This is a genomic window from Acinetobacter genomosp. 15BJ, from assembly GCF_000400715.1.
GTDB lineage: Bacteria > Pseudomonadota > Gammaproteobacteria > Pseudomonadales > Moraxellaceae > Acinetobacter.
This window is the reverse complement of sequence record NZ_KE007347.1, coordinates 1,640,068-1,755,410: the sequence shown is the minus strand read 5'-3', so window position 1 is coordinate 1,755,410 and position 115,343 is coordinate 1,640,068. Positions and strand designations below refer to the sequence as shown.

95 protein-coding genes (2 of these 95 only partly in view) are annotated in these 115,343 nt (G+C 41.9%); 64 read left to right on the top strand and 31 right to left on the bottom strand.

The features are described 5' to 3' along the window. The 3 genes from F896_RS06045 to F896_RS06055 form a co-directional block, all read right to left on the bottom strand. A protein-coding gene (locus tag F896_RS06045; protein WP_016164380.1) for a TonB-dependent siderophore receptor crosses the window boundary here: on the bottom strand, window positions 1–884 show its 5' portion. 1,609 nt of this gene lie to the left of the window's left edge; 884 of the gene's 2,493 nt are visible here — the first part of the coding sequence; its start codon is at window positions 882–884; its stop codon lies beyond the left edge, outside the window. A gap of 66 nt (window positions 885–950) precedes the next feature. Further along, on the bottom strand, window positions 951–1,907 hold the full coding sequence (locus F896_RS06050) for a FecR family protein (RefSeq protein ID WP_016164379.1): 957 nt from the start codon (window positions 1,905–1,907) through the stop codon (window positions 951–953). A 22-nt stretch (window positions 1,908–1,929) separates the two neighbouring features. Then, window positions 1,930–2,445, bottom strand: coding sequence for a sigma-70 family RNA polymerase sigma factor (locus F896_RS06055; protein WP_016164378.1), 516 nt, complete (start codon window positions 2,443–2,445; stop codon window positions 1,930–1,932). Between the two features lie 232 nt (window positions 2,446–2,677). Between F896_RS06055 and F896_RS06060 the strand changes: the two genes are divergently transcribed. From F896_RS06060 to F896_RS21055, 6 genes are all read left to right on the top strand, one after another. Further along, window positions 2,678–3,889, top strand: a complete 1,212-nt coding sequence (locus tag F896_RS06060) for an efflux RND transporter periplasmic adaptor subunit (RefSeq protein WP_016164377.1) — start codon at window positions 2,678–2,680, stop codon at window positions 3,887–3,889. Between the two features lie 4 nt (window positions 3,890–3,893). Further along, window positions 3,894–6,983 carry a multidrug efflux RND transporter permease subunit gene (locus tag F896_RS06065; protein ID WP_016164376.1) on the top strand — a complete coding sequence of 1,030 codons (3,090 nt, stop codon included), beginning with the start codon at window positions 3,894–3,896 and terminating at the stop codon, window positions 6,981–6,983. Then, on the top strand, window positions 6,980–10,087 hold the full coding sequence (locus F896_RS06070) for an efflux RND transporter permease subunit (RefSeq protein WP_016164375.1): 3,108 nt from the start codon (window positions 6,980–6,982) through the stop codon (window positions 10,085–10,087). Before F896_RS06065 ends, F896_RS06070 begins: the two co-directional genes overlap by 4 nt. Before the next feature lie 9 nt (window positions 10,088–10,096). After that, window positions 10,097–11,500: an efflux transporter outer membrane subunit gene (locus tag F896_RS06075; protein ID WP_016164374.1), complete on the top strand. Its 1,404-nt coding sequence runs from the start codon at window positions 10,097–10,099 to the stop codon at window positions 11,498–11,500. A gap of 378 nt (window positions 11,501–11,878) precedes the next feature. After that, a complete protein-coding gene (locus F896_RS06080; RefSeq protein WP_016164373.1) occupies window positions 11,879–14,344 on the top strand; it encodes an acyl-CoA dehydrogenase in 2,466 nt (821 codons plus the stop codon). A 215-nt stretch (window positions 14,345–14,559) separates the two neighbouring features. Next, on the top strand, window positions 14,560–14,670 hold the full coding sequence (locus F896_RS21055) for a hypothetical protein (protein WP_171069668.1): 111 nt from the start codon (window positions 14,560–14,562) through the stop codon (window positions 14,668–14,670). A gap of 85 nt (window positions 14,671–14,755) precedes the next feature. Here F896_RS21055 and F896_RS06085 read toward each other — a convergent pair whose 3' ends face one another. Then, a complete protein-coding gene (locus F896_RS06085) occupies window positions 14,756–15,451 on the bottom strand; it encodes an alpha/beta hydrolase (RefSeq protein ID WP_016164372.1) in 696 nt (231 codons plus the stop codon). Window positions 15,452–15,653: 202 nt separating this feature from the next. On the opposite strand from F896_RS06085, the gene F896_RS06090 reads away from it, so the two are divergent. Further along, complete coding sequence (locus F896_RS06090) at window positions 15,654–16,547, top strand: AraC family transcriptional regulator (RefSeq protein ID WP_016164371.1); 894 nt, start codon at window positions 15,654–15,656, stop codon at window positions 16,545–16,547. A gap of 82 nt (window positions 16,548–16,629) precedes the next feature. Here the strand turns inward: F896_RS06090 and F896_RS06095 are convergent, their stop codons facing one another. Both F896_RS06095 and F896_RS06100 read right to left on the bottom strand, forming a co-directional pair. Continuing rightward, complete coding sequence (locus tag F896_RS06095) at window positions 16,630–17,313, bottom strand: hypothetical protein (protein ID WP_016164370.1); 684 nt, start codon at window positions 17,311–17,313, stop codon at window positions 16,630–16,632. 48 nt (window positions 17,314–17,361) lie between these two features. Continuing rightward, window positions 17,362–19,533 (bottom strand): TonB-dependent siderophore receptor, encoded by a 2,172-nt coding sequence (locus tag F896_RS06100; protein ID WP_016164369.1) that lies wholly within the window; start codon window positions 19,531–19,533, stop codon window positions 17,362–17,364. A gap of 343 nt (window positions 19,534–19,876) precedes the next feature. On the opposite strand from F896_RS06100, the gene F896_RS06105 reads away from it, so the two are divergent. Further along, window positions 19,877–20,968, top strand: coding sequence for an amidohydrolase family protein (locus F896_RS06105; RefSeq protein WP_016164368.1), 1,092 nt, complete (start codon window positions 19,877–19,879; stop codon window positions 20,966–20,968). Further along, complete coding sequence (locus F896_RS06110) at window positions 20,955–21,797, top strand: SDR family NAD(P)-dependent oxidoreductase (protein ID WP_016164367.1); 843 nt, start codon at window positions 20,955–20,957, stop codon at window positions 21,795–21,797. Before F896_RS06105 ends, F896_RS06110 begins: the two co-directional genes overlap by 14 nt. A gap of 117 nt (window positions 21,798–21,914) precedes the next feature. Here the strand turns inward: F896_RS06110 and F896_RS06115 are convergent, their stop codons facing one another. After that, window positions 21,915–22,202: a DUF1330 domain-containing protein gene (locus F896_RS06115; RefSeq protein ID WP_016164366.1), complete on the bottom strand. Its 288-nt coding sequence runs from the start codon at window positions 22,200–22,202 to the stop codon at window positions 21,915–21,917. A 56-nt stretch (window positions 22,203–22,258) separates the two neighbouring features. Beyond that, the gene (locus F896_RS06120) at window positions 22,259–22,924 is read right to left on the bottom strand and encodes a GntR family transcriptional regulator (protein ID WP_032859758.1); all 666 of its coding nucleotides are present in this window, start codon (window positions 22,922–22,924) and stop codon (window positions 22,259–22,261) included. A 152-nt stretch (window positions 22,925–23,076) separates the two neighbouring features. On the opposite strand from F896_RS06120, the gene F896_RS06125 reads away from it, so the two are divergent. The 10 genes from F896_RS06125 to F896_RS06170 all read left to right on the top strand — a co-directional run bounded on the left by F896_RS06125 (window position 23,077) and on the right by F896_RS06170 (window position 35,244). After that, the gene (locus tag F896_RS06125; protein ID WP_016164365.1) at window positions 23,077–23,679 is read left to right on the top strand and encodes an amino acid synthesis family protein; all 603 of its coding nucleotides are present in this window, start codon (window positions 23,077–23,079) and stop codon (window positions 23,677–23,679) included. After that, window positions 23,648–24,439, top strand: a complete 792-nt coding sequence (locus tag F896_RS20875) for an alpha/beta fold hydrolase (RefSeq protein WP_016164364.1) — start codon at window positions 23,648–23,650, stop codon at window positions 24,437–24,439. Before F896_RS06125 ends, F896_RS20875 begins: the two co-directional genes overlap by 32 nt. A gap of 24 nt (window positions 24,440–24,463) precedes the next feature. Then, window positions 24,464–25,396, top strand: a complete 933-nt coding sequence (gene tgnA, locus F896_RS20870) for a flavin-dependent trigonelline monooxygenase reductase component (RefSeq protein ID WP_016164363.1) — start codon at window positions 24,464–24,466, stop codon at window positions 25,394–25,396. A gap of 2 nt (window positions 25,397–25,398) precedes the next feature. Beyond that, on the top strand, window positions 25,399–26,436 hold the full coding sequence (gene tgnB / locus F896_RS06140) for a flavin-dependent trigonelline monooxygenase oxygenase component (RefSeq protein ID WP_016164362.1): 1,038 nt from the start codon (window positions 25,399–25,401) through the stop codon (window positions 26,434–26,436). Window positions 26,437–26,447: 11 nt separating this feature from the next. Next, entirely contained in the window at window positions 26,448–27,917 is a 1,470-nt protein-coding gene (tgnC, locus tag F896_RS06145) for a (Z)-2-((N-methylformamido)methylene)-5-hydroxybutyrolactone dehydrogenase (RefSeq protein ID WP_016164361.1), read from the top strand. A 312-nt stretch (window positions 27,918–28,229) separates the two neighbouring features. Next, window positions 28,230–29,624 (top strand): purine-cytosine permease family protein, encoded by a 1,395-nt coding sequence (locus tag F896_RS06150; protein WP_016164360.1) that lies wholly within the window; start codon window positions 28,230–28,232, stop codon window positions 29,622–29,624. 30 nt (window positions 29,625–29,654) lie between these two features. Continuing rightward, a complete protein-coding gene (locus F896_RS06155) occupies window positions 29,655–30,824 on the top strand; it encodes a hypothetical protein (protein WP_016164359.1) in 1,170 nt (389 codons plus the stop codon). Between the two features lie 133 nt (window positions 30,825–30,957). Then, window positions 30,958–32,415, top strand: coding sequence for an NAD-dependent succinate-semialdehyde dehydrogenase (locus tag F896_RS06160; RefSeq protein ID WP_016164358.1), 1,458 nt, complete (start codon window positions 30,958–30,960; stop codon window positions 32,413–32,415). Next, entirely contained in the window at window positions 32,412–32,798 is a 387-nt protein-coding gene (locus tag F896_RS06165) for a carboxymuconolactone decarboxylase family protein (protein ID WP_016164357.1), read from the top strand. The genes F896_RS06160 and F896_RS06165 overlap by 4 nt, the downstream gene beginning before the upstream one ends. A gap of 745 nt (window positions 32,799–33,543) precedes the next feature. Then, on the top strand, window positions 33,544–35,244 hold the full coding sequence (locus F896_RS06170) for an NAD-dependent malic enzyme (RefSeq protein WP_016164356.1): 1,701 nt from the start codon (window positions 33,544–33,546) through the stop codon (window positions 35,242–35,244). A 43-nt stretch (window positions 35,245–35,287) separates the two neighbouring features. On the opposite strand, the gene F896_RS06175 is transcribed toward F896_RS06170, so the two are convergent. Then, window positions 35,288–35,710, bottom strand: a complete 423-nt coding sequence (locus F896_RS06175; protein ID WP_004654809.1) for an Lrp/AsnC family transcriptional regulator — start codon at window positions 35,708–35,710, stop codon at window positions 35,288–35,290. 225 nt (window positions 35,711–35,935) lie between these two features. Between F896_RS06175 and F896_RS06180 the strand changes: the two genes are divergently transcribed. The 12 genes from F896_RS06180 to posA all read left to right on the top strand — a co-directional run bounded on the left by F896_RS06180 (window position 35,936) and on the right by posA (window position 53,378). Further along, window positions 35,936–37,210: a Glu/Leu/Phe/Val family dehydrogenase gene (locus F896_RS06180; protein WP_171069667.1), complete on the top strand. Its 1,275-nt coding sequence runs from the start codon at window positions 35,936–35,938 to the stop codon at window positions 37,208–37,210. Window positions 37,211–37,288: 78 nt separating this feature from the next. Beyond that, entirely contained in the window at window positions 37,289–38,494 is a 1,206-nt protein-coding gene (locus F896_RS06185) for an aspartate aminotransferase family protein (RefSeq protein WP_016164354.1), read from the top strand. A 21-nt stretch (window positions 38,495–38,515) separates the two neighbouring features. Continuing rightward, a complete protein-coding gene (gene astA, locus F896_RS06190; protein ID WP_016164353.1) occupies window positions 38,516–39,559 on the top strand; it encodes an arginine N-succinyltransferase in 1,044 nt (347 codons plus the stop codon). Beyond that, window positions 39,559–41,028: a succinylglutamate-semialdehyde dehydrogenase gene (gene astD / locus F896_RS06195; protein ID WP_016164352.1), complete on the top strand. Its 1,470-nt coding sequence runs from the start codon at window positions 39,559–39,561 to the stop codon at window positions 41,026–41,028. The genes astA and astD overlap by 1 nt, the downstream gene beginning before the upstream one ends. Before the next feature lie 32 nt (window positions 41,029–41,060). Then, window positions 41,061–42,401 (top strand): N-succinylarginine dihydrolase, encoded by a 1,341-nt coding sequence (astB, locus tag F896_RS06200; protein WP_016164351.1) that lies wholly within the window; start codon window positions 41,061–41,063, stop codon window positions 42,399–42,401. Window positions 42,402–42,434: 33 nt separating this feature from the next. After that, window positions 42,435–43,409: a succinylglutamate desuccinylase gene (gene astE / locus F896_RS06205; RefSeq protein ID WP_016164350.1), complete on the top strand. Its 975-nt coding sequence runs from the start codon at window positions 42,435–42,437 to the stop codon at window positions 43,407–43,409. Window positions 43,410–43,581: 172 nt separating this feature from the next. Continuing rightward, window positions 43,582–45,072 (top strand): amino acid permease, encoded by a 1,491-nt coding sequence (locus F896_RS06210; RefSeq protein WP_016164349.1) that lies wholly within the window; start codon window positions 43,582–43,584, stop codon window positions 45,070–45,072. A gap of 315 nt (window positions 45,073–45,387) precedes the next feature. Continuing rightward, window positions 45,388–46,038: a paraquat-inducible protein A gene (locus F896_RS06215; RefSeq protein ID WP_016164348.1), complete on the top strand. Its 651-nt coding sequence runs from the start codon at window positions 45,388–45,390 to the stop codon at window positions 46,036–46,038. Beyond that, window positions 46,035–46,814 (top strand): paraquat-inducible protein A, encoded by a 780-nt coding sequence (locus F896_RS06220; RefSeq protein WP_016164347.1) that lies wholly within the window; start codon window positions 46,035–46,037, stop codon window positions 46,812–46,814. The genes F896_RS06215 and F896_RS06220 overlap by 4 nt, the downstream gene beginning before the upstream one ends. 45 nt (window positions 46,815–46,859) lie before the next feature. After that, window positions 46,860–48,512 carry a PqiB family protein gene (locus F896_RS06225; RefSeq protein ID WP_032882290.1) on the top strand — a complete coding sequence of 551 codons (1,653 nt, stop codon included), beginning with the start codon at window positions 46,860–46,862 and terminating at the stop codon, window positions 48,510–48,512. Then, window positions 48,509–49,210 carry a PqiC family protein gene (locus tag F896_RS06230; protein ID WP_016164345.1) on the top strand — a complete coding sequence of 234 codons (702 nt, stop codon included), beginning with the start codon at window positions 48,509–48,511 and terminating at the stop codon, window positions 49,208–49,210. Before F896_RS06225 ends, F896_RS06230 begins: the two co-directional genes overlap by 4 nt. A gap of 169 nt (window positions 49,211–49,379) precedes the next feature. Further along, on the top strand, window positions 49,380–53,378 hold the full coding sequence (gene posA / locus F896_RS06235; protein WP_016164344.1) for a delta-poly-L-ornithine synthetase PosA: 3,999 nt from the start codon (window positions 49,380–49,382) through the stop codon (window positions 53,376–53,378). Window positions 53,379–53,467: 89 nt separating this feature from the next. Here the strand turns inward: posA and F896_RS06240 are convergent, their stop codons facing one another. After that, a complete protein-coding gene (locus F896_RS06240) occupies window positions 53,468–54,232 on the bottom strand; it encodes a COG4705 family protein (protein ID WP_016164343.1) in 765 nt (254 codons plus the stop codon). Between the two features lie 160 nt (window positions 54,233–54,392). Here F896_RS06240 and F896_RS06245 point away from each other — a divergent pair, with 160 nt between their 5' ends. Continuing rightward, window positions 54,393–54,953 (top strand): undecaprenyl-diphosphatase, encoded by a 561-nt coding sequence (locus F896_RS06245; RefSeq protein WP_016164342.1) that lies wholly within the window; start codon window positions 54,393–54,395, stop codon window positions 54,951–54,953. 119 nt (window positions 54,954–55,072) lie between these two features. On the opposite strand, the gene F896_RS06250 is transcribed toward F896_RS06245, so the two are convergent. Genes F896_RS06250 through tssH form a run of 6 tightly spaced genes read right to left on the bottom strand, consistent with a single transcriptional unit; the run spans window position 55,073 to window position 62,663 of the window. Further along, complete coding sequence (locus tag F896_RS06250; RefSeq protein WP_171069666.1) at window positions 55,073–56,041, bottom strand: M15 family metallopeptidase; 969 nt, start codon at window positions 56,039–56,041, stop codon at window positions 55,073–55,075. Between the two features lie 3 nt (window positions 56,042–56,044). Next, window positions 56,045–56,665, bottom strand: coding sequence for a hypothetical protein (locus tag F896_RS06255; protein WP_016164340.1), 621 nt, complete (start codon window positions 56,663–56,665; stop codon window positions 56,045–56,047). Between the two features lie 10 nt (window positions 56,666–56,675). Beyond that, window positions 56,676–57,482: a type IVB secretion system protein IcmH/DotU gene (gene icmH / locus F896_RS06260; RefSeq protein ID WP_016164339.1), complete on the bottom strand. Its 807-nt coding sequence runs from the start codon at window positions 57,480–57,482 to the stop codon at window positions 56,676–56,678. 10 nt (window positions 57,483–57,492) lie between these two features. Next, the gene (gene tssK, locus F896_RS06265; RefSeq protein ID WP_004805517.1) at window positions 57,493–58,857 is read right to left on the bottom strand and encodes a type VI secretion system baseplate subunit TssK; all 1,365 of its coding nucleotides are present in this window, start codon (window positions 58,855–58,857) and stop codon (window positions 57,493–57,495) included. 16 nt (window positions 58,858–58,873) lie between these two features. After that, window positions 58,874–59,971 carry a type VI secretion system protein TssA gene (gene tssA, locus F896_RS06270; protein WP_016164338.1) on the bottom strand — a complete coding sequence of 366 codons (1,098 nt, stop codon included), beginning with the start codon at window positions 59,969–59,971 and terminating at the stop codon, window positions 58,874–58,876. Window positions 59,972–59,996: 25 nt separating this feature from the next. Further along, entirely contained in the window at window positions 59,997–62,663 is a 2,667-nt protein-coding gene (gene tssH, locus F896_RS06275) for a type VI secretion system ATPase TssH (protein ID WP_016164337.1), read from the bottom strand. 374 nt (window positions 62,664–63,037) lie between these two features. Here tssH and F896_RS06280 point away from each other — a divergent pair, with 374 nt between their 5' ends. The 15 genes from F896_RS06280 (at window position 63,038) to F896_RS06350 (ending at window position 79,513) form a co-directional block, all read left to right on the top strand. Then, window positions 63,038–63,745, top strand: a complete 708-nt coding sequence (locus F896_RS06280; protein WP_016164336.1) for a hypothetical protein — start codon at window positions 63,038–63,040, stop codon at window positions 63,743–63,745. Between the two features lie 19 nt (window positions 63,746–63,764). Further along, window positions 63,765–64,268: a type VI secretion system contractile sheath small subunit gene (tssB, locus tag F896_RS06285; RefSeq protein WP_004654766.1), complete on the top strand. Its 504-nt coding sequence runs from the start codon at window positions 63,765–63,767 to the stop codon at window positions 64,266–64,268. Further along, window positions 64,261–65,742: a type VI secretion system contractile sheath large subunit gene (tssC, locus tag F896_RS06290; protein WP_004805523.1), complete on the top strand. Its 1,482-nt coding sequence runs from the start codon at window positions 64,261–64,263 to the stop codon at window positions 65,740–65,742. The genes tssB and tssC overlap by 8 nt, the downstream gene beginning before the upstream one ends. 51 nt (window positions 65,743–65,793) lie before the next feature. Then, window positions 65,794–66,297 (top strand): Hcp family type VI secretion system effector, encoded by a 504-nt coding sequence (locus F896_RS06295; protein WP_004654761.1) that lies wholly within the window; start codon window positions 65,794–65,796, stop codon window positions 66,295–66,297. 77 nt (window positions 66,298–66,374) lie between these two features. Beyond that, entirely contained in the window at window positions 66,375–66,851 is a 477-nt protein-coding gene (tssE, locus tag F896_RS06300; RefSeq protein ID WP_004654759.1) for a type VI secretion system baseplate subunit TssE, read from the top strand. A gap of 12 nt (window positions 66,852–66,863) precedes the next feature. Beyond that, window positions 66,864–68,672 (top strand): type VI secretion system baseplate subunit TssF, encoded by a 1,809-nt coding sequence (gene tssF, locus F896_RS06305; protein WP_016164335.1) that lies wholly within the window; start codon window positions 66,864–66,866, stop codon window positions 68,670–68,672. After that, complete coding sequence (tssG, locus tag F896_RS06310; protein WP_016164334.1) at window positions 68,636–69,631, top strand: type VI secretion system baseplate subunit TssG; 996 nt, start codon at window positions 68,636–68,638, stop codon at window positions 69,629–69,631. The genes tssF and tssG overlap by 37 nt, the downstream gene beginning before the upstream one ends. Further along, window positions 69,631–71,055, top strand: coding sequence for a type IV pilus inner membrane component PilO (locus F896_RS06315; protein ID WP_016164333.1), 1,425 nt, complete (start codon window positions 69,631–69,633; stop codon window positions 71,053–71,055). Before tssG ends, F896_RS06315 begins: the two co-directional genes overlap by 1 nt. A gap of 28 nt (window positions 71,056–71,083) precedes the next feature. Next, window positions 71,084–74,905, top strand: a complete 3,822-nt coding sequence (gene tssM / locus F896_RS06320) for a type VI secretion system membrane subunit TssM (RefSeq protein ID WP_016164332.1) — start codon at window positions 71,084–71,086, stop codon at window positions 74,903–74,905. A 37-nt stretch (window positions 74,906–74,942) separates the two neighbouring features. Beyond that, window positions 74,943–75,902 carry a type VI secretion system-associated protein TagF gene (gene tagF / locus F896_RS06325; protein WP_016164331.1) on the top strand — a complete coding sequence of 320 codons (960 nt, stop codon included), beginning with the start codon at window positions 74,943–74,945 and terminating at the stop codon, window positions 75,900–75,902. Beyond that, the gene (locus F896_RS06330) at window positions 75,899–76,672 is read left to right on the top strand and encodes an OmpA family protein (protein ID WP_016164330.1); all 774 of its coding nucleotides are present in this window, start codon (window positions 75,899–75,901) and stop codon (window positions 76,670–76,672) included. Before tagF ends, F896_RS06330 begins: the two co-directional genes overlap by 4 nt. 33 nt (window positions 76,673–76,705) lie before the next feature. Next, a complete protein-coding gene (locus tag F896_RS06335) occupies window positions 76,706–76,969 on the top strand; it encodes a PAAR domain-containing protein (protein ID WP_004654745.1) in 264 nt (87 codons plus the stop codon). Window positions 76,970–77,428: 459 nt separating this feature from the next. Continuing rightward, window positions 77,429–78,199, top strand: coding sequence for a molybdate ABC transporter substrate-binding protein (gene modA / locus F896_RS06340; protein WP_016164329.1), 771 nt, complete (start codon window positions 77,429–77,431; stop codon window positions 78,197–78,199). Window positions 78,200–78,203: 4 nt separating this feature from the next. Continuing rightward, entirely contained in the window at window positions 78,204–78,899 is a 696-nt protein-coding gene (gene modB / locus F896_RS06345; protein ID WP_016164328.1) for a molybdate ABC transporter permease subunit, read from the top strand. After that, on the top strand, window positions 78,896–79,513 hold the full coding sequence (locus tag F896_RS06350) for an ATP-binding cassette domain-containing protein (protein ID WP_016164327.1): 618 nt from the start codon (window positions 78,896–78,898) through the stop codon (window positions 79,511–79,513). Before modB ends, F896_RS06350 begins: the two co-directional genes overlap by 4 nt. On the opposite strand, the gene F896_RS06355 is transcribed toward F896_RS06350, so the two are convergent. Then, complete coding sequence (locus tag F896_RS06355; RefSeq protein ID WP_004654733.1) at window positions 79,508–79,774, bottom strand: metal/formaldehyde-sensitive transcriptional repressor; 267 nt, start codon at window positions 79,772–79,774, stop codon at window positions 79,508–79,510. The genes F896_RS06350 and F896_RS06355 overlap by 6 nt on opposite strands. Window positions 79,775–79,830: 56 nt before the next feature. On the opposite strand from F896_RS06355, the gene dmeF reads away from it, so the two are divergent. Then, entirely contained in the window at window positions 79,831–80,778 is a 948-nt protein-coding gene (gene dmeF / locus F896_RS06360) for a CDF family Co(II)/Ni(II) efflux transporter DmeF (RefSeq protein WP_016164326.1), read from the top strand. Window positions 80,779–80,824: 46 nt separating this feature from the next. Here the strand turns inward: dmeF and chrA are convergent, their stop codons facing one another. Both chrA and F896_RS06370 read right to left on the bottom strand, forming a co-directional pair. Then, window positions 80,825–82,168: a chromate efflux transporter gene (chrA, locus tag F896_RS06365; protein WP_016164325.1), complete on the bottom strand. Its 1,344-nt coding sequence runs from the start codon at window positions 82,166–82,168 to the stop codon at window positions 80,825–80,827. Between the two features lie 116 nt (window positions 82,169–82,284). Next, on the bottom strand, window positions 82,285–83,241 hold the full coding sequence (locus tag F896_RS06370) for a LysR family transcriptional regulator (RefSeq protein ID WP_016164324.1): 957 nt from the start codon (window positions 83,239–83,241) through the stop codon (window positions 82,285–82,287). 92 nt (window positions 83,242–83,333) lie between these two features. Here F896_RS06370 and F896_RS06375 point away from each other — a divergent pair, with 92 nt between their 5' ends. After that, window positions 83,334–83,975: a LysE family translocator gene (locus F896_RS06375; RefSeq protein WP_016164323.1), complete on the top strand. Its 642-nt coding sequence runs from the start codon at window positions 83,334–83,336 to the stop codon at window positions 83,973–83,975. Window positions 83,976–84,021: 46 nt separating this feature from the next. Here F896_RS06375 and F896_RS06380 read toward each other — a convergent pair whose 3' ends face one another. The 4 genes from F896_RS06380 to F896_RS06395 form a co-directional block, all read right to left on the bottom strand. After that, a complete protein-coding gene (locus F896_RS06380; protein WP_016164322.1) occupies window positions 84,022–85,992 on the bottom strand; it encodes a family 2A encapsulin nanocompartment cargo protein cysteine desulfurase in 1,971 nt (656 codons plus the stop codon). Continuing rightward, on the bottom strand, window positions 85,967–86,899 hold the full coding sequence (locus tag F896_RS06385; protein ID WP_016164321.1) for a family 2A encapsulin nanocompartment shell protein: 933 nt from the start codon (window positions 86,897–86,899) through the stop codon (window positions 85,967–85,969). Before F896_RS06385 ends, F896_RS06380 begins: the two co-directional genes overlap by 26 nt. Before the next feature lie 237 nt (window positions 86,900–87,136). Next, window positions 87,137–88,075 carry a serine O-acetyltransferase EpsC gene (epsC, locus tag F896_RS06390; RefSeq protein WP_004805539.1) on the bottom strand — a complete coding sequence of 313 codons (939 nt, stop codon included), beginning with the start codon at window positions 88,073–88,075 and terminating at the stop codon, window positions 87,137–87,139. 62 nt (window positions 88,076–88,137) lie between these two features. Next, complete coding sequence (locus F896_RS06395; protein ID WP_016164320.1) at window positions 88,138–88,647, bottom strand: rhodanese-like domain-containing protein; 510 nt, start codon at window positions 88,645–88,647, stop codon at window positions 88,138–88,140. A 407-nt stretch (window positions 88,648–89,054) separates the two neighbouring features. On the opposite strand from F896_RS06395, the gene tauA reads away from it, so the two are divergent. The 4 genes from tauA to tauD are packed head-to-tail and all read left to right on the top strand — an operon-like array spanning window position 89,055 to window position 92,636. Beyond that, window positions 89,055–90,095 carry a taurine ABC transporter substrate-binding protein gene (gene tauA, locus F896_RS06400; RefSeq protein ID WP_171069702.1) on the top strand — a complete coding sequence of 347 codons (1,041 nt, stop codon included), beginning with the start codon at window positions 89,055–89,057 and terminating at the stop codon, window positions 90,093–90,095. A gap of 9 nt (window positions 90,096–90,104) precedes the next feature. After that, complete coding sequence (locus tag F896_RS06405) at window positions 90,105–90,896, top strand: taurine ABC transporter ATP-binding protein (RefSeq protein WP_016164318.1); 792 nt, start codon at window positions 90,105–90,107, stop codon at window positions 90,894–90,896. Further along, a complete protein-coding gene (tauC, locus tag F896_RS06410) occupies window positions 90,893–91,774 on the top strand; it encodes a taurine ABC transporter permease TauC (protein WP_016164317.1) in 882 nt (293 codons plus the stop codon). Before F896_RS06405 ends, tauC begins: the two co-directional genes overlap by 4 nt. Window positions 91,775–91,790: 16 nt before the next feature. Continuing rightward, a complete protein-coding gene (gene tauD / locus F896_RS06415) occupies window positions 91,791–92,636 on the top strand; it encodes a taurine dioxygenase (protein ID WP_016164316.1) in 846 nt (281 codons plus the stop codon). A gap of 308 nt (window positions 92,637–92,944) precedes the next feature. On the opposite strand, the gene F896_RS06420 is transcribed toward tauD, so the two are convergent. Next, entirely contained in the window at window positions 92,945–94,039 is a 1,095-nt protein-coding gene (locus F896_RS06420) for an AraC family transcriptional regulator (RefSeq protein WP_016164315.1), read from the bottom strand. Window positions 94,040–94,108: 69 nt separating this feature from the next. Here F896_RS06420 and F896_RS06425 point away from each other — a divergent pair, with 69 nt between their 5' ends. The 3 genes from F896_RS06425 (at window position 94,109) to F896_RS06435 (ending at window position 98,663) form a co-directional block, all read left to right on the top strand. Then, window positions 94,109–95,857 carry a neutral/alkaline non-lysosomal ceramidase N-terminal domain-containing protein gene (locus F896_RS06425; RefSeq protein WP_016164314.1) on the top strand — a complete coding sequence of 583 codons (1,749 nt, stop codon included), beginning with the start codon at window positions 94,109–94,111 and terminating at the stop codon, window positions 95,855–95,857. Next, window positions 95,854–97,140 (top strand): D-arabinono-1,4-lactone oxidase, encoded by a 1,287-nt coding sequence (locus F896_RS06430; protein ID WP_016164313.1) that lies wholly within the window; start codon window positions 95,854–95,856, stop codon window positions 97,138–97,140. Before F896_RS06425 ends, F896_RS06430 begins: the two co-directional genes overlap by 4 nt. 359 nt (window positions 97,141–97,499) lie before the next feature. Beyond that, window positions 97,500–98,663, top strand: a complete 1,164-nt coding sequence (locus F896_RS06435) for an alanine racemase (protein WP_016164312.1) — start codon at window positions 97,500–97,502, stop codon at window positions 98,661–98,663. A 53-nt stretch (window positions 98,664–98,716) separates the two neighbouring features. Here F896_RS06435 and F896_RS06440 read toward each other — a convergent pair whose 3' ends face one another. The 3 genes from F896_RS06440 to F896_RS06450 form a co-directional block, all read right to left on the bottom strand. Next, the gene (locus F896_RS06440; RefSeq protein ID WP_016164311.1) at window positions 98,717–99,085 is read right to left on the bottom strand and encodes a hypothetical protein; all 369 of its coding nucleotides are present in this window, start codon (window positions 99,083–99,085) and stop codon (window positions 98,717–98,719) included. 145 nt (window positions 99,086–99,230) lie between these two features. Further along, window positions 99,231–100,472, bottom strand: a complete 1,242-nt coding sequence (locus F896_RS06445; RefSeq protein ID WP_016164310.1) for an OmpP1/FadL family transporter — start codon at window positions 100,470–100,472, stop codon at window positions 99,231–99,233. 262 nt (window positions 100,473–100,734) lie between these two features. After that, the gene (locus F896_RS06450) at window positions 100,735–101,175 is read right to left on the bottom strand and encodes a universal stress protein (RefSeq protein ID WP_004654701.1); all 441 of its coding nucleotides are present in this window, start codon (window positions 101,173–101,175) and stop codon (window positions 100,735–100,737) included. Window positions 101,176–101,423: 248 nt separating this feature from the next. Between F896_RS06450 and F896_RS06455 the strand changes: the two genes are divergently transcribed. Further along, on the top strand, window positions 101,424–101,714 hold the full coding sequence (locus tag F896_RS06455; RefSeq protein WP_016164309.1) for a hypothetical protein: 291 nt from the start codon (window positions 101,424–101,426) through the stop codon (window positions 101,712–101,714). A 107-nt stretch (window positions 101,715–101,821) separates the two neighbouring features. After that, a complete protein-coding gene (locus F896_RS06460) occupies window positions 101,822–102,313 on the top strand; it encodes a DUF2505 family protein (RefSeq protein ID WP_004654699.1) in 492 nt (163 codons plus the stop codon). Window positions 102,314–102,356: 43 nt separating this feature from the next. On the opposite strand, the gene F896_RS06465 is transcribed toward F896_RS06460, so the two are convergent. Beyond that, entirely contained in the window at window positions 102,357–102,560 is a 204-nt protein-coding gene (locus F896_RS06465) for a hypothetical protein (protein WP_032812489.1), read from the bottom strand. Between the two features lie 132 nt (window positions 102,561–102,692). On the opposite strand from F896_RS06465, the gene def reads away from it, so the two are divergent. The 4 genes from def to F896_RS06485 all read left to right on the top strand — a co-directional run bounded on the left by def (window position 102,693) and on the right by F896_RS06485 (window position 105,638). Then, window positions 102,693–103,175 (top strand): peptide deformylase, encoded by a 483-nt coding sequence (def, locus tag F896_RS06470; protein ID WP_004805557.1) that lies wholly within the window; start codon window positions 102,693–102,695, stop codon window positions 103,173–103,175. A gap of 116 nt (window positions 103,176–103,291) precedes the next feature. Beyond that, on the top strand, window positions 103,292–104,569 hold the full coding sequence (locus tag F896_RS06475; RefSeq protein ID WP_016164308.1) for a glutaminase: 1,278 nt from the start codon (window positions 103,292–103,294) through the stop codon (window positions 104,567–104,569). Between the two features lie 148 nt (window positions 104,570–104,717). Continuing rightward, on the top strand, window positions 104,718–105,188 hold the full coding sequence (locus tag F896_RS06480; RefSeq protein ID WP_032882282.1) for a hypothetical protein: 471 nt from the start codon (window positions 104,718–104,720) through the stop codon (window positions 105,186–105,188). Between the two features lie 81 nt (window positions 105,189–105,269). Then, entirely contained in the window at window positions 105,270–105,638 is a 369-nt protein-coding gene (locus F896_RS06485; protein WP_032882281.1) for an endonuclease domain-containing protein, read from the top strand. A gap of 470 nt (window positions 105,639–106,108) precedes the next feature. On the opposite strand, the gene metH is transcribed toward F896_RS06485, so the two are convergent. Next, on the bottom strand, window positions 106,109–109,795 hold the full coding sequence (gene metH, locus F896_RS06490; RefSeq protein WP_016164305.1) for a methionine synthase: 3,687 nt from the start codon (window positions 109,793–109,795) through the stop codon (window positions 106,109–106,111). Between the two features lie 438 nt (window positions 109,796–110,233). Here metH and F896_RS06495 point away from each other — a divergent pair, with 438 nt between their 5' ends. Next, window positions 110,234–111,865 (top strand): inorganic phosphate transporter, encoded by a 1,632-nt coding sequence (locus F896_RS06495; protein WP_016164304.1) that lies wholly within the window; start codon window positions 110,234–110,236, stop codon window positions 111,863–111,865. Between the two features lie 473 nt (window positions 111,866–112,338). Here the strand turns inward: F896_RS06495 and F896_RS06500 are convergent, their stop codons facing one another. Continuing rightward, the gene (locus tag F896_RS06500; RefSeq protein WP_016164303.1) at window positions 112,339–113,325 is read right to left on the bottom strand and encodes a Tim44 domain-containing protein; all 987 of its coding nucleotides are present in this window, start codon (window positions 113,323–113,325) and stop codon (window positions 112,339–112,341) included. 95 nt (window positions 113,326–113,420) lie between these two features. Continuing rightward, window positions 113,421–114,809: a DNA repair protein RadA gene (gene radA, locus F896_RS06505; RefSeq protein WP_016164302.1), complete on the bottom strand. Its 1,389-nt coding sequence runs from the start codon at window positions 114,807–114,809 to the stop codon at window positions 113,421–113,423. Window positions 114,810–115,168: 359 nt separating this feature from the next. On the opposite strand from radA, the gene F896_RS06510 reads away from it, so the two are divergent. Next, window positions 115,169–115,343: the 5' portion of an alanine/glycine:cation symporter family protein gene (locus tag F896_RS06510; RefSeq protein ID WP_016164301.1), read on the top strand. Its footprint extends 1,334 nt past the window's final position; the window shows 175 of its 1,509 coding nt (coding positions 1–175); its start codon is at window positions 115,169–115,171; its stop codon lies off the right edge, out of view.

Sequence of the window (115,343 nt, the reverse complement as noted above, 5' to 3'; positions counted from 1 at the left end):
CGATAATTATTCCAGCTACCTGCTGAAATTGATCCATTGATTTCGGTTTCTGCTTTTGGTCGTTTAGAGGTGAGATTAATCACACCGCCAGCTTCGCCAGCACCGAATAAACCATCTGCACCACGCAATACCTCAACTGCGTCATATTGTGCCATATCAGCACTGTTACTTCGGTCTTCTAGACTTGAAGTACTGCCGCCGTCATAACGGATATTTTCAATCTTTAGACCACGTGCACTATAGTTATTATTTAGCCAGAGCTGTTCGCGTGTTACACCTGTTGTTTGTACCATGACATCATCAAGGGTTTTTAGACCTTGTTCATCAAGACGCTGACGAGACATAACTGTTACAGATTGTGGTACCTCTTTAATATTCTGAGCTTGCTTGCCAACATTTGTCATATTTTGGCTGGCGGCTTTGATCGAAATTGTTGGAAGCTGTGTTGAATTGCTTTCTTGCTGAGCGTTGCTATTTTGAGCTTGATCTGCTCGTGTGTGAATCGCTTCTAATTGAACGACTTTAGGTTCAACAGCAGCCACAGTTGCTTTGGCTTGAATACTGTATCCCGCATTGGCAACTTTGATTGCTTCAAATGCATGTGGTTTGAGTAAGACATCTAACGCCGTTTCTACTGAATAATTCCCTTTGAGTGAAACATTTTTTATTTTTGCAAGCGCAGTCGAGTCATAACTGATGGTCGTCCCTGTTTGAATGGCGAGTTGCTTTAGTGCTTGGTCGAGTGTGGTAGGGCTAATCGAAATCTGATAAACATTGGTAGCATAAGCAGACGTTGTTGCAATGCTAAGAATGCTGAGTGGCATGCCCCATAAGATTGCGCGTACAGCCAACGCCAAGGTACTTTTGGCCTGATAATCCTTCATGTGGTCTTCTCGATTGGGAGTGTATTTCTCTATAAGTCGAACAAGATCAAAAAAAGGATCATCTTTTTATCTTTTTTTTATTTTTAATAAATACGGACTGTAATAGCTCAGCTCAAGTTGATGGGTATAGGCCAGTGTTTTTAAGCTTTGTTGAGGATTTTTTAATGAAAACACGCCTGAAACGCGAAGGTCTTTTAACGCTGGTTCGATAAAATAAGTGCCTTTTTGATAACGATATAGTTCACCAATGACTTTTTCTAGTGGCCATTGTTCTACCACCAGTAATTGTTGGGTCCAGTAGGGTTGCTCGTTATTCAATGGCAACGGTTTAGAGACCTGTTGACTGTCGAAATATGCACGTTGACCTTGCTGCAAAATTTGCCGTTGCCCAGAATCCTGCGGCTGTAAAGCAACAGCATGTTGATAGACTTTGACTCGAGTTTGGTCGTGATGCTCTTGTCGTACCGTAAACTGAGTACCCAAGGCCTCAATCGCGCCATCTTTGGTCTTCACCATAAATGGACGGTGTTGCGGATCTTTGGCGGTCTGGATATAAATTTCACCTTCGATCAGTTGAATCTGTCGAGTCTGTTCGGAGAAATTCACGTTGATATAACTATCACTGGCCAAGATCAAGGTTGAACCATCTTGCAGTGCAATGGTTTTAATTTCACCAACCTCGGTATGATCATCAGATTGCCATTTTGCCCAAGGCAACAAATACATTCCGCAGCTGATAACCAATAATCCTGACAGGCTGAACAGCATATTTCGTTTTGCAGTCAGATTAAATTTTTGCTTGGACTGGACTAAAGAATCTGAGGGAAAGTGGTTGGATAAACCTGTTAAGTCATGGGTAAATTTATTGATTTGCTGAATGGCTAGGGCATGCTCTTGTTTTTCTGCTTGCCAATGTTCAAATTGTTGCTGCTCTAACTCAGTCATTTCACCTGAATGTAATAGCACCAGCCAATCTGCGGCTTGGTCCAATACATGATCAGGGATTTTAGGGGCTTGAGACATAACAGCAAAGCAAATTCAGCAATTAATCGGTCTGATTATAAAGACTTATGCAGGCCAAGAAAGCCTGTTTCATATCTCTTTTAACCGTTGCTTCTGAAATATCCAGCTTTTCACAAATAGCTCGATAAGTCAGCCCGTCTAGTTGTGATAAGAGAAATACTTGAGCAGTACGTTGAGGTAGTTTTTCCAGCATTAAATGCACTTGATAAAGCGTTTCGCGAATACAGACTTCATGTTCAGCAGACGGATAATATTCTTCAGGCAGTTGTGCAAGCGCATCTAAATACAGGTGTTCTATATGTTGGCGACGCCAATGGTCGATGATCACATGTTTGGCGATGCCCATCAGCCATGCTTGAGGTTCTTTAATCTTTTCAAAGCAATAGTCACTTTTTAAGGCACGGTAGAACACCTCCTGACTCAAATCTTCAGATTGGTGATGATGTTGCAGTTTATGCTTAAACCATGACAACAGCGTGCATTGCTGGGCTTGATAAACTTGGCTAAACCATAACTGTTTTTCTACATTTAGGTTCATGACGGGGAGTCCACATATTGGCAGGGAGAAGCCAATCACAAGAGGATGAAAAAATATTTTCAAATAGTAATGATAATTGTTATTAATATCAATAAAATTGTATACAGACTTTTACAGAAAAAATTGAGCTGATTTTGATTTTCGTTCGACTAAACCAATGTAGGGAAGCATTTTGTGTTTTCTTCATCTCCCATATTTTTAATGAATTTTGTTTGATTAAGTAGAGCATGTCATGAGTGAACAACAAATTAATTTAAGACCACAACAGCCTTCTCGATCAAATAAAATTAAATGGTTGATTGCCGTGGCAGTGCTTTTATTGCTTATGGTTTGGGGATGGAATTATTGGAAAAAATCCCAAGCTGATAAACAAGAGTCGTTTAGCCAATGGAGTAAACCTGTACCTGTACGTGTGGTCGGGGTACAACGCGGCGACTTGCAATTACAAATTAAGGCGATTGGTACAGTCGTTCCAGCCAATACCGTGAATGTGCAGAGTCAGGTGTCAGGGGTGCTGCAAAAGTTGTATTTCCAAGAAGGGCAATACATCAGAAAAGGGCAGTTGTTGGCACAAATTGACCCGACACCATTTCAGGTGGGATTGGCACAGGCACAAGGGACACAACAGCAAAATTTAGCGCAGTTGCAAAATGCACAAACGGAATTGAATCGTTATCAGTTGCTCTATAAGCAAGACTCGATTGCCAAGCAACAGGTTGATCAACAACAAGCCTTGGTTAATCAGCTCAAGGGACAGATGCAAGCCAACCAAGCACAGGTGGATGCAGCCAAGTTACAACTGTCTTATACCAAAATATATGCACCGATTGAGGGTCGTGTTGGCTTTCGCTTAAAAGATGCCGGTAATTTAATCCAAGCCAATGAAGCAACAGGGTTGTTGAGTATTACCCAAATCCATCCTGTGTATATTCAGTTTGCGGTTGCTGAGAACTATTTAGATACGCTACGCCAAGCCACAAAAAATAAGCAAAGCATTCAAGTCAGTGCTTGGGATCGTACAGAACAAAAACAATTGGCCAAAGGTTCAGTTCAAGCATTGGATAATCAGATTGATTTGAATACTGGCACACTCAAAGTAAAAGCTGTGTTTGCCAACCTCGATGATGCTTTATTTCCAAATCAATTTGTCAATGTTCGTTTAGACGCCAAGACCTTGCAAAATGCGGTGCATTTACCGAGTGATGCCATCCAACATGGGGCAAAAGGCACCTATGTTTATATTGTGAATAAAGAAGATAAAGCCGAAGTACGTATGTTAAAGCTGGGTGCAGTTTCACAAGGACAGACCGAGATTATTGAGGGTTTACAGGGCAATGAACGGGTGGTGCTAGAGGGCATTGATCGACTTTCCGAAGGGCAAGAAATACAAATTGTTCAGGATGATGTTTCTAAGCCATTACCAGCAAAAAATGTAGCTGGATAAGCGCATGAATATGTCCAGATTCTTTATTTTACGACCCGTTGCAACCACTCTATTAATGTTGGCACTTTTTTTCAGTGGTCTACTGGTTTGGCGCATGTTACCCGTATCGGCATTGCCACAAGTCGATTATCCGATTATTCAGATATACACCTTTCAGCCGGGTGCAAATCCAGACACAGTACAGCGAACCATCAGCTCACCGTTGGAAAGGGAGATGGGCAAGATTGCAGGCTTGAAGCAAATGTCTTCAAATAGCTCGGTCGGTGCTTCGGTGATTACCCTGCAATTTGAGTTATCTGCCGAACTGGGCATTGTCGAGCAAGAAGTACAGTCGGCCTTAAGTACCGCAAGCAGTAAACTACCCAATGATTTACCGACACCACCGATTTATCGCAAAGTGAATCCTGCCGATGTGCCCGTGATTACCTTGGCAATTAGTTCTGATAGTTTGCCGCTGACTACGGTCTATGACATGGTCGATACGCGAGTGGCACAAAAACTGTCGCAGCTCTCTGGGGTGGGGATGGTCAGTCTTGCTGGTGGGCAACGTCCTGCGATTCGGGTGCAGATGAATCCAGCTGCTTTGGCAGCGTTTAAGCTCAGTGCTGAAGATGTGCGTGCAGCTATTTCTGCCGCCAATGCCAATCAACCGAAAGGGAGTTTTGATGGGCCTTTTCGGTCGACCATGCTGGATGCCAATGATCAGATGCGTTCGATTGCCGATTATGAAAACCTGATTTTACGTTGGAACAATGGCGCACCGATTCGCTTAAAAGACGTCGCACAAGTGCTTGAGGGTAGTGAAGATCGCTATATGGCTGCATGGGCAGACAGCCAGTCTGCTATTTTGGTGAATATTCAGCGACAACCCAATGCCAATGTGATTGAAGTGGCCGATCAGATCAAAAAAATACTACCAGAATTACAACAGAATCTACCCGACAATGTTCGTATCCGCGTACTCACTGATCGAACGGAAAGTATTCGTAGCTCGATTAAAGATGTGCAAAAAGAACTGGTCTTCGCCGTGTGTTTGGTGGTGTTGGTCACCTTCTTATTTTTACGTAATTTTGCTGCGACTCTAATTCCGAGTATTGCTGTACCGCTGTCGATTATTGGTACATTTGTGCTGATGTATTTCCTTGGCTTTTCGGTCAATAACCTGACCTTAATGGCATTAACCATCGCCACGGGCTTCGTTGTGGACGATGCCATTGTCATGCTCGAAAATATTGCGCGACACCGTGAGTCAGGTGAAAGCATGTTGCAAGCGGCATTGAAAGGTTCTAAAGAAATTGGCTTTACCCTAATTTCTTTGACGATTTCCTTGATTGCAGTTTTGATTCCTTTGCTCTTTATGGGTGATGTAGTTGGGCGTTTGTTCCATGAGTTTGCGGTGACACTGGCTGCTGCAATTGCACTTTCATTGCTCGTTTCGCTGACTTTAACCCCAATGATGTGTGCCTATTTACTCAAAGATGCACCCAAGCATGCAGAGCAGCCGAGTCGATGGAGTCTGGATCGAGTCATTCAGCATTATGCGAAGTTGTTGCAATGGGTACTTCGCCACCAAGTACTGACCTTGATGGTGATGTTGGCAACTGTGCTACTGGCAGGACTGTTGTATTGGTCGATTCCCAAGGGCTTTTTCCCTGTACAGGACAATGGTGTGATTCAGGTGGTGACGGAAGCGCCTGACCAGATTTCATTTCAGGCCATGAGTGAACGCCAACAGGCTTTGGCCGAAGTGATTTTAAAAGATCCTGCGGTTGCCAGCTTATCTTCCTTTATTGGTGTGGATGCCAATAATCCGAAGTTAAGTAATGGGCGTATTTTGGTGAATTTAAAAGCGCATGCTGAACGTGCACCTGCTGTGGAAGTGATGGCACGACTGAATGAAAATTTTGCACAGGTACATGGTATTAAAGGTTGGATGCAACCCGTACAAGAACTGAGTATTGAAGACAAAATTAGCCGCACCCAATATCAACTCAGTGTCACTGCACCGAAAAATCAATTGGTTGAGGAATGGACACCCAAACTGGTTCAGGCATTGCGCCAGCAGGCTGCTTTTGCGGAAGTAACCAGTGAGGATGCAGGACAGGGTTTACAGGCCTATATCGAGGTCAATCGTGATGCGGCTGCGCGTTTGGGATTAACCCTTGAAGACATTAGTCTGGCTTTGCAAAATCTATTTGCTCAACGCCAAATCGCAACTTTATACACGCAATCCAATCAATACCGTATTGTTTTAGAGTTAGACCCAAAACTCACCCAAGGGATTGAGGCCTTAAACCAAACCTATATACATAATAATCAAGGACAGCCGATTTTATTGAGCTCTGTTGCTACGATTGTCGAAAAACATGCGCCGATTCTTTTACAGCAGCAGTCGCAATTTCCTGCCGTTGGTATTTCCTTTAATTTAGCCAAGGATGTGTCTTTAGGCGAGGCGATTGAAGCGATTGAACAAGTGAAGCAAAGCCTTGAGCTACCGCCAGAGCTACAGGTTCAACTACAAGGGGCAGCCGCCGCTTTTGAAAATTCACAGCAACATACCTTTTGGTTGGTGATTGCTGCGATTGTGACCATGTATATTGTGCTCGGCATGTTGTATGAAAGCTTTATTCATCCTGTGACTATTCTTTCAACCTTACCTTCTGCCGCGATTGGGGCCTTACTGGCCTTGTTCATGGTGGGTCAGCCGTTGGATATGATTGCACTGATCGGGATTATTTTACTGATTGGTTTGGTCAAGAAAAACGGCATCATGATGGTCGATTTTGCACTTGCAGCGCAACGTCATCAGGGCTTGTCGGCTGAGCAGGCCATTTATCAGGCTGCTTTATTACGTTTCCGTCCGATTTTGATGACCACATTGGCCGCAGTGGTGGGTGCAATTCCGCTGATGCTGGCTTCGGGGTCTGGGGCTGAATTGCGACAACCTTTAGGTTTGGTGATGGTGGGGGGCCTATTGGTCAGTCAGGTGCTGACCTTGTTTACCACACCTGTGGTGTATCTGTTTTTTGATCGCCTGCAAGCCAAGCAAACCGATGTAAGCCTGCTTTCCAATCAGACAGGAGCATCGCAATGATGTTGCTGTCTGTGTTTGTACAACGTCCAGTGGCCAGTGTACTGTTGGGGATCGCCATCGTTCTGCTGGGTATATTGGCCTATTTGCGTTTGCCTGTTGCGGCATTACCGCAAGCGGATATTCCGACCATTGTGGTTAGGGCGAATTTGCCGGGTGCCAGCCCAGAAAGCATGTCTGCAACCGTTGCCACACCCTTAGAGCGTGCCATGATGGGGGTATCTGGGGTTAAGGCGATTAATTCATCCAGTAATCAAAGTTCGACACAGGTGGTTTTACACTTTGATTTAAATACCGATATTAACGAAGCTGCTCGTGAAGTTCAGGCTGCCATCAATGCCGCGATGTCGCAGTTACCTGCAGGCATGCCGAATCCGCCTGAGTATTTTAAAATCAATCCAAGCCAAAGCCCGATTTTCTATTTGGCTCTGAGTTCAAAACAACTTTCAGCGGCGAAGCTATATGAAATTGCATCCAACCACTTACAGCCCAATTTGGCACAGATCAGTGGAGTCGGTGAAGTGTCGATTGACGGGGCTTCTATGCCTGCCGTGCGTATCACCATCAATCCAACTGCTTTAGTTTCAACTGGCATTTCTCTCGAGCAAGTACGACAGGCTGTTGCGAAAAGTAATGTGGTGCAGGCATTGGGCGTGGTGGAGCAACAGCAATTACGTTGGCAAGTGGCACTTTCTACAGAATTAAAGAGCGCCCAAGATTTTGCCGATCTGATCATCCGACACACCGATCAAGGGGTTGTTCGCTTAAAAGATGTTGCAGAAGTGCGTGATTCGGTTGAAAACCGCTATGTCAGTGGTTTTCACAATGGACAGCCTGCTGTGATTTTAAAGATTAGCCGACAGCCCAATGCCAATACCGTGGCGACTATTGACCTGATTAAAGCCAAATTGCCCGTTCTAAGAGAACTGATGCCGAGTGATGCGCAATTGACTGTGGTGATGGATGGCTCAACTATTGTCCGTAACAGCTTGGAGGAAGCAAGGGATACCTTGCTTTTATCCATGTTGTTGGTGGTCATCGTTGTGGTGCTGATGTTGGGGCGACTGCAAAGTGCGGTGATTCCCGCAATGGCACTGTTGGTCACTTTAATTGGCGTATGCAGTCTGATTTATTTGGCTGGATTTTCACTGAATAACCTGTCAATTATGGCGATCATCGTGGCGATTGGTTTGGTGGTGGATGATGCCATTGTGGTACTCGAAAATATTGAACGCTATATCGAACAAGGCGATTCGCCTGCACAAGCAGCGGTAAAAGGCATTCAAGAAGTTGGCTTTACCTTGATTGCCATGAATCTGGCATTGATGGTGATTTTCCTCTCAGTCTTGTTTATGGGCGGTGTGATTGAACGCTTATCCAGGGAATTTTCGCTCACACTGGTGTTTGTGGTGGTGTTATCGGTCTTTGTGTCCTTAATTTTAACTCCTAGTTTGTCGGCGCGTTGTTTAAAACCGTTATCTTTGCATCAACCCTCACGACTGTATCGTTATAGTCATGATCTGATTCAGGGCTTGACCCAATCTTATATTCGCTCTCTTCATTGGGTACTCAAACATGCTTATCTGATTGTAGTGCTGTGGTTGGCTGCAATCGTGGCTTCGGTTTATCTTTATAATTTATTGCCAAAACGGGTATTGCCTGAACAGGACACAGGGCGAGTTGGTGCTTTTATTCGTGGCGATGATGGTTTCTCTTTTCAGATTATGCAGCCGAAGATCGCCGCATTTAACCAAGCCTTACTCAAAGATCCTGCGGTAAAGGATGTGGTCGGTACTTCAGGTGGCGGTGGTGGCATGACCAACTCATTTTTAATGGTCAGTCTCAAGCCAAAAGCTGAACGCGACGGTTTAACGTCCAAGCAAGTGGTTGAGCGTTTAAAGAAAAATGCACCTTGGCAGGCAGGGGCTGTGTTCTCTGCGGATGTTGAACAGGATTTGGAATTGGATGATCCTTTTTCCAGTGGCAATGCACAGGAATATTTATTGCTGCTGCAATCTGACAATGTAAGCTTACTGCGTGAATGGGCGCCCAAAGTGGCCGAGGCCATGCGTAAACTGCCTGAGTTTGAAGAAGTGGAAACACAGGGCGATGAAGGGGCGCAGCATGTTACTTTGGATATCGACCGTGAAGCCGCAAAACGACTGGGTATTGATATTGAAAATATTTCCAGTGTTCTCAATAACTCCTTCTCCCAACGGCAGATTTCTACAATTTATGATCGCAATGACCAGTTCTATGTGGTGATGGAAGTTGACCAACGTTTTACCGAACATCCTGAAGCTTTGGCGGATGTCAAAGTACCGAATCAACAAGGGACCTATGTACCCTTAAGTAATTTTGCCACGTGGCGTTATGGCATTAGCAATGATCGGGTTTATCGCCGTAATCAATTTGCTGCTATGGGTGTTGGCTATGTGGTGAAGAAAGGCTATAGCTATGAACAGGCGGATGCTGCGATTCGTCAGGTCTTGCCCGAGATCATGCTGCCAAAAGAAATCTTTGTGATGACCGATCGCGATGTCGAAACTGAAAGTCTACAGGCCGGAATCAGCACGCCCGCTTTGATCACCGCTGTGATTGTGCTGATTTTTATTGTCTTGGGAATCACTTATGAAAGTATTGTGCATCCTTTTACTATTTTATCCACCATTCCGACGGCGGCTTTGGGTGCTTTACTCAGCTTATGGCTGTTTCAGATTCCATTTAGCCTGATTGCCTTGTTAGGCATCTTTTTACTGATCGGAATTGTGGTGAAAAATGCGATCTTGCTGATTGATTTTACTTTGCAGCAACGGCGTCAAGGTCACACCGATTTAGACAGCATTATCGCTGCGGCAACATTGCGTTTCAGACCGATTTTAATGACCAATACTGCTGCTTTATTGGGTGCCATTCCTTTAGCACTTGGTTGGGGAGAAGGCTCGGAAATGCGGCAACCACTAGGGGTTGCCATTGTTGGCGGATTGGCACTGGGTCAATTATTAACCCTATATACCACCCCAGTGATGTATTTCATATTTGAAAAATTCGCTCAATTCCTGAATCGCTTCAGGCTGCGATTGAATATCTTGCGTTGGAGTAAATAGGAAGTCGCTATGAAAAAAACAGTTTTTACACTTTCTATGGGTATCACAGCGATGCTGCTGCTCACGGCATGTCAGTCCAGCACATTTAAGCCCGCAGCCTATCAGCAGCCCGTGATTCCGAGTACAGCGCAGTATAAATATGCAGATTTGCAGTGGATTGAAGCTTCTAAGATAGCAGTGACACCACAGCAATGGTGGGAGATGTATCAAGATCCGATTTTATCCAAACTGTTACAACAATTGGATCAGGACAACCTGAGCATCCAACAGGCACAAGCCAAATATCGCCATGCCACGGCACTGTTGGATGGACAACGTGCCAATGCACTTCCTAGTATCAGCATGGGTGGCAATGCCGATCAGACTGAAACCAAAAATTCCGGCAAGAATCGTCAGTTCGGTGCCAATGTCGCAGTGAGCTGGATTCCTGATCTTTGGGGGAGAGTTGCAAAAGCGGTCGAGGGTCAACAGGCTAACCTGCAAGCATCTGCTGCAGATTTGGCTGCTATTCAGCTAAGTCAGCAACTGCTCGCAGCAGAGGCCTATTGGAGTATTCGCTTGTTCGATGCCAAACTGGATGTGTTAAATCAGACCCAGCAAAGTTATCAACGTTCTGTGCGTATTTTACAGCAGCAATACCAAGCAGGCATGATTGCACGGGCCGATGTGATTCAGGCTGAGACCCAACTTAAACAGGTCGGGCTGCAATTGTTAGAGCTACAACGTAGTCGTGATTTGCAAGAAAATGTATTGGCGGTCTTAGTTGGACGCAATGTGACGGACTTTAATTTAAATAAAAATCGCTATCAATTTAGCACTCCTCAAATCCCGACTCAAATTCCAAGTCGGCTGTTGGCACAACGTCCCGATGTGATTCGTAGCGAACGGGAATTGGCAATGACACATGCGCAATTAGGCTTAGCACAAACTGCTTGGTTACCTGATTTGACCATCAGCTTGGATAGCAGTGCCAATAGTCAGGTCTTTCATACCTTATTGCAGTCACCCAATACTGCATGGTCGATGGGGGTAAAAGCCTTAGGCACATTGTTTGACGGAGGTAAACGACAGGCTGATATCCAACTGGCGCAGGCCAATTATGATGAAAAACTTGCAGCCTATAAGCAGTCAGTATTAACCGGTTGGAAAGAGGTGGAAGATGGCTTGGCGCAAGCGACTCACTTCCAGCAGCAGATTGTAGCGCAACAGCAACTGCTTAAGCTGTCAATTGAAAATGAACGGGTTGCTACGCAGCGTTATCAAGCTGGACTGGTCAGTTATCTGGAAGTTGCGACAGCACAGAATCTACGTTTGAGTGCAGAGGAACGCTTATTGGAATTACAGCAATTGCATTTGAAAAATTCAGCACAGTTGGTGGCTGCATTGGGTGGTGGGATGAACTCTTCATCTTGAATTGAGTCGGTTGAGTAACAGTTGCGGTGATCCAGTTTAGATATTTATACATACCAGATCACCGCCGTATACGCAGCTTGCTCAGTTATTTTTTTGCCGCGTGTCTTTAAAAGAACAGGGATTGATTATTTAATTTTTGCCTTTATGCAGTAAATGATGACGATTTTTTTGCAATATATTCAGGTAAGTCTGTGATTATAATTTTCAGTGTCATCTGAATGACTTTGTGTAAATTTTGGTAGTTAATCAAGCAAATAGATCATCGATCTGTAGAATGAAAAATAGCCGTTTTGTTTATTAAAGAATGACTTTAAATCAAAAATTAATTTAGATCTTTCTTATTTCATCTTCATCCCAATCTGAGATAACGGAGCAAATATGATTGTATTATTGATATTGCTTGGCCTATTGATTCAGTTAGTTGTGGTATGGGCTGTTTTTTATTTTGAAGCCAGTCGAGCTGTTGGCTGTGTTGTTTCCATTGTCACCGCGATTCTCTGTAGTGTGTTGATCACACCATGGAGTCTGTTACTGGGCGTACCGATCATCCTTGCCAGTATTGTTGTTTTGATCACACCTTTACGTGATGCATTGATTAGCCGACCTGCATTTAAGTTGCTTTCCAATGCCATGCCAAGCATGAGTATCACGGAAAGAGAAGCTTTAGAAGCGGGGACCAGTTGGTGGGAAAAAGAACTGTTTATGGGCGCGCCGGATTGGCAAAAGTTTGATCAATATCCTTATCCAACCTTATCAACAGAAGAACAGGCATTTTTAGATAATGAAGTACAACAGCTCTGTTCAATGTTAGATGAATGGCAGATTCATCATCAAGAAAAAGACCTGCCGCCAGAGGTCTGGCAATTTATCAAAGACAACGGCTTTTTAGGTCTGATTATTCCAAAATCATTTGGCGGTAAGCAATTTACGCCGTTTGCGCAAAGTCGGATTATGAGCAAGATTGCTTCTCGTTCACTGACTGCTGCAGTCAGCTGTATGGTGCCGAACTCGCTTGGGCCAGGTGAGTTACTGCTGCACTATGGTACAGAAGAGCAAAAACAACGCTATTTACCCGGATTGGCAAAAGGGACAGAAGTGCCTTGTTTTGGTTTGACCAGCCCTGAAGCTGGTTCAGATGCAGGTGCGATTCCTGACACGGGTGTGGTCTGTTATGGACAGTACCAAGGGCAAGAGGTGCTGGGTTTAAAAATGAACTTCTCCAAGCGCTGGATTACCCTTGCACCGATCGCCACTGTGATTGGTTTGGCGTTTAAGCTCTATGATCCAGAGGGCTTATTGGGAGATAAAAACAAAGTGGAATATGGCATTACTTGTGCCTTGATTCCAGCTGATCATGAGGGAATCCATATTGGCCCTCGACATAATCCAGGTGCGCCGTTTATGAATGGTACGGTTGAGGGCAGCGATGTCTTTATTCCATTGGACTGGATTATTGGTGGGCAGCAAAATGCAGGTAAAGGTTGGCGTATGTTGATGGAGTGCCTAGGCGTGGGTCGAGGTATTTCACTGCCTGCTTTGGCAACGGCTGGAGGAGAAATGAGCTACCTGTTGGTCGGTGCATTTGCCAGTGTTCGTCAACAATTCAAAATCTCGGTTGGGCATTTTGAAGGGGTACAAGAGGCGACCAGTGATATTGCCAGTGATGCCTATATGTTGGAATCATTCCGTTATTTGGTGACCTGTGGTTTAAACCAAGGTGGAACGCCTGCGGTGATGACCGCAATGGCCAAATACTATGCTACTGAAACCATGCGCAAAGTGGTGAATCATGGGATGGACGTGGTTGGTGGTCGGGCGATTCAATTAGGGCCACGTAACTTCCTTGCATTGACTTATCAATCCATTCCTGTGGCAATTACTGTAGAAGGCGCCAATATTCTGACTCGTTCATTGATGATTTTTGGTCAAGGTTCAATGCGTTGTCACCCTTATTTATTCGAAGAGTTGCAGTTATTGCAATCGGAGGATAAGGCATCTGCTTTCAAAGCTTTTTCTCCTTTACTATTTAAACATTTGGCCTATACCTTTAATCGGGCGGCGAGAGCAGCAGCATATTCTCTTACTGGTGGTTCAGATAAAGGCTCTCAACAAGCTGATGATTTTTCTAAAGCGTATTACAGCAAGATCAATCGTTTCAGTGCTGATTTTGCATTGACTGCAGATATGGCACTTGGAATTTTGGCAGGTGATTTAAAACGTAAAGAAATGCTGTCTGGTCGGTTGGCTGATATCCATTCCAACTTATTTATTGCTACAGCAATTTTAAAATACTATGAGCATGGTCAAAGAACTGAGGCTGAACAGAAACATGCAGAATTAGCCTTAAATAAAGCTTTATATCAAGTGCAAGAAGCGTTCTTTGGCTTCTATGACAATTTCCCAATGAAACTTGCGGCAACGATGGTGAAATTGCTGTGTTTCCCATTTGGCCGTCCAATTGCAGCGCCATCGGATCAGTTGAAACAAGAGGTGGCTCAGTTAATCATGCAAGAACATGCGTTCCGAGATCAGTTAAAACAGCACGTCTATTACAACACCGATGCTAACGATGTGATGGGACGTATGGAATCTACTTTTCAGGCATTATTGCCACTCCAACCGTTGTGGAATAAGTTTAAAAAGGCAGAATCGAAAGATCAGTTTAGTGGTCTCACTTTTGAAGAGCATATTGCCAATGCGATTGAAATTGGATTTATTACTACAGCAGAAGCCGAGTCCCTTTTACAATACAACGCCAAACGTTATGACAGTATGTTGACGGATATTTTTGATGCACATTTGGACGAGGAACTGCCACTGGATAATCCGCATCTTAAAACTTGATCGTTTTTAGTATCTTGAAATTAAGATAAAACAGTCCTGAATATATTGATGATGGTATTGTCCATGTTTTAATAATATTTGGGACTGTTTTCATAACAGTTCCAATTTTTCTATCCTTATCTGTTATATTTTTTTTAGAAAATTCTGTGTCTTTTTTTTGTCTGTATCTTATTGCACTATAACAACATGAGTTGAGCAAAGCCAAAGGTGCCGATATGAGTTTTTTGAAAAAAAAGAATAATGCCAGTTTTGTATTCTTCATCATTACCGTGTATGCATTCCTCGGATTCGGTCTAGGCTACATTATCTGGGAATATGTTTTATAAGCAGCAATTTCTGTGTCTTGTTGAAGCAGGGTTAACACAGACAAATAGGGAATAATACTATTCCCTATTTGGTGGAGAGTCTTATTTATTTTGCCAAAAATGTAGCAGCTTCAGTAATTAAGGCAGTCACTTCTTTCGGCTGTGAAGCCAATGAAGCATGGCTTGCGTTTAAAGAAATCACTTTTTTGGCATTTAAACGTTCAGACATGACGGCTTGGTTTTCTGGGCTGATCATGCGGTCTTGTGTTGAGATTTGATACCAAGAGGGTTTGGTTTTCCAAGCAGGGTTGCTAATGTTATCGCCAAAGGTACTGGCTAAAGGTGCTTTTTGAGTAACACCCATGGCAAAGCCTTCATCTTGGGTGAGATCCTGACAGAAACTTTCGTGAAATTTATCTACTTTTAACCAAAGATAACCATCACTATCTGGTTCTAGATTCGGCGCTGCAACAGGTAAATGTTGTTGGGTAATTGCCCCTGGGCTTTCATTGCTATCTGGTGCAAAGGCGGCAATATAAACCAAACCTACGACATTCGGATGATTACCTGCTTCGGTAATCACTGCTCCGCCGTAAGAATGACCCACCAAAAGCACATCACCATCCACTTGGGCAATCATTTTTTGAGTTCGTTCAACGTCATCTGAGAGAGAGGTTAATGGAAGTTCCACGGCACGTAAGGCCTTATGACCTTGATGGGACAATTCAGTAATCACTTTCGTCCAATGGGCGGCACCGCCCCAAAAACCGTGTACGAGAATAATGGTCGGCTGAGTACTCATATTTATCTCCTAGATAAATGCTATTATATTGAATTTTCAGTGTTTAATAGTGGAAGCTTTACGGTATAAAGAGATATGAAGTGGTGGGTGTTTTTTATACTAACGAAATCTTCTCAAAAGATTATTGGTGTTTTGTTATGCTTTCACAATAACTGAAACGCCAATGTTTTTGCAGAAACACTTTTAAGGACAAAAGCACAAAATGAGTGATGAACAGGATCAGCAGGTGTTCACTGATATCTTCTTTGATATTTATCGCTTCGCCGATATCTCGGGTGAAATCTATGGCGTGGAACATCTCTTAGCACGTAACAAACTGTGCTTTCCTGCCCGATATGCCTATATCCATATTATTCAGCAGGCGAGCTGTCGATTGAGAATCAAACGGATGCAAGTCGATTTGAATTTGCAGCAAGGCGATATTGTTGTGTTGCCTACCAAGTTGGAACATTCGATCGAAGCAGGTAAGGGGCAGGATTCCGTTGCTGCTGTGACGAGCTGCACTTTTCAATTGAACGGTATTTATGGCGAGGCGATTGCAGAAGGATTGCCGAGTTACATTCATGTACCCTCACATCATGATGCTGAAAAAGTCGCTGAATGGGTGCCCATGACCGTGGCAGCGATTCAGCTCGAACTTGAGCATCCAACATTGGGCAGTCGAGTCATGTTGTCCCGAATTATTGATTTACTGCTGGTTTGGTCGATACGCTTTTGGTTGGCTAAAGACCAGATTGAGCATAAAGGCTGGATTTCTGCATTAGGTGATCCAATGGTGAGTAAGGCGCTGTCTTTGATGCATGCACAACCAGCGTATGAATGGGATGTGAATTCGCTTGCCCAACTGACTAAACAGTCTAGATCCAGTTTTTCCAAAAAATTTGTTGAATTGGTTGGCGTATCACCGATGCTGTATTTAAAAAACTGGCGGATGAAGTTAGCCAGTCAATTGCTCAAAGAAACAGATAAAAATATTGCACAAGTTGCTGAATGCGTCGGCTATTCCTCTCAAGCCGCCTTTAGTCGTGCTTTTGCACAGCGTTTTGGTTGTGCACCTAAAAACTTTAGGGCAACGATGAGTCAGTCAATATTTTAGAGCATTCAAGCAAAGGCTTTTGTGAGAATTTAAACTGACGCATCATAAAATGCATCAGCTCATTGAAATCTAAGCTTGGATTTTATTTGTTCAATGACCATTGAATCGCGGCATTAAACAGTTTCAATCCGTCCTCAGATAGATTCGTAAAGGTCTCATTATTGAGAAAAAACATCAGTCGTTTCGCTGGTGCTAGTGACTCATAATCCATGGTTGCACCTTTTTCATAACCCCAGATCGCGACTTTTTCAGGTTGCCCATAAATGGTTGCAATGATGGTTGCACCGAGTCCTGGTTTGCCCCAACTCATTGGCGCTTGCGCTTGATAGACATTATGAGTTCCCGCCGCTAATTGAGCGGATAAAGGATGTGGTGCATTGACTAACCATAGATAACGCTCTTTCTCCACTTCACCAAAATCAGTATCAATCCGTTTACCTGTCATCGCCAGATCATCCAGATAATCATTTTCCCATGTCATCAGCGGAATCGGGAGTTGTCGCCAACCTGATTGCAGATTTTTGGAAGCCACCGTTGAAGAGATGATCACTAGATCCGTGTTTTTTAAACTGTTGGGGGAAACAGATTGATCGAGTAGCTCAACCTGATAGCCCTTGCGTTGCAAGTATTTTTGGATGGTTACATCGACAGAAGAAGATGTGCTATTGAGCTGTGAAATCAGTGCAATACGGGTTTGGGCATACGCAGAGGATGTCCATGTACTAAAGGCAAGGATCATCACCATGAGAGAAAGAAATTTTTTCATATTGATCTCAAAAGCGCAGCAATGAACTTACTGCGCTGATCTGATATTTTAGAATTTAAAAGTGGCACGTAATACCGCTTGACGAGAATCCCCTTGAGACACGGCCAGATTATTGACGCTCGCTGTGTAATAGGTCTTGTCAAAAATATTATTTAAATTAAATTGGAAGTTCACTGCTTGCTTGGCAATTGTGGTGTCATAACTGACAAAGGCATTGGCAAGTGTATACTCAGGTAGCTCAAAGCTATTTTCTGAATCGCCTGCACGTTTACCCACATAATTGCCACTCAAGCCCAAACGTAATTTGCCATTGTAAAGTTCCCCATAATTATAGGCCAAGGCCAGAGAAGCTGTATCTCGTGCCACATTATTCAAGCGATTGCCTTGTAGACCAAGCTCATCTTCAGTGACTTTGGCATCGGTATAGGCATAAGTCAGGGTTGCATCAAGCTGATCTGTTAGTCGTCCAGTGAGGTCGAGTTCAGCACCTTTGGAACGGACTGCGCCTGTGGTATGCAGTTCGATTTCATTGCTCGATGGGTTGGTCACTTTGGCTAAAACATTACGTTTTTTAATATCATATATCGCAAAATTGGCTCTGATACGCTCATTGAATTCGTATTTGGCACCGACTTCATAAGATTTTGCTTGCTCAGGTTTGACGTCCGCATCAATGACTGCATTGCCACCTAAAGGTGCGATTGAGGAAGATGGCTTAAGTGATTCAGTATAGCTGCCATAAAGTGAAAGTTGGTCATTCCATTGGTAGACTAAGCCAGCATGCGGAAGCCACGCATCATCGTTGCTATTGGTGTTTTCCTTAAACGGTCTGCCACGTCCAGCAGTCTGTTGATAGTTCAGATAACGGCCACCGAGTACCGCAATCCATTTTTCATTTAAATGAATTGCATCTTGCACATAAAAACCATAGGTATGCAATTTATCGGTTTGGTCGCTATCGGATGCAACGATATTCCGAGAGGCTTCAACTGTTCCGAACTTTGGATTTAAGTAATCTAAAGTTGAAGTATCACCACGGACCATATCTGGACGGAAATACTTACGGTACTCGATGTCTGAACCAATTTGAAGATCATGTTTTAAACCTAGTAAATTGACCGAACCATTGAGATAGGCTTGGGCATTACTGTCTACACTTTCTGCATTTAAGGTGGCATCGGTACGGCGTGTCACCGTATGGTTGGCTGTATTTAGCTTGGTCACTCGGAGTTGATTGGCATCATAAGTTTCATAGTTATAGCTATAGCCGAAGTGTGCTGACCAAGTATCATTAATCTGGTGATCAACCAATAATTGTGCCAAATGAGCTTCACCTTTCATTTGGTTAAATGCTTCATCTAGGCGTTGATATTTCGAGATCGGTAAGGCTTTTTTAGTTTTAGGATCAAAAATAGTGGAGCGATCAAAAGGCACATCAAAGTCACGATATTGATAACTTAAATTGACTTTGGTTTGACCATTATCCCAACCCAATGACGGTGCAATTAAAGTCTGTTTGAGATTACCGAAATTACGCCAGTAGTCTGCATCGGAATGATCGGCAATAAAACGATAGGCAAAGTTACTGTCATTGATTGCACCCGTGGTATCCAGACTTGCACCTAAACCATTTTTACCTGCGGCGAAGCTTGAACCATAAACTGAAAATTCAGTTTTTTGTGTCGTTTCAGGTTTTTTGGTAATGACATTGACCACACCACCGGGGTCCATAATACCGTAGAGTAAAGACGCAGGCCCTTTTAAAACTTCAACCTGCTCAACCGCAGCATTCATGGTGCGACCTTGCACAATTGGCATGCCATTCACGGTAATCGAGCCATCACGATTATCACCAAAGCCCCGTTTCATGACGGTATCTTGAGTACCTCCCAACGTGTTGCCCTGCGTAATACCACTGACTTGGGTCAGTGCATTATCCAAGTTTGCTGGCAAATAATCTTTCATATATTGTTTAGACACCACATTTACGGTTTGTGGGCTTTCTAGATTATTTTGATTGCCGCGTAATGTTGATGCTGTTTGTGTGGCGATGTAATTTGAGGACTGTTCAGCTTGAACATTAATGGTTGCGAGTTGCGTGGGTTGTATCGCGGTCGTTTCTGCCCACGACAGCACCGGTATTAAAGATAAAAGGAATGGGCTGCTCTGTTTTAAAATTTCAACAGTAATGAGGTTTTTGCGTGGCGAAAAAGCAGACATAGAGATACCTGAGCGATACAGAAAATCGGGTTGATGCAGGAGCGTAATCAACGTATTGGGCTGAAAGGGAGGTTTAGCATGCAATAAGGGGCTTAAGTATAGTTAAATAGGAATCATTTACAATAATGACAGGATTTATAAAAATTAAAGTATTGATAATGCATTTATTATTTTTGCTAATGAATGAATAGGATTCATAGTTAAATATTTAAATAAATCATTTTATTCATAGTGCTTTGTTCAGTAGGCTAAAGTCTCTGACAGTAGATTGAGAACAATAGACAGATGTCATGGATGCGCATCATTTCAGATTTTATATGCTGAACTTATATCGAGTACAACAATGACAAGATTAGATTTTGCAATCATTGATCCGCATATTCATCAGTGGGATCCTTATCACACACCGCATTCCGCAACCTTATTGGTCAAAGCTTTGGGGAAATATCCTGCTGTCATGGATCGGATAGTAAGGTTGGTCAAGCCTAAGCCTTTATTGGATACTTTAGGTTTAACGCAATATGCCTTGAGTCCTTATTTACCTGAGCATTATCAAGCCGACAGTTCTCCATTCTCAGTCGAGAGCGTGGTCCATGTCGAAGCCAACTGGCATCACCATAAAGGCTTTGGCGTGGTGGAAGAAACCCAGTGGATTCAGCAGTTAGACTTTAAAGCACAGGAGATAAAACTAGGTGCAATTGTCGCAACAGCTGACCCAAGAGATCGAAAGTTCAAAGAGATATTAAAAGCACATCAGCAGGCGAGCCCACTCTTTCGCGGTATTCGTAAAATGGCGGCTTGGCATCAAGACAAGGGGATTTACCGCTGGTGTGATCAAGCTCACTTATATCAGGACAAGAAATTTTTAAAAGGTTTTGAGCAACTGGCAAAACTGGATTTATCTTTTGATGCTTGGGGCTATTCCACGCAATTAACAGAAATAACAACTCTTGCTCAGCAATTTCCTAAAACGCGTATTGTGGTTGACCATTTGGCGACACCTGTTGGTCTGTTTGGTGCAGTGGGCAATAAAACGGGAATGACACAATCGCAGCGTGATGCCATTTTTAAACAATGGCAGCAAGATATTGCAGTTCTGGCGGAACAGAAAAATGTCCATGCCAAAATCTCAGGTTTGATGATGCCCGTATTAGGACACCGCTTTTATCAGCAAGATCGTACGGCCAGCATTGCAGAGATGGTGAATTTACTGACCCCTATGATTCAACATGCAATCGCGGTATTTGGTACAGAGCGGATCATGTTTGCATCCAATTTTCCCATGGATAAACCGAATGCTCGTTTAAATGACTTAATCCAAGCCTATATTCAAATGCTGAGTCCTTATGGTGATCAGGCTTTGCATGCCATGTTTAGACAAAACGCTGCTCATTTTTATCAACTTCAAATAGAGTCATCATATGAAAAGTTTTAATCAAAAAGTCGCTGCAATTACGGGCGCGGGATCTGGTATTGGACAACAGCTCGCGATTTTATTGGCACAGCAAGGTGCAGATTTAGCGCTGAGTGATGTCAATGAAAAAGGCTTGGCAGAAACACAGGTATTGCTACAACAGTATCCAGTCAAAGTTACTGTGACTAAACTGGATGTAGCTGATCAGAAAGCCGTGCGTGACTGGGCAGAAGACAGCTTCAAAGCACATGGCAAGATCAACCTGATTTTTAATAATGCAGGTGTTGCGCTCGCCAGTACCGTTGAAGGCATGAGCTATGAAGAATTGGAGTGGATTTTCAAGATTAAATTTTGGGGCGTGGTCTACGGTACCAAAGAGTTCTTGCCCTATTTAAAGCAAAGTGGTGAAGGGCATATTATTAATATTTCCAGTCTATTTGGCTTAACTGCACAGCCGACTCAAAGTGCGTACAACGCGACTAAATTTGCAGTTCGTGGTTTTACCGAAGCCTTACGACAAGAATTAAAACTTCAAAATGATGGGGTGAGTTCAACCTGTGTACATCCGGGAGGAATCCGTACCAATATTGCCAATAGCGCACGGATGAGTGACAGTATTCGGAGTCTAGGCATGAATCCAGCCAAGGCCAGTCAGGCATTTAATAAGGTCTTAAAAACACCACCAGAGCAGGCGGCCAAAGTCATTCTAGATGCGGTGAAAGCGGATAAAGCACGGATCTTGATTGGCAATGATGCCAAAGTACTGGATCTGATTCAGCGGATTACACCGACGCATTATTCGCATGCCTTAAGTTTTTTTAGCAAGAAATCCAAAAAAAATAAGGCTTAAAGCATTCGGATAGGTATTGAAATCATTGAGATTATATTCAATTTTAACAAGACAACTGAATGATTTGAGCGTGCATAAAAGAAGGTTTAATTGGACTTTCTTTTATGCATATATGATTTAATCCAGACTTTCTACAATACTGATCATCACATCAGCACAATCTTTACGGGCAAGCCGTGCTTGAGTATATTCTTCTGAATGGTAACAAGCCTGCGCTGTTGCTAAGTCAGAGAATTTAATAATGACATGACGTTGATATTCTGTGCCTTCTAAGCAAGTCGAGTTGCCGCCTCTGGCAAGAAACGTTGCACCATATTTTTCAAAAGCCTGCGGTGCTAAAGCCATATATTGTTTATATTGCTCCAGATCATGAATAGTAACGTGTGCAATCCAGTAAGCTGACATTCTTATATCCTTTTCTACTCTTTAAGGCTTTAACGGCATTTAGATTTCCGTTTGAATCATGAACTTTCCAAAATGTTTTTTGCCACTGAGGCCGCTTCAGCAATATGCTCAGCAACAGCCTGTTTGGCTTTGTCAGCATCTTGATGCAAGTAAATGGCTTCACACATATTTTTTATACGTTGATAACCTGAAATTTCACGTTTGGTTGATTTCATGGTCATGGCTCGAAGACGGCTAATACGACCATTTAAGCGTTGCACCACTTCCCACGCGATATAATGTTTCGCTGTGGTAAAAATTGTTTCATAGAGCTTTGCTGAGGTCGCAATAATCAAATTAATATCATCAGCAGCGAACGCTTGTTCAAGTTCTGCCAAGAGCTGTTTCAATTGCTGAGTGGTGTGATCGGTCAGATTTTGGGTACAGTCCGCAACTGCACTTTGCTCCAGTAAAAGACGAATCTCATAGATCTGTGACGCAATTTCCCAATCCAGCAACGAAACAATCGGTCCTTTATTGGGCAAGATTTCAACTAGGCCCTCGGCTTCCAGATAGCGAATCACTTCTCGTACTACAGAACGGCTAACACCGAGTTCTTCACATAATGTACGTTCAACCAGCCTTTTCCCTGAAGGGAAATAGCCCGTAATAATGGCATTACGCACTTTATCTAGACAAAGCTCGCGTAAAGTCACAGGCGGGTTTTCAATTTTAAGATTCATAGAAATTAATTTTTCCATATTTCAGTAATGCAGAATTTTGTTACATGTTCCTTGCTAAAAATTAGCATAGCAAAATCTTGCTTTTTTTTCATTATGTATTATGGTATACCATAATACGAATGACAAGATGTATTCTCAAACAAGGAAGAACAATGAATCTAATCCGTAAAACTGTGCTTCATGTGGAAACGACTTATATAGATGGCAGTAAAGAAGCATCGACACCTTTAAAAATGGTTGCAGCCGCTGTAGTGATTAAAAATCCATGGGCTGGTCAAGGTTATGTAGAAAACCTAAGCCCTGAAATTCGCCGTATTGCTCCAATTCTAAGTGAGCATTTAACCAAACTGATTCTTGATGAAGTTGGTTCAGGTGAAGCAGTAGAAGCATTTGGTAAAAGTGCTGTCGTTGGTTTGGAGGGTGAACTTGAACATGCTTCTGCGCTTATTCATACCTTGCATTTTGGTAATACCTACCGCAGTGCAGTCGGTGCAAAGTCTTATTTAGCATTTAACAATACTCGTGGCCCCGCAAATGCGCCGATTCTAATTCCAATGATGGACAAAAATGATGAGGGACGTCGTTCTCATTATTTGACTTTACAGTTTGCAATCCCAGACGCACCCGCAGCCGATGAACTTGTGGTTGTGATTGGTGCAGCAACAGGTGGTCGTCCTCATCACCGTATTGGTGATCGTTATCAAGATTTGGAAGAGTTAGGTCATGATCTCAAAAACCCTGCAGCTGTCAAATAATCGTACTGCTCATTATTTTGAACAAGGCGAAGGAGAACCTTTGGTTCTGATCCATGGAGTTGGAATGCAAGCAGCAGCATGGTATCCACAAATTGATTTTTTTTCGAAACATTATCGAGTGATCTCGGTGGACATGCCAGGACATGGACAAAGTACAAAACTTGCGGATGGTGCACCTTTAAAAGCATTTGTTGATTGGACAATTGAATTTATTACAGCATTGAATCTGGGTGCAGTGAATTTAGCAGGGCATTCGATGGGTTCATTGATTACAACGGGGGTGAGCGCAACTCGCCCTGATTTGATCAAGCGAATGGCTGTATTAAATGGCGTATATAAACGTACAGCGATTGCTCGGGATGCTGTTGTCCATCGTGCAGAAGAGTTAAAAACGGGTCATATTGATATTGAGACACCATTACAACGTTGGTTTGGCGAAAGTGAAGCAGAGAAAATCGCTGCTGCGAGAGTGAAATCATGGTTGGAAAATGTGGATTTATCTGGTTATACCACGGCTTATTCGGCATTTGCACACGGTGATGCAACCTATGCAGATGATTGGGCAAAAATTAAATGTCCAGCATTGGTTTTAACTGGAACAGATGACCCAAATTCGACTGCCGAAATGGCAGTACAAATGGCGAGCCAAGCACAAAATGGCAAAGCCATCGTAATTGAAAATGAACGACATATGGTGAATTTGACCGCACCAGATAAAGTAAATAATGCAATGCAAGCATGGTTGGAAACCAGCGTCTAAGTTGCTTGATAAAGGAATAGGGCAATGAGTGAAATGGATACGATAAATAAAATACGTGAACTACGTGATGCCTTTGGGTCATTTATGACAGGCGTAACAGTAGTCACCACTTGTAAAGCAGATGGAACCCCATTGGGCTTTACAGCAAACTCTTTTGCTTCGGTGTCTTTGGACCCTGCTTTGCTGCTCGTTAGCATTGTCAAGACATCGAGCAATTATCATAACTTTGCAGATGCTTCACATTTCGCGATCAATATTTTGGCAGAAGAGCAAAAGGATGTTTCAAATACATTTGCACGTCCAAGTGATGACCGTTTTGCTAATTTGGCATGGAGCAAAAGTGCTTTCCAAAACCCTTTGATTGATCATGTCAGTGCTTGGTTTGATTGCACCACCTATCAAATCGTTGATGCCGGTGATCATGCAATTTTGATTGGTAAAGTGGAAAACTTTGCTTCGGCAGGTTTTGCAGGTTTGGGATATTACCGTGGTGGTTATTTCACACCAGCAAAACTTTCGGCAGAAGTGATTTCAGGGCCAAAAGTTGTAATTAGTTCCATTATTGGACATGAAAATAAAATTTTATTGGAACAAACGGCCGATCAAAAATGGACGATTCCTCATCTCTTGGTTGAGAAGGATGGTGCAGATAAAGCACTTGAAAAAATCTTTGCTGCTTATCAACCAGATGCTTCTGCCAGCTTTATCTATTCAGTTTATGAAAATATAGAGAATCAGCAACAGTACATCTCATTTTTATGTAATACCCCCATCGCCAATGCGACCAAAGGTCAGTTTGTTGATTTGAATGATTTAGATCAACTTAGTTTTGTAGATAGTGCTTTGCAAAGTATGTTGATGCGCTACCGTAAAGAAAATCATCTCAAAACCTATGGGGTTTATTACGGTAATCAAACCAGCGGTACGGTTCGTCAAATTGTTAAAGAGGAAGTTTAACTATGCGTTTTTCATTATTTGTACACATGGAACGTGTTTCTGATCAACAAACGCAGAAGCAGCTCTATGATGAAATGATCGAACTTTGCCAGATTGCTGACCAAGGTGGGATGCATGCAATTTGGACGGGTGAGCATCATGCGATGAATTTTACCATTGCACCGAATCCCTTTATTAACCTTGCTGATATTGCGAATAAAACCAAGAATGTTCGTTTGGGTACAGGAACGGTCGTAGCACCATTCTGGCATCCGATTAAACTTGCAGGTGAAGCAGCTATGACGGACATTATTAGTAATGGTCGTTTGGATATCGGTATCGCACGTGGGGCTTATTCATTTGAATATGAACGAATGGTGCCAGGTATGGATGCATGGGGTGCAGGTCAGCGTATGCGTGAAATGATTCCTGCAGTGAAGAACCTATGGAAAGGCGATTATGAGCATAATGGTGAGTTTTGGCAGTTCCCAAAAACCACGTCTGCGCCTCAACCATTGCAACAACCCCATCCACCAATTTGGGTTGCGGCGCGTGATCCGAATAGCCATGAGTTTGCAGTTGAAAATGGCTGTAACGTTCAAGTGACTCCATTGCACTTTGGGGATGATGAAGTCGAAAAATTGATGGGACATTTTAATGCAGCTTGTGAAAAGTTTGCAGATGTACCACGTCCTGAAATTATGTTATTGCGCCATACTTATGTCGCTGATAGTGAAGAAGATGCACAAGTTGCAGCAGATGAAATTAATGCATTCTATAACTATTTTGGCGCATGGTTTAAAAATGAGCGTGAAATTACCCAAGGTCTAATCGCTCCGATTAGCAAACAAGAAATGGCTGAACACCCATTCTATTCAGCAGAAGCGATGCGTAAAAATAATGTGATTGGTCAAGCACAAGAAGTGATTGATCGCTTAAAAGCTTATGAAGCAATGGGTTATAACGAGTATTCATTCTGGATTGATACAGGAATGAGCTTTGAACGTAAAAAAGCATCGTTACAACGTATGATCAACGAAGTGATGCCCGCATTTGCATAGGAGAGAAGACGATGACTTCTCAATTTCAGTTGTACATCAATGGTCAGTTTGAGGATGGTGCTGCTCAATTCGACAGTATTAATCCTGCAACAGGACAAGTTTGGGAAAAAATGCCTGAAGCACGTACAGATCAAGTCAATCGCGCAGTTGTTGCGGCATCTCAGGCTCTGCAAGATGCAGCTTGGGCTGGTTTAACCGCCTCACAGCGTGGAAAACTGTTGTATAAACTTGCTGATTTAATCGAAAAAACTGCACCGCAACTGGCTCAGTATGAAACCAGTGATACGGGCAAGATCATTCGTGAGACGTCGAGCCAAATTGCTTATGTGGCTGAATATTATCGTTATTACGCAGGGATTGCCGACAAGCTTGAAGGCAGTTATTTACCGATTGATAAGCAGGATATGCAAGCATGGACGATCCGCGAACCTGTCGGTGTGATTGCAGCGATTGTACCGTGGAATAGTCAGTTATTTCTCTCGGCAGTCAAACTGGGGCCCGCTTTGGCCGCTGGATGTACTGTTGTACTGAAAGCATCAGAAGAGGGTCCAGCACCGTTACTGGCTTTTGCGCGCTTAGTACATGAAGCAGGTTTTCCTGCGGGTGTGGTCAACGTCATTACAGGTTTTGGTCCTGAATGTGGGGCGGTGTTAAGTAGTCATCCAGATATTGCACATGTGGCATTTACGGGAGGCCCTGAAACAGCACGGCATATTGTGCGTAATTCGGCTGAGAACCTGGCGAAAGTATCACTTGAGTTAGGTGGCAAATCCCCGTTTATTGTATTCGCTGATGCGGATCTGCAAAGTGCGGTCAATGCTCAAGTTGCGGCAATTTTTGCGGCAACAGGACAGAGTTGTGTTGCTGGCTCACGATTATTGGTTGAAGACAGTATAAAAGATGAGTTTGTACAGCGTCTAGTTGAGCGAGTGCAGACCATTAAAATTGGTTTACCTGAAGACATGGCAACCGAATACGGGCCGTTATGCACATTACGTCAACGTGAAAAGATTGAGCAGGTGGTGGCCAGCTCAATTCAGCAAGGTGCAAAATTATTAACCGGCGGAAAATCATTGGCAAGGGAGGGGTATTACTATCCTCCAACGATTTTGGATTGTAGTGATGTCCCGCAAGCAGATTGCGTCATGACTGAGTTATTTGGTCCTGTTTTATCTGTGGTGAGTTTTAGTACTGAGGCAGAAGCGATTCAAAAAGCCAACAATACCCCTTATGGACTGGCAGCAGGAGTGTTTACCAACAACTTAAACCGCGCGCATCGTATGACCAAAGCTATTCGTTCAGGCATTGTCTGGTTGAATACTTATCGTGCCGTTTCACCATTGGCGCCGTTTGGTGGTCATGGTTTATCGGGTCATGGTCGTGAAGGTGGTTCAGATGCTGTGCTGGATTACACCACCACAAAAACGGTTTGGTTACGTACCTCGGATCAACCGATTGATGATCCTTTTGTAATGCGTTAACACTGCAAAAGGTCGAGTTCAGGATTTCTATTTCAAGGATGAAAAACATGAAAATGCAGAACGCTGAAATTCCATAAATCTCAGGCTGGGTGAGAAAAGTTAGATTTTGTTGAGCATGTATCATGCGTCGACTGTACCTGTTTTATCTTTTTTTCCTGACTTTCATGCATATCGCTCAACCAAGGGCTGCAAACAATAGAAATAAATGTCAGGCCGTCTGGATATGGCACTGGCAAGGCAGGTTGTGAAACCTACGTTTACTCTCACGAATTGATATTGAGGAAATGAGTTCCTCAAAGAGAGATTAAGGATATGAGCCAAAATGAGAAAAATGCTTTCGCGATAGAAAGTCATTCAATTGATTATGTTGATCCTTCCGAGCGTCACGGAAAAGTTCGGGATTTATTTACCTTATGGTTTTGTACCAATATTGCACCTTTGGCTGTGATTACGGGTGCAATGTCCATGCTAACCTTTAAATTAAGCCTAATTAGCGCCTTGCTCGCAATTTGTTGCGGTCATTTTTTTGGTGCGGCTATTCTGGCACTCACTTCAGCTCAGGGACCACAGGTGGGTATTCCACAAATGATTCAGAGCCGTGCACAGTTTGGACGTTATGGTGCGTTACTGGTTGTATTGTTTACCACGTTAATTTATCTCGGGTTTTTTATTTCCAATATTATTCTTTCGGGGAAAACATTGCATACCGTTGTGCCCGCTATTCCTGTTCCAACTGCGACGGTGATAGGTGCGATTGCTGCAACCACAATCGGGATTGTGGGCTATCACCTGATTCATAAGTTCAACAAGATTGGCACTTGGTTTATGGGCGGTTCATTGTTAATCGGCCTCATGATCATGATTCCGCATATCAATGCAGAGGTGTTGGCAAAAGGCTCGTTTAATCTGAAAGGCTGGTTTGCCATGTTTGGTTTATGTGCGGTCTGGCAAATCAGTTTCTCTCCTTATACCTCAGATTATTCAAGATATTTACCTAAAAGTATCGGGATTTATAAACCCTTTATCTATACCTATTTAGGCGCCGCGCTTGGTACGATCTTTGCGATGAGCTTTGGGACGGTTGCGGTGAGTATTGGCTCAACTACAGATGCCATGGAAGCCGTTAAATCTGGAACAGGACTGTTTGGCTATGTGCTGATGATTTTATTCCTGTGCAATATTATCGGACACAATGCCATGAATTTATATGGTGCAGTGCTGTCTTGTATCACCTCGATTCAAACTTTTGCGGGGCAATGGATACCAAGTAAAAATGTGCGTATCAGTCTGTCCATTATTGTTTTAATTCTGGCAACCTTTACCGCACTGTGGGCTTCGAGCAACTTTATCAGTTTCTTCCTCAATGTCATTTTTGCCTTGTTGTTTATTCTGGTTCCTTGGGTATCGATTAACTTGCTGGATTTCTATGTTATCAATAAGAAATCTTATGATATTCCTTCTATTTTCGCTCAGGATGGTGGTATCTACGGTAAATTCAATGTCAAAGCCTTAACCGCTTATTTCTTCGGTATCGTGATTCAGATTCCATTCCTCACCAATGCTTTCTTCACGGGACCATTCGCCAATATCGTTCCTGATGTCGATATTTCATGGGTCATTGGTTTAGTCGTGAGCTTCGTGGTGTATTACGCCTTTAATCTCGGAAAGATTAAGTGTAATCGTCCTGCATTTAATGCAAATGCATAAGCAGAACTGGATAAGAAAGGAATCTGGAAGATGAAAAAAATTGATTTGCAGTTCGCCCTAACCACCGTTTTGCTGAGCATGATCTCGTCAAGTTATGCGGGGATCAGTTTTGGAGACGCGACAGCCGATACAGGTAAGTTGACGATATCGGGTTATGTACGTGCCAATTATCAAGATAAGGATTATGGTGAAGCAGCCTCTGAACATAAAATCCGTTTTGATGCTGCACAGCTGAAACTGGACTATGAACGTGGGCAGTTATTTGGACATGCTGAATATCGTTGCTATCAATACGATAGCTTATGTGATTTTTCGAGTCTGATTGATGCCTATGTTGGCTATCATTTGAATCAGACTGATCAGCTGGTGGTGGGAATGCAGCCGATTGCTTTTGGACCTGCACGATTCTGGGGCAACAGTTTATATGGCAGTATCAATACCACAGCTGGTTTAGAAGATGTGCATAACCTTGGTTTAAATTATCATTTTGAATTACCGAGCGCGACTCAATTCGATGTCGGTTATTTTGCTAAGGATGCCGGTCATTACCAAGGAAGTACGCGAGATTCTGGACGCTATACTGCCAATTATGTGAGCTCAAATGACAGTACTAAAAGTGGGCTACAGGAAAAAAATATGTGGGTGGGGCGTATAACGCAAGATATCTCTTTAGGAGTAACTGGTTTAAGCACCGAAGTTGGAGGCTCTTACTGGACTTCGGAAATTGAAAATAAAACCATGTCTCAAACAGGAAGACGTCATGCCTGGGCACTATTTAGCAAATTTAATTATGGCAATCTGGGACTGACATTAACGGGTGGGAAAAATGATGTCACGAATAAAGACTCGATTGACTCTATAGCCTCACTCATGGGTTCATATGACAGCGAATATTACGTTGCCAATAAAGCAACTTATTATACGGCTGATATTGGCTATGCCTTTAAAGATGTTAAACAGATTGGCAATATTACGCCTTATTTTATGCATAGCCGCTACAACAAAGATCAAGCTGGTGCACAGGATTCGACCCGTAATATTCTGGGTGTCGCAATCGACCATAAACAGCTTTCTTTGGTCGCTGAATATATCATGAGTAAGAATGATCCTTTTATTGGTGGGGCTCAAGACTCACTGGCGATGGGTGATGATGAGAAGTGGAACAAATTATTAAACCTAACATTGTTCTATTACTTTTAGGATCAGTAAGTACATTCGGGCGACCGAAAATTTTTTTCAAGATTTTTCTGGTATGCCATAATACAAGATGGGTGGTTTTTCAGACGCTTAATTAGCTGTTGAACTATTCCAACATCATTACAGGATAACGTGTATGCAACTTCAACAAATGCAACTCTTCCACCAACAAGCGCTTATTGCTGGACAGTGGTGTGATGCTGACAATCAGCAAACTTCAGAGATTTATAATCCTGCGACACAAGAAATGATCGGTACTGTGCCGAATATGGGGAAGGCTGAAGCGGATCGTGCCATTCAGGCTGCTGTGAAGCATTGGGCAGCATGGAAAAATAAAACAGCTAAAGATCGTTCCATTATTTTAAAAAAATGGTTTGACCTCATGGTTGCACATGCCGATGAACTGGCATTTATTTTAACCAGTGAGCAGGGCAAACCTTTAACAGAAGCTAGAGGTGAAATTCTTTATGCCGCCAGTTTTGTGGAGTGGTTTGCTGAAGAAGCCAAACGGGTTTATGGGGATACCATTCCTAGTCCTTATCCTGATGCACGGATTATCGTCAGTAAACAACCTATGGGGGTCATTGCAGCGATTACTCCTTGGAACTTTCCAGCAGCCATGATTACCCGTAAAGTTGCACCCGCTTTGGCAGCAGGATGTCCATGTATTGTGAAACCAGCACCAGAAACTCCTTTTACGGCTTTAGCTTTGGTTGATCTTGCTGTTCAAGCAGGTATTCCAGCAGAAATTTTTAGTGTCATCACTGGAGATGCCGTGAGCATAGGTGATGCAATTTTTGAGAGTGATGATGTACGCAAATTCACCTTCACTGGCTCCACGCCTGTAGGGAAATTACTTTACCAGCGTTCAGCTCAGACCTTGAAGAAAGTCTCTCTCGAGTTAGGCGGTAATGCGCCGTTTATTGTGTTTGATGATGCTGATCTGGATGCTGCGATTGAGGGTGCATTGATTGCCAAATATCGCAACGCTGGGCAAACCTGTGTTTGTGTCAATCGGTTTCTGGTTCAGGAAGGCATTTATGAACGCTTCATTACGGCATTAACTGCCAAAGTGAATGCTTTTGCCATTGGTAATGGACTCGTAGCTGGAAATGAGATTGGTCCTTTAATTAATAGCAATGCAGTGAAAAAAGTTGAAGCACATGTTGCCGATGCTTTGGCAAAAACCGGGCGCTTAATTACGGGCGGCAAGCGTCATCAGGCAGGGGAGCTGTTTTATGAACCAACCATTATCGCTGATGCAACCATTGAAATGGATGTTGCAACTCAGGAAACCTTTGGACCTTTAGCCGCTGTTTTTAAATTTGAAACTGAGCTGCAGGCCATCGAGATGGCGAATGCGACTGAATTTGGTCTAGCAGCTTATTGTTATACCAAAGATTTGGGGCGGGCATGGCGTATGAGTGAACAACTGGAATATGGCATGGTGGGAATCAATAAAGGGTTAATTTCCAATGAAGTTGCTCCTTTTGGCGGGATTAAACATTCAGGTTTAGGCCGAGAAGGATCAAAATACGGGATCGAAGATTATCTTGAAATCAAATACACCTTATTTGGAGGATTGAATCCATGAGCAATGAAAAATTTGAAAAAGGTTTAGTAATCCGTAAACAGGTGCTTGGCGAAAACTACGTCAATAATTCAATCAATAATGCGGATGACTTTAACTTACCCTTACAGGAATTAGTCACAGAATATTGTTGGGGAGCCGTCTGGGGGCGTGAGGAATTAAGTAAACCAGAACGCAGCATGATTAATTTGGCTATGATTTCAGCGCTCAATCGTCCGCATGAACTTAAACTTCATGTCAAAGGCGCCTTACGGAATGGTGTACCAAAAGAAAAAATCCGAGAAGTACTGTTACAGGTTGCAATTTACTGTGGTGTGCCAGCTGCGGTAGACAGTTTTCGAATTGCAAAAGAAGCGATTCAAGAATTTGAACAAGAAAATAATTAGCTGGGGTGGTACGCACTTCTGATTCGCATGAAGAGGAAGTGCATACCAAAATATTAATCATTTTTATATTTATGAAGTAAATCGGAATAAGAGTTCAACCTGATAAATTCTCTAATCAATACTTCTATATTGATAATATTTTCCACTGTAATTGGTATAAATCATTTCATCTTTAATTTGTTTAATTTTTATGGATGAAGGCATTGCTCGTTGTCAAACAAGGAGCGCTATAGGGTGAGCAATGCTTTCACTTAGATCATATAAAACTCGCTATCATTTGCAAGAGATAGGGAAAAATTGTCCCATCTTGTCGGTTTTAAAGGATTTGGTAGTGGTGCGATGAACGATAAGAAGAAAAAAGATTTAAAAACTAAATTTAGATGATTGGGCGCCATGCAATTTTAAAAAAGTAAATCATGACTGCTTAAAATAGATTCTTATACCTTGAAGTAGCCAACTGTTATTTGAGATAGAGGTCTATTGCAAAGCTTGTAAAACGATATCACTACAATTCTAAAGCGATGTTGGTGCAAAAATAATTCAAAATGTTGCAATAAGTTTAAAAAGTGATCCAAAACAGGGTTTACTATTTATTTACTAAATGTTGAATTGGTTTACATACCGTCAGTTTATTCGGTTTTGTGCTCCGATTGGTGTAAATTATTGCCCATGCCAAAGCACTTTTTTAAAGTACTTCAGCGAATCCATTTTTTGTACATTCGAGAGAGAGTCTAAAGAGTAAAGTATGTCTGTGAACCTTAGTAAAATCAAAAAACCTTTATATATTCACTATGCTGGAAACGCTCTTTTAGAACTACCTCTGTTAAATAAAGGCTCTGCTTTTTCTGAAGAAGAACGAGAGAATTTTAACTTGCATGGTCTAGTTCCGTACAATATCGAGAATATTGAAGAGCAGACTCAGCGTTCGTATCAGCAGTATCTTTCATTCGACAACGACTTGAATAAGCATATTTATTTGCGAAATATTCAAGACACCAATGAAACACTGTTTTATAACTTATTGAGTCAGCATTTAGATGAAATGCTGCCGATCATTTATACCCCAACGGTTGGAGAAGCCTGTCAGCGTTTTTCAGATATCTACCGACGCCATCGCGGTATCTTTATTTCTTATCCAGAGCGTCAATACATCGATCAAATTATCCATAACGTGAATAAGAAAAACGTTAAAGTGATCGTGATTACCGACGGAGAACGTATTTTGGGTCTCGGCGATCAGGGCATTGGTGGCATGGGCATTCCAATTGGTAAATTGTCGCTGTATACCGCATGTGGTGGGATTAGTCCTGCTTATACTTTACCAATCACCATTGATGTCGGCACCAATAACCAAGAATTGCTTGATGATCCAATTTATATGGGTTGGAAACAGCCGCGTATCCGTGGCGAGCAGTATTATGAATTTGTTGAGCAAATTATTAAGGCAGTGCGTCAACGCTGGCCAGATGTCTTGATTCAGTTCGAAGATTTTGCACAAACCAATGCGATGCCATTGTTGACGCAATACCGCGATAAAATCTGCTGTTTCAATGATGATATTCAAGGCACAGCAGCAGTGACTGTCGCAACATTGATTGCGGCATCACGTGCACAAGGCAAACAGCTTAAAGATCAAACTATTACTTTTGTTGGTGCAGGTTCGGCAGGTTGTGGTATTGCAGAGCACATCGTTCGACAAATGATGGATGAAGGTCTGAGCGACCATGAGGCACGTTCCCGCATCTTTATGGTGGATCGTTTTGGTTTGATGACAGATCAACAACCGAACTTACTCGATTTTCAGCAAAAACTTGCAACACCAACCAATGCAATCAGCACTTGGGAATATACAGGTGAGAACGTCGCGTTGTTGGATGTGGTCAAAAATGCCAAACCGAGTATCTTGATTGGGGTATCCGGGCAGGCAGGCTTGTTTAGTGAAGAGGTGATTAAAACTCTGGCTAAATATTATAAGCATCCAATTGTTTTCCCATTATCAAATCCGACCTCGCAAGTTGAAGCGCAGCCGAAAGACATTATTGAATGGACGCAAGGCGCTGCAATTGTGGCAACAGGTAGTCCATTTGCCCCGATCTATTATCAAGGCAAGGTCTACAGCATTGCACAGTGTAATAACTCTTATATTTTCCCAGGGATTGGCTTAGGTGTGATCGCTTGTGGTGCAACCCATATCAGTGACTCGATGTTAATGGCTGCAAGTACAGCTTTGGCAGATTGTTCACCGCGTTTGAAAAATGCTGCAGCAGATTTATTGCCAAATATCAATGATATTCAACAGGTATCTAAGTTTATTGCCTTTAAAGTGGCAAAAGCTGCCATGGCCGATGGCTTGGCCGTACCGTTGAGTAATGATGTGTTGAAACAAGCGATTGAAGATAATTTCTGGACACCAGAGTATCGTAGTTATCGCCGCGTCAGTTATTAAGCCATCCGTTGATAAAAAAGGACTCTATCTAGAGTCCCTTTTTTTAGGTTTTATACGTAGAGAGTAAGATACTGGTTTCACTATTATAAATCCCTGAAATATTTCGGATTCGCTCCAGCGCTTTATCAAAGTTTTCTAAACTATCAGATTGTAATTCAACCAGAATATCCCATTTACCATTGGTGGTATGTAGTCGCTCAACGGCTGACTCTAAGCGTAACTCTCGAATTACCGCCTGTGCTCGAGTACCTTCCACCATGATATTCATCCATGCTCGAATGATATTTTTTTCAGCATTGGGGCGAAAACGCACGGTATAGCCCGTGATGATCCCCGTTGATTCCATATATTCAATTCGTTTCTGCACTGTGGCTCGAGACACGCGTGTTTTCGCTGCCAAGTCGGTAATGGACATCCGGGCATTGTCTTTGAGTAAGCCTAATATAATATGATCGATATTGTTCATTTTGATTCTTTCTATTAGCAAATTGATAAAAAATAATTCATTTTAATCATTATAACGAATTTTGTGAATCAATTTGATTCTTAATAATAATAACAATACAACACCCCAAGCATTTTCACTTCGGCACGAAAGAAGCTGAATGCACATCAGGGAGGATGGGGGTAGGACGCCCTTAAACAAAGGGAATCTGTGAATAACAGGGACAATTGATTAATTAAGGAATAGATGATGTCTTTATCATATGCGGCTCAAAATGGCAGTGCTTGGCAAACTTTTCTCACTCAAGTAGATCGAGTGGCACCTTATTTGGATGCTGACCTCAGTAACTTTGTCAACACACTGAAAACCCCAAAGCGTACGCTTATCGTTGATGTTCCAATCGTGATGGACGATGGTTCAATTCGCCATTTTGAAGGTTACCGTGTACAGCACAATTTATCACGTGGTCCAGGTAAAGGCGGTATTCGCTATCACCAAGATGTTGAACTGAATGAAGTAATGGCTTTGTCTGCATGGATGACCATTAAAACCGCAGTATTGAATCTGCCGTTCGGTGGTGCCAAAGGTGGTATCCGTGTGAATCCAAAAGAACTTTCACCGCGTGAATTAGAACGTTTAACTCGTCGTTTCACCAGTGAAATCAGTCCAATCATTGGCCCTCAAATTGATATTCCTGCACCAGATGTTGGCACCAATGCCAATATTATGGGCTGGATGATGGATACCTATTCAAGTATCAAAGGTCATACCGTAACAGGTGTGGTCACAGGCAAACCTGTACATTTAGGTGGTTCACTTGGTCGTGTTCGTGCAACAGGCCGTGGAGTATTCGTAACGGGTATGCAGGTTGCGGAACGCATTAAATTACCGATTGAGGGCAGCAAAGTCGCTGTGCAAGGCTTTGGTAACGTCGGTAATGAAGCGGCTTATTTGTTTAGCCATGCAGGCGCAAAGATCGTTGCTGTACAAGACCATACCGGTACTATTTTCAATGCAGAAGGCTTGGATGTTAAAGCATTGCAAAAGTATGTCGTTGAAACAGGTGGTGTGATGGGCTTTGCCGATTCAACTGTGATTTCAGATGAAGAATTCTGGACGGTTGATATGGATATTCTCATTCCAGCAGCATTGGAAAGTCAGATTACGGTTGAACGTGCACAAAAACTAAAAGCAAAAATCGTACTGGAAGGCGCGAACGGCCCAACCTATCCAGAAGCAGATGATGTATTTGTGAGTCGCGACATTACCGTTGTTCCTGACGTGATCTGTAACGCGGGTGGTGTAACCGTCAGTTATTTTGAATGGGTTCAAGATATGGCGAGTTACTTCTGGACCGAGGATGAAATCAATGAACGTCTTGATAAGTTGATGATCCAAGCGATTGCTGATGTTTGGAACACGGCAGCACAGAAGGAATGTAGCTTACGTACCGCAGCTTATATTTTGGCATGTGAACGTATTCTGAAAGCGCGTAAAGAACGCGGTATTTTCCCAGGTTAAGTCATTTATAAAATTAAAGTGAAGGGCTTGTTGAGCATTTAACAAGCCTGAAGATTAAACAGGAAGTGAGTAAATAAAATGAGCGAAGTCGCAATTACACGTAGCAATTTTAATGATTGGATGGTTCCAGTTTTTGCCCCAGCAAATTTCATTTTAGTGCGTGGCGAAGGATCACGTCTTTGGGACCAGAACGATAAAGAATATATTGATTTTGCAGGTGGGATCGCGGTAAATGCCTTGGGTCATGCACATCCTGTTGCAGTAAAAGCCTTAACTGAACAAGCGCAAAAGCTTTGGCACATTGGGAATGGTTATACCAACGAGCCTGTATTACGCCTTGCGAAACAATTGGTGGATAGTACTTTTGCTGACAAAGTCTTTTTCTGTAACTCTGGCGCAGAAGCCAACGAAGCAGCATTAAAACTGGCGCGTAAAGTCGGTTTGCTGAGTGGCAATGCAAACAAGAACCAGATTGTTGCATTTAAAAATGCCTTCCACGGTCGTACTTTGTTTACTGTAACGGCAGGTGGTCAGCCAAAATATTCTCAAGACTTTGCACCTCTACCAGGCGGTATTGAACACACTGCGTTTAATGACCTTGAAGCAGCAAAAGCTGTCATTACCGAAAATACTTGTGCGGTGATTGTAGAACCGATTCAGGGTGAAGGTGGTGTTCTGCCAGCAGATATCGAATTCTTAAAAGGTTTACGCACGCTGTGTGATGAAAAAGGTGCTGTGCTGATTTTTGATGAAGTACAAACGGGTGTGGGCCGTACAGGTTCATTGTATGCCTATATGAATACAGGGGTGACGCCTGACATTTTGACCACTGCAAAAGCATTGGGTGGTGGCTTCCCGATTGGTGCAATGATCACTACAGATCATTATGCCAACATGTATGCAGTTGGCGATCATGGTACCACATATGGTGGAAATCCATTGGCTTGTGCGGTTGCTGGTGCGGTATTTGAATTTATCAATACACCAGAAGTGTTAGATGGCGTTAAACAACGTCACCAATATTTCATCGATGCCTTAAACAAAATCAATACTGAGTATGGATTGTTCAAAGAAATCCGTGGTCAAGGCTTGTTAATCGGCTGTGTATTGAAAGATGAACACGCAGGTAAAGCGAAGAATATCGTGACCTTAGCGGGTGAAGAAGGTCTATTGGCCTTGGTCGCAGGTGCAGATGTAGTTCGTTTTACCCCTTCATTGATCATTCCTCAACACGATATTGATGAAGGTCTAAGCCGTTTTGTTCGTGCATTAGCACGCCTCTAAGTCTGCTGTGAGCATCTGCCCATGATGATTGTTCGACATGCAGCGCATCGGGACTTAGATGATATTTATCGTTTAGCGCAACGAGCGGGGGAGTCTGGCATTGGCCTGACTTCCTTACCACAAAATAAAGACATCTTGGCTGAACGTATTACACGTACCACTCGCACTTTAGACGGCTTATCCGAAAAGTGCGAGGCAAGTTATCTATTTGTATTGGAAGACACCAGCATTCACAAAATTGTGGGTGTAAGTGCAATTGAAGTTGCGGTCGGGTTGAATGAACCATTCTACAACTTTCGTGTGGCAAAACAGGTGCATGCCTCTAAAGCTTTAAATGTGTATAAGACTTTAGACACCTTGTTTTTAAGTAATGACCATACTGGGTGTAGCGAACTCTGTACCTTGTTCCTTGATCCTGAATATCGCAAAAACCAAAACGGCAAATTTTTATCCAAAGTTCGTTTTCTGTTTATTGCAGCGTTCCGCTCTTTTTTCGAAGAAAGATTGATTGCTGAAATGCGTGGTTTCTCGGATCAAAATGGACAGTCACCGTTTTGGGATTCCTTGGGCTATTTATTCTTCAATATGGATTTTGCTGCCGCAGATTATCTCAGTGGTGTGGGGCAAAAAGCCTTTATTGCAGAGCTGATGCCGAGATTTCCAGTCTACGTAGATCTACTGAGCTCAGAGGCGCGTGAGGTGATTGCAGAAGTACACCCACATACACTGCCTGCGGCAAAAGTGTTGATGTCAGAAGGTCTTAAATATCAAGGTTATGTTGATATTTTTGATGCTGGGCCAACACTTGAAGCCAATACTGCTGAGTTGCGGGCTGTGAAAGAGAGCCGCTTGCTTAAAGTCAAACTCACTGAGCAAGTCGAAAGTACTGAGACGCATTTTTTGGTTGCCAATGACCAATACCAAGATTACGCCGTGTTGCTGATCAATAACAAAGTTGATGAAAGTGAGACTTTGCATATGACGGCAGCACAAGCACAGGCACTGAATATTGCTGAACACGATCAAGTCCGTGTTTTAGCATTAGAAAAAATGGAGAACAACTAATGTCACAAGGTGCATTATTAATTGATGGTGCTTGGGTTCAAGGACAAGGAACCGCATTTGAAAAAACCAATCCTGTCAGCAATCAGCAAATTTGGGCGGGACATGAAGCAAGTCCAGCCGATGTAAAACAGGCTTGCGATGCGGCGCGTCAGGCATTTCCTGCATGGGCACGTTTACCAATAGAACACCGTATCGCGACAATTGAACGTTTTGCGGGATTATTAGAACAGCATAAAACCCAATTGGCTGAAGTGATTAGTCAAGAAACCAGTAAACCGCTTTGGGAAACCTTGACTGAAGTACAATCGATGATTGGCAAAGTGGCGATTTCGATTCGTGCTTATCATCAACGGACAGGTTTTAGCGAAACTGAAATGCCTGATGGCGTGGCTTCACTACGTCACCGACCACATGGTGTTCTGGCTGTATTTGGCCCGTATAACTTCCCTGGTCACTTGCCGAATGGCCATATTGTTCCTGCATTGATTGCGGGCAATACCGTGGTGTTTAAACCGAGTGAACTCACCCCTTGGACGGCGGAAGAAACTGCAAAATTATGGCAGCAAGCGGGTCTGCCAAAAGGTGTGCTGAATATCGTACAAGGTGGACGCAGCACGGGTGAGGCACTTGCAGCAGCTGAACAAATTGATGGTTTGCTGTTCACGGGCAGTGCCAATACAGGCTATCACTTGCATAAACAAATGGCAGGTGCACCTGAGAAAATCCTTGCTTTGGAAATGGGCGGCAATAATGCCCTGATCATAGATGAAGCCAGTGATATCGATGCTGTGGTGAATTTAGCCATTCAATCGGCCTTTGTTTCTGCGGGGCAACGTTGTACCTGTGCACGCCGAATTATTGTCAAGCAGGGTGCCGATGGAGATGCCTTCATTCAACGTTTTGTTGAAGTGGCGAAGAACTTAGTGGTTGGTGCGTGGAATGCCGAACCACAACCCTTTATGGGCGGAGTGATTTCTGCACATGCAGCAGAACAAATGTTGGCAGCGCAAAGCAAACTGGTTGCCTTGGGCGCAAAACCATTATTAGAAATGACCCGTCCCCAAGCCGATAGCTCATTGCTTACGGCGGGTATTTTAGAGCTTACTCAGGTGACCGATATTCCCGATGATGAATACTTTGGCCCATTGACCACGATTTATCGTTATAACAGTTTCGATGAAGCCTTGAACATTGCCAATAACACTCGCTTTGGTTTGGCAGTGGGTCTGGTGTCTCCTGAGCGTGATTTATTTGATCGTGTACTGATTGAAGCGCGTGCAGGCATTGTGAACTGGAATAAACCATTAACAGGTGCTTCAAGTGCTGCACCATTTGGTGGTGTTGGGGCGTCTGGGAACCATCGTGCCAGTGCCTTCTATGCAGCAGACTATAGTGCATGGCCAATGGCTTCACTGGAAAGTGACAGCGTTACTTTACCTTCAAAATTATCACCGGGCATTGTGCTGTAAGTCGGCTTGTATCGGGACACAGGGAGAATAAAATGTCAGGTTATGAAATCAATTTTGATGGTTTAGTGGGGCCGACGCATCATTATGCAGGCTTATCGTTTGGTAATGTTGCCTCGACCAAGAACCGTAATAACGCGTCAAATCCCAAGTTGGCTGCAAAACAAGGCTTGAAGAAAATGAAAGCCCTTGCGGATTTAGGACTCAAGCAAGGTGTATTTGCCCCACAAGAACGTCCGCATGTGCCAACGCTACGTCGTTTGGGTTTTACTGGCAGTGATATTGACGTGATTACCCAAGCGATGCGTACTGCGCCAGCACTGTTGTCATCGTTGAGTTCAGCTTCTTCGATGTGGACGGCCAACTCGTGTACGGTGTCACCATCAGCAGATAGTGCTGACGGACGTATGCATTTTACCGCTGCAAACTTAAATAATAAGTTCCATCGATCAATTGAGCATCATACGACGACACGTATTCTTCAAGCGATGTTCAATAATGATGTATATTTCGCGCACCACGAAGCACTGCCAGAAGCAGCCTTGTTTGGCGATGAAGGGGCAGCCAATCATAACCGTCTTGGTGGTGGATATGATCAGGCGGGTGTACAGGTTTTTGTTTATGGACAGCAACAACTGGGTGGAACGGTTGCACCGCAAAAATTTCCTGCGCGTCAAACCCGCGAGGCAAGTGAAGCAATTGCCCGTTTACATCGTTTAGATGCGAAACGAACCGTGTTCATTCAGCAAAATCCAGATGTGATTGATCAAGGTGTATTCCATAACGATGTCATCGCCGTGAGTAATCAGCAGGTCTTGTTTCACCACCAACAGGCATTTTTGAATCAGGCTGATGCCTTGGATGAAATTCGTAAAAAGATGGCGGGGATCGAACAAGATTTTATCTCGATTGAAGTCCCAGACAATCGTGTCAGCGTTGAAGATGCAGTCTCGACTTATTTATTCAACAGCCAGATTTTGACTCGTGCAGATGGTGGCATGAGCATTGTGGTACCAGAGGAATCACGTCACAACAAAGCAGTGTGGAGCTATTTGAATGACATGATTCAAATGGGCACGCCAATTGATGACATCAAGGTATTTGATCTGCGTGAAAGTATGCGTAATGGCGGTGGACCTGCATGTTTGCGATTGCGTGTTGCAGTGAATGAAGCTGAACTAGCTGCTGTAAATCCAAACTTATTCATGAATGATGCATTGTTCAAAACGCTGAATCAGTGGGTGGATCAGCATTATCGTGATGAGTTAACACAAGAGGATTTGGCCGATCCAAGTTTATTGATCGAGAGCCGTACCGCATTAGATGAGTTAACCAAAATTTTAGCTTTAGGTTCGGTTTATCACTTCCAAAGATAAACAGTAAACAACGGCTTTTAAGGATGAAAGTACATGGTTGATCTATTAACGTTGACTTTAACGCAACGAATGCCTGTGCAGATGCAAGGTGAGACAATGGGATTTACATGGCAATGGCTAGGTGAAGGGCTATTGCAATGTACACCGAAGACAAACTATGGAAAGACCATGCTGCTTTCTGCTGGGATTCATGGTAATGAAACCGCACCGATCGAGCTATTGGACCAGATTATTCATGATCTATTTGCCGAGCGTTTAACGCTTGCAGTACGAGTACTGTTTGTGTTGGGGAATCCTGAAGCGATTCGACATGGATTGCGCTATCTGGAAAATGATATGAACCGCATGTTCTGTGGTGCCTATCTGCAATTAGCCCAAGATCAGGAAACTGAACGGGCCGCTCACTTAGAACAAGTGACAGCACAGTTTTTTGAACAAAGTCAGCCTCAAGCGCAGCGCTATCATTATGACTTGCATACGGCAATTCGTGCCTCATTGCTGCCTATTTTTGCCTTATTTCCATACCAAACTAAGCCTTATGATGAATTCCTCATTCAAAGTCTGAAGGCGGCTGATCTGGATGCCTTGGTCTATCACAATGCAGCAGGCAAAACCTTTACTCACTTTACTGCTGAAAAATTTCAGGCAGCGAGTAGTACTTTGGAGCTAGGCAAGGCCAAACCTTTTGGAGCCAATGATTTAGCCCAGTTTGCCAGTACTGACCAGATGCTACGTGCAGTCCTTGCAGATCAAGCATTGCCCGCTCGACAGAAGCACACAATTCGCCAGTTTAAGGTGGTGGATTCAGTATTAAAACAAAGTGAAGATTTTCAGCTTAAATTGAGTGCTGACGCACCAAACTTCTCTACTTTTCAGAAAGGTGAGTTGATTGCAACACAACAGGCTGGGAATTATGTCGCGCATGATCAACAAGTTTGGATTTTATTTCCAAACCCCAAGGTAAAAACAGGGCTTCGGGCTGGACTGATTTTAAAAGAAATTGAATAAACAGTCGCCGACTTAATCGTTTAACTGTTGGCAAGGAATAGATGAAATGGAGTTTGAATATGGATGTTCAATAGAACAAAACGTGTCAAAGAATATCGTTTAGATATTCGTTTTTATGAAAGTGAAACAGCAAGGACAGGTTGTCATAAGAATACAGTTGGAGTGACCGTGTATGAGTAACAATAACGAAAAGACATTTCCCTCAGGCGAAGTCCTGAGTGGACAATATGTACCACAGCAGGATGTTGCCAGTTTATCGGAAACTTCAAGCGCAGAGACTGAAGTGGGTAAACCATTGAAACGTGCCATGACCAAACGTCATTTGGTCATGATTTCTTTAGGTGGTGCAATTGGAACAGGGCTGTTTTTAGGCTCTGGCGATGTCATTTCTCAGGCTGGTCCAGTCGGTGCGATTCTCTCTTACCTACTGGGTGGTGTAATTGCATACATGGTGATGCTGTGTTTAGGTGAACTCGCTGTACAGATGCCAGTTTCAGGTTCTTTTGGTGAATATGCCAGAACTTATATTGGTCCAGGAACAGGCTATATGATCACGTGGTTGTATTGGCTGACGTGGACTGCAACGTTAGGGACTGAATTTACAGCCGCTGCTTTATTGATGCAGGAATGGTTTCCGTCTATTTCCATGTGGACGTGGACCTTATTATTTGCAGGGCTGGTGTTTAGCTTGAATGTCAGTTCGACACGATTATTTGCTGAGTCAGAATTCTGGTTGTCTTTGGTTAAAGTCCTGACGATTATCTGTTTTATTGGATTGGGTTTAGCCGCTATCTTTGGCTTTATTTCTTATCATGGGCATGAGTCGGCACCGTTGTTCAGTAAGTTGACGGAACATGGCTGGTTTCCAAATGGTATTTTCCCAATTTTTGCGACCATGTTGATCGTGAACTTTGCATTCTCTGGTACAGAGTTGATTGGTGTCGCGGCAGGTGAAGCAGAAGAACCAGCGAAAACAGTACCTAAAGCAATCAATGCCGCGATCTGGCGTTTATTGATTTTCTTTGTGGGTACTATTGTGGTGATTTGTGCATTACTGCCTTATGAAATGGCAGGTATAAATGCCAACAGTGTCAGCAATAGCCCATTTGTTACGGTATTTAATTACATTGGCATTCCATACGCAGAAGATATTATTCGTTTTGTGATTATTACCGCGCTTTTATCTGCGGCGAACTCAGGTTTGTTTGCTGCATCGCGGATGATGTGGTCATTGTCAGAGAAGAAGCAGTTGCCAAAAGTGTTTTCAAAGTTGACCCGTTCAGGTACACCGATTATTGCCATTATCGTGACCATGTTTGGCGCAATTCCGGGTTTATTGTCAGAACATTTTGCACCTGAAACGATTTTTAAAAATTTATTGGGTGTGGCTGCCTTTACCATGGTGGTGGTGTGGATTTCAATTTGTGTCTCTCAATTTAACTTCCGTAGACAATGGATTAAATCAGGTAAAACAGTCAAAGATCTTAAATTTGCAGCCCCTTTATTTCCACTGACACCGATTTTAGGTGGGGTATTCTGTGTGATCACCTGTATCAGTATGGTGACTGATCCATCAATGCAAGTGGGTTTTGTCTGTTGTGTCCTGTTTATTATTGCCTGCTATGCGAGCTACAATATTTTTTATAAAAACAAAGCAGTTTAAATAAAATTTAATTTAAAAAATAAGCATATAGACGAATAGGTTGTAGGCGTAATCTGCAACCTATTCGTCTTTTTTATGCATGATGATAGGGCTGCCGTGTGGTCGGTGATAGACTACCCGTACCTGAGCTATGATCTTGCAGATAAAGACGGAACAAGCCATCAATTGGTATGATTAAGAATGCTTTTAGATGATGATTTGTTTACATATTGTGTAAGAAATATAGTCCTTAGTTGTGATTGCAAAAATAAAAGGTATAAATGGGTTAAGTCGATTTCTTAAACAACAAAGAATCTGTGTGATGAGTTTGACTTTATGGCGAATAAAAATAATCCATCCTTAGTGATTGGTCAGCAAGTCAGACTCAATGAACTGGCGGGTTGTGAAGAATGCGATGCAATATATCGCAGGGTTGAGCTTGCATCGGGTGAACGGGCATATTGCACCTGTTGTGGTGCAGAGTTATATCGTCGAAGTCGATCTTTTTCATCTTTGCTTGCCTTGGTCATTACCGCTTTGATTGTTTTTGTGATTGCCAATAGTTTTCCCATCGTTATTGTTGAGCTACAGGGTAATACCTCTCAGACCACTTTAATCGGTGCTGCATGGACTATGTTTCATATTGATCGTGCATTGGTCGGTGTTTTGATTCTGATTACAACTTTTATTGTTCCTTTAATTGAGCTGTTATTGCTGAGCTATGTGCTTTTCTTTATTAGTGTGTTGAAGATTAGGCCTCAATTTTTGACTTTGGCACTGAGAGCCTTATTTCTGTTTCGGACATGGGGAATGGTTGAGGTCTTTTTAATTGGTGTACTTGTAACCTTGGTCAAACTTGTGGGGATGGTCACCGTCATTCCTGGTGTTGCACTCTGGGCGTTTACATTATTGAGCGTGCTTTTGGTCTATATTGCTTCGGTAAAGATTAAAGATATCTGGGATGAAGTTGATCGGAGTTTGGGATGAAGCAAAAACACGACCATGACACTGAGATCGGTTCAATTGTAGAACACCTTTCCGATGTTGATTTACAGATCAAAAATTATGTCAGGGCAAAACAGGTCGGGCTCATTCAATGTCATTGCTGTGGATTACTCAATTCTGTAGGAAGTCACACAGATCAGCAAAATCATGCTCAATGTTTGAGATGTAAAAGTACTTTGCATTCACGTAAACCACAAAGTTTAAATCGTACTTTTGCTTTGGTGGTCGCTGCAGCAATTTTATATATTCCAGCGAATGTGCTACCCATGACGGTAACAGATTCTTTGTTGGGGCGTCAGCAAGATACCATTATCAGTGGTGTGATCTATTTTTGGCAAAATAGTGATTATCTGGTGTCTGTGGTTATTTTTATGGCCAGTATTTTTATCCCGATTTTAAAATTATTGATTCTGATTTTTTTATTAATTTCAGTCTATATGCAATCTTCCTCAAAATGGCATTTTACCCCTGAACAATGTGCGCTGATGTATCGTATTGTTGAATTTATTGGGCGTTGGTCCATGATTGATGTCTTTGTGGTTGCATTATTGACGGCACTGATTCAGATTCAGTCGCTTGCAACTATATTGGCTGGGCCGGGTGCAGTGGCTTTTGGTGCTGTGGTGGTGTTGACCATGTTTGCTTCACTCAGTTTTGATCCAAGAATTATTTGGGACAATTATTTCAAGGCGCATCATGCGAATGCGCAACAATCAAATCATTTGAAAGGAACGGCGATTCATCAATTAAAAAGTTAAGATTGAAGATGAGCCTTATTTTTGACCTATAAAAGAAAGATCACTATGTCAGAAAATACCCCGAATAGCCAAGATTCTGAAGAAAATACTACGGTGTTAACGCAGAACGATGCAATCTTTGACGAACCTGAAAAAAAGAAGGGACGTTGGAGACCTGCGCTCATTTGGCTGGTTCCATTTGTTGCGCTTTTAATCGCACTTTCGCTTGCAGCAAAAGCCATTTTGGATACTGGCCCAACCATCGAAGTGTCTTTCCGAACAGCAGAAGGCTTGGTTGCAGGGAAAACCACGGTACGCTATAAACAGGTCGATATTGGCTTGGTTCGACAAATTGATCTTTCGGATGACCGATCGCATGTCATTGCCAAAATTGAATTACGCAAAGATGCCAGTAATTTTGCTGCCAAAGATTCGCGTTTTTGGGTGGTGAGGCCAAGAGTCGGAACGGGCGGTATTTCGGGTATTGATACCTTACTCTCAGGGGCATACATTGAAGTCGATGGGGGGAAGGCTGAACAGAAGCAAGAGAATTTTACTGGGCTTGAAGTCCCACCAGTAGTGTCATCGGATATACCGGGCAAGGTCTTTTTCTTAAAAGCGCAGGACTTGGGGTCACTTGATGTAGGCGTGCCGATTTACTATCGCAGAATTAATGTTGGGCAGATTACGGCATATAAATTGGCAGCAGATGGAAAAAGTGTTGAACTACAAACCTTTATTCAATCTCCTTATGATAAGTTCGTAACCACAGATGCGCGTTTTTGGCAGGCCAGTGGAGTCGATGTGACCTTAAATGCGTCAGGATTTAATCTGGATACGCAATCGCTTGCCAGTATTATTGCGGGCGGTATTGCCTTTGGTTATCCAGAAAATTCTGCTGGCGCTATTGCACCAGACAATAGTTATTTTACTTTATCAGATTCTCGTAAAGAGGCGATGAAAGAGCCTGATGGTAAGCCGCGTCCAATTATTATGTATTTTGATCATTCACTTCGTGGTTTAACCGCGGGTGCACCAATTGACTTTATGGGCATCGAGATTGGTAATGTTAAAGCAATTAATGTCGAATTTGATCGGTCTTATACGCATTTAAGAATGCGCGTGGATGCTGTGATTTATCCATCGCGTTTAGCGCATGGCAAAGAACTTGATCCAGATGGCGAAATTTTTAAATACTTTATTGAGAGAGGTTGGCGTGCACAGATGCGGACGGGTAATTTATTAACAGGTCAGAACTACATTGCCTTTGATAAGTTTCCAAAAGCCAAAGCAGCTTCTTTAATTACGAGACCAGATGGACGTGTTGAAGTACCAACCACTGCAACAGAGTTGAGTGGCTTACAGGCGCAAGTTTCACAAATCGCGGATAAAGTGAGTAAGTTCCCACTCGAAGAGATTGGGCAAGATGTTCGTAAGACGCTTAATAATATGAATACCACCATTGAGTCGACTGACAAATTGGTGAAACAGTTAGATGGCAAAGTTGCACCAGGTTTGCAAGCGACACTGAATGATGTGCGTAAAACCATGCAATCGAGTGAATCTATTTTATCCAGTGATGCACCGATGCAGCAGGATGTGCGTAAAGCATTGCAGCAAATGACCCGAGCTGCGGCATCTTTACAATTAATGGCTGATTATATTGAACAGCATCCTGAATCACTGATTCGGGGTAAAAAAGCAGAGGCAAACAAATGATAAGAACAGTCATCGCTAAACATTCATCTGCTGTAGCAGGAGTGCTCAGCAGCGTGAGCATCTTATCTGCTGCGGTGTTGCTCACAGCCTGTTCGGGTTCACCCACACCGAATTATTACACCTTGGCAAGCAAAGTTTCTCCATTGCCAAGTTCAAAGGTCAAGGTCATTGAAGTATTGCCTGTTGGATTGCCGGATCGTATCAATCGTGCGCCTATCGTGATACAGGATGCAGCGGGTAAATCTAAAATCATGGAAAACGAGCGTTGGACGTCTACGCTTGGGGCTGAATTAAGAGATAACCTGTCTGCTGGTCTACAGCAAAAGCTTGGTGCGGTTGACCGTTATAATAGCGGTATGGTGGGTGGCAAGGTGTCTTATCGTGTTGCAACCGACTTTTCACATTTTGATATCATTAATACATCCGATATCGCGAACAAAAATGTTGAAGTTTCTGTTGCGTGGATCATTAAGCGTAATGATCCAAATATCACCTTAGATCAGAACTCAACCCAAAATCAGCAGTTGGCATGTCGTATGACTTTTACTCAGCCAGTATCAGGTAAGAACAATCAGATACAAGACATTGTGAGTGGTGCGAGTAGTTCATTGAGTCGAGTTATTGATGCAATGGCTCTGTCAATTGTGTCCTTAGATGCAAAAACTTCACCCAACATAAATGGGGTAATTTGTTCATAATTTAGCTGAAAAGTGGTCAGATTGATCACTTTTGTTCTGTTCAGGTTTTTATTGTTTATTCAGACATCACACTTTAATGTTGTTTTAAGTTGCTCTCTTTAATTTAGCAGCTAATACGAATACCTCATTTCGTCTTTAGCTAAATCAGAACATTAAAGAGAGTATAAAAATGAACCAATGTGTGATGAGCGCAAAAAATATTATTCGTGGTAAGTACCACCCAGAATTTTTACAGCATGAAGTCCTTGCTGATATTTTTATTCAGACGGCACAGACATTTCCAGAAAAAATTGCCTTGATCGAGGCTGAACAAAAGCTGAGCTATGGTGAGCTCTACCAGCAAGCCTTGGTCATGGCGCAGCATTTGACCCTTAAGGGGGTAAAAGCTGGAGATATTATTGGCTTATGGCTGCCACGTGGTATTGAATTATTAAAATCTCAGTTGGCGATTTGTCTGAGCGGAGCAGCTTGGTTACCATTTGATATGGATACACCCGCAGATCGAATCGCCGTTTGTCTTGAAGATGCAGCAGCAGTGGGGATGATTACCAGTGATGAATGGTATGAACATCTACAAGACGTCCCACAGAGCAAATGGACCAATACTGAATTGCAGTGGCCACTGCATGAGACTGTGGAATTAGCCAAAACCACGCCTGAACAGCCTGCCTATATTATTTATACCTCGGGCTCAACAGGAAAGCCGAAAGGCATTGTGATCACCCAGAAAAATATTTGTCATTTCCTGCGCAGTGAAAACAGTATTTTAGGGATTCAGGAACAGGATAAGGTCTATCAAGGGTTCTCCGTTGCTTTTGATATGTCTTTTGAAGAAATCTGGTTATCTTATCTGGTAGGTGCAAGCTTGTGGATTGCACCAAAATCCTTAGTCAGTGATCCAGAACGGTTATGTCAAACGCTGAAACAACAACAGATTACCGTATTACATGCGGTACCTACCTTGTTGGCCTTATTTCCCGAAGATGTCCCGAACTTGCGTATTATCAACCTAGGCGGGGAAATGTGCCCTGATTCATTGGTGGAACGTTGGGCCTTACCACATCATCAAATGTTTAATACCTATGGTCCAACTGAAACAACAGTATCTGCCAGCTTAGAATTATTACAGCAGGGCAAGCCCGTCACCATTGGTAAGCCATTGCCCAACTATGGCATGTTGGTGATTAATGCAGAGCGAGAGCTATTGGCTCAAGGCGAAACAGGTGAGTTGTGTATTTTTGGACCGAGTGTCGCACAAGGTTATTTAGGTCGAGCTGATTTAACTGCAGACAAATTTATTGAGAATCCTTGGGCAAATAATGAGGATGAAATCAGCTTGTATCGCACAGGAGACCTCGCCAAAATTGATGAGTTTGGTCAGGTGCATTGTTTAGGCCGTGCCGATGATCAAATCAAAATTCGGGGTTTCCGTGTCGAACTCGGTGAAATTGAAGCAGCGCTATGTGATCTGGATGGAATTGGAACGGCAGCAGTCATTCTAAGAGCTGAAGATGGTATTGATCAGTTGATTGCTTTTATTGCACCAGAATTAGAGGCAAAACAAGCGATTGAAATTAAGCAGCTTAGATACCAGCTTAGTCAGCGTTTACCACCGTATATGGTGCCAAATCGCTTTGAAATTATTGAAGAAGTGCCACGTTTATTGTCTGGAAAACTTGATCGTAAGGCATTGAAGGCTCGCCCATTAACCAGTGTGATTGACCGGAGTGAATCAGACCAGCCACAGAATGAAGCTGAACAAATATTATTTGAGATTTTGAATCGTTTATTTCCGAATATCCCCATCAAGTTAGACTCTGATTTCTTTGATGATCTCGGAGGCCATTCCTTACTCGCTGCAGTACTGATCTCGAATTTACGTGAACACCCTCAATATAGCCATCTGACCATTCAAAGCTTATATCAGGCCAGAAAAGTCGGGGCGATTGCAGCTTTAATGTTAGAACAACCTGAACCTTCATTATTTGATCGTCAGATTGGACAAAACAATCCGCGCAATCAAAGCTATAAATGGCTTTGTGGGATTGCACAGGCTGTGACGATTCCTGTACTGATCTCGATCAATATTCTGCAATGGTTGGCACCATTCTTTACTTATCACTATTTCACAGGCGGCACACGAGACAGTATTCCTTATGCAATCGTGCTGTCTTTGCTGGTCTATATCAGTGTGATTATTGCCAGTTTTGCAGTTTCAATTACGGTAAAACGTTTATTGATGTTAGGGATTGGTGCAGGCCGTTATCCATTATGGGGAATGACGTATTTCCGTTGGTGGTTAGCTGATCGAATCAGCAGTATTTCACCTGTATATTTACTCTCAGGTTCAACCTTACTGAATTTATATCTTAAAGCACTTGGTGCAAAAATTGGGCATGATGTCAGCATTAGCTCTGTTCATATCCGTATGCCATCCCTGTTAAAGATTGAAGATGGTGTCAGTGTTGGTTCAAATGTTAATTTGGAAAATGCTAAGGTTGAGCATGGGCAGTTGGTATTAGGTTCAATCCAACTCAAACAAGACAGTTATGTGGGCTCTTATGCAGTATTGGAAGAAAATACCGTGTTAGAACCGCAAGCGCATGTCAATGCTTTAACCTCAATTGAATATGGGACGACGGTACCCGCAGGCGAAATTTGGGACGGAACACCAGCGAAAAAAATAGGCCATATTGATGAGCTTGAATCATTGGCAGCACGACCAAAATTATTTTTACTACGCAAATTTTCTGAATATGGCTATTACAGTATCAGTGCTTTAATCATTGCATGTTTGTTCTTTATTCCGATTTTTCCAAGCTTCTTATTGGTCGATTGGTTAGATGTTAATGTGTTTAATATTGACCCGAATAATCATGTTCAAATCGCGCTGTACTATTTTATTCTTGCCATTCCTGCCAGTGCCATGATGATGATCATTACCGCATTAATTTCATCGGCAATACGTAAGATTGTATTACCGCGTTTAGAGACAGGCACTTATGCCATACATGGTGGTACTTATTATCGTAAATGGTTTGCAGCTCAGATTTTAGAAACCAGTTTGCAGACTTTACATGGCTTGTTCGCCACTTTATATGCTCCGACATGGTTCCGTATGTTGGGTGCGAAGGTGGGGAAAAATACAGAAATTTCGACGGCTACAGGTGTGATTCCTGAAATGCTGACCCTAGGTGAAGAGAGCTTTATTGCAGATGCGGTGATGTTAGGCGACGAAGAGATTAAAGGCGGCTGGATGTCGTTGAAATCCACTCAAATCGGGAATCGTAGCTTTGTTGGGAATAGCGCCTATATCGCGGATGGTACGGTATTACCTGATAATGTTTTGATTGGCGTGCAATCGAAAACGCCAGATAACCGAGAAATGTATTCAGGTCAAACATGGTTCGGTTCACCACCTTTACTGTTGCCAGCGCGTGAAGCAGCAGCGCAATATCCAGATCATTTGACTTTTAAACCAAGTATCAAACGCCGTTTCATGCGAGGGTTGATTGAGGGTTTACGTATTGTATTACCGACAGCACTAGCCATTGGTGTAGGTTATATGATTGTTTTAGAAGTGATTGATGTCATTAATGACTATAGTATTGCGATGGGGCTATTGGCTTTAACTATGGCTGGACTGTTATACGGTGTCGGTTGTTTTGTCATCGTGACCGTATTGAAATGGGCTTTAATTGGACGCTATCAACCACGTTCAGCACCAATGTGGACCATGTTCGTTTGGTTAAGTGAAGGCATTACCAGTCTCTATGAATCTGTTGCGATTCCAAACTTCTTGAATTATTTAAGAGGAACACCGATGTTGCCATTCTTTCTACGCCTGTTAGGGGTAAAAATTGGTAAGGATGTCTATCTGGATACCGCAGACATCACTGAATTTGACTGTGTGAAGATTGGAGACCGTGCTGAGTTTAATAGCTTTTCTGGACCACAAACGCATCTATTTGAAGACCGCATCATGAAAATTGGTCAAGTCAATATTGGCAATGATGTGGTGGTGAATTCGCGTAGTATTATTTTATACAATGCCAATGTGGCTGATCATGCGGTATTGGGTCCACTGACATTGGTAATGAAAGGAGAGAATATTCCTGCAAAATCAGCATGGATTGGCTCACCTGCAGTACCTTGGAAACATAGCTAATTATTTATAAGCGATAACTAAAAAGGGATAAGAAAATAATTTTTCTTATCCCTTTTTTATATGTACAGTGAAGAGGATTGAAGAAAGATTTAATGTGCTGTTGAAGCAGGTTTGGATTTAAAAAACACTAAACAAACAAGGATAAAAGCCAATAAAACAAAAGAAGCACCGAATCGGCTTAAATCCAGCCCACCGTGATCAAGTGGTTTATCTAAAAAGTCACCTAAGACAGCACCGAGAGGCCTTGTTAAAACAAAAGCCGACCAGAATAAAAATGTTCTAGAGATTTTGGTCCAATAATACACGGCAATCAAGATAAGCAGTAATGAACCAAAGATCAGAGCAGCTCCTGTATAACCGAGGCCTTGGGTATCTGCTGTCCAGTCACCAAGCGCTGTTCCTAGGGTTTGAGAGAACATAATGGTGACCCAGTAAAAGGCTTCGGTCTTTGCAGACTGGACACTGTTCACCGCAATATTGCCACAGCTCCAATACCAGATCGCAAGTGAGCTAAGCAGTAGAGTAAGTAAAATAATACTCCCCCCCAAATAGCCTATGCCTAGAGAGCGATCGACATAATCAGCAATGGTGGTTCCCAGTGTTGTGGTTGAGATAATGGTTGCCCAATATAAAAAGGGTTTGTACTCTTTGGCTTTCATTTGCAGTGAAACAAAGCCAATAAAAATAATAGAAAAAATACACGTACTTAAGATATAGCCCAGATTGAGCGACATTGATAAAGCATCGCCAGCCGTTTCACCGAGTGTTGTTGCTGCAATTTTTATAATCCAGAACAGCAATGTCACTTCAGGTACTTTGCTTAGTACTTCGGGTAGCCTATTTTTGTTATCCATAATTTACTCCAATTGAAGGGTAGATCAAATTTAGGATTTTTTTATTAATAGGGACTTAAAACTAAATTGTAATTTTGTTTGGTTCTTTAAGAGTATTTAATTTTATTTTAAGCTGATATTTTTATATTTGCATCGTCAAACCATCATGGAACGATTGACAATGTCAATTGAAACTATCGATATCAGCTTGTTTAATTGGATTAACTCAGCTGCAACTCAAAATCCTATTTTAGATAAAGCTGCATTATTCGCATCGCATAATTTAATTGCAGTATTATTCGTATTTTTAATTGCTTCATTGTTTTTTAAGGATAAGAAATATCGAGTACAGTTTATCAAGATGCTCATTACTATCGTTGCTTCATTATTAGTGACTCAGATCATTCATGCGGTCTACTACCATCCACGTCCTTTTGACATGGGAATCGGACACATCCTGACTGGGCATGGCTCATCTTCTTCATTTCCAAGCCAGCATACCTTGACAGTAGCAACTATCGCATTTTCATATCTCCTGTCTGGTTATCGAAAAATTGGTAGTGCAGCATTGCTATTGGCTTTAATTGTAGGTTGGTCCAGAATTTATATTGGTGTTCATTTCCCTTTCGATGTACTTGGATCATTTGTGATTGCTTTTATACTTATTTTAGGAATGAATTTAATTTTTAAAGAGTTTATTTTTAAAGTTAAAAAAACAGTTCCAATATCTGTTGTGGATTAAGATATTTTTAATTTTAGTATGATTTTATTTCATTTAAATATTCTAGTTTGATATTAACATAAAGCCTATCTATTTATAAGGATAGGCTTTATTTATTTTAATTGTACTTTAGATCTGTTTTAAGACTCATCTGATCGGGCGGTTAATTGTCCTTCTGCGGTTAGTTGTTCAGCCATTTCCTTGGTTTTTCTTAAGCCTGGCATGCGGTATTCGGTATGACCATAATCTTTAATAGATTTCCAACGACCACCCCAAGTCAAACCAACTGATTCAGCCACTTGGCCATATAACTCATAACCACGCATAGCCCAAGGATCACGTTCCGTAATGACCACTTTGCCATTGCGTTTAAAGGCAACATCGGCAGCTAAACCGAATTGATGATAGCTTTGGTAACCTTTGGCACGGGTTGTATTCGGATTCCCCGCCAACATATTCTGACGGTTTGGACTACGGTAACCCTCCAGTAAGACCAACTCATAACCATGTTGCTCTTTCATAATTTTAAAGACCATGAGCAGACGTTGCTTATAACGAGGATTGATTTTGTCCCATTTACGATCAACCAAGGATGAATCTAAACTGCCATGTGAATGTGTAATCGGAACCTCAATTTGAGATGCATCAATACTTGGATCTGTAGGGTGCTGTGCTTGATACGCTTGTTCTAGACGAGTTGCTTCAACAATTGCATCTTGGATCAGTGTATCGTCAACATCAGGTGGAGGGCTCAGCATTTCACCATTAAGTAAGGTGTAAATTTGTGGATCTGTTTCTTTTAAATATTCGGCTTCAATTCGTGTGGAATTGATCGGGCGGGTAAAAGCAAAAATCAAAATACTGGCAAATAAAAAGAAGCCAGCGATTAAAATCCACCACTGTTGTAAATGCCAATGCGATTGCAATTTTTCTGGCGAGGCTGCTTGATGCATATGCTCTGCGAACTGCATGGCATTAGCGATTTTCTTTTTACCACTCGGTAATAACGAATGCAGCAGCTGCTTGCATTTATAACGCAGCTCATAGGACATGAGCAGCGTTAATCCGATCGCGACAGCGACGAAGCAAAAGAAAATAAGAAAAATCATGCTTTATTGCAGTTCATTCACAGCAAAAGGCTTTTGTGTCACTTTAATCTGTACCGTTGCTTCGGGTGCTTCCGCTTCTGTTTCAGATGTCTTAGCAGGCGCTGTAGTCTTTGTTGTTTGAGGAGCAGGCTTAACCACTTTATTATTAGTAGCCGCAGGGACTACTTCATTTCTCCCTTGAGCTGGTTTTGCTGGTACTACAGTTTGTGCTGGTTTGGCATTTGGCTCATTGGCAAATGGGGAAACGTGCTGCCCGGTTGGTGCAGGTGCCGCCGGTGAAGGACTACGTTGAAAGAACTTATTTAGATCATTACTACCGGGTTGAGTGAAATTATTATCCTCTACTGATTCTGCTGTTTCATGATGAGTAGCTGTCGTCTCTTCTGAATTTTGAGCTGTCGCTTTGCTATGTGCCTGAATACGATTATTTTCTTCTACAGTTTGTCCTTGCTGGGCGGCAGCTGTATTGGCACGACTTGAGTCCGTAACAAATAAGAAAAAGAAAATCAGTGCTGCAAAGACAACTCCTGAAAGAAATCCAATCAGTAAATAAATGACAGGCGATAAGGTTTTTTTCTTATTGGTCTGTAATATGCGTAAAGAAGTTGCTCTTTCCTGAGTCATACGTTATCAACTAAGGCAAATGGATGGTGATATGTGCTTCTTCAGCAGGTGCTGAAATCACATTTTGATATGGGTTTAAAGTATTATGATTTTGCTTTGATAACATAAACTTAAGGCCAGCAAAGGTCAGTGCAGCAAACATGAGTAAGAAAATCAGAATCCAGAAAAAAGGGAGTTCATGATGAATAATATGTTTAATGTGATCTGGAATTGCTGCAAATGGAGAAAAAGCTGCTTTTTTCCCTTTAAGATAGTCAATCTCATCACCAACCCGAGCGACAAGATGGTTTAAGCTCTCAACTGATTCTAGGCGATACTTTCCCTGAAAACCGAGTAATAAGCAGTAGTGGAAAACTTCAAGCGAAGCTAAACGCTCTTTGCCACGACTACGGAGTTGCTCCAATATTTCAAAAAAACGATAACCAGCCAGTTGAGAGCCGAACAGACTTAATTGCAACGGGCTGATCAGCCATGAATTCTGCAAGTTGAAGTAAGCAGGATCTTGTTGTGTAGCAATGGTTTCATCAATCAATGCACAAAATGCATATTTCGAATCATGAATATCATCAGCAGAAAATTGTAAGCGTTTGGCTTGTTGCTCAAATCGGTTCAATAAATCTAAAATTTTTTCACGAAAATCATTTGGATTTGATGGGATATAACGGTTACGAAGCAAGAAGACTAAATAAAAACCGTCATGTAATAGATCAATCAAGTTAGTCGCTTGCACTTTATTTTGTGGTTGGTCAGACGTAGGGAAGCCTGAACCAATTTTTCCATCATCAAATAAAGAAGGGATACCTGTGGGTTGAGTCATTGTTATTCTCTTAACTGTTCATTACGGCAATGAGTTCAATACTGATATCTTGGAATCCAGCTGGTACATAGACACAGATAGATTCTGACTCAAGCATACGTTGATACAGTTCGTGATGTGGTTCGATTTCAAAATAGCTCACTCCAGAACGTACTGGAATTGCGGTTGGCACCTGCATTAAATGATGGAGTGGAACCGCAGGAAGTGCGGCGATAACACGTTGTTCTACATCAATTGTGCTACCCACTTTGAAACGTAATGGTACAATTTGAATGAGTTCATGAGTTTGCATCATGCTGCTTGAAACTGCGATATAGAGACGAGTGTCACGGGTAATTTTGTCAGACTCAAGACTACCAACCCAATACGATGGTCGTGTTTCTTTTAAAGCAATGCTGAAATAACGGCTCGAAATAATGGTGTCTAATAAATCTCGTAGGATGAGATCAAGCTGCTGAAAACTGTCTTGTAACTGATGATGTTTATACTGTGGCAAATGATCCACATCATAAGCGGTAGAGAAGGTCAGTAAAGAACCAGTTAAACGTAATAATTCTGAGAATAAACGCTCAGGGTGAATGAGTGGATATTGGAGTAAATGATTCAGTCCTGCATATGCCGTGTTTAAAGCATTGATCAGCCAGAACGAAACAATATCACCTGAACGGAACTCAATTAGTTTCTGTTCATTTTCACGGTTATTACTTTGAATCATCTTAATTTTTGCCTTAATCACGTTCAAGGTACGTTTTAGGTTGTTAATTAAAGATTCTGACGCAGCAATATGTAAAATTGGCGGAATAAACTTATTATCTAATTCAAAATGGCCTGAGCTTTGTCGTTTAATTCTAGCGACAGGAACATATAAGAAACCATCTAAATTTTGGCTCGGCTGAATATGTTGTTCAAGCAGCTTGAATTCGGCACGACGACGTAACAGATTCAGTTCAGCAGGGCTCGCATCGGTAAATAGATCATGGGTTTCAGTCAAATAGTTATGATAGCGACTAGAGACTGAGCGTGTTTCATCCGCGATATTCTTTTTATTGGCTTGTAAGATTGGGAGCGCCAAATAAACCGTCATTTCACCTTGTAGATTAAGATCATCCAGCAATAGTGGCTCTGGCAATAAGTCTTGTGCAGGAGCGTGATAAATCTCGCCGTCTTGCCAAATGATTTCCACTTCTTGGAGTGCCAGAATATGGGTAGAAAGTTGAACCTCGTCAAATTTCAACTTTTGTACGCCATAGGCGTGTGGAATCATCGCCCGAATCGTATGATTCAAACGTTGTTCATGATAGGTATCTTGGATCTGAAAATGCTGAGGACGTAAAAATAAGCCTTCACCCCAAAGAATCTTTTCTGCTTTAAACATATGTATTTACCAACAATTATTCGTATTCATTCTTTGGCTGAACACCAAGGGTGTCCTGTAGCATTTGTAAAGGATGTTCATCCTTAATCACCTGAGTTAACCACTCATGTAATGGCATTTGACTCCATTTAATCGTTTTTTGCAGCATGTAGCTGACAGGGCTATGCGGCTCATTTTGCTGAAAATAAGTCGCAATTTCTTGCAATACACGCATCGCCTGTTCGCGGTTTTCAACATGCGATTGAACTTGCGGCTGAAAAGACAGCTGATTTTGAGGTGCAGCAGATTGAGTCGTCACGTGTTGTACCATCGGTGTTGTCGATGTTTCGATTTCTGTAATGATCGTTTGAGTGCTTTGCTCAAACTGGTCGGTTTTATAAATCTTTTTCAGTGTGATATGAATATTATTTAAGCTGGAGTCGATTGCAGCAAAACTTGGAGAGTCTAAACCAAGCAAGTCATCCAGCACTTGTTTCAGCGTCGCCCATTGTTGCAAGATTTCATTGAAATGTTGGTAATTTTGACGCTGAAAGTTTTTATCGGTATTAGATAAGGCTTGTTCAAACTGCTCTAATTCGGTTGGACTGCTTGAGCCCTCATAATCATCACTTTGTTTACGGCGAATGTTCTCATGATAAAGAAAGTTGTCGTAGTCGAGTAAATGATAATAAGGTGCATGATTGATCAAAGAGACTTTTTTGATCAATAGTGGAAGTTGGTTAATCAAACCCTGTAATAAGCCAATACGTTGATCTAAATCTTCATCTTCAACTTCAGGATGTAGTGTTAACCAATATTGTTCTAATAAGCGATGACTGAGTTCCAGACTTTTGGACACTCCTTCAAAGCCATACAGATTTGCCCAAGCTTCAGACAGCCATGTAAGCAAACGGATATCTTTACTTTTTGATTGGAGTAAATCTATAGACGTGCTGGCGACAAAGTCCCAATCGGCCTGTTTGGGTTCAGTCACCCAATCACCCTGATCAAGCAGTACATCATCTTGGGTCTTTGCTTTTTTAATTGCATGGAACTCATTTGAAAATGAGTAATCTTCACCACATGGTGATTGCTCATTAATTGGCGTTAGTAAAGATAAAATATCCATATGCATCACAAATTTGGCTCAATCTTAAAATTTACACTTCAGCTTTGGTTTTTTTACTCGAACGTTTCTTGGTTACTTTCTCAGCTGGATCTAACTGATAAGTAATTTCATCATCTTTGGTATCAATCACCATCAGTTTCGGTAACTTATGTTCAGCTAAAGCCACTAAAATTTCAGTTGCCAAAGCAGGAAGGACGGTTGAGTTGAGGATGTTATCCACATTTCGTGCGCCACTATCAACTTCAGTACAACGGCTTAACAGCAACTCGATTAAATCATCAGAATACTGAACCTTAGTTGCATACTGCTTTTCAATACGATCAACAATTTTCCCAAGCTTGTGTTTGATAATCCGAACCAATAGCTCATCATGCAGTGGGAAGTAAGGCACGATACGCATACGACCAATAAAGGCTGGTTTAAATTGTTTATATAAACTTGGTTTTAGATGTTCGATTAAGTCTTCGGCATGTGGCCATTCTTCTACAGGTTGATTTAAGCATGCCTGCATAATTGCACTTGAGCCTGTATTTGAGGTCAGGATGATCGTCGTGTTTTTAAAGTCAATCACACGACCTTCACCATCTTCAAGCATTCCCTTGTCGAAGACTTGGTAGAATAATTCTTGAACATCACTATGTGCTTTTTCAATTTCATCTAATAGCACGACACTATAAGGATTGCGACGAACGGCTTCGGTGAGAACACCACCTTGACCATAGCCAACATAGCCAGGAGGGGCACCCTTTAACGATGAAACTGTATGCGCTTCCTGATATTCAGACATATTGATGGTGATGAGATGCTGTTCACCGCCATACAGCTCATTGGCGAGAGCAAGGGCAGTTTCAGTTTTACCCACACCACTTGGGCCAATCAATAGGAATACACCTTGTGGCTTATTAGGATCTTGTAATTTTGCTTTAGAGGTTTTAATGCCTTGTACCAATTGAGTAAGCGCATAATCTTGACCCATGACGCGTTCGCCAAGCTTGTCCTCAAGGCTTAGAATTTGTTTGATTTCATCATTCACCATTTTCCCAACTGGAATACCGGTCCAATCTGAAATGATTTCATTGATGATTTGTGCATTGACACGTTCAAATACTAAAGGTGTTTGACCTTGTAATTGTGCTAAATCCGCTCTTAGTGAAGCAATTTGTGTCTTATTGTCCTGTTCTGTATGTGCATTCAATTGCTGGATTTGTTTAACCAGTGCTAATTCTTGCTGCCATTTAGTTTCAGTGTCTTGAATTTCTTTGTCTAAGTTTGCAAGTTGCTGATTAAGATCATCTAACCGTTCATGATGGATCGGGAACTGTTGATGTTCGTGGGTAATAATTTGATGTTCTAATTTAAGATTATGTTGTTGTGCTTTGAGTTGATCCAGAATCACAGGTTGTGCATTCTGAGTTAAAGCAACACGGGCAGAAGCTGTATCGAGTACACTCACTGCTTTATCTGGGAGTTGGCGACCACTGATATAGCGATGAGAGGCTTGAACTGCGGTAATAATGGCTTGATCTTCAATATGTAAATTGAAGTGACTTTGCATCACCGGAATCATGGCGCGTAACATATCAATCGCCACTTCTTCGCTTGGTTCTTCAACTTTGACCACCTGAAAGCGACGGCTGAGGGCTGCATCTTTTTCAAAGTATTGTTTGTATTCAGCCCAAGTTGTTGCAGCAATGGTTCTTAATTCACCACGTGCTAATGCTGGCTTGAGTAAGTTTGCGGCATCATTTTGTCCAGCTTGCCCACCAGCACCAATCATGGTATGTGCTTCATCAATAAATAAGATGATTGGGTGAGCAGAGGCTTGAACTTCTTGAATCACTTGTTTTAAACGATTTTCAAACTCACCTTTAACGCTTGCACCCGCCTGTAACAGACCCATGTCTAAAACATGCAGTTGTACATTTTTGAGTGCTTCTGGCACTAAGCCATGTGCAATTTTTAAAGCGAGGCCTTCTACAACTGCTGTTTTACCGACTCCAGGCTCACCTGTCAAAATTGGATTGTTTTGACGACGACGCATCAAGATATCGAGCATGAGCCGGATTTCAAACTCACGACCAATAACAGGGTCAATACCCCCTTGCTTCGCTTTTTCAGTCAGATTAATCGTGTATTGATCAAGGGCAGGTGTTTTTGCTGCAGTGACTGTGGATTCAGTATTTGTTATTTGTTCAGCGCTGTTAATGGTGTTTTCTATTTGTGGTTGTTCGCTACTTTTTTCACAAATATCGAGAAACTTATGTTTCATCGTGTCGATTGGAAAACGCTCAAATAAACTTGATGCTCTAAATGCAATTTGTTGTAAATCGGGTGCAGTTAACAATGCAATCAATAAATGACTACTACGTATTAAAGGTGTTTGTTCTGCAGAAGCGAGTAACCACGCTTGTTCAAATAACCGAATGATTGATTTTGCAAAGATGGGTGTACGGGTATTACCTTTAGGCAAAGAAGCAATGGTTTCTTTTAAATCAGTAATTAAGGCATCAGCAGAGATATTATTTTTTTTTAATAAAATGTGTAAATCATTGACTATGTTTTGATTTAATAATTCAACGAATAGATGTTCAATCTCAATTTCATAATTCAATTGGTTAATACAATAGTTTGCAGACTTTTCTAATGCAGTACGAGTAGGAGCTGATAGTTTTGTAATTAAAACTTTTAAGTTACTCATTTATTACTCACAATAATTTTTAAATACCAAGCTCTATTTACTAACTTCTAACTTGGTATGGTTGTTTTTGCTAGAAATATTTTTTGAATAAAATCAAAAACTTAACATAACTCTGCTCGAGTATACAGATTATTCTACAACAAAAAATGTCACTTTTAAACAAAAAATGCACCAGTTTTAAATTTTTTTTTACAGGAATGTCTGTCATGAAAATTTAATAATGTTAATAAACGTAACTAGTATTGACTTTGTATGTGTTTTTTTTGTTAAATTCGCGGAAATGATGTAAATGTACAAAAATTGACGAGTAAGAGGGTTTTTTAACAATAATTGTCAGCTCTTCAATTATAAGTTAAATAATGACGAGGCATATTTTGAAAAAAGGTATTGTAATATCAATTCTTTGTATAACAGCCGGTTTAATCGGTAATTCAGCTTTTGCTGATGATAAAGAAATAAAACCAATTAAGTTAAAAAGTAAATGTCTAAAACAGAACCCGTTGGCAGTAAACCAAACGGATCATGCTTTATTAGATATTTATCAACAAGTTTGTGACAAAGATAATGCTTCGCGTGTAAACGATTTATTGGCTCAAGCAGCGATGCGTATGTATGAATTAAAGCAACCGATGAATGCTTTAAAACTGGCAACGCAGTTACAAGAGCAAAATGTACGCGGTGCTACTTTAACGGATGTTACTTTTTTAGCCAGTGTTCAAATTGCCAATGAAGCATTGCAACATATGCGCTCAAGTGAAATGCGCTATTTGAGTAATGAACTCACTTATCCACCAGCAAAACAGCTCAGTGACAGCATCCGTGTTGCCTTACCTGCTCCAGACACCTCAACGAGCAAGGCGATCACCGATGAGTCAGTAAAAAATGAGATGAGAAATACGTCGACCAATAACACAACTCGACGTACGACGAACAGAAAAGTACGTACAACTCAACCAACACGTAGTACTGTTACTCAAACAGTTGCACCGGTAAAACGTCAAACGGCTGTAACGCCAACAGTGACGAAACAACCAAATACTGCTCAAAAGGCAGGTTCGAATCCATTCGATTCGTTGAAATAATAATCAAGGGTGAAAAGTTATGGCAAAGAGAGAAAGCGTACAGAAGAAACTGCAACGCATACGTCCCCCTCGTGTACAACTGACATATGATGTCGAAGTTGGTGATGGTAAAGAATCAAAAGAACTCCCTTTTGTTGTGGGTGTGATGGGGGATTTCTCCGCTGCATCAGAGCTAGAAAAGACCAAGTTAAAAGACAAAAAATTTATCAATGTTGATTTAGATAATATTGATGAAGTCATGGAATCTTTAGCGCCACGTGCTGCTTTCCAAGTTGAAAATACGTTGACGGAAGAAGGTGGTCGCATGTCGGTTGACCTTACTTTTAACTCGATGGAAGACTTCCGTCCAGAACAAGTGGTTCAACAGGTTGACCCATTGCGTAAGCTGGTTGCAGCACGTGAGCGTTTAACTGATTTACGTAACAAAATTTCAAACAGTGAGCGTTTGGAAGACTTGCTGGATGAAGTGTTGAAAAATACAGATCAGATTCGTCAGTTAAGTGCGGAGGCTGAAAATGAGTAATTTACAAGCAGCCGCTGCAGCGAGTGTTGAAGCTGAATCAGCAAATTTGTTGGATTCAATTGTTGAACAAAGCCGTATTGCCCGTAATGACGATGAGCATGTTCGTGCAAAAAGCTTAATTGGCGAATTGGCTAAAGAAGTCATGGCAGGAACAATTACTGTTTCTGAAAATATGACTTTGTCTATTGATAAGCGTATTGCGGAAATTGATGCCTTAATTTCGAATCAATTGAGCGAGATTATGCATCATGAGCAATTCCAAACAATCGAATCGACGTGGCGCGGCCTTTACTATTTTTGCCAAGAGACACCGTCTAACTCGATGATTAAAATTCGTATGTTGAATACGACGAAAAAAGAGTTAGTGAAAGACTTTCAAGGTGCAACAGACTTCGATCAAAGTACCTTGTTCAAAAAGATTTATGAAGAAGAATATGGCTCATTTGGTGGTGCGCCTTATGCAGCACTGATCGGCGATTTCGAATTTGATCGTACACCGTCAGATATGTATTTATTGGAACAAATTTCTCATGTTGCTGCAGCAGCACACGCGCCATTTGTTTCAGCAGCAAGCCCAAGCATTCTTGGTCTTGAATCATTCACCGATATTGATCGTCCACGTGATGTTTCAAAAATCTTTGAAACAGCTGAATACGTGCAATGGCGTTCTTTCCGTGATAGCGAAGATTCTCGTTATGTCGCATTGACCATGCCACACGTTTTAGGTCGCCTGCCATATCATCCGAAAGAAGGCACTGCAACTGAAGGGTTTAACTTCGTTGAAGATGTTTCTGGTGAAAATCATGATGATTATTTGTGGATGAATGCGGCTTATGCGTTCGGAACACGTTTAACCAATGCCTTTGATATGCATGGTTGGTGTGCTGCGATTCGTGGTGTTGAGGGTGGTGGTTTAGTTGAAGGTTTGCCAGTACACACCTTTAAAACCTCAGATGGTGAAGTGGTATTTAAATGCCCGACCGAAATTGCCATTACAGACCGTCGTGAAAAAGAACTCAGCGACCTTGGCTTTATTCCATTGGTTCACTGCAAAAACACAGATTACGCAGCCTTCTTTGGTGCGCAGTCTGCTCAAAAACCAAAGAAATATGACAGTGATACGGCGAATGCAAACTCTGCACTTTCTAGCCAAATCCAATACATCATGGCGGTATCGCGCATTGCACATTACTTAAAAGCAATGATGCGTGACAAAGTGGGAAGTTTTGCATCTGCAGGCAATGTCGAAGCGTTTTTAAATGAATGGCTCTCGCAATATGTCTTGCTAGATGATGGTGCATCTCAAGAAGCAAAAGCACAATATCCGCTTCGCGAGGCATCTGTAAAAGTTGTAGAAGATCCAGCTCAACCGGGTCACTACAAGTCTGTGGTTTTCTTAAGACCACATTTCCAGCTGGATGAGTTGTCTGTTTCTTTACGACTCGTGACTGAACTACCTCAGTCCTCAAATTAACAATGAGATCAGCTAGATAATAACTTTAAATAAAATAGAGGTAATTTTTAAATGAAAGATATATATGTTGAGTTTCGTGGTAAGTACAAGGTAGACGGAGAATCTCGCGATTCTGAACACAAAGGTTGGCTAGAAGTTAACTCTTGGTCTCATAACATTCGTCAACCTAAATCTGCGACTTCAAGTAGCGTAGGTGGCCATACAGCTGAACGTGTTGAGCACTCAGACATGATCTTCGTTAAAGATTTGGATGCAACTAGTCCTAAACTTTGGGAAGCTTGTTCTGCAGGTTATACATTTGATGAAGTACAGATCGATTACTACCGTGCAAATGGTGATAAGCGTATCAAGTACTTACAAATCAAATTGAAACACGTTCTTGTTTCTAGCGTAACACCGACTGTAAACGAAGAAGGTGTTCCGACAGAAACATTTGGTTTGAAATACGCTGCTGTTGAGTGGACTTATAACCAACAAGACATTAACGGTACTGCGAAAGGTGCTGTTACTAAGAAATGGTCACTTTCTAATAACACAGCTTCATACGCTGCGTAATCAGTATCGTGATTTTCTAATAGAGGTTAATAGTTGCCTATTAGCCTCTATTTTTCCAAGATGCTGTTCTTATAAAAATGAATTTAGATCATCTATATCCTTACGGATTCAGATCAACATTATTTGATCGTTTAGTACCAGAGCAAGAAGATTATTTAAGAGGGATGTCGATTCAGCAGTTACGAGAGTCAGTTGCTCGTGATTTGGAAGACTTGTTGAATAGTCGGATCGCACAATTTGATCGAGATATGGATGAATTTCCACTGGCAAAAAAATCAATTTTGCAGTTTGGAATTATCGATTTCGTAGGCTTGTCGACGGCCAATCCATTGGATCGAGATAAAATTTGTCAATCGATTGAGCAGTCCATTGCAGCGCATGAGCCGAGATTGCGGCAGATCAAAGTTGAGATGTTATTAGATGGGCATAATATGGGATCGCTGTGTTTAAGTATTCAGGCTTACTTAAATATCCACCCACTCTATGAACCTGTTTTTTTCGATGCTTTACTCAAACCAACAACACAACAATATGTTATTTCTGCCAGAACTTAGTGTGAGCGAACAGTGATAGAGCAACTTTTACCGTATTATGAAAAACAACTACAAGTATTCGGTCAACAATCTCGAGAGTTCGCGCAGAAATATCCGAAGATTGCGCAACGTCTATCGCTCAACCAAGAACAGATTGATGACCCACATATTGAACGCTTAATTCAAGCCTTTTCACTGATTGCTGCACGTATTGATAAAAAGTTAGCCGATAGCTATGAGCTGTTTACCCATTCTTTATTTGAGGTCATGTTCCCTCAATATTTACGTCATTTCCCAGCCTGTACTGTAGTCAGTTTTGAAGATACTAATAAACTTAAACAATTAACTTCAGCTCATTTGATTCCACAAAAAACAGCGTTGAAGTCACGCAGTTTTAAAGGCGTGCAATGCGAATTTAATACCAGTAATGAGGTTCGATTATTACCGATCGCATTGACGCATTTGGAGTTTCAAACTTCGCCTAGCACGCATATGCATTTGAATCAAAATGCGACCTTGAGTTTGAAATTTGAAATCTTTAATGATGCTCAACAATGGATTTTAGATGAAAAATTGCCCATCTATTTAGATGCAATTTCAAATTTTCCACTGCAAGTTTTGGATAGTATTTTTCGTAAAGATACGGGTTTTGCAATTCGGGTAGGGCAGCGGGTATTAGAGATTGCCAATCCCTTTGAGGTAATGGGCTTTAGTGAGCAAGAAAGTTTATTGCCGGTTGATCAGCATACCCATCATGCCTATCGTTTATTGATGGAATATTTTTGCTTTCCTGAGAAGTTTAATTACTTAAATTTGGATTTGAGTGTCTTCAAGGGATTATTACAGCAGCAGAACAGCTTTGAAATTTTGATTCATCTCAAACTCAATTTGAATGATCAAGCGGTGGTCCGTAACTATTCCGAGCTCAATATAGCTAACTTTAAATTATTTACCACACCGGCAATTAATCTGTTTGAAAAGCAGGCTGAACCGCAAAAAATCTCACATACGCAACTACAATATCCATTGGTCACGGATGCGCATCATCCTGAGTTGTATCAAGTCTATTCTATCCTTGAGATGAATATGGTGCGTGAAAAGACCAATCAGGAGCAAACGCATCTCCCTGTATTGCCATTTTTTGCAATGAGTCATTATCACAATGATAAGGTGCAGTTTTTCTATTCTTTAAGTTATCTACCTTCACAGACGAAAATAATGCAAATGGGGTATTCGATTGTTTCCAAACATTTGAAACCTTATGAAATCAAATCAGATTTTATTAGTACACGTTTGCTGTGTTCTAATGGTGATTTGCCACATGAAGCATTAAGTCAGAGCAATAATATTCTAAATTTAAATGACAGTAGTTTGGCAAGACGTGCCTTGATTTTAAAGCGTCCGACATCGCCTTATCATTTTGATAAAAACAGCAACGAGCAATGGCGCATTATTTCACATCTTTCGCTGAATACCTTGGCATTAATGAAAGGGGATGCGCTGAGTCATGTGAAGGAACTTTTGGCTTTATATAACTTACCGCATTCCAAAGAAAATATTTTATTGATTGATGCTTTGAAACAGCTCAACTTTACAACTACAAATAAATTGATGAATGCAAAACCTTTTCCGATGTTCATTCGTGGGGTTAAGGCTGAGCTCTCGGTGAATAAGAGCGTTTTCCGTGGACATAGTCTCTATATTTTTAGCCAGTTATTAAGCCATATTTTTAATTTAAAGGTTCAAATTAATAGTTTTGTTGATGTGGTCGTCAAAGACAGTCTTAACCAGCAGGAGATATACCAATGCGTACAGAACGTTGGTGGCAAGACTCTTCTGTAGTCGACCAAGTTTTTAAAAAGCCTGGTTCATTTGAATTTATTCAATCGACCCGTTTGTTACGTCATTTGCCTGAAACTATTCCTAAACAGGATTGGTCAGATGATTTTAAATTTGGCACCTCATTTAGTTTAAGTTTCCCTGCGACTGAGATTGAAGAACTCAGTTATCAAGATCAGCGTGTCCATTTAACCAATCTAGTGGTAGGACTCACAGGAACACAAGGGGCGCTGCCTTATACCTATACCAATAAATTAAAACAAAGTAGCCGACAGCAGCGACTCGAGATAAAAGCGTTTTTAGGTCTGTTCAATCATAAGCTGACAGCCAAATATGTCGATGCCAGCTTGGCCTATAACTTGGCGGTACGTTATGAGATTGAACAAGACAATCATTATCTGGACATTCTGCATGCCTTAAATGGCTATATTCGCGCTCAGCATGAACAACAAGATCTAGATGAGTATTTTGCCGAATTTTCTGGTTTGATGCAGGGGCAAAACAATACCGCGCATGCGTTAAAAACAGTATTGTCATGTGTTTTTAATCAACAGGTTCAAATCCAAGAATTTGTGAAAGAAACCTTTCATCTGGCTGATGAGCAGAAGACTAGTCTAGGTGGCAGCAATCCAAGCCTACTTGGTGTGAATACCTTTTGTGGCGATACGGTTCAGCAAATTGATGGCAAAATCGAGATTCAAATCGGACCATTATCTCGAGAACAGTATTTAGCTTTCCTGCCTGATCAGCCTTTAAATAAAAAGTTAAAACACCTGATCCAGACATGGTGCAGCCCAACACTGTTTATTGACGTACGTTTGATTTTGGACAAACGTGAAATCAATCCAATCTGTTTAGATTCTGGGCATCAAGTTGGTCTGGGCCAAGGGGCATTTTTAATGCCATCCGAACAATTACAACATAACACGGAAACACGTTATGCACTTTTAGGAGCCGCATAATGGTGAAGAAAATTTTAGCCACACTCATCAGTTGCTTTATCTTGGTCGGCTTGGTGGTGGTTTATTATTGGCGTGATATTCAATATCAACCAGAATCTGCCGATTTAATTAATTATTTCCTGATCTTGCCAGTTGTGATTACCTTGGTGTTACTGTCACCTTGGCTGATCTATAAGGCTTATCAACATCATAAAGAAAAAAAGCAACAAGCTTTGCAGGCCGAACAAAACGCCGAGCAGAACTCAACCGAGTCGCAGCCGATTGTGTTGCAGAGTAAGTGGTTAAAATTGAATCTGTATGCGGCGGGTGCATATAGTGCGCTAGGTGAAAATGATTCGATTCTGGATGGAATCAAGCAGTTTACCAGTCCTCAGTTAGATCAGGATCTGGTGAATTTTCATGGAATACCCATTCTTTCTTATCGCATTGCAGACTTAGACCAACAGGTACAAAGCGAAGATGATGAGGAATTACAGTTCTTGTCAGTTCGACAGCAACGCATCATGGCGCTGATCCATCAACAAATTGAACAGCACACGGAACTTTTGGCTTCGATTTCAGACCACTTAAAGCGGTCTAGTTTGTTTTATGAAAGCCAAAATCTGCATGAATACCGTATGCACCCTGCATGGATTGATCCAAGCTTTTCGGGCGATGAAGCGAATGAATCCATTCAGGTGGAGCAGGTCTATCGTTTGGATAAATTAAATCTGCACATTTTATTGTCTGAAGATGTGGTGCATACCTGGAATGACCTGAGTAGCAATGAAAGTATTCAGGCCATTTTTTACGATCTTGGCATCATTCCACAAAAATTCCATATCGAATATCACTACCTCAGTACAGCATCGACTGAACAACATTTGCTGGAGTTGCTTGAGCGGATTCAAAACCAAACCCATGAAATTTCATTGATCATTGCGGCAGATTCAGAAATTGATCAAGAAATTATTGACGAAAAATCTTGGGGAGCAAGTGCTTATATCCCTGCGGAATTTGTGAGCAGTAGTTGTCTGGCAAATCCTGCGGTGCAGCTAGAACAGTTACAACCTGAAAAGTCCTTTAAGTTGGTCAGTAATCAAAACAATATCGATCAAATTTTTAAAGAGCTGGGGATTGATGATTTACCTCAGTATCAGGCTGAAGAACCTTTTGTATTGGTGGTTGAGGATGGTGCTGATGTCAAGGTGGCCAAAAAACTGGAACAATTTTTTAAGCAAAGTCCAGTCGAGGCACACCATTATTTGTACTGCAAACCTATTTTTGGACACACCCAAAACGTGGCAAAACTTTTTGGATTAATGTTGGGGGCACATTTTTCTGAGTCACAGGTTGCCTTTGTTTATGGACAAAATTTACAAGCATTTATCCAAGCTGTTCCTGATATCTCGCAAGATCAGGAAAGTGTAGCAATTGCTGATTAATTAACTTTATTAAGAATTCGAGAACTCAATGTATATCATTTTAGGTTATCTGTGGCAGTACATCACGAATCCTAAAGCTATTATTGCTTTATCCTTATTCGTGGCACTGATTTCTTCATACTCGTCTATTCCTCGGCATATCTTTTGGGCATTGGCAGCGACCTATGCATTGGGTTTAATCATCTATGGTATCTATTGGCTGATTCAAAGAAAACGCCATGCTGAACAAGGTGAAGAACTGGCCAATGCGATCGAGCAAGACAGCCAAGCTGAATATGGTCAACACAAAGACAAAGCCGAGTTACAGTTAATTCAGCAGCAGATGAAAGAATCAATTCAATTGATTCGTAAATCTAAATTGGGTGATAAAAAGGGCAATGCCGCATTGTACGAATTGCCTTGGTATATGGTGATTGGTAATCCGGCTGCGGGTAAAAGTTCTGCGATCTATAATTCTGGTTTGAAGTTTCCCTTTGAAGAAACACATCAGAAAATGGTTTCAGCGGGTTTAAGTGGAACACGGAACTGTGACTGGTTCTTTTCTACAGAAGGGATTTTACTGGATACCGCGGGACGTTATTCGGTTTATTCCGAAGATCATTCTGAATGGTTGGGCTTTTTAAATATTTTAAAGAAAAACCGTTCTAAAGCTCCTGTCAATGGTTTAGTCCTGATTGTCAGTATCGCCGAATTGATCAGCCAGAGTCCTGAGAACTCAATAAAATTAGCCAAAAATCTGCGCGCTCGAATTCAAGACTTAACTGAAAAACTTGAGGTCGTGGTTCCTGTTTATTTGGTCTTTTCTAAAATGGACTTGATTGCAGGCTTTACTGAGTTTTTTGATTGCTATGAGTCGCAAGAATATAATCAGGCGTGGGGTGCAACCTTACCTTATGAGCAGAACTCGTCTCAGAATGCAGTGGAATTATTCGAAAAACATTACAGCATTCTTTATGACGGTTTAAAGAGTGTCAGTACCACGCATTTAAGTCGTCGCCATTCACAAAATATTTCGCCGAGTGTCATGACTTTCCCACTGGAATTTAAAACACTTAAACCTGCGCTAAAAAGTTTTGTCGGCACATTATTTGAAGATAATCCATACCAGTTCCAACCGATTTTCCGTGGTTTCTATTTTACCAGTGCCTTACAAGAAGGGGTGATTGAAAGCCCAATGACGGAGAACATTGCTCAAGAGTTTCAACTACAGCAAGTTCAGGGCAATGGCCAAGACAGTGGAAACGCTTCGCTTGCACCAAACCATGGTTATTTCTTACAAGGTCTATTCTCTAATGTGATTTTACGAGACAAAGATCTGGTGAAACAGCACATCAATCCTGCAAAAAAACGTCAGCGCTATATTGGTTTTATTGCGGCATTGGTTGGGGTTTCTTTGGTCTTAGGCGTTTGGGTCTGGTCATATCGCAATAACCAGCAATTGATTGCAGATGTGCAAGCTGACTTAGATAAAGTGGTGCACCTAGAAAAAACCTCTGGGCAGCAATTATCGACTCAACTTGAAGCATTATTGATTTTGCAAGAACGCTTGCAACAGCTTGATGAGTTTGATGAGTTTGATGAGCATCGTCCGCTTAAATTCAGCTTTGGTCTCTATCAAGGTAATCAATTACGCGAGAGCTTAAAAGCCGAGTATTTGAAAGGAATCAAGCAAATTGTTCTGACCCCAACACAGCAAAATATTGCGCAATATTTACAGCGTGTTAAAAATAACGAGGCGACTTTAAAAGCCAATCACGTCAATGTCGAAATCAAGCAAGTTGCGAAAACACAGCAGTATTTAGAGCCTTCGGATAGCAATCCACAAGATGCTTATAACGCATTAAAAGCTTATTTGATGATGAGTAACCATGAATATATGGATACCAGTCATTTAAGTGACCAAGTGTCTCGTTTCTGGCGCTCTTGGCTGGATGCCAATCGTGGACAAATGCCGCGTGGTGAGATGATTCAGGATGCAGAGAAGATCCTCTCGTATGCCATGACTTTGGCCAATCAAGACGGCTTCCCTGTACTTGAAACCGATGCACAAGTGGTTGATCAAACCCGTCAGGTTTTATTGTCAGTGATTCGTGGTATGCCAGCACGTGACCGTGTCTATAACGAGATTAAGATGCGTGCAGCGGTACGCTTCCCAGCAGTCACGGTTGGGCAAATTGTGGGTGAACAAAACCGTGCCATTGTTTTGGGTAGCTATGCATTACCGGGCGTGTTTACGCAAAAGGCATGGGATGAGTATGTTGAAAAGGCGATTGATGAAGCTGCGAATAAGCCAACAGACAGCAAAGATTGGGTATTGAATAGTCGTCAATCGGATGATTTAACCTTCTCTGGTAGCCCAGAACAAATCCGCAAACAATTGGTCACGCTGTATAAGCAAGAATATGTGATGGAATGGAAAAAATTCCTGAACGGCATTTATTATGCCAAAAACGATCAATTCGCTCAGCAAGTGAAAAGTATTGATGTTTTAGGTGAACCACAAAATTCACCAATTCGCACCTTATTACAACGTATTGCAATTGAAACCAACTGGGATAATCCAATCGTACAGGCTGAACTGGCTGTTCCGGAAAAAGGCTTTGTTGCTTGGTTCAAACGTAAAGTCTTGAATAATTCAGATGACAAAGCAGCAGCTCAGGCGGTGAATAAAGCACAAGGTGCAATTTCGCAAGAATATCAAATGTTCTATCAGTTGGTACGTAAGCGTGATGATTTGCAAGATAAGTCATTATTCGATGAGTACATGAATAATCTTGCCCAAGTGCGTAGTAAGTTCAATGATCTGAAAACAGCAGGTGAGATTGGTCCAAGTGCAATGGCTTTAGTGAAACAGACCATCAATGATCAAACTTCAGTCTTTAATACCACACAGAAATATGTGGATGAGAAGATGATGGTGGGGCTGAAAGACACCGATCAACAGGTATTACAAAAATTGTTGATGACGCCACTGACACAATCTTTTGCCAGCTTGATTGTGCCGACTCAAGATGAGTTGAACAAATTGTGGGGTATCCAAGCGTATCAACCATTTAAAACCAATTTGAGCCAGAAATATCCATTTAACTCCGGTGTAACCTTACAAGCCACCAGTAATGAAATTGGTCAAATCTTTGGTGAGACGGGTAGCATTGCACGCTTTGTAAAAGAAGCATTAGATCCATTTGTGATCCGCCGTGGTTATGTCTTGACCTCGAAAACATGGAAAGACTTAGGGATTAGCCTAAATCCACAATTTGTCATGGCATTTCAGCAATATGTCGCACCGATCAATGGCATGGCGACAGGCAGCCTAGATCAACCTGCTGCTGCACCTGTATCTAATCAATCGAACTTCCAGTTCTACCCATTACCGAATCCACAATACCTGTCGTATACCATTGATATTGATGGTCAACGTATGGTGTTTGAAAACGGAATCCAGCAATGGGTGAACTTCGTATGGCCGAACCAAGGTGCAATTCCAGGCGCACGTATTACCGCAGTGGATTTGGAAGGTAAAACCCATACGATTTTTGAAGAGCCTGGTGAATATGGGATTAACCGTTTGATCGATGCGGCGCAGCGTAAAGAGCAAAATGGTAGTTTTGAAATGACATGGACCAGCAAAACTGAACCATCTTTAACACTGAAAGTAAACTTCCGACTCATTAGTGGCAATAGCTCTGGCAGTATTGGTTCTAGCCGTGGTTATGCAGGCTTACAACTGGTGGATAAAGTAGTGACAGAAAAAGCGGTACGTGTGGTCTCTGCGCAAGCGACACCTGCAGCAGCTGTCGCACCAAAGCCACAAACCACAGCGCCTGCCCAGTCAGGAGTAACGCCGTAATGTTAGGGATGATCAGGGAACAGCAGGAGGTGCTTGGATGCAACAAGTAAAAACGACAGCTTTGTACTATGGAAAGACACCAGCTCGTGGTGACTTTCTGAAATCCAAAGGGCAATATGCATTAATTCAAGTGCTGGATCAGTGGATTACGGAAGCACTTGAACATGCCATGCGCAGCCCTGAGTTCAAGCAACGTTATGAGGCTTTACCTTCTTTGGATTTTTTTATAGCCAATCCTGCTGAGCCAATGTTTTTGGCTGCCAATTTAATTGCCAGCCAAGACAGCTCAGGACGTGCATTTCCGATGGTATTGAGTCAATTACTTGAAGTTGAGCAGCCTTATCAAAATTTATTATTGGCGCCGTTTTACTACAAGTCAGTCTTGGTCGATTTATTCCAGCGCAATCGCGTATTACGCAGTATCCGTGATACCAATATTATGCTGGAAAAGCTGAATAACCTACCGAATGTGGTTCAGATTTTCACTGCCGAAGAATGCAATGGTTTTTATGAAAACCATACTATGCATTCCTTTGCCCAATTGATGAAAATCAATGTCTATGAACTGGCACAGAGTATGATCGGATTGGGGCTTTTACTGCAACCGATCTTAAAAAATGGTACTAGTCGTTTAAATAAGGTATTGATCCTACCAATCAATAACGCGATGTACTGTTATGAAATCGCAGCGTTTTGGGTTGGGATGGTTGGACGCTTCTTAGGCATCAATAATACTGAAATCCTGATTGGCATCTTGCATCGTGAGGAGCCGATATTATTCATTGGTTTCCAAGGCGCGGATATCATGGCGCTCAGCGATATTTTTACCCAAAACATGCAGAGCGAGCATTGGGTATCCTTAATCCAAGCACAATGGATTGATGCCTATCTGGAGCAGAATGCAGGCCTTGCTACACTCGAACAATCACTTTGTCAGCGTCAGTTGAGCCTTAACCAAGGTTTGAAGCTGTTCAGACAAACTTTTTTAGATGAATGAATATGAAAAATAATCCGAAATCTATCTGGGCAAGTTTACTCTTTGGCTTATGTGTTCTAGGTCAAAGCCATCTGCTCCATGCTGCACCAATTGTGGTAGAGGGGGTGGTGCCCAATGAGGAGAGTAAGCAGGCAATCTTGGTCAAAATGCAGTCTGTTTATGGTGCAGATCAAGTCGTGGACAAAATTCAGGTTAGACCAGTTTCAGCGCCGAGTGGCTGGAGTGATTCAGTGACCCGCGTCATCACTCCAGATCTAAAAAAGATTTCACAAGGTCAATTACGTGTTAGAGGAACTCAGGTTGATTTAACTGGTAAAATGACGGACCCAAATCAGATTCAACCGACAGCCAGCAGTTTTCAGGCTTTGGTCCAACAACCGTATCGCTTCAATGCACAACTTTCAGTAAATCAGGCTGAGCAAAAAATCATTGACGATGCTTTGAAGAACCGAATCATTGAATTTGAATCGGGTAGTGCCATTCTGACTGCTGCAGGACAACAGATTCTGGATGAAATGGCAGTAGCGTTAAATAAGGTTGGCGGCAAGAAAGTCAAAATTATTGGCCATACCGATAGCTCTGGTGATGCCAATAAGAATACGGTATTAAGTCAGCAACGTGCTGCAGCGGTACAAAGTTACTTAGTCAGTAAAAGTATTGCCGCAGATCGTTTAAGTACCGAAGGTAAAGGTTCAAGTCAACCTGTTGCAGATAATGCAACTGCAGACGGTCGTAAGAAAAACCGCCGCATTGAATTTGAAGTACTTTAATCATTCATAAATCCAAATGTGAGGGATGTGATTATGGCAACACCCTATATCGTTGTTGGTTGCCCAACCACAGGTGGTGGGCAGGTCATCAGTGGAAATAGCAGCTTTCTTATAGAAGGTATTCCGATTGCTTGTGTTGGGGATAAGGCCACCTGTCCAAAACATAAAACTGTGGCGACGATTGTTGCTGGTGATCCGAATATGCAAGTCATGGGTAAAGCCGCTGCTAGAGTGAATGATCCACTATCTTGCGGCTGTAAATTATTGCCGAAACAGAATTTAGCAGTTAGAGGTTAAGGCATGATTTAAGCTTCAAATCTAGTAAAAGCTTAAAGATCATTTGGCACATCTTTTGCTAAAACAGAAATAGGGTAGCGATCTAGGCTATCTTTAGAAATAGACAAAGGCGTCTATTCAACATCATTCAGTTGGTGTTTGGATAGGCGTCTTTTTATTTTGGAAAGCAAAATAGAGCTAATCGCTATATTTTTCGGTAAATAACGATTGATCGAGAGCATATTTGATCTGGATGATGCGATCTATCGCTCATATCGAAATTTATATGGAGATGCCCTGAATTGGCGAGAAACTGATTTTTTGCACCAAATAATGATCTGGATGCCAATTCTTAGATCATTGAGTTTCTCTTAAACAGATGATGGATTAAGGATAACAAGACTGGCGAATTGTTATTTTTAGTGTATCTTTATTAATCGATATATTTTAAAAAACATATCGAAATTTGAGGACAAAACAATGCCAACAATGATGAAAAAAACATATCTCTGTGCTGTCGCTTTCGGGGCGAGTTTATTGATGCAGACCCATGCCGTAGCCGCGGATGCGATTACTGTTTACGCCGCTGCAAGCTTAACCAATGCGGTCAATGAACTCGATGTGATCTATGAGCAAAAGAATAAAACTGAGGTCAAAACTTCGTATGCAGGTTCTTCAACCTTAGCTAAGCAAATTGAGGCGGGTGCACCCGCTGACGTATTTATGTCAGCTGATGTGCAATGGATGGACTATTTACAGAATAAACAGCTGGTTGCGCCAACCGATCGCATCAATTTATTGGGTAATCGATTGGTTGTGATTACACCTAAAGATCGACCGATTAAATTAAAAATGGATAAAAGTTTTGATCCAACTCAAGTGATTCAAGGCAAGCTGTGTACAGGGGATACCAAGAGTGTACCAGTCGGGAAATATGCTAAACAGGCGTTGACCTCATTGGGTTGGTGGGACAAAGTTCAACCAAGACTGGTTGAAACGGAAGATGTGCGTGCAGCTTTAAACTTTGTAGCGCGTGGCGAATGTCAGGTCGGTATTGTCTATGCGACTGATGCGGCCATCAGTAAAGATGTGGTTGTGGCAGGTATCTTCCCCGAGAATACGCATCCACCGATTATTTATCCTGTGGGCTTAACCAAGAAGAATGCGGAATCGATTAAATTCTATAAATTTCTACAAAGCGGGCAGGCAAAAACGATATTTAAAAAATATGGGTTTAGCGTGTTGCAGTAATTAAATGATGATATTAAGCCCTGAAGAAATTGAAGTTCTCAAGCTGTCCTGCAAAGTGGCAGCAGTGTGTCTGGTGTTTAGCTTAATTCCTGCAACTTTAGTGGCTTGGGTATTGGCGCGGAAAGAATTTTGGGGAAAGTCACTGTTTGAGACCTTGGTGTTCTTGCCTTTGGTCTTGCCACCTGTCGTGCCCGGCTACTTATTGCTGCAATTGTTTGGTAATCGGGGACTGTTCGGGCAATATCTTGCACCGCTCGGTTTAGAGTTTGCCTTTAACTGGAAAGGGGCAGTGTTGGCATCCGCAGTGATGGGCTTTCCCTTATTGGTGCAATCCATTCGGCTGGCGATTGAGCTGGTTGATCAACGCTTGGAGCTGGCTGCGAAAACCTTGGGTGCATCTTCCTTTGGGGCGTTTATGCAGGTGACATTACCGCTCGCGAGTAGCGGTATTTTGGTCGGTGCTATTTTATGTTTTTGCCGAAGTTTAGGGGAGTTTGGCGCAACCATTACCTTTGTTGGCAATATTGCTGGCGAAACCCGCACTTTACCGTTGGCAATGTATAGTTTAATGCAGCAACCCGATACCGAAGCAGCAGTCTGGCGATTGATTATCCTGTCTTTATCGGTGGCATTCTTTGCCTTATGGTTTGCACAGTGGTTCAATCGTTATCAGAAAAATAAGCGTGGGTATTCAGCATGATTGATTGTCATATACAGCTACAACAAGGGCAATTTTGTCTGGATCAACGCTTTCAATCTGATCAGTCGGTGATTGGTTTATTTGGGGCTTCGGGTTCGGGGAAAACCACGATTTTACATAGTATTGCAGGGTTAATCCGACCTCAATTGGGCTGGATCAAAATTCAGAATCAGACTTGGTTCGATCAAGGTCAGAACATTCATCTCAGTACGCAACAGCGTCGCGTGGGCTTGGTCTTTCAGGATGCGCAACTGTTTCCACATAAAAACGTCAAACAGAATTTACTGTTTGGTTTTAAGCATATTGCACCACAACAACGACAGTTCGAAGTGGACTATATTGTTGAGTTACTTAAATTGGAGCATTTGCTGGAACGTATGCCGATTAAGCTGTCTGGGGGAGAAAAACAGCGAGTGGCTTTGGGACGAGCCTTACTGTACTCGCCACAATTGCTACTTTTAGATGAGCCACTGTCTGCACTGGATACCGCGCATAAAGCTGAGATCATTCCTTTTTTTCAACGCGTTAAACAGGAAATCAAGATCCCAATGTTGTATGTCAGTCATGATCATTCCGAGCTAGAACAACTGAGTGACACCATTTGGTATTTATAGATAGCGTTGTAATAAGGTGAAAAACTTTTCTACTTCTTCCTCATCCACATGATCAGCACCTTTTAATACATGTTCTTTTAAGTGTTGTTCGATCAATTGGTTCATTAAGCCATTCACCGCACCTTTGACTGCTGCAACCTGCTGTAGAACTTCTATGCAAGAACTTTCAGGGTTTGTGATTGATTTCTCAACTGCTGCGAACTGTCCTTGAATCCGCTTAAGGCGATTTAAAATTTTCTTATCTTGATGTAGGTGAGACATACTTTTTTTCCTAAAAAAATATATACTAGGGGGAGTATATTGGAAGACTAAAATAAATGCAGCATAGTAACCTAGAACGACGTCATTCTCACCAGTTTGATCAAGGAAATCCCTTAGCACAAAAAAGAATTTTGATTGCCACCATTTTAACCGCCGTAATGATGGTCTTGGAAATTCTAGGTGGCTGGTTTTTTAATTCGATGGCTTTGCTTGCCGATGGTTGGCATATGAGTTCGCATATGCTGGCCTTGGGACTTGCGTATTTTGCCTATCGCATGGCGCGACATTATGCCCAAGATCAACGCTTTAGTTTCGGTACATGGAAAATTGAGATCTTGGCGGGGTATAGCAGTGCGATTTTATTGATGGTGGTGGCACTGTTAATGGGGATTCAGTCACTTGAGCGTTTATTTAATCCTGTCACCATTCATTTTAATGAAGCCATTCCAATTGCGATTGTGGGGCTGATCGTCAATCTGATTTGTGCGTGGTTGTTACATGATGGGGGAGATGAGCATCATCACCATCATTCGCATAGTCACTCTCATGGTGAAGCACATCATCACGGTCATGATCATCATCATGATTTAAACCAAAAAGCCGCATTCTTACATGTAGTTGCTGATGCGGTAACGTCCGTTCTGGCAATTATTGCCTTATTTGCGGCCAAGTATTTCGGCTGGAATTTTCTGGATGCTTTGCTGGGGATTGTCGGGGCATTACTGGTTGCAAAATGGTCTTGGGGGTTGATGCAGGATACAGGGAAAACCTTATTGGATGCTGAAATGGGTCATCCTGTGGTCGAAGAAATACGTGAGGTGATTGCCCAGTTTTCGCAGGTTGAAATTACCGATCTGCATGTATGGAAGGTAGGCAAAGGCAAGTTCTCTTGTATTTTAGGATTGGAAACCACCATGACTGATCTCAATCCTGATCAGATTAAAGCGGAATTGGCGATTCATGATGAAATTGTGCATGCCTCAATTGAAATCCATCATATTTAATATAGAACTGCACCGAGTAGCATTTTGAGCTACTCGATGCATTCAATTAAGCGCCAATATATAAAATCAAACCGCAAAAGGCCGATGCAAAAATCACATACAACACATTGAGCTGAAATTTGAATAAAGCAATCAATGCCGCAACGGTAATCAATGCCGCTTCATAATTAAAGCCATGATCAAAACCATTGGGCCAGAGCACATGATAGCTAAAGAATAAGGCCAGATTTAAAATTACTCCGACCACAGCAGCGGTAATCGCAGTGAGTGGCGCAGTAAATTTAAGTTCATTATGGGTGGATTCGATAATTGGTGCACCCGCGAGAATAAACACAAAGGAAAATAAGAAGGTAAACCAAGTGACGATCACCGCACCAACTGCACCCGCTAAAAACAACTGCTCAGCACCCAATACAGCATGGTTATACGCTCCCAAGAAACCAACGAATGCCACCACCATGATCAGAGGGCCTGGGGTACTTTCACCCAGTGCCAAACCATCAATCATTTGTGTTGGACTCAGCCATGCATAATGATTGACTGCGCCTAGATACACATAGGGCAATACAGCATAAGCACCGCCAAAGGTGAGTAAGGCTGCTTTAGTAAAGAACCACGCCATTTGGGTATAAGTATGTTGCCATCCCAATCCCAAAGTCAAAAGCAGTATCGGCATAAACCAAAGTAACGAAGCAATGATCAGGATTTTGGCAAGATTGGCCCAGCGGAAAATTGCATGGGCAGGTGCCGGCGTATCATCATCAATCAAGGCAATCCCGTAACTTTTGTGGCTATTTTGATGGGACGACTGAGCCGTAAATAAATCTGGTTTTTTCTTACTCAGCGCATAGCCTGAAATGGCAGCTGCTAACACGATCAGGGGAAAAGGGACGTTAAACAGGAAGATAGCAATAAATGCGGCAGCAGCAATGCCCCATAAAAACGGATTTTTTAGTGAGCGACTGCCAATACGATAAGTCGCGTGAAAGACAATTGCCGTGACCGCAGGTTTAATCCCATAAAACAAGCCAGCAATGATGGGTACATCACCAAATTGCACATAAATCCATGAAAGGGCGATCAGGATAAATAGTGAGGGGAGAACAAACAGAATACCTGCTACAAGCCCGCCTGTGGTTCGATGCATGAGCCAGCCAATATAAGTGGCGAGTTGTTGTGCCTCAGGACCGGGGAGTAACATGCAGTAATTCAGTGCATGTAAGAATCTTTTTTCAGAGATCCAACGTTTATTTTCCACCAGTTCTTGATGCATCACCGCAATTTGACCAGCAGGTCCGCCAAAGCTGATAAATCCTAATTTCAGCCAGAATAAAAAAGCTTGCCAGAAAGGGATTGCTGGCGCTGGATTTATAGGATCAGCTGATTGCATGATGTATTCCAAAGAGTTTTATTTTTATTTCTAGATGATAAATAAAATTAAGCATTGAGTTTATAAATTTTAGTGAGTTAATAATTCAGAATAATGAAATTATTGAATTTAAATAATCACTCATTATTTTTTATTGGAGCGTCCTGTTGAACTAAAACCGGTTCTGCGGCTAATTTTTCCGCTAGATACTGAATGAACACACTCAATTTAGGTGGCACATGACGGGTAGGAGGATAGAGCAGCCATGCACCACCACTATAATGGGTCTTAAAATGCCAATCAGGTAAGACCTGCACCAAAGAACCTTGTTCTAAGGCATGGCGTGCTACGAAGTACGGCAAACTGGCTATGCCTAAATGTTGTAAAGCGGCACTCAGGCGTACGCCAGTATGATTGGCTGCATAACGACCACGGACTGGCACAGTAATCGATTTCTGTTCTTGCTGAAACTTCCATTTCGAGTCATTCGGTTGTTCACCCAAATAAATACATTGGTGCTGCTTTAAATCATGAGGATGTTGCGGTATGCCATGTTGCTGTAAATATTCTGGTGTAGCACAGATTAAATGATCAATATCAATCAGTTTTCGTCCCATCAAGCCACCTGGTGGCTGTTCGGTAATACGAATCGCCAAATCGACACCATCATCAATCAAGTCAATATAGCGGTCTTCCAATAGCAATTGAATATCAATTTTTGGATACAGTGCCAAGAATTCGGGTAAATGCGGATGCAGCATAAAATGCCCAACGGCTTTGGGCACACTAATCCGAATAATGCCCTGTGGTTCAATATGAAATTGACCTGAGCTTTCCATTACCGCTTGTGCAGCATTGACCATGTCGACACAGCGTTCATAGACCTGTTGACCACTTTCACTTAAGCGCAGTTTACGTGTGGTGCGATGCAATAAACGTGTACCTAAAGCCCGTTCTAAACGGGCAATGGCACGGCTCACGGCAGACGGGGTTGAACCGAGCTGTCGTGCTGTTTCAGAAAAGCTTTCCGTTTCGACAACTTTGACAAAGGTTGCCATTTCATTTAACAGGACCAGACTTTGATTTGTGCTCATGAAGCAAAAGTTATTTGGATTTTGATTGGATTATCGCGCTTTAAAAATCGCAATACAATCTTTTTCCTGTAGTCATGATGGAGATAAATCAAATGTGGCAGTTGTATGGACATGAGTTTCTGGCCTTGGCATTGATCCATTTTATGGCAGTTGTTTTACCGGGTCCTGATTTTATTATTACAGTACGGCAGAGTGTTCGATATGGCTATTTGATTGGTTGTATCACTGCAATCGGAATTGGTGTCGGCATTTCGGTGCATGTGTTTTATACCTTGGTGGGTGTTGGCGTGCTGATCCAGCAAAGTGTCTGGTTAATGTCGGTATTACGCATAGCCGGGGCGGCTTATTTGATTTATCTGGGTTGGCAATGTTTACGTAGTCAACCGAATGCCAATCTGGATATTTTGGCTGGTGAGGCGATGGGCAAACCGAGCTTAATCCAAGCTTTTAATATGGGTTTTTTAACCAATGCACTGAACCCCAAAGCAACCGTTTTCTTTCTGGCAATTTTTACCACCATTGTTAGCCCAACCACACCGTTAAAGGTTCAAATTGGTTATGGCGTCTGGATGTGTCTGGTCAATGCAGTGTGGTTTATCTTGGTCAGCATTATGTTTGCTCAGCCTGTTGTACGGAAACGCTTTTTAGAGTTTGGGGTGTATTTTGAACGGGTAATGGGGGTTATTCTGGGTGTAGTTGCAATACGATTGATTTGGAGCGTTGCCTTTGCCTGAACATAAAAAAGACTGCACTGAGGCAGTCTTTTTTATTGGAGAGGGGTTAAGCACCCCGTTTGTTTCTGGTCAGTTGATGTAAGACTGACACTAGCAAATCAATTTCTTCGGTGGTGTTATAAAAGGCCAAAGACGGACGCACGGTTTGTTCTACACCAAAACGACGCAAGATTGGCTGAGCGCAATGATGCCCTGAACGCACTGCAATCCCATGCTGATTCAGTGCCTTACCCACTTGCTCTGTCGAATAACCTTCAAGGGTAAAGGACATCACACTGGCTTTGTTTCTGGCTGTACCAATCGGTCTCAAACCTGCGACGCTGCTTAAGGCATGTTGACCATATTCCAGTAAATCATGTTCATAACGGGCAATATTATGAATACCGAGGCGTTCCACATATTCCAGTGCTGCACCTAAACCCACGGCATCGGCAATATTGCCTGTGCCTGCTTCAAACTTATTGGGCGCGGGTTGGTAAACCACTTGTTCAAAAGTCACGTCTTGAATCATATTGCCGCCGCCTTCCCAGACTGGCATGGTTTCCAGAATTTCAGGCTTGGCATAGACTGCTCCAATCCCTGTAGGCCCAAACACTTTATGTCCAGAGAATACAAAGAAGTCGGCATCAATTGCTTGGATATCGGTTGGAATATGCGAAACCGATTGAGCACCATCAACCAAGACCCGCACACCTTTGGCATGCGCGATTTTGATCACCTCAGCGACAGGTGTCACCGTACCTAAGGCGTTGGACACTTGGGTAATTGAGATGAGTTTGGTTTGTTCATTGATCAGTTTTGGCAGTTCTTCCAAAATGATTTGCCCCGTATCATCCACTGGAATGACACGGAGTTTGGCACCGACTTTTTTGGTGAGCTGGAACCACGGTACGATATTGGCGTGATGCTCAAGATGAGAAACGATGATTTCATCGCCTTCACCAATATTCTGTTCGCCCCACGTCTTGGCAATCAGATTAATGCCTTCAGTCGTGCCACGAACAAAAATGATTTCCTTGGATGATTTTGCCCCAATAAAACGAGCCACCACATTACGTGCATGTTCATAGGCATCGGTTGCACGTGCTGCCAGCTCATGTGCAGCACGATGAATATTGGAATTTTCGTGCTGATAAAAATAGGCAATACGATCAATCACACTTTGTGGTTTCTGCGTGGTCGCTGCATTATCAAACCAAATCAGAGGACGACCATTGACGCGTTCTTGCAAAATTGGAAAATCACGACGGATTGATTGAATATCCAAAGGTTGAGCTGCATGGGCAACAAACTGCGGCTGTGATGGCTGGTAATTGCCATACCCCGCGTTGTTTGGTGGCAAATCTAAAAAGTAGAAACCTGAAGAGGCTGTACTTTGGGCTTGGGCTGAACTTGGCTGATCTTGCTGCAACAAGCTTTTTAGTGCATCGCCGTGTGGTAATTGAAATGATTGTGCAGTCGCAAAACTGGCAGCATCAAATTCAGAACTTGATGTGCTGGGTGCTGCAAAATCATTTAAAAAATAAAATGGTGATGCTTCGCTTGTTGATGGGCGAGAAGGTTCAAGCGAAGGCACATTCGGCGCACTATGAATCGCTTGTGGAAAATTCGGTTCAATGGGTGGGCGAGGTAAGTTCGCTCCACCGACCACGGGCGCAGATGCAATCGCACGACGTTCCGGATAATCGGGATAGTTTGGAATATGCTCAGGATATTCAGGATTCAAACTTTTTTCATAAGCAATATTGGGCGCACGTCCACTTAACGCTGCTAAAGGTTCAGTAGGCTGGGGTTGATGAGGCGGTGTACCGACATTGGGCAAGTTCAAATTCAAACCAGAAGAGTGGCTACTGCCTGAGCTTGGCAGCGCAGCAAAAAACTCAGAGGCAAGCTTTGAAAGTGTTGCTTCATTCGGGAAGTTGGACGGTGGGCTAACACCGACCACTTCTGAACCTGTTGGACCACCTTGCCCAGTACCTGTAGAAGATAGGTTACTTGTAGTTAACTGGGTAGTCATGATATTTGTCCACCTCCACATCTTCGAGCACAGCCAACGCATCCTCAGTCAATACCGCCAATGAGCAGTACAGTGAGATCAGATAAGACGCAATCGCATTGCGGTTGATGCCCATGAAGCGTACAGAAAGTCCAGGAGATTGTTCACCTGCCAAGCCCGGTTGGAATAAGCCCACCACACCTTGGCGTTTTTCACCCACACGCAGTAACAAGATTTTGGTTTTACCATCTTCTACAGGAATTTTATTCGATGGAATCAGTGGGACACCACGCCATGTGATGAACTGTGAACCGAATAAACTGACGGTTGGTGGTGGTACACCACGACGAGTACATTCACGGCCGAATGCAGCAATCGCATCTGGATGCGCAAGGAAGAAACCTGGTTCTTTCCAGACTTTACGGAGTAAATCATCAAAGTCATCTGGTGTTGGGGGACCATTTAAAGTTGAGATACGCTGTTCATCTGTGACACTGGCCAATAAACCATATTCAGGATTATTGATCAGCTCGCTTTCTTGGCGCTCTTTAATGGTTTCAATGGTTAAGCGTAATTGTTCTTTAATTTGATCATGTGGGCTGCTGTAAAGATCGGCAACACGGGTATGGATATCCAAAACAGTAGAAACACCATTGAGGAAATATTCACGCGGTTGCGCATCATAATCAACAAAGGTTTGCGGCAAAGTTGCTTCATCACGTTTCGTACAGGCCACTTGGATGTCATCGGTATTGCTAACACGGTTAACGCGATAAATACCTGCTTCAACAGGAATCCATTGCAATAAATGTGTGAGCCAACGTGGGGTAATGGTTGAAAGTTGTGGAACGGTTTTGGTGGCATTGGCAAGCTGTCTGGCTGCGTGATCACCAAGTGCAAGTTGGACCTTATCTGTGGTTTTTGCCATGAATCAATTTTCCTGTTGTTTTTTGGCTTTGTTAATAAAAGGGTTGGTTTTATTTCAGTATTGCTTAATCATTTATTAAATTAGACTAGAGGTGATTTATTATTTTTAAAAATATTAATATGAGATAAATAATGCTGAATCGTGATTATGTGGCTCATAAACATATATTTATGAAAAATAAATATAAAACCTGAATAAGGCAATTTAATCTATGGAATTTATATCAGCCTCATTTAATTAAACTTTACTGTTATGCAATGATTCACTGGGTGACTGTAAAATTTGGCTGCCTGCTGCAACACTATGCGTCAGCCATACATTGCCGCCGATAATGGAGCCTTTACCAATGGTGATGCAGCCTAAAATCGTTGCTCCCGCATAAATCACCACGTGGTCTTCAACGATTGGGTGACGGGCATAATCTTTTTTCAATGCGCCATCTTCATTCAGTTCGAAGCGTTTTGCACCAAGCGTCACCGCCTGATAGATACGAACATATTCACCAATCACTGAGGTTTCACCAATCACTACACCTGTGCCATGATCGATAAAAAAGCCTTTCCCAATTTGCGCACCTGGATGAATATCAATCCCTGTGGCTGAATGGGCCAATTCAGAAATAATCCGTGAGAGCAGCGGTACACTGTGATAGAGCTGATGTGCGACGCGATGATGAATAATCGCTAAAATACCTGGGTAGCAGAGTAGGACTTCATCAACGCTATGCGCTGCGGGATCACCTTCATATGCTGCACAGACATCTGCATCCAATAAGCGGCGGATGTCGGGCAAGGTATTGGCAAAGTCCTGTACGATCGTTTGTGCCAAAGCGACTTGCTGTTCATACAGCAAACGTTCATTGCTTGAAACAGGGATTGGTTTGACTCGACTCTTGGCTTCGTAATTTAAAGCCAACTTGACCTGTGCAAACAGTTCATTCAAGACACGGTCAAGGGTATAGGCAATATAGTAATCCTCAGTTTCTTGGCGTAGATCGCTTGGTCCAAGTCGCATTGGAAATAAGATCCCGCATAGATCATCTAAAATTGACTTAAGCGCATCCTTAGATGGGAGTTCACGTCCACCAAATTCCTTGATGCGATGTTGACGCTCCCTCCATTCATGTCGTGCTTGTTGTAGGCCTTCGACGACAGGCTGTATTTTCCATTGGCTCACGCGAGTTCCTTGCAAAACGAGATTTTAAATAAATCGTAAAATCATTGCTTAAAAAAGCAGCGCTAATCTTGTAGCCAAGGCAATTGATGCGTACGCCAACCATTGCTTTGATTACGTTGTTGTTGCTGGTTTAAATCACCTTCAAAGCCTTCTTGCACGTTATAAACTTGAGCAAAACCTGCACTAAATGCTGCCGCAGCTGCTAAAGCTGAGCGTTTACCACTACGGCAGAGCAGCAGAATGGTTTTGTCTTTGCCAACTTTGCTATCCAGTTCTTTCAAAAAGCGTGGGTTTCGGTTAAATGATGTGCCAGTTGCCCATGCGACGTGGATACTTTCAGGGACATAGCCGACAAATTTACGTTCTTCATTGGTACGTACATCGACCAATACCGCTAGGCCTTGTTCAACCAAATACCAAGCTTCAGGAGGTAGTACGCTGCCAGTGAAATCGAGTTCATTTTCTTCAGCAAAATGTTGCGCACGCGCTAAGATATCTTGTGGATTTTTTGATAAACCGTGAATCGTAGATGTCGATTCTGCTATATCAGTAGAATCAAATTGAGCATTCATTTTTATAACCTTTCATACATCAGCGGGATGATGTTTTTATCTTAGGGCTGTTTTTATATTCAGGAAAATAAGCAAAATTTATTTATATATCTATTTTTGATAAATAATAGGTTTTTATTAACTTATTCGGAATATAGTTTGGAACTGTATTTTAAAAATGAAAATACTTATTTAATTTAAAGATGAAATTATCAGGATTAAATATTTTACTTTTCAATTAAACCGAGAGATAAATATTTAAAAAGGTGATTTGGGAAAATTAAATGCAAGAACATTAAAAATATCGCAATTGAGAATAAAAGCAGCATAAATTGTCTAAGACTTATTCTTATCTTATAAAGGAATAAGCAACTCACTTTTTCTTATTTTTAATCATAAAGCATGCCGCATACCATAAGCCTATATTGTTGAAAGATCATCTAATTATGGGCATCAAGAACACCAAGCCGTTAATCGTTACAGCGATCGTCCTTGTGGCGATTGTTGCTTTTATTATCTATCAAAATCAAAAAGATGCTGCACCTGTTCAGTCTAAAAACAACAAAGCAGTGGTGATAGCTTACCAAACTGGTGTTGATCCAACCAAGGTTGCACAAGCCAACGGTGATTATGAACGTGATAGTAATCAAGCAATTCAGTGGCGCAAATTTGATGCAGGTTCAGATGTGGTCAATGCATTGGCTTCGGGTGATGTGGTGATCGGCAATATCGGCTCTAGCCCTTTGGCTGCTGCTGCAAGTCGTGATTTACCGATTGAAGTATTTCTTGTGACGGCTAAATTAGGTGGTTCAGAAGCATTGGTGGTAAGTAACAAATCAGGCATCAAAAACCCGCAAGATTTGATTGGCAAAACCATTGCTGTACCATTCGTTTCAACCACGCATTACAGCTTATTGTCAGCGCTCAAGCATTGGAATATTGCGGATAACCAAGTCAAGATTATTAACTTACGTCCACCAGAAATCACAGCAGCTTGGGAACGTGGTGATATCGATGCAACATATGTTTGGGAACCTGCATTAAGCAAAGTCAAAGCCAGTGGTTATGTATTAACAGACTCGAAACAAGTTGGCGAGTGGGGCGCACCAACCTATGATTTATGGGTAGTTCGTAAAGATTTCGCTGAAAAAAATCCAGAGTTCTTAAAAGCATTCGTAAAAACCAGCTTGAAACAAGTTGAAGCGTACCAGCAAGATCCAAAAGCATTTGAACAAAATGCCGATAACATCCAGAAAATTGCTCAGCTGACAGGCTCGGATAGCAAAGATATTCCATTGCTTCTTTCAGGAAATAGCTATCTTGATCGTCAGCAGCAACAAACCACTTTATCTGGTGAGTTCGCCAAGAATATTTTTGATACCGCTACGTTCCTAAAAAGCCAAGGCAAGGTGGATCAAGTAAAACCTGATTATCAAGCGAATGTCACGACCAACTTCTTACAGCCATAGGAGATCGAAATGAGTGTATTAGCTGCCGAGCATCTTCATTTAACTTTTCCAAATCAGACTGTGCCTGTACTTCAAGATATCAATTTAACAATTGAAGAAGGGACTTTGACTGTGATTTTGGGTGAGTCTGGTTGTGGTAAAACAACATTGCTAAATATTTTGGCAGGTTTTCAAAAGCCAAGTTTAGGTCAGATCAAGCTGGATTATGAAGTGATCACTGCACCTGATGCACGCCGTGCGGTCGTGTTCCAAGATCATGCTTTATTGCCTTGGTTAAATGTCTCTGAAAATATCGGTTTTGCTTTACAGCTTAAAGGTTTAAAAGAGCAACAGATTCAACAGCAAGTGGATGCAATCCTGAAAATTGTCGGTTTGAGTCATGTGGCTCAAGCTAATATTTGGGAACTGTCAGGTGGTATGAAACAACGGGTTGGGATCGCACGTGCTTTGATTAGTCATGCGGCATTCATTTTATTGGATGAGCCTTTTGCTGCGCTTGATGCCTTTACCCGTGAAACCATGCAGCAGTTGGTGTTGGATTTATGGATTGAGCAAAATAAATCATTCTTCCTGATTACCCATGACATTGAGGAAGCACTTTTGCTGAGCAATCAACTGGTGTTGATGACGGCTCGTCCAGGTAAGATTGTCGAAACTTTAAAGCTGGATTTTGCAGAGCGTTATAAGCAAGGTGAATCCATCCGTGCGATTAAGTCTGATCCGAAATTTATCCAATTACGCGAGCAATTGTTTGAACGCCTGCGTGTGCAGAAGCAGACAGGGCATGGGGTGGCTGTATGACGGGTCAAGCAAAAAATACAGCCTATGAGGTGAGTAAGACAGAAGAACTGCAATCGACGAACCGAGCACAATCCTCTTCGATTTTTACTCCAATTGGGGCTTTCTTTACTCGTCATCGTAGTTTAGCGCTCAGCCTTTCCAGTGTCTTGAGCGTACTGGTGATTTGGTATTTGATCACTGCATTAAAAATTGTCCCAAGTCTATTTTTGCCGAGCCCTCAAGCGGTATGGCAGAAGTTTCTTGAAGTCAGCCAACAAGGTTTTATGAAAGCCACCTTATGGCAGCATTTGGCCGCGAGTATTTCTCGTGTCTTATTGGCCTTAGTTGCTGCGATTGCCATTGGTGTACCTTTAGGTTTATGGATGGGTTTGAACAAATGGGTGCGCGCGGTGCTTGATCCATTGGTTGAGTTATTACGCCCAATTCCACCGTTAGCTTATTTACCTTTATTGGTGATCTGGTTCGGCATTGGTGAAACCACCAAAGTGCTTTTGATTTTCTTTTCGATCCTTGCGCCTGTGATTATTAGTAGCACTCATGGTGTGCTGAGTCATCAGCTCAATCGTGAACGTGCCGCTTTATCTTTAGGGGCAAGCCAATCACAAGTGTTTTGGCATGTGATTCTGCCGACCGCTTTACCGCATATCTTGACAGGTATTCGTATTGGTTTGGGTGTGGGTTGGTCGACTTTAGTGGCGTCGGAATTAGTCGCAGCAGATCGTGGTATTGGTTTTATGGTGCAGTCGGCAGCACAGTTCCTAATCACCGATACAGTAGTTCTGGGGATTATTGTCATTGCGATCGTCGCCGTTAGTTTTGAATTGTTTTTGCGTTGGTTACAGAAGCAATTATCTCCTTGGTATGGCCAACAGTTATAAGTGTGAGTAGTAGAAGATGACCTTAAATATTGAAGTTATTAAACCAACAATCGGTGCAATTATTCACGATGTTGACTTAAATACGGCTGATGAAAATACTACACAACAAATTCAACAGGCTTTGCTGGATCATCATGTAATTTTCTTACGTAATCAGCAGCTTGCACCTCAGGCACAAGCGGAGTTGGCACGTAGTTTTGGTTCTTTGCATATTCATCCGATCTATCCATCTATCGATAATGTGCCTGAAATTATTGTATTGGACAGTTGGAAACAAGACTTACGTGACAATGAGCTTTGGCACACTGATGTGACTTTCAGCCAGAAACCGCCATTGGGTTGTGTATTACAAGCCATCAAGATTCCACCTGTGGGTGGTGATACGCTCTGGTCGAGTGGCGCAGCGGCATTTGCCGCATTGGATCAAGGATTGCAGCAAAAGTTAAAAGGCTTAACGGCAACACATGATATTCGTCAGTCTTTTCCGATTGAACGTTTCTCGCATAACGATGTTGAGCGTAAAAAACTGGAAGAAACGTTTAAGCGTAATCCACCTGTTGTTCATCCTGTGGTGCGAACGCATCCTGTTACAGGTCAGCCGATTTTGTTCGTGAGCGAAGGGTTTACCACGCGTATTAATGAGCTGGATGAGACCGAAAGTGCTGAATTGCTGCAATATTTATTTGCGCATGCCACCAATGAGCAGTTCCATTTGCGTTGGCAGTGGCAAGCCGGTGATGTAGCGATTTGGGATAATCGTTGTACACAGCATAAGGCGTTATTTGATTATGGTGAGGCGCATCGGATTATGCATCGTGCCACGATTAATGGTGACGTGCCGTTTTATCAAGCGGCAAGTTAAGGCTTCATTTAGATTGGAAGGCTTGGGTAAAATCCTGAGCTTTTTTATTTTATAGTTCGATCATCTTTGTGGAATCTTATGGCGATCTCATCCTATTGGGGGATAAGCCTTCAGCTGGAGTTACTTTTGTTTCGGCAAAAGTAACCAAAACCATTGTCATCCACAAAACCTGTCTTCTTTCGGCATCTCTTTAAATTAATCGCAGAAATAGCATCTGATTAATCTCACGCAGGTTGTGGATGACCTGTAGCACCAGTAATTCCTGAGATATGTTCATTTTATATGGGTGGGCATTACGAATTAATCATTTAAGTAAGGTGAGTCTCTTGTTTATAAACCGAGGGCGCTTGCCCAGTCCATCGTTTAAAGGCACGTCTGAATTCACGTAATTCGCTAAAGCCTAGTTGCAGGCTAATCTCACTCATGGATAGGTTCTTTTCCAATAACTGTTTGGCTTTACGCTCCAAGACATTTTGCCGAATTTGTTGAAAGCTCAGGCCCTCTGATAACAATTGACGTCTTAAGTGGCGTTCGCTGATGTGTAGTTGTTCGGCAGCTTGTTGCATCTCAAAACGTTCTGGTAAATGCTGTTCAATCAAATGATCAAGTAAATGCACATAGCCGACCTGATTGAGCTGGTCTATTTCTTTTAGGGCTTGTTCACAGATGTGTAGCGCAGTTGCATAGTTGGCTGGACTGTAATTTTTTAAGCTGCGTTGCAACAGACTGCTACTAAAACGCATGATATTTCTATCACTGTTAAACTGGATTGGGCAGCCAAAGAGTTCGTTATATTGTTGTTGATATTCGTTTGGTAAATAGCTGAGCTCAAGATTCACCACATCATCATGATCGCCCAGCATCGCATTTAAACAGGTGATGATGCTGCTAAATAATTCATCATAGAAAAAGGCTTTCAGTTCATTGCAGGGATAGGGTTCGGTGACTTCCAATTCACAAAGATCAGCGTGGATAGAAAAGTCGATATTTAAGACACTGCCCGAAATCCGATGGTAGCGCAGCGCAATATCTAAAGCATCTGCAACGGTTTTACAGGATTGCATGGCAAAACCCAAAATCCCCATTGAAATCAGACCTTCGCTACTGCCAAGCTTTAAGCCTAGGTTAGGTTGTTGATAGGCTGTCATGGCTTGATGGACAACATCACAGAGTTGGCTAAAACGAACCACACCTTGAGTTTGCTGTATTTGTGCAATGTCTAACCCTGAATCCTGAAACCAAGCGGCATAGCCCCATTGCTGTTGCTCAGCATAGTGAATCAGGCTGGCCAAAATCGTTGGTGGAATGAATTGCTGTGTTTCAGTGTTATTGAAGAATTGTTTAGGCATAAGTCCGTTTTGCCCCCCAAAGAAAAGTGTCTTTAACCCTGTTGGGTATCGCATAATTTTGATTAACTTTCAACATGCTTTGTGACAAGCAATCAGAAAAAGAATTGAAAAAGGGAAGCACCAATGTATCAGGTGGGTTGGGACAAGCAGCAAATCAAGATTACACCGAAAGGCTATGCCATGTTTGGTTATGGGCAATGGTCACATCGGGCATATCAACAAAGGACTGCTTTATATGCACGCAGTGTGAGTATCATCGATCAACAGGGCATTCGACTGCTGATTTGTTGTCTGGATTTAGGCTGCATTACCCATGCGATACGTAGCCAAACAGTAGCGCGACTCACACAAATACTTGACTCACAATTTGATGAAAATCAATTGGTCCTTATGGCAACGCATACTCATTCGGGGCCTGGCGGTTGTGGTTATGAAGCTTTATACAATATGCCAACGCCTGGTTTTGTGCCTGAACATTTAACTGCCATTGTTGAGGCAATTGTACAGAGTATTCAAAATGCGATTGCGTCTGAACAAGACACCGAGATTTTTTTAGGGACGCAGCATTTTCCAGAACATACTGCTGTGGCGTGGAATCGTTCGATCAAAGCCTATAATCGTAATCCAGACGTTCAGCCACGTACCGAAGCTGAAACGCATTTAGCCTTGAATCGTGAAATGCAACTGATTGGTTTCTATCGTGAGCAACATCTACAGTCCTTTATTTCCTTATTTGGGGTACATGCAACCTGTTTGGGAAATTCTTTAAACGCCTATGATGGCGATAATAAAGGCTATGCAGCCGCATTCTCTGAGCAGGCTTTAATTGAGCAAGGGATTCAAAATCCAGTCACGATTTTTGCCCAAGCGACTGCAGGCGATGTATCACCGCATTTTCATGGCAAAGATCAGCTCAAGATTCGCAATCAAATTAAAGGTGAGCAGGAATATCAGTACGCGCAACAAAATGGGCGTTATCAAAGTGAACTAGCTTTGAATGGCTTACAACAGAATATCCCTAAAAATATGCAGAAAGTCGAAGGCAAGATCGATGCTGTTTTGTCCTATGTAGACCTGAGTAATATTGAAATTCCAGATGAGTTTGCAGAGGGTCAAAAGCATGCAAAGACCAGTCAGCCTTGTCATGGCACCGCATTTTTTGCAGGCACACCTGTCGATGGTTTAGGTGCGCCCAAACCCTTAATCATGGGGATGCAATTTTTAGCCGATCAATTTCGCAAACAGAAAACCAAGCATTCCAATCCAGTTGATTTTGTAGCGTATCAGCAACTGTATGCATCACAAGGGCCGAAACAGATTCTACTGGAAGCGGGTGCTAAAAAAATTTTAGGTCAACCGATTGGTTTTCCGCCGAGTATCCTTGATCCGTTGATTGCAGAAATGAATCGACAAGTGAAAGCAGGGGCGATTCAGCACAGTCCTTTAGTACCGAGTGTGGTTCCCTTACAAATTGTGCGATTAGGTCAATTGACTTTGATTTGCTGTCCGGGAGAATTTACCACTATTGCAGGACAGCGTGTCGTTGATACGGTTAAACAGACGTTTGCCGTACAGGCTTCGATTGAAAGCGTTTGGTTAGCATCGTACTGCAATGATTATATGGGCTATGTCACCACCTATGAAGAATACCAAGCGCAAGCTTATGAAGGTGGGCATACCTTATTCGGTCAATGGACATTGGCAGCCTGTCAGAGCAAATTCAAAGGATTAGCAGAACAATTATTACTAGAAAAAACTAAACGTCATTACGATGAAATGACACGACCACAGCCGATTCCAGAAAATGAACTCGCAAAACGCACCAATCATGGCAATTTAAAAACTGCCGTTAGCCAAGGAGAGGCAGTATGAGTGATTTAACACAAGGCATTTGGTCGAACTGGTCTGGCTTTCAAAAAGCTAAGCCGCAACAGATTTTACAACCTGCCAATATTCAAGAACTACAGGCTATGGTTCAAGCGCAGCAAAAAATGCGGGTGGTTGGTGCAGGGCACTCCTTTACGCCGCTGGTGTGTACTGATGCAACTTTACTATCTTTGGATCGAATTTCAGGTGTGGCATCGACGGATCTTGATCGATGTCAGAGTAGTATTTATGCAGGCACACGCTTATATGACCTAGACCAACATTTACAACAGCAATCGATTAATCAGGCTTTGATGAATCAGGGAGATATCGATCAGCAAAGTCTGGCAGGTGCGGTTTCTACAGGGACACATGGCACAGGTGCAGATTTGCATTGTATTTCAGCTTATGTTGAAGCATTTGAGTTGTTAACCGCTTCGGGTGAAATCCTGAAATGCAGTCGAACAGAGCATCCTGAAATTTTTGCCGCAGGGCGAGTTTCTTTGGGGAGCTTCGGCATCTTGACTCAGATCACCATGCAGAATCGCCCGCGCTATAAACTCAAAGAACACATTGAACTTTGTCTAGTCGAAGACATGATGCAGCATATTCAGCAATGGAAACATCAGCATCGACATATTGAGTGCTTTGTGTTTTCCCATGAAAAGCAGTTGATGCTGAAAACCTTGGATGAGACAGATGAAGCGGTTTTGCCACGGAAGGAAAATTTTCCATCTGATGATACTTTATTGACTTTATGCTCTGAGTTGACCAAAAACTTTCCGTCACTAAATCCTTATTTACAGAAGCTGTTAGGTATCTTTGTCAAACCGACCACCTATGTTGATTGGTCGAGCAAGATATTTCCAACGCCGCGTAATACCAAATTCAATGAAATGGAATATCAGATTGCTGTGGATCGTGGAGTTGAATGTCTGGATGAAGTGTTGCATGCCTTAAGAAAGTATAAAGTTGCCACCTTTTTTCCGCTCGAATTTCGCTTTGTCAAAGGGGATGATATCTGGCTCAGTCCGTTTTATCAGCAGGACTCCATTTCGATTTCAGTGCATCAATATCATAAGCAAGACCCGAAGTTAATTTTTGATGTGGTTGAACCAATCTTGCAGAAATATGCAGGTCGTCCGCATTGGGGTAAAATGCATCATATGACCAGCACACAGCTTCGGGCTTTATATCCAAAGTGGGATGATTTTATGGCTTTACGTCAGCAGCTTGACCCAGAAGCCAAGTTTTTAAATCCCTATCTGGAAAAGTTGTTTTTAGGTTAGTTTTAACTTGAGTTCGACTTAAATGTTTATTTAATTTATTGAAAAATAATTAACTTAACGGAGTCTTGCCGAGTTTTTATCTATTTTAGGATAAGCCACTTCGTCTTGCGCTTCACTAAAGCTTTAGTCGCTTTGGCTTGCTCAGGCTCGCCTTACTTTGGTTTCGCCCTGAGAAGCGTTTGAAGCTTCGTAAGAGCAAATGCATTGTCATCTACATGTGGAGCGACTAGCTCCGCAAGGTAGTTCAGCTTTATTTCGCTTCGCCAAAGCTTTAGCCGCTTTGGCTTGCTCAGGTTGTAGATGACTTTTTCACGTATCAAATTACATGTAAATTTTCTTTGATTGAAAAAGGTATAGCCATGTTGGATCATTATTTTAAACAACTCAATCTCGACCTAAAAAAACAAGGGATTGCGACTCCGCAACTGATCATCGATGAGGCAGCGTTAAAACAAAATATCCAGCATGTTCAGATTCGTCTTGCTCATGCCAAACATTTAAAAGCACGCTTGGTGGTCAAGTCATTAGCAAGCCTAGACCTACTTAAGCTATTATCTGAACAGATCAATACGCAACGCTTTATGGTATTTCATCAACCGCATATTGTTTCGATCTTAGAAAATTTTGCCGAAGCGGATATTTTGTTGGGAAAACCAATGCCTGCTCAAGCAGTACGTCATTTTTTTGAACAGTATACAGAATGGTCAAATGCCAAAATTCAGTGGCTGATTGATACCAAGCAACGCTTACAACAATATCTTGAGATTGCTCAGCTCTATTCTCTTTGCTTAGATGTGAATATTGAAATTGATGTTGGTTTACATCGTGGTGGAGTACAGTCGACTCTGCAACTGACCGAAATTTTAAAGCTAATTCAACAGTACCCGCAGTATTTAAAGCTTTCTGGTTTGATGGGCTATGATGCGCATGTGACCAAAATTCCAGCCATCATTAAAAAACCAGAACTGGCTTATCAAAGTTCGCAACAGACCTATGCCGATTACCAAAAGCTAATTAAAGAGCAGTTCCCAACACTGTGGAGGGATGAGCTTTGTTTTAATGGCGGTGGCAGTCCAACCTTTAGCTTTCATACGACTGAAAGTGTCTGCAATGACTTGTCATTCGGTTCAATGTTGTTAAAGCCTAGTGATTTTGACAGTGATTTTTTAAGGGCATTGCAACCTGCATTCTGGATTGCTGCGCCTGTATTAAAGATATTGCCGTTTACTCAGCTTCCTTCTATGTCTTTATTGGATAAATTGCCACATAAATGTAAGGCATTGTTTATTTATGGTGGCTATTGGCTGGCTGATTATGTCTATCCTGATCAAGCACATACTCATGCATTGTACGGGCGTAGCAGTAATCAGGAGTTGGTCAATGTACCGAAGGATTGTGGTATTCAAGTCGATGACTTTGTGTTTTTAAGACCGACGCAGAGTGAAGCAATTATCCCTCAGTTTTCTGAGTTGAAGCTGTATCGCAAACACGCTTTTGAGGCATGGCAAACGTTTAGTGAATAACGGTATTACGATTACCAATATTTGATCTAAAAGTCTGCCGTGTATTTTGAGCTTTAAAATAAATCGCTTAAATGGCAGCTTTTCGCTTCAGTCAGATTTTCGATGGAATCGACCAATAGAATATTGATATCTTTTTCGCTTTTATAAGCCGCAATCACTTCTGCATAAATTGGCTGTTTTAGTTTTGTGGCTTTGGATAGAAAACTTGATACCGCCTTTTGCTTAGACCAGTCCGCATCTTTCAATACATATTCATTCTGCGCAATATCACATCGCTTTAAAATGGCTTTGTTATCTTGAATAGTTAAGGTACCCATAAAAATATCCATGCTTTCCTTGTGATCAGGCGAATTGGCAAAAGTGGTAAAAGGAAAAACTAAGCTAAAGATAAGTATAGAAAAGACAAGAGGCATTTTTTTCATTGGGTTTTCCTAGAGATGGCATTCATTATTAAAATAATGCTTTGAGATTCTAATCTAATCCGTCGATTGAATGCCATAAAATAGCCAAGTAGGAACAGGGCTTAGGGTTGAACATGTTCCTATTTGGCTTGATGAGATATAGTGATTAAAAGTGGTAGCCTATTTTCAAACCATAGGCGATTGCACTGTTATCTTTAAAATCGGCCTGTTCAGCAATGGGTTTAATGCCTGGCATAGGAATGTAATAGGTGCCATCTTCAGCAACCGCATCACCTAACCAGAAGTACTTAACTCCAGCGGCAATAAAGTAGTTTGGGGCAGGATTAAACTGAGTCCCTAGACCAATACCCCAAGATCCTTTGGTTGGATTCAATGTGGATGCAGGGTCGCCTGTACCAGAGTCCCAACTGACTTCAGTCGATGCACTCCATTTCTCAGTAAATTGATGTCCAAGCCCGACATTGACCGTCCACTGATCTTTTTGGTAGCTGTCTAAATCAAAACCACCTGTATATGCACCATCACTGATTACGCCAGTGAGATACTCCGTCACTGCGCCAAATTGAGTCGGTCGAATATGAAAATCTTTCCAGTTGACCCAACGTAGATTGGTATAGAGCAGTGTGTCTTTATAGACACCTGTTTGAAAATCAATATTCACCGATTGTGGTGTCGAAATTTTGGTTTTACTTGCTGTAGTGACTTCCAAAGGCTGACCGAACATGGTCTCAGTCACTTGCATGTCGTGGTCGATCTTGGAGCGATAGGTCACTGCAGCTTTTAGGGCAATATCAGGAATTTGATAACTTAGACCTGCCAGCCAACCGACTGCATGATCCTGTTTAAATTTGGCATCATAGCCATTAAAGGCTTCACTGTATGAATTACCACGTAGCGCAACATCACCTTTGACCGATTGATAGACAGCACCGCCATAGAGTTGAAAATTGCTAAAAGGACTGACACCTAAAATCATGCTAATACTTTCGGTATCGACATTGACTGATGTACCTTGCTGGGTAAATTCATTGTCCGAGAAGGTGTTATTCGATTGCATCGGATAGCTAATATCAGCACCAAAAGGCTGGTCATAGAGCAGACCAAAGCTGATTCGATCAGTCAGTTGGAGCTTGAGTGCGGCACTATAATATTGAAAGCTATTGCCCATATTGCCTGAGTTAAGATTTTGCGGATCATTGACCAGTTCTGGACGATTACGGATTTTCCCCGAAATATCAGCATCAACGGCTGTAGCATTGACTTCAACATAGTTACCATTTTCCAGAAAAGGAAGAATAGATTGTCCTGATTGGTCCAGTGCTGCTGCGTGATTTAATGTACTGATACATATCCCACACAGGCCAATCCCCATTGGATTGAGTTTCATATTGATCATCCTTGTAAAACCGTGTTTTATTCTTAAACGTGCTCTTTTTATTGACGGTCATTTTTTCTGGCGATAGTAAGCTGATTCAACTCACTATTTTGACTTGAAAATAAATGTCCAACTGCTAGTGAAGCATCTTTTTAAATCGTAGAACAGGGTTGTAAATAATCAATATGGGGGGCGAAGCGGTCATACCCCTAACTTTGAGACAATAAAAAAACCTTGTATCGAGACACAAGGTTTTTTCAATTAAAGCAAAGTGTTATTGCTTCACAATCAGCACTGGAATATGTGATTCTGTTAAAACGGCACGCGCCACACTGCCCAGCAATAAACGTTTTACGCCTGTGCGGCCATGTGAACCCATAATAATCAGATCTGCACCAACTTCATCGGCGACAAAGATAATCCCTTCACTGGCTGAACCATGATGAATTTTGGTATTCACCTGAATGCCATCACGGACAAAGGATTGGGAAATGTCTTGTAGTTGTGTTTTGGCTTGTGCTTCGGCTTGCATAAAATAATCGGTCACCGCAGGGGCAACTTGATAAAAATCCACACCGACAAATGGGTCAACCGCAACCACACTCAGAATGGTGACTTGTGCCCCAGAGAGTTTTGCTAAAGAAAGCGCATGTTCGACTGCGGCATAGGAAATTGGAGAGTCATCAACAGGAACTAAAATATTTTGATAAGACATATTTACTCCTTATAGTTTATCGTTGTAAAAAATAGAAAACATAACAAGGTGATAACATATTGAGCCTGCGCTAGCAAATCAGCACTGCCTAAAAATATATGATAAAACTGAAAATAATGTAGAAAAACAGCATATTCCGCAGCAAAATAGAGGCATAAGAAAATCACTGTATTTTTGTAAGTCAGTTGAAGATTAAGCTGAGAGTTAACCATGCAATTCAAGCACGATTTAAATCAGAAGGAAGCTTTGTGTTACTCAATTTAGAGGCATTTAAACAACAAAAATTTGACCAGATGGCAGCTAAAATTATGGCTGATCCAGCGCTTTATCTGGATTTTGATTCGGTTTCAGACTTTTATAAAGCGGCATGGTTAGATGAATTCCCGCAAGGCACCACATGGTCAGCCACAGGTTTGGATGATGGTGCAGAGCAGTTTTATGCAGTGATTGAATATGGAGATCATTATCTATATATCAGCCGTATGGAGCGTGTCACAGTTAAATTAGGCATACGGCATCATTACAATAGAAATAACTAATCCGAGCAGTCATCCATTTTTGTCTGATCAGATTTAGAGATGTAAATGAGAATGCTATACTTTTGCGCAATGATGAAATCCTAATAAAACGAAATGGACATTTAAAAATGGCACATCAATTTACGGTTAATGAAACAATTCATGGTGTTTCAATTGAGGACTTTTCAAGATTGGTGGCGGATACTTCATTGCATGAAGCAGTGTGTAAACGTATTCCGGGCGAAAATTTGGAAATTATTGAATCGAATATTCAGGGTGATATTTATACGCTACGCCGTGAATATAATCTGGATGTCAATATTCCAGAGGTGGCGAAAAAATTATTAAAAAATGCATTCCGTTTAAAACGTGCTGATATTACCCATTTAAAAAACTTAACCTCCACAGTTGAATTGGGTGCAAATCTACCTTTGGAAGCGAAGGGTGAGCGCAGTGTCACTGGCGACAGTGAAAAAGTGAATATCTCTTTAACGTGGACAGTGAAAGTTAAAGTGCCATTGATTGGTGGGATGTTAGAGAAACATGCAGAAGGTGAAATTCGTAAATTCAGCACGCTTGAAATCGAGATCGTAGCCGATGAATTAAAGAAACACCTTTAATTTTTGCAGAAAAGAAAGCTCTCCTTTTGGGGAGTTTTTTTATTTAGAAGCGTAGAAAATAGGGGAGGATGGAAAGAACAACGCCAATGATACTGATCATCGCCGTGCTATCAATAAAGTAGGTAAAGAGCATCAAGACTAAACCACAGACCAAAGGCACGGTCATTTTCTGCTTTTTGCCATACATAAAATAGCCTAAGCCAATCGAGCTAAAGATGACACCTAGAAACAGTTGGGTTGCATTCATGTGCTTTGCCATTCATTATTTTTTTCGCGAATATATTATGACAAGATTCTTAAATGAAAATTATGGTAACGCGATAAAATATCCAATACGATAATATTCACTATTTGGTCAAAATAACGATAAGGGCGTGGGATGAGTGTAATTCTACCTGTAGCACAACGTGGTGAAGAAGTTTTAAAAATTAAAGCGGCAGCTGTCGCAAACGGGGAATTTAATAGTGAGTGGTTATTGCAATTGGCATCCGCCATGCATGCGACTATGCTGGAGCGTAATGGGGTAGGGATTGCAGCACCACAAGTTTATATTTCAAAGCGATTAATTATTGTGGCATCTCGTCCGAATCCACGTTATCCCGATGCACCTGAAATGGATGCGGTCGTGATGGTCAATCCTGAAATTTTGGCATTTTCTCAAGAGTCTTGTTTAGGTGAAGAAGGCTGTTTAAGTGTGCCAGACGAGCGTGGGCAGGTCGAACGGGCACAAGCAATCAAAGTACGTTACTACACTTTACAGGGTGAAGTGATTGAAACCGCTTTTGAGGGGTTCCCTGCACGAATTGTTCAGCATGAGGTGGACCATTTGGATGGCATTTTATTTGTAGAGCGTTTGAGTTAGTTGTGTATGTAAGCTCATAAAATCATTACAAAAGCTATAATTTTAATATGATCAGTCCTCTGTACTATAAGCGCTTATCTAAATTAAAACTTGAAACATTTAAAGGCTAGATGACCATGAAAACTCCACTTCCTGATTATTTGGCACATGTGATTAATGCCTGCGATATTGATAACAGTGGGCATCTCGCAGATTATATTCCTGAGTTAGCTAATGCCAATCCCGATCGATTAGCACTGGCATTGTCTACTGTCGATGGTGAAATCTATTCCGTTGGGGATGATGAGATTGAATTCACCATTCAATCGATGTCTAAACCGTTTACTTATGCTTATGTGCTGCAACAGCTTGGCATTGACGCAGTATTAGAGAAAGTTGGGGTTGAACCTTCGGGTGAAGCTTTTAATGAAATTTCATTGGGTAAAGATCGCCGTCCTAAAAATCCGATGATTAATTCGGGAGCAATCACCACGCATTCACTGATTCCTGTCAAAGATGACTTATCTGGTGCAGAAATTTTACGTCGATTTATGAGCGAGCTGGCTGGACGTGAACTGAAATTTGATGATGCTGTTTATGAGTCAGAAGTAAAAACCGCTTATCGCAATCTCTCGATTGGTTATATGTTGCGTACGGTTGGGATTTTGGAAACTGATCCTGTCGATATTGTGAATGGTTATATTCGCCAATGCGCGATCTTGGTGACGGTTAAAGATTTAGTGAGGATGGGTAGTGTTTTTGCCAATGGTGGGGTTGATCCTAAAACTGGAAAACGCTTATTGAATCGTGCTGTGGTACGCCAAGTCCTGAGTGTGATGATGAGCTGTGGTATGTATGATGCCGCGGGGGATTGGCTCACAACAGTGGGCATTCCGGCTAAAAGTGGTGTCGCAGGTGGAATCTTGGGTGTATTACCGGGTCAGGTCAGCATCGCGGCTTTTTCTCCTCGGCTTGATGAACACGGCAATAGCGTACGTGGTATTGATATCTTGGAACGACTTTCCCGTGATATGGGATTGCATTTGATGGAAGGTACACCTTCCGCACAAACCATTGTACAGAGCCATTATCGAACTGGAAAAGATGCTTCTTTGAGTGTGTATGTGCTTCGCGGGGTGTTGAAATTTACTGAAGCTGAAATGTTGTTACGGACCTTGCAATGTGAGCCTGTCAATAAAAGTTCTATTGTGATTGATTTAACTCAGATTTCATTGATTCATGATGTAGGAAAACGGATGTTTCTTGAGGGAATTGATCGTTTGATTGATGATGGCCATAGCTTGCTTTTGGTTGATCCTGAGCAGCGTTTAGATCATGCGCGAACGCATAAAGATCGGGTGTTGCATGTTTATCAGAATCTTGAGGATTTGATTGAGAAGCATAAAGAGCTGTAGGAGTAGAGAGCCTATATTGAAATGATATAGGTTCTAAATAGCGTTTATGTATTGTGCTCAATAGAGTCGGATGGATTGTCTTTTATGGTGGAGAATTTAATTTAAATTGTATTTATAATGAGCCGAGTAGTTTTGAAGAATATCTAGAATGAAAAATAAAATATTGGGTTTTATATTGATGTGTATGTCTTCCCAGACACTGTTTGCGGCTCCATTTGTGCAGCCTGTTATTCAGGGTAAAACGTACAATAATTGGGAAGTACCAATACGCTCATTCGCTAAGCCGAAAAGCATCATTAAAGGAAAACCAGATGAGTGTAATGGTGGTTATTTTCCTGATGAATATGATTATGGCAGTTTTAAACTTTTAGACACGGGTGTCATTAAAGAGGTTTATTTAAGTCAGAACAATGCACTAGTGTTTCATGGACAAAAAATTCTTGGTGGGATAGATCAAAAGACTTTTATGCAACAATTTAAAAAATATGAATTGTGGATGGACGCTGAAAATAAGAATGTTGTTTATAGTGGGCTTGCAGAAGGTGGAAATGATTCAATAGAGTTTGTCTTTAAAAATGGAAAACTTTTAAAATATAAATTGTTCTTTGATGATTGCTAAATTTTGAGACCGAGTACATATGCTATTCGAGATAAAGATTAAGCTATCTTTTGATTCTTATTCTTGAGCAGAATTGATTAGATGAGACCTTATAATAAGAAACTGAAGCAGTCATCTCGTGATTTACGGAAAAATATGACTGATGCTGAGCAACTGCTATGGCAACGAATTAGACGTAAACAAATTTTAGGATTACAGTTTTATCGACAAAAGCCGATTCTAAATTTTATTGTAGATTTCTATTGTCCCGCAGCAAGTTTAGTAATTGAATGTGATGGTGGGCAGCATTACACCAAATTGGGGTTAGAGGCTGATCAAAATCGAGATCATACTTTGAGTGAATTAGGATTGGTCACTTTAAGATTTACTAATCATCAGATTTTGACTGAGCTTGATGTTGTAGTAGAGCAGATTTATTATGTGGTTCGGCAAAGATTAGAATCCATTTAAATCCCGCTTTATAAGAGGGGGAGCTTTACTGCGAATTAAATCTATGTCGTGGATTCGTGCTGCTCCCTCCTTTTTAAAGGAGGGTTGGGGAGGATTAAGAATTTCCTTCGTATATTGTAGGTTTAATAGCTTTTTTAGTTTTCATGTGTTTTATTAAATCATTGTTAATAATATTTTTATGGTTTAATTGCATATTGGATAAAGTTAATAATCGTTGAGCGCTTATTCTGATTTTATTTAAGTCCAAAGGGCGCTAGATAGATTTTCCATTTATTAGAATATTAAGCTGAGAGTCATGAGTATCACACTCAGAAAATATTTATTTTATAAATTATATATTTTTATTTAAATATCAATTTAATCCCTCCCAACCTCCCTTTGAAAAAGGGAGGAGCTGTCATGTAATTCATTTAATTACATGAAATCCCCCTTTTTTTTAAAGAGGGGTTAGGGGAGATTAAAATATTAAGTTAACCAATCGAATCATCTAAATTCGGTGCTAACCAACGCTTTGCTTCATCCAGTGTCCAACCTTTACGCTTTGCATAATCCTCAAGCTGATCTTGAGAAATTTTACCTACGTTAAAGTATTCACTTTCAGGATGCGAATAATAGAACCCACTGACAGAAGAAGGCGGCATCATCGCAAAGTGTTCAGTCAACTTGGTACCGATCTTCGCTTCCGAACCTAACCAGTCAAATAACACTGCTTTTTCAGAATGCTCTGGGCAAGCAGGATAACCTGGTGCAGGACGAATACCGACATACTTCTCTTTGATCAACTCCTCATTGCCCAAAGTCTCATCAGCTTTATAGCCCCAGAACTCTTTACGGATACGCTCATGCAAGTGCTCAGCAAATGCTTCTGCAAAACGATCGGCCAACGACTGAACCAAGATCGCTGAATAATCATCGCCTTTGGCTTTATATTCATTTGCCAATTCTTCTGCACCAAAGATCGATACAGTGAAACCACCAAGATAATCGGTATTGTCTTTAGAAGTGCTAATAAAGTCTGCTAAAGATAAGTTTGGTTTGCCTGTCACCTTGTCAGATTGCTGACGAATATGCTCAAAGGTATGCGTAACCTTTTGACCCGCTTCATCAAACACGCTCACTGTATCTGCGCCTGTACGTTGTGCAGGGTATAAACCAAATACAGCACGTGCATCAAAACGATTATTCTCAATAATGTCTTTCAGCATCGCTTGCGCTTGGTTATACAAATCAGTGGCTGCTTCACCCACAACTTCATCTGTCAGGATTTTCGGGAATTTACCTGCCAAGCTCCAAGAGATAAAGAATGGCGTCCAGTCAAAGTATTCAACCAAGGTCGCTAATGGATAATTGCTAATGACTTGCGTGCCTAAGCTATTTGGAATCGGTGGCACATAGTTGTCATCCACCATAAAACCATTTTCAATTGATTCGGCATAACTAAGTTTGGCTGCTTTTGGCTGCTTATTGGCTAGGCGTTCACGAATCTTGGCATATTCAGCACGATGTTCAGCAATAAAATTGCCGCGCATTTCTTTTGATAGCAGGGTAGTTGCTACACCGACCGCACGAGAGGCATCGGCTACATAAATCACCGCATCATTTTGATACTGTGGATCAATCTTCACTGCAGTATGTGCTTTCGATGTGGTTGCACCACCAATCAATAATGGAATGTCAAAGCCCTTACGTTGCATTTCTTTGGCAACAAAAACCATTTCATCTAAAGATGGAGTGATCAAACCAGACAAACCGATGATGTCACATTTCTCATCAATTGCAGTTTGCAGGATTTTTTCCGCAGGTACCATCACGCCAAGATCAACGATGTCATAACCATTACAGCCTAAGACCACGCCCACGATATTTTTACCAATATCATGCACGTCACCTTTTACCGTAGCCATCAAAACACGGCCTTTGGATTGTGCATTGCCTTTTTCAGCTTCGATGTACGGGTTCAACCATGCAACAGCTTGTTTCATTACACGTGCAGATTTCACTACTTGTGGCAGGAACATTTTACCCGAACCGAATAAATCACCGACCACATTCATACCATCCATCAATGCGCCTTCAATCACATCAAGAGGACGTTTGGCTTTTAAACGGGCTTCTTCAGTATCTTCATCAATATAAGTGGTGATACCTTTAACTAAGGCATATTCAAGACGTTTTTCAACCGACTCATTGCGCCATTCCAGATTTTCAGCTTCGCGTTGTGCACCACTATGACCACGGAATTTTTCTGCCACTTCAAGCAGTTTTTCTGTCGCGTTTTGACCTGATTCACCTTGGTTCTGATTCAGAACAACATCTTCAACCGCATCTTTTAGTTCTTTGGGAATATCGTCATAAATCGCCATTTGACCAGCGTTCACGATCCCCATAGTCATGCCTTGTTTGATGGCATGGTAAAGGAATACTGAGTGAATCGCTTCACGCACAGGCTCATTACCACGGAAGGAGAACGAAACGTTAGAGACACCGCCTGAAATCATGGCATGTGGCAAGTTTTGTTTAATCCAACCTGTAGCTTCAATAAAATCGACGCCATAGTTGTTGTGTTCTTCGATCCCTGTTGCCACAGCAAATACGTTCGGGTCAAAAATGATATCTTCGGCAGGGAAGCCCACTTCATTGACGAGAACATCATAAGAACGTTTACAGATTTCACGCTTACGTGCAGCGGTATCTGCCTGACCTGTTTCATCAAAGGCCATGACAATAATTGCAGCACCGTATTGACGGCATAGGCGTGCTTTTTCGACAAACTCGTCATAACCTTCTTTTAAGGAAATTGAGTTAACAACAGGTTTACCTTGTACACACTTCAAACCTGCTTCAATGATTTCCCATTTCGATGAGTCAATCATGATTGGCACACGAGAGATATCCGGCTCAGATGCAACTAAATTGAGGAAATGCACCATCGCATTTTGCGAATCGAGCATACCTTCATCCATGTTGATGTCGATGATCTGTGCACCGGCTTCAACTTGTTGCTGAGCTACTTCTAAAGCTTCGGCAAACTTTTCTTCACGGATGAGGCGTAGGAATTTTTTTGAACCTGTGACGTTGGTACGTTCGCCGACGTTCACGAATAATGAATTTTCATCAATGTTAAATGGTTCTAAACCACTTAAACGGCAGGCTGGTTTGGTTTCAGGCACTAGGCGTGGCTGAATGTCTTTGACTGCATTGTAAATCGCACGGATATGGTCGGGTGTAGTACCACAGCAACCACCCGTGATATTGATTAAACCACTTTCGGCAAATTCTTTAATGAAAGCAGCAGTTTGTTCAGGCGTTTCATCATATTCACCGAAGGCATTCGGTAAACCTGCGTTTGGATGGGCAGAAACAAAGGTATCAGCAACATCAGAAATCGTCTTAACGTGTGGACGCATGGCATCTGCACCCAAGGCACAGTTAAAACCGATTGAGAGTAAATCACCGTGACGTACTGAGTTCCAGAACGCTTCTGCGGTTTGGCCTGTTAAGGTACGGCCAGATGCATCGGTAATCGTGCCTGAGATCATCAATGGCAGTTCATGACCAAGTTGCTTGAATACTTCTTTCACCGCAAAGATTGCAGCCTTACAGTTCAAAGTATCGAACACAGTTTCGATCAAGAGGATGTCTGCACCGCCTTCAATCAGGGCATGGGCAGCTTCAATATAGTTTTCTTTGAGCTCATCAAAGCTAATATTACGGAATGCAGGGTCATTTACATTTGGTGAGATCGAACAAGTACGTGATGTTGGTCCAAGGACGCCTGCAACAAAACGAGGTTTGTCTGGGGTTGAGTATTTTTCACATGCTGCTTTGGCTACGCGTGCCGCTTCACGGTTGATCTCTGGAACAAGGTCTTCCATGTGGTAGTCAGACATCGAAACACGGGTGCCGTTAAAGCTGTTGGTTTCAATAATATCTGCGCCTGCATCCAAGTAAGCTTCATGGATACCTTGAATAATCTGAGGTTGGGTTAAAACCAATAAGTCGTTATTGCCTTTAAGGTCTGATGCCCAATCTGCAAAACGTTCACCACGATAATCTTCTTCTTCTAGTTTATGGCGTTGAATCATGGTTCCCATTGCACCATCAATAATCAGGATGCGTTGGGCAAGAAGTGATTGTAGGGTGGTAAGCGTGGACATTCAGAAACCCCAGTCGATGATCAAGATAAAAAGCAGGGGCATTGTAACAGAAGCTACGTCAAAGCGCGTATTTTCAACAACTCAGAACAGTGATTCATCGGGTCACTTAGAAAATGTCATAAAATGTTCATGAAGTTGTCACAATTGAATTGAATAATGCTTAAAAAGAAAACATCTAGTTTGAAATATGACAGTTTGATTTCATATTTCGTTGCGTTTGTTGCAAAATCAGACAAACAGTTCTATCGCTGTTTTTGGTTTTATAATGCATTGTTTTTTATTAATTAAAGTAAATATTAGGATAGGTTTATCGCAAGAAAATACAAAAAAATGTGATGAAAACATGAAATTTTGGCTTTATGTGACAGTCCTTTGTCATATAATTGTCATAATTTAATTAAACAATACAGGGGATTTTATTATCCTCTAACCGTCTACATGAATTCTAATCTTCCTCCTGTTTCGGATTCACCGCTTGCCAGCTCTCAGGCAAAATCGACGAATGTACATGTACCAACACCGAAATTCTTTATGCCGGTGTTTTTGACAATTATTGTTGCAACACTGATTTATATCGGTTTTCAGCTCAGTGCTGATTTGGCACATGTACCGCCTTTAAGTTTATATTCAGTTATTCTTTTATCGACGGCACTTTTCATTGCTTTAGGCTTTGAATTTGTAAATGGTTTTCACGATACGGCAAACGCTGTAGCGACGGTTATTTATACCAATGCATTACCTGCCCCAGCAGCAGTGATGTGGGCTGGCTTCTGTAACTTCCTCGGGGTTATGGTGGCGAGTGGTGCGGTTGCATACGGTATTATTGCATTACTCCCTGTAGAAATGATTATGAATGTCGGCAGTGGTGCTGGCTTTGCGATGGTTTTTGCACTGTTAATCGCGGCAATCCTATGGAATTTAGGAACGTGGTTTTTGGGGATTCCTGCATCAAGTTCACATACCTTAATCGGATCGATTTTGGGTGTGGGCATCATGAACCATATCTTAAATGCTTCAGCTGGTGCGACCAGTAGTGGTATTGATATGGATCAGGTGATTAAAGTTGGTAAGGCATTATTATTCTCTCCATTGATTGGTTTTGCATTTGCAGCAATCCTATTCTTGTTGGTGAAGAAAGTATTTAAACGCCAAATGGAGCTGTTTCAGCCACCAGAAGGCAATAAGCCACCACCACCAGTGATTCGTGCAATTCTCATTTTTACTTGTACAGGTGTGAGCTTTGCACACGGTTCAAACGATGGTCAAAAAGGCATGGGCCTGATCATGTTGATCCTAATTGGCTTGGTTCCATTGGCTTATTCATTAAATAAAAACTTGGATGCGCAGCATTTACAGTCTTTTGAACAGCTTTCTTCTAAAACGGCGACGGTTTTAAACGTTAATCAAAACGAGCTGACCGATGAGAAAGCGCGTGAAGTATTAACTAAATATATCCAAACCAAAGAACAAACGGCTGAGGTTGTACCTGCGTTAGCAAGTATGACAGAGCATTTGGGTACACGTGTTGCTGGGTACGGCGATCTTAAGGCGATTCCTGAAGCTGCTGTGAGTGAAATCCGCAATGACATGTATTTAAGTACCACAACCTTTAAGCGTTTAGATAAAGCTGAAGCTTTGCCAGAAATGGATAAAGACCAAGCTAAAGTTGTAAAAGAATACCGTAGTAGCTTGGATTCATTCCTTCAATACATTCCAAACTGGGTTAAAGTTGCAGTTGCACTAGCGCTTGGTCTAGGTACCATGGTGGGCTGGAAGCGTATTGTTGTGACTGTCGGTGAGCGTATTGGTAAGAACCATATGACTTATGGTCAGGGTATGTCTGCTGAGCTTGTAGCGATGAGTACCATTGCTGCGGCAGATGGTTTGGGTATGCCAGTATCGACAACTCACGTGTTAAACAGTGCGGTTGCGGGTACCATGGTTGCCAATAAGTCAGGTTTAAACTTCGCAACAGTGAAAACCATTCTTTCTGCATGGATATTTACTTTACCAGCAACGATTACCTTGTCTGGTGGTCTATATTGGTTGTTCCTACAGTTTGTTTCATGATCCTGAATAATTAAAAGATCAGATTTAAAGGCTTTGCTTCGGCAAAGCCTTTTTTTATGTGAGTCGGTTTATATACCGAGATGAATCGTGGCTGATTTCACCTGTAGGCTTGTTGTTTTATGTTGTAGGAAAACAAATGTATTGAGCTAGCCTTAACGTGCTGATAGTGGTTCCTAAAGGCATATTGGTGTGTGATATTCACGACAAAGGGGGTGAGCTGAAAGTTGTTGAAATAGTCTCAATAAAATAGCTTTATTCCCCAAAAGAGGAATGGTTTTTCTTTGAGCTTATCCGTTAGTATCAATAGACTGATCGTGCTAGGTTGTGTTTTCACGATAATAATAAACATAAAGTATAGTTCTATTTACACTCCGCCATTCTCCGATATAGAGAGTGGCTTTTTTTATAGGTATAAAATGACGGGCAATAAAAAAGAGCTGTCGAAACAGCTCTTTTAGAATCAAAGGGGTAAATTAAGCTTGTTGAATACCTGCAACAACCCAATCTTGCTGTGAGCCAGCAGGCTTCACAAAATGCCAGATTTCAGCAAATGGTTGAGGCAAGCTGTTTAAGTCTTCACTGACTGTACCTGTAAAGCGTACGCTAACAAGGTATTGACCATTTTCAGTGGTGCTTTCAACAACCATTGCATTGAGGTTGCTAAATTCCGCAACGTCTTGGTCTTGGTTCGCCATAATGTCGCTGTACATTGAATTATAAAGTTCAGGTGTCAAGTAACGACGAATTTCTTCAACATTGCTCGCACTGTTTACCGACTGAATGTGGTTAAAACGTTGACGGGCAATACGTAAGAATGCAGCAGGTTCAGTACCATCTGGTAATTGGTTACCACTACTCATTGATGCAGCACCAAATGGCGCTTGTGGAGCAGCAGCGCCACCAGCGACAGATTGACCAAAGATGTTGGTGTTATCAGTTGCTTGACGTGCAGCAGGTTGAGGTGGGGTTTGACGGCCAAAGTTATTTTGACCGCCATTGTTTGGTGCGTATGGATTATTGGCTGCTAATTTTTTTTTTGCGCCTAATTTGCGGAAAACAAAGAAGGCGATCGCAGCAGCAAGAAGTACCCAAAGCCAACTAGGAATGCCACCTTTTTTTTCTTCCTGTTGTTGCGCTTGTTGAGTTGCTTGTTGCTCAGTTGCAGTTGGGTTCTGTTGTTTATCATCTGCCAATGCATTTGCTGCAACAGCACCTACTGCAGCACCTGCGACACCCGCAGCAACCATTGTACCAACGCCTGGACCAGATCTTTGTGGTGCAGTTTGTTGTTGAGGTGCTGGAGTTGCTTGACGTGATGGTTGGTAAGATTGGCTAGATGAACTAGATCTGCTCATGCCATGGCTTTTACCGCCACCTGCACGTTTTGCTTCCGCAAGCGGTGCAGCAACCAAAGTTGCCATTAAAAGAGCTGCCATCAAGCCACGCTGGTGTACTTGCATCGAAAATTCCTATTTAAATCCAATTTGTAAATGTATTTATGAAGGTATTTCGATGGAATTTCAATAACAAAAGTATGTTTTTTTATGTCAATTGATTACCCTAATTCATCACTCAACTGCATGGCCTCAGTCAGGGCTTCATGTAAACGTGCCACAGCAATGATTTGTACGCCATCAATTGATTTCTGAGGTGCATTTCCTCGAGGTAAAATCACATACTTAAAGCCATGTTTTGCCGCTTCTTTTAAGCGTTCTTGTCCATTCGGTACAGGACGAATTTCACCAGAGAGCCCGACTTCACCAAAGACAGCCAATTGCTGCGGTAAGGCTTTGCCTCTTAAACTTGAAGCACATGCCAGTAGTACAGCTAAGTCAGAACCCGTCTCGGTAATTTTCAAACCACCGACCACATTGACATAGACATCTTGTCCTGAGGTTTGTACGCCACCATGCCGATGCATTACTGCCAGCAGCATATTTAAACGGTTTTGTTCTAAACCAAGTGCTACACGACGGGGTTGCCCGTGAGCATCATCAACGAGAGCTTGAACTTCAACGAGTAGTGGGCGAGTACCTTCACGGCTAATCATCACGATTGAACCTGGAATGGCTTCATCATAACGACTTAAGAAAATAGCTGATGGATTGGCCACTTCACGTAGACCTTTATCGGTCATCGCAAATACACCGAGTTCATTGACTGCACCAAAACGGTTCTTTACCGCACGTATCATGCGATAACGAGAGTCAGATTGCCCTTCAAAATAAAGCACACAATCGACCATATGTTCTAAAACACGAGGACCCGCTAATGCGCCTTCTTTGGTGACATGACCAACAAGGAATAAAGCAGTGCCGCTATTCTTTGCAAATCGAGTCAGTAGGGCAGCAGATTCACGGATTTGTGAGACACCGCCGGGTGCCGATTGCAGTGTTTCGGTATATAAGGTTTGAATAGAGTCCAAAATTGCAACAGCGGGACGTTTTTGTGCGAGTACTTCGCAAATGCGCTCAACACAGGTTTCCGCCATCACCTTAAGTGAGTCTGTAGGTAGATCTAAACGTTGAGCTCGTAAGGCAACCTGTGAAAGTGATTCTTCACCCGTCACATAAAGCGCCGAGCTTTTTTTACTGGCCATATGGGTGGCGGTTTGCAACAGTATGGTTGATTTACCAATCCCAGGATCACCACCGATCAACACCACTGAACCGATAACTAGACCACCACCGAGTACACGATCGAATTCGCTAATGCCTGTTGGAACACGAGTTTCATTGGATACTGTGACTTGATTGAGCGTGGTAATGCTGGCTGCTTGCCCCGCATAGCCGCCTATTTTAGCTTGGCCGCGATGTGTCACTGCTGGCTCAATTCGAACCTCGAGCAGACTATTCCATTCGCCACATTCAGTACATTGACCTGTCCATTTAGGATGGTCTGCACCACATTGTTCACATCGGTAAACGGTTTTAATTTTTGCCATAAGATAAAATTGAAAACTTTCTTAAAATTAGATAAAAAAGAATCAGGACGAAAATTTCTAACAATGCTGATCGTTCTTTAAGGAATTACAAAACGAAGACGGCATGATTTCGTCGCAGATTGGTTAAAGGGAAGTGCTCAGAAAAATAACATGATATACAACTTTTACAAGTTATAGACAGTGTGTTTTTAGCAATCGCTTTTTTTGTTCAGTTCACTTTTTCCAAGGATGGTGTTGGTGTGTTCGCTTATTTATTGTCATGAGGTTTTGATCGAATGGCATAGATATTGCTCATGCTCAGACGAATGAAAATTTAGCAGTGGCTATTTTTTCAAAATATATAATAAAGGTTAATGTCTATGAGTACAGCAGAAATTGTAAATTGGGTAAATGGAATTATCTGGAGTCCAGCGCTGATCTATTTATGCCTAGGTGCTGGTTTGTTTTTTTCTATTTTAACTCGGTTTGTGCAAGTTCGCCAAATTAAGGAAATGGCAAAACTGTTAATTAATGGTTCATCCTCCGCGCAAGGAA

Excerpts from the sequence above, each read along its gene's own strand:
- F896_RS06430 (WP_016164313.1), top strand. The coding sequence starts at position 95,854 with ATGAGTGATTTAACACAAGGCATTTGGTCGAACTGGTCTGGCTTTCAA.
- F896_RS06405 (WP_016164318.1), top strand. The coding sequence starts at position 90,105 with ATGAGTGTATTAGCTGCCGAGCATCTTCATTTAACTTTTCCAAATCAG.
- astD (WP_016164352.1), top strand. The coding sequence starts at position 39,559 with ATGTCACAAGGTGCATTATTAATTGATGGTGCTTGGGTTCAAGGACAA.
- F896_RS06210 (WP_016164349.1), top strand. The coding sequence starts at position 43,582 with ATGAGTAACAATAACGAAAAGACATTTCCCTCAGGCGAAGTCCTGAGT.
- F896_RS06125 (WP_016164365.1), top strand. The coding sequence starts at position 23,077 with ATGAATCTAATCCGTAAAACTGTGCTTCATGTGGAAACGACTTATATA.
- F896_RS06230 (WP_016164345.1), top strand. The coding sequence starts at position 48,509 with ATGATAAGAACAGTCATCGCTAAACATTCATCTGCTGTAGCAGGAGTG.
- F896_RS06245 (WP_016164342.1), top strand. The coding sequence starts at position 54,393 with ATGTCAATTGAAACTATCGATATCAGCTTGTTTAATTGGATTAACTCA.
- F896_RS06240 (WP_016164343.1), bottom strand. The coding sequence starts at position 54,232 with ATGGATAACAAAAATAGGCTACCCGAAGTACTAAGCAAAGTACCTGAA.
- tssM (WP_016164332.1), top strand. The coding sequence starts at position 71,084 with ATGTATATCATTTTAGGTTATCTGTGGCAGTACATCACGAATCCTAAA.
- F896_RS06160 (WP_016164358.1), top strand. The coding sequence starts at position 30,958 with ATGCAACTTCAACAAATGCAACTCTTCCACCAACAAGCGCTTATTGCT.
- F896_RS06425 (WP_016164314.1), top strand. The coding sequence starts at position 94,109 with ATGTATCAGGTGGGTTGGGACAAGCAGCAAATCAAGATTACACCGAAA.
- radA (WP_016164302.1), bottom strand. The coding sequence starts at position 114,809 with ATGGCAAAAATTAAAACCGTTTACCGATGTGAACAATGTGGTGCAGAC.
- F896_RS06375 (WP_016164323.1), top strand. The coding sequence starts at position 83,334 with ATGTGGCAGTTGTATGGACATGAGTTTCTGGCCTTGGCATTGATCCAT.
- F896_RS06225 (WP_032882290.1), top strand. The coding sequence starts at position 46,860 with ATGTCAGAAAATACCCCGAATAGCCAAGATTCTGAAGAAAATACTACG.
- tssB (WP_004654766.1), top strand. The coding sequence starts at position 63,765 with ATGGCAAAGAGAGAAAGCGTACAGAAGAAACTGCAACGCATACGTCCC.
- F896_RS06165 (WP_016164357.1), top strand. The coding sequence starts at position 32,412 with ATGAGCAATGAAAAATTTGAAAAAGGTTTAGTAATCCGTAAACAGGTG.
- F896_RS06335 (WP_004654745.1), top strand. The coding sequence starts at position 76,706 with ATGGCAACACCCTATATCGTTGTTGGTTGCCCAACCACAGGTGGTGGG.
- tssG (WP_016164334.1), top strand. The coding sequence starts at position 68,636 with ATGCGTACAGAACGTTGGTGGCAAGACTCTTCTGTAGTCGACCAAGTT.
- F896_RS06090 (WP_016164371.1), top strand. The coding sequence starts at position 15,654 with ATGAGTGATGAACAGGATCAGCAGGTGTTCACTGATATCTTCTTTGAT.
- F896_RS06150 (WP_016164360.1), top strand. The coding sequence starts at position 28,230 with ATGAGCCAAAATGAGAAAAATGCTTTCGCGATAGAAAGTCATTCAATT.
- F896_RS06080 (WP_016164373.1), top strand. The coding sequence starts at position 11,879 with ATGATTGTATTATTGATATTGCTTGGCCTATTGATTCAGTTAGTTGTG.
- F896_RS06475 (WP_016164308.1), top strand. The coding sequence starts at position 103,292 with ATGAAAACTCCACTTCCTGATTATTTGGCACATGTGATTAATGCCTGC.
- icmH (WP_016164339.1), bottom strand. The coding sequence starts at position 57,482 with ATGACTCAACCCACAGGTATCCCTTCTTTATTTGATGATGGAAAAATT.
- F896_RS06355 (WP_004654733.1), bottom strand. The coding sequence starts at position 79,774 with ATGTCTCACCTACATCAAGATAAGAAAATTTTAAATCGCCTTAAGCGG.
- astA (WP_016164353.1), top strand. The coding sequence starts at position 38,516 with ATGATGATTGTTCGACATGCAGCGCATCGGGACTTAGATGATATTTAT.
- F896_RS06095 (WP_016164370.1), bottom strand. The coding sequence starts at position 17,313 with ATGAAAAAATTTCTTTCTCTCATGGTGATGATCCTTGCCTTTAGTACA.
- F896_RS06445 (WP_016164310.1), bottom strand. The coding sequence starts at position 100,472 with ATGAAACTCAATCCAATGGGGATTGGCCTGTGTGGGATATGTATCAGT.
- tssH (WP_016164337.1), bottom strand. The coding sequence starts at position 62,663 with ATGAGTAACTTAAAAGTTTTAATTACAAAACTATCAGCTCCTACTCGT.
- F896_RS06185 (WP_016164354.1), top strand. The coding sequence starts at position 37,289 with ATGAGCGAAGTCGCAATTACACGTAGCAATTTTAATGATTGGATGGTT.
- F896_RS06255 (WP_016164340.1), bottom strand. The coding sequence starts at position 56,665 with ATGACTCAGGAAAGAGCAACTTCTTTACGCATATTACAGACCAATAAG.
- tauC (WP_016164317.1), top strand. The coding sequence starts at position 90,893 with ATGACGGGTCAAGCAAAAAATACAGCCTATGAGGTGAGTAAGACAGAA.
- F896_RS06370 (WP_016164324.1), bottom strand. The coding sequence starts at position 83,241 with ATGAGCACAAATCAAAGTCTGGTCCTGTTAAATGAAATGGCAACCTTT.
- tssC (WP_004805523.1), top strand. The coding sequence starts at position 64,261 with ATGAGTAATTTACAAGCAGCCGCTGCAGCGAGTGTTGAAGCTGAATCA.
- def (WP_004805557.1), top strand. The coding sequence starts at position 102,693 with ATGAGTGTAATTCTACCTGTAGCACAACGTGGTGAAGAAGTTTTAAAA.
- F896_RS06055 (WP_016164378.1), bottom strand. The coding sequence starts at position 2,445 with ATGAACCTAAATGTAGAAAAACAGTTATGGTTTAGCCAAGTTTATCAA.
- metH (WP_016164305.1), bottom strand. The coding sequence starts at position 109,795 with ATGTCCACGCTTACCACCCTACAATCACTTCTTGCCCAACGCATCCTG.
- F896_RS06495 (WP_016164304.1), top strand. The coding sequence starts at position 110,234 with ATGAATTCTAATCTTCCTCCTGTTTCGGATTCACCGCTTGCCAGCTCT.
- F896_RS06115 (WP_016164366.1), bottom strand. The coding sequence starts at position 22,202 with ATGTCAGCTTACTGGATTGCACACGTTACTATTCATGATCTGGAGCAA.
- tssA (WP_016164338.1), bottom strand. The coding sequence starts at position 59,971 with ATGCATATGGATATTTTATCTTTACTAACGCCAATTAATGAGCAATCA.
- F896_RS06175 (WP_004654809.1), bottom strand. The coding sequence starts at position 35,710 with ATGAACAATATCGATCATATTATATTAGGCTTACTCAAAGACAATGCC.
- F896_RS06395 (WP_016164320.1), bottom strand. The coding sequence starts at position 88,647 with ATGAATGCTCAATTTGATTCTACTGATATAGCAGAATCGACATCTACG.
- F896_RS06330 (WP_016164330.1), top strand. The coding sequence starts at position 75,899 with ATGAATATGAAAAATAATCCGAAATCTATCTGGGCAAGTTTACTCTTT.
- F896_RS21055 (WP_171069668.1), top strand. The coding sequence starts at position 14,560 with ATGAGTTTTTTGAAAAAAAAGAATAATGCCAGTTTTGTATTCTTCATC.
- F896_RS06460 (WP_004654699.1), top strand. The coding sequence starts at position 101,822 with ATGGCACATCAATTTACGGTTAATGAAACAATTCATGGTGTTTCAATT.
- F896_RS06250 (WP_171069666.1), bottom strand. The coding sequence starts at position 56,041 with ATGATTTTTCTTATTTTCTTTTGCTTCGTCGCTGTCGCGATCGGATTA.
- tagF (WP_016164331.1), top strand. The coding sequence starts at position 74,943 with ATGCAACAAGTAAAAACGACAGCTTTGTACTATGGAAAGACACCAGCT.
- tgnA (WP_016164363.1), top strand. The coding sequence starts at position 24,464 with ATGAGTGAAATGGATACGATAAATAAAATACGTGAACTACGTGATGCC.
- F896_RS06060 (WP_016164377.1), top strand. The coding sequence starts at position 2,678 with ATGAGTGAACAACAAATTAATTTAAGACCACAACAGCCTTCTCGATCA.
- F896_RS06050 (WP_016164379.1), bottom strand. The coding sequence starts at position 1,907 with ATGTCTCAAGCCCCTAAAATCCCTGATCATGTATTGGACCAAGCCGCA.
- F896_RS06070 (WP_016164375.1), top strand. The coding sequence starts at position 6,980 with ATGATGTTGCTGTCTGTGTTTGTACAACGTCCAGTGGCCAGTGTACTG.
- F896_RS06155 (WP_016164359.1), top strand. The coding sequence starts at position 29,655 with ATGAAAAAAATTGATTTGCAGTTCGCCCTAACCACCGTTTTGCTGAGC.
- F896_RS06450 (WP_004654701.1), bottom strand. The coding sequence starts at position 101,175 with ATGTCTTATCAAAATATTTTAGTTCCTGTTGATGACTCTCCAATTTCC.
- F896_RS20875 (WP_016164364.1), top strand. The coding sequence starts at position 23,648 with ATGATCTCAAAAACCCTGCAGCTGTCAAATAATCGTACTGCTCATTAT.
- F896_RS06215 (WP_016164348.1), top strand. The coding sequence starts at position 45,388 with ATGGCGAATAAAAATAATCCATCCTTAGTGATTGGTCAGCAAGTCAGA.
- F896_RS06420 (WP_016164315.1), bottom strand. The coding sequence starts at position 94,039 with ATGCGATACCCAACAGGGTTAAAGACACTTTTCTTTGGGGGGCAAAAC.
- modA (WP_016164329.1), top strand. The coding sequence starts at position 77,429 with ATGCCAACAATGATGAAAAAAACATATCTCTGTGCTGTCGCTTTCGGG.
- F896_RS06075 (WP_016164374.1), top strand. The coding sequence starts at position 10,097 with ATGAAAAAAACAGTTTTTACACTTTCTATGGGTATCACAGCGATGCTG.
- modB (WP_016164328.1), top strand. The coding sequence starts at position 78,204 with ATGATGATATTAAGCCCTGAAGAAATTGAAGTTCTCAAGCTGTCCTGC.
- F896_RS06380 (WP_016164322.1), bottom strand. The coding sequence starts at position 85,992 with ATGACTACCCAGTTAACTACAAGTAACCTATCTTCTACAGGTACTGGG.
- F896_RS06440 (WP_016164311.1), bottom strand. The coding sequence starts at position 99,085 with ATGAAAAAAATGCCTCTTGTCTTTTCTATACTTATCTTTAGCTTAGTT.
- F896_RS06350 (WP_016164327.1), top strand. The coding sequence starts at position 78,896 with ATGATTGATTGTCATATACAGCTACAACAAGGGCAATTTTGTCTGGAT.
- dmeF (WP_016164326.1), top strand. The coding sequence starts at position 79,831 with ATGCAGCATAGTAACCTAGAACGACGTCATTCTCACCAGTTTGATCAA.
- F896_RS06485 (WP_032882281.1), top strand. The coding sequence starts at position 105,270 with ATGAGACCTTATAATAAGAAACTGAAGCAGTCATCTCGTGATTTACGG.
- F896_RS06295 (WP_004654761.1), top strand. The coding sequence starts at position 65,794 with ATGAAAGATATATATGTTGAGTTTCGTGGTAAGTACAAGGTAGACGGA.
- F896_RS06315 (WP_016164333.1), top strand. The coding sequence starts at position 69,631 with ATGGTGAAGAAAATTTTAGCCACACTCATCAGTTGCTTTATCTTGGTC.
- F896_RS06105 (WP_016164368.1), top strand. The coding sequence starts at position 19,877 with ATGACAAGATTAGATTTTGCAATCATTGATCCGCATATTCATCAGTGG.
- posA (WP_016164344.1), top strand. The coding sequence starts at position 49,380 with ATGAACCAATGTGTGATGAGCGCAAAAAATATTATTCGTGGTAAGTAC.
- F896_RS06480 (WP_032882282.1), top strand. The coding sequence starts at position 104,718 with ATGAAAAATAAAATATTGGGTTTTATATTGATGTGTATGTCTTCCCAG.
- F896_RS06170 (WP_016164356.1), top strand. The coding sequence starts at position 33,544 with ATGTCTGTGAACCTTAGTAAAATCAAAAAACCTTTATATATTCACTAT.
- F896_RS06500 (WP_016164303.1), bottom strand. The coding sequence starts at position 113,325 with ATGCAAGTACACCAGCGTGGCTTGATGGCAGCTCTTTTAATGGCAACT.
- F896_RS06110 (WP_016164367.1), top strand. The coding sequence starts at position 20,955 with ATGAAAAGTTTTAATCAAAAAGTCGCTGCAATTACGGGCGCGGGATCT.
- F896_RS06465 (WP_032812489.1), bottom strand. The coding sequence starts at position 102,560 with ATGAATGCAACCCAACTGTTTCTAGGTGTCATCTTTAGCTCGATTGGC.
- F896_RS06180 (WP_171069667.1), top strand. The coding sequence starts at position 35,936 with ATGATGTCTTTATCATATGCGGCTCAAAATGGCAGTGCTTGGCAAACT.
- F896_RS06065 (WP_016164376.1), top strand. The coding sequence starts at position 3,894 with ATGAATATGTCCAGATTCTTTATTTTACGACCCGTTGCAACCACTCTA.
- F896_RS06085 (WP_016164372.1), bottom strand. The coding sequence starts at position 15,451 with ATGAGTACTCAGCCGACCATTATTCTCGTACACGGTTTTTGGGGCGGT.
- astB (WP_016164351.1), top strand. The coding sequence starts at position 41,061 with ATGTCAGGTTATGAAATCAATTTTGATGGTTTAGTGGGGCCGACGCAT.
- tssE (WP_004654759.1), top strand. The coding sequence starts at position 66,375 with ATGAATTTAGATCATCTATATCCTTACGGATTCAGATCAACATTATTT.
- F896_RS06435 (WP_016164312.1), top strand. The coding sequence starts at position 97,500 with ATGTTGGATCATTATTTTAAACAACTCAATCTCGACCTAAAAAAACAA.
- F896_RS06385 (WP_016164321.1), bottom strand. The coding sequence starts at position 86,899 with ATGGCAAAAACCACAGATAAGGTCCAACTTGCACTTGGTGATCACGCA.
- tgnC (WP_016164361.1), top strand. The coding sequence starts at position 26,448 with ATGACTTCTCAATTTCAGTTGTACATCAATGGTCAGTTTGAGGATGGT.
- astE (WP_016164350.1), top strand. The coding sequence starts at position 42,435 with ATGGTTGATCTATTAACGTTGACTTTAACGCAACGAATGCCTGTGCAG.
- F896_RS06220 (WP_016164347.1), top strand. The coding sequence starts at position 46,035 with ATGAAGCAAAAACACGACCATGACACTGAGATCGGTTCAATTGTAGAA.
- tssK (WP_004805517.1), bottom strand. The coding sequence starts at position 58,857 with ATGTTTAAAGCAGAAAAGATTCTTTGGGGTGAAGGCTTATTTTTACGT.
- chrA (WP_016164325.1), bottom strand. The coding sequence starts at position 82,168 with ATGCAATCAGCTGATCCTATAAATCCAGCGCCAGCAATCCCTTTCTGG.
- F896_RS06100 (WP_016164369.1), bottom strand. The coding sequence starts at position 19,533 with ATGTCTGCTTTTTCGCCACGCAAAAACCTCATTACTGTTGAAATTTTA.
- tauD (WP_016164316.1), top strand. The coding sequence starts at position 91,791 with ATGACCTTAAATATTGAAGTTATTAAACCAACAATCGGTGCAATTATT.
- F896_RS06120 (WP_032859758.1), bottom strand. The coding sequence starts at position 22,924 with ATGAATCTTAAAATTGAAAACCCGCCTGTGACTTTACGCGAGCTTTGT.
- tgnB (WP_016164362.1), top strand. The coding sequence starts at position 25,399 with ATGCGTTTTTCATTATTTGTACACATGGAACGTGTTTCTGATCAACAA.